The organism is Bacillus sp. D48C (assembly GCF_053345735.1).
On record NZ_JBKFAQ010000003.1, the window covers coordinates 252,759 to 368,101 of the forward strand.

107 protein-coding genes, 2 pseudogenes and 1 riboswitch (1 of these 110 only partly in view) are annotated in these 115,343 nt (G+C 36.8%); of the genes and pseudogenes, 74 read left to right on the forward strand and 35 right to left on the reverse strand.

The window, feature by feature from the left end; translation table 11 throughout:
- From galE (ACLBXA_RS10115) to pgtP, 7 genes are all read left to right on the forward strand, one after another.
- Positions 1 to 676: UDP-glucose 4-epimerase GalE (galE, locus tag ACLBXA_RS10115; RefSeq protein WP_447617196.1), on the forward strand; the 676-nt coding region annotated here is incomplete at its 5' end.
- An 89-nt stretch (positions 677 to 765) separates the two neighbouring features.
- Entirely contained in the window at positions 766 to 1,758 is a 993-nt protein-coding gene (gene galE / locus ACLBXA_RS10120) for a UDP-glucose 4-epimerase GalE (protein WP_016099299.1), read from the forward strand.
- Positions 1,759 to 1,878: 120 nt separating this feature from the next.
- Positions 1,879 to 2,550 carry a response regulator transcription factor gene (locus ACLBXA_RS10125; protein ID WP_000699556.1) on the forward strand — a complete coding sequence of 224 codons (672 nt, stop codon included), beginning with the start codon at positions 1,879 to 1,881 and terminating at the stop codon, positions 2,548 to 2,550.
- Positions 2,551 to 2,561: 11 nt separating this feature from the next.
- The gene (locus tag ACLBXA_RS10130; RefSeq protein ID WP_242297727.1) at positions 2,562 to 3,992 is read left to right on the forward strand and encodes a HAMP domain-containing sensor histidine kinase; all 1,431 of its coding nucleotides are present in this window, start codon (positions 2,562 to 2,564) and stop codon (positions 3,990 to 3,992) included.
- Between the two features lie 66 nt (positions 3,993 to 4,058).
- Positions 4,059 to 4,841, forward strand: coding sequence for a DUF3919 family protein (locus tag ACLBXA_RS10135; protein WP_000826618.1), 783 nt, complete (start codon positions 4,059 to 4,061; stop codon positions 4,839 to 4,841).
- Positions 4,838 to 5,872 (forward strand): ABC transporter substrate-binding protein, encoded by a 1,035-nt coding sequence (locus tag ACLBXA_RS10140; RefSeq protein WP_001225641.1) that lies wholly within the window; start codon positions 4,838 to 4,840, stop codon positions 5,870 to 5,872. Before ACLBXA_RS10135 ends, ACLBXA_RS10140 begins: the two co-directional genes overlap by 4 nt.
- Before the next feature lie 19 nt (positions 5,873 to 5,891).
- Positions 5,892 to 7,226 (forward strand): MFS transporter, encoded by a 1,335-nt coding sequence (gene pgtP, locus ACLBXA_RS10145; protein WP_000477603.1) that lies wholly within the window; start codon positions 5,892 to 5,894, stop codon positions 7,224 to 7,226.
- Between the two features lie 108 nt (positions 7,227 to 7,334).
- Here pgtP and ACLBXA_RS10150 read toward each other — a convergent pair whose 3' ends face one another.
- Both ACLBXA_RS10150 and ACLBXA_RS10155 read right to left on the reverse strand, forming a co-directional pair.
- Complete coding sequence (locus ACLBXA_RS10150; RefSeq protein ID WP_086389717.1) at positions 7,335 to 7,847, reverse strand: DUF3278 domain-containing protein; 513 nt, start codon at positions 7,845 to 7,847, stop codon at positions 7,335 to 7,337.
- Complete coding sequence (locus ACLBXA_RS10155) at positions 7,848 to 8,039, reverse strand: helix-turn-helix transcriptional regulator (protein ID WP_086389718.1); 192 nt, start codon at positions 8,037 to 8,039, stop codon at positions 7,848 to 7,850. It lies immediately after the preceding gene.
- A 382-nt stretch (positions 8,040 to 8,421) separates the two neighbouring features.
- Between ACLBXA_RS10155 and ACLBXA_RS10160 the strand changes: the two genes are divergently transcribed.
- The 5 genes from ACLBXA_RS10160 (at position 8,422) to ACLBXA_RS10180 (ending at position 12,972) form a co-directional block, all read left to right on the forward strand.
- Positions 8,422 to 9,615 (forward strand): efflux RND transporter periplasmic adaptor subunit, encoded by a 1,194-nt coding sequence (locus ACLBXA_RS10160; protein WP_086389719.1) that lies wholly within the window; start codon positions 8,422 to 8,424, stop codon positions 9,613 to 9,615.
- A complete protein-coding gene (locus ACLBXA_RS10165; RefSeq protein ID WP_000631619.1) occupies positions 9,612 to 10,292 on the forward strand; it encodes an ABC transporter ATP-binding protein in 681 nt (226 codons plus the stop codon). The genes ACLBXA_RS10160 and ACLBXA_RS10165 overlap by 4 nt, the downstream gene beginning before the upstream one ends.
- Complete coding sequence (locus tag ACLBXA_RS10170) at positions 10,289 to 11,488, forward strand: ABC transporter permease (protein ID WP_000054346.1); 1,200 nt, start codon at positions 10,289 to 10,291, stop codon at positions 11,486 to 11,488. The genes ACLBXA_RS10165 and ACLBXA_RS10170 overlap by 4 nt, the downstream gene beginning before the upstream one ends.
- Positions 11,489 to 11,602: 114 nt before the next feature.
- Positions 11,603 to 12,283, forward strand: coding sequence for a Yip1 family protein (locus tag ACLBXA_RS10175; RefSeq protein ID WP_016078178.1), 681 nt, complete (start codon positions 11,603 to 11,605; stop codon positions 12,281 to 12,283).
- Positions 12,284 to 12,501: 218 nt separating this feature from the next.
- Positions 12,502 to 12,972, forward strand: coding sequence for a sigma-70 family RNA polymerase sigma factor (locus tag ACLBXA_RS10180; RefSeq protein ID WP_097891562.1), 471 nt, complete (start codon positions 12,502 to 12,504; stop codon positions 12,970 to 12,972).
- Positions 12,973 to 13,026: 54 nt separating this feature from the next.
- On the opposite strand, the gene ACLBXA_RS10185 is transcribed toward ACLBXA_RS10180, so the two are convergent.
- The gene (locus ACLBXA_RS10185) at positions 13,027 to 13,503 is read right to left on the reverse strand and encodes a competence protein ComK (protein WP_000368310.1); all 477 of its coding nucleotides are present in this window, start codon (positions 13,501 to 13,503) and stop codon (positions 13,027 to 13,029) included.
- A 190-nt stretch (positions 13,504 to 13,693) separates the two neighbouring features.
- Between ACLBXA_RS10185 and ACLBXA_RS10190 the strand changes: the two genes are divergently transcribed.
- Positions 13,694 to 14,092, forward strand: coding sequence for a DUF4359 domain-containing protein (locus tag ACLBXA_RS10190; protein WP_000731400.1), 399 nt, complete (start codon positions 13,694 to 13,696; stop codon positions 14,090 to 14,092).
- 21 nt (positions 14,093 to 14,113) lie between these two features.
- Here the strand turns inward: ACLBXA_RS10190 and ACLBXA_RS10195 are convergent, their stop codons facing one another.
- Positions 14,114 to 14,329, reverse strand: a complete 216-nt coding sequence (locus ACLBXA_RS10195) for a DUF2922 domain-containing protein (protein WP_001197592.1) — start codon at positions 14,327 to 14,329, stop codon at positions 14,114 to 14,116.
- A 117-nt stretch (positions 14,330 to 14,446) separates the two neighbouring features.
- Positions 14,447 to 14,671: a DUF1659 domain-containing protein gene (locus tag ACLBXA_RS10200; RefSeq protein ID WP_017763770.1), complete on the reverse strand. Its 225-nt coding sequence runs from the start codon at positions 14,669 to 14,671 to the stop codon at positions 14,447 to 14,449.
- Between the two features lie 111 nt (positions 14,672 to 14,782).
- On the opposite strand from ACLBXA_RS10200, the gene ACLBXA_RS10205 reads away from it, so the two are divergent.
- Positions 14,783 to 15,268 carry a VanZ family protein gene (locus ACLBXA_RS10205; RefSeq protein ID WP_001080704.1) on the forward strand — a complete coding sequence of 162 codons (486 nt, stop codon included), beginning with the start codon at positions 14,783 to 14,785 and terminating at the stop codon, positions 15,266 to 15,268.
- A gap of 84 nt (positions 15,269 to 15,352) precedes the next feature.
- On the opposite strand, the gene ACLBXA_RS10210 is transcribed toward ACLBXA_RS10205, so the two are convergent.
- Both ACLBXA_RS10210 and ACLBXA_RS10215 read right to left on the reverse strand, forming a co-directional pair.
- The gene (locus tag ACLBXA_RS10210) at positions 15,353 to 18,109 is read right to left on the reverse strand and encodes a DEAD/DEAH box helicase (RefSeq protein ID WP_081143943.1); all 2,757 of its coding nucleotides are present in this window, start codon (positions 18,107 to 18,109) and stop codon (positions 15,353 to 15,355) included.
- On the reverse strand, positions 18,093 to 19,712 hold the full coding sequence (locus tag ACLBXA_RS10215) for an SWIM zinc finger family protein (protein ID WP_000939128.1): 1,620 nt from the start codon (positions 19,710 to 19,712) through the stop codon (positions 18,093 to 18,095). Before ACLBXA_RS10215 ends, ACLBXA_RS10210 begins: the two co-directional genes overlap by 17 nt.
- Before the next feature lie 156 nt (positions 19,713 to 19,868).
- On the opposite strand from ACLBXA_RS10215, the gene ACLBXA_RS10220 reads away from it, so the two are divergent.
- The 3 genes from ACLBXA_RS10220 to ACLBXA_RS10230 are packed head-to-tail and all read left to right on the forward strand — an operon-like array spanning position 19,869 to position 23,312.
- Positions 19,869 to 20,357 carry a zinc ribbon domain-containing protein gene (locus tag ACLBXA_RS10220; protein WP_001281736.1) on the forward strand — a complete coding sequence of 163 codons (489 nt, stop codon included), beginning with the start codon at positions 19,869 to 19,871 and terminating at the stop codon, positions 20,355 to 20,357.
- A gap of 5 nt (positions 20,358 to 20,362) precedes the next feature.
- Entirely contained in the window at positions 20,363 to 21,919 is a 1,557-nt protein-coding gene (locus tag ACLBXA_RS10225) for a zinc ribbon domain-containing protein (protein WP_044783026.1), read from the forward strand.
- A gap of 13 nt (positions 21,920 to 21,932) precedes the next feature.
- Positions 21,933 to 23,312 (forward strand): zinc ribbon domain-containing protein, encoded by a 1,380-nt coding sequence (locus tag ACLBXA_RS10230; protein ID WP_150158327.1) that lies wholly within the window; start codon positions 21,933 to 21,935, stop codon positions 23,310 to 23,312.
- 170 nt (positions 23,313 to 23,482) lie between these two features.
- Here ACLBXA_RS10230 and ACLBXA_RS10235 read toward each other — a convergent pair whose 3' ends face one another.
- Together ACLBXA_RS10235 and ACLBXA_RS10240 are read right to left on the reverse strand one after the other, a co-directional pair.
- Positions 23,483 to 23,785, reverse strand: a complete 303-nt coding sequence (locus ACLBXA_RS10235) for a DUF3910 family protein (protein WP_001102514.1) — start codon at positions 23,783 to 23,785, stop codon at positions 23,483 to 23,485.
- 81 nt (positions 23,786 to 23,866) lie between these two features.
- On the reverse strand, positions 23,867 to 24,751 hold the full coding sequence (locus tag ACLBXA_RS10240; protein WP_086389724.1) for a cell wall-binding protein EntA: 885 nt from the start codon (positions 24,749 to 24,751) through the stop codon (positions 23,867 to 23,869).
- Positions 24,752 to 25,415: 664 nt separating this feature from the next.
- Here ACLBXA_RS10240 and opuD point away from each other — a divergent pair.
- Positions 25,416 to 26,930, forward strand: coding sequence for a glycine betaine transporter OpuD (gene opuD, locus ACLBXA_RS10245; RefSeq protein ID WP_001230116.1), 1,515 nt, complete (start codon positions 25,416 to 25,418; stop codon positions 26,928 to 26,930).
- A 674-nt stretch (positions 26,931 to 27,604) separates the two neighbouring features.
- Here opuD and ACLBXA_RS10250 read toward each other — a convergent pair.
- The 6 genes from ACLBXA_RS10250 to ACLBXA_RS10275 all read right to left on the reverse strand — a co-directional run bounded on the left by ACLBXA_RS10250 (position 27,605) and on the right by ACLBXA_RS10275 (position 36,809).
- A complete protein-coding gene (locus tag ACLBXA_RS10250) occupies positions 27,605 to 28,906 on the reverse strand; it encodes a glycosyltransferase family 2 protein (RefSeq protein ID WP_000988755.1) in 1,302 nt (433 codons plus the stop codon).
- Positions 28,903 to 29,658 carry a diguanylate cyclase gene (locus ACLBXA_RS10255; RefSeq protein WP_000653230.1) on the reverse strand — a complete coding sequence of 252 codons (756 nt, stop codon included), beginning with the start codon at positions 29,656 to 29,658 and terminating at the stop codon, positions 28,903 to 28,905. Before ACLBXA_RS10255 ends, ACLBXA_RS10250 begins: the two co-directional genes overlap by 4 nt.
- Before the next feature lie 261 nt (positions 29,659 to 29,919).
- The gene (locus ACLBXA_RS10260) at positions 29,920 to 31,131 is read right to left on the reverse strand and encodes a NupC/NupG family nucleoside CNT transporter (RefSeq protein ID WP_001051018.1); all 1,212 of its coding nucleotides are present in this window, start codon (positions 31,129 to 31,131) and stop codon (positions 29,920 to 29,922) included.
- 366 nt (positions 31,132 to 31,497) lie between these two features.
- On the reverse strand, positions 31,498 to 33,240 hold the full coding sequence (locus ACLBXA_RS10265; protein WP_150158329.1) for a C40 family peptidase: 1,743 nt from the start codon (positions 33,238 to 33,240) through the stop codon (positions 31,498 to 31,500).
- Between the two features lie 209 nt (positions 33,241 to 33,449).
- Positions 33,450 to 34,334, reverse strand: a complete 885-nt coding sequence (locus ACLBXA_RS10270; RefSeq protein ID WP_079246183.1) for a D-amino-acid transaminase — start codon at positions 34,332 to 34,334, stop codon at positions 33,450 to 33,452.
- Between the two features lie 546 nt (positions 34,335 to 34,880).
- On the reverse strand, positions 34,881 to 36,809 hold the full coding sequence (locus tag ACLBXA_RS10275) for an LTA synthase family protein (protein WP_000665344.1): 1,929 nt from the start codon (positions 36,807 to 36,809) through the stop codon (positions 34,881 to 34,883).
- A gap of 544 nt (positions 36,810 to 37,353) precedes the next feature.
- On the opposite strand from ACLBXA_RS10275, the gene ACLBXA_RS10280 reads away from it, so the two are divergent.
- Together ACLBXA_RS10280 and ACLBXA_RS10285 are read left to right on the forward strand one after the other, a co-directional pair.
- Complete coding sequence (locus tag ACLBXA_RS10280; protein ID WP_000810378.1) at positions 37,354 to 37,719, forward strand: YkvA family protein; 366 nt, start codon at positions 37,354 to 37,356, stop codon at positions 37,717 to 37,719.
- A 50-nt stretch (positions 37,720 to 37,769) separates the two neighbouring features.
- The gene (locus ACLBXA_RS10285; RefSeq protein ID WP_001139059.1) at positions 37,770 to 38,261 is read left to right on the forward strand and encodes a metal-binding protein; all 492 of its coding nucleotides are present in this window, start codon (positions 37,770 to 37,772) and stop codon (positions 38,259 to 38,261) included.
- A gap of 69 nt (positions 38,262 to 38,330) precedes the next feature.
- Here ACLBXA_RS10285 and ACLBXA_RS10290 read toward each other — a convergent pair whose 3' ends face one another.
- A complete protein-coding gene (locus ACLBXA_RS10290) occupies positions 38,331 to 38,648 on the reverse strand; it encodes a DUF4870 domain-containing protein (RefSeq protein WP_001014091.1) in 318 nt (105 codons plus the stop codon).
- A gap of 297 nt (positions 38,649 to 38,945) precedes the next feature.
- Here ACLBXA_RS10290 and lldP point away from each other — a divergent pair, with 297 nt between their 5' ends.
- Entirely contained in the window at positions 38,946 to 40,607 is a 1,662-nt protein-coding gene (lldP, locus tag ACLBXA_RS10295) for an L-lactate permease (protein WP_001099345.1), read from the forward strand.
- A gap of 71 nt (positions 40,608 to 40,678) precedes the next feature.
- Positions 40,679 to 40,794, forward strand: a riboswitch (TPP riboswitch).
- 112 nt (positions 40,795 to 40,906) lie between these two features.
- A complete protein-coding gene (gene thiC / locus ACLBXA_RS10300; protein ID WP_447617197.1) occupies positions 40,907 to 42,667 on the forward strand; it encodes a phosphomethylpyrimidine synthase ThiC in 1,761 nt (586 codons plus the stop codon).
- 255 nt (positions 42,668 to 42,922) lie between these two features.
- On the opposite strand, the pseudogene ACLBXA_RS10305 reads toward thiC, so the two are convergent.
- The 3 genes and pseudogenes from ACLBXA_RS10305 to cydA form a co-directional block, all read right to left on the reverse strand.
- A pseudogene (locus tag ACLBXA_RS10305) lies at positions 42,923 to 44,280 on the reverse strand (arsenic transporter).
- 311 nt (positions 44,281 to 44,591) lie between these two features.
- On the reverse strand, positions 44,592 to 45,617 hold the full coding sequence (locus ACLBXA_RS10310) for a cytochrome d ubiquinol oxidase subunit II (protein ID WP_000544189.1): 1,026 nt from the start codon (positions 45,615 to 45,617) through the stop codon (positions 44,592 to 44,594).
- A complete protein-coding gene (gene cydA, locus ACLBXA_RS10315; RefSeq protein ID WP_000381974.1) occupies positions 45,610 to 46,965 on the reverse strand; it encodes a cytochrome ubiquinol oxidase subunit I in 1,356 nt (451 codons plus the stop codon). The genes ACLBXA_RS10310 and cydA overlap by 8 nt, the downstream gene beginning before the upstream one ends.
- 253 nt (positions 46,966 to 47,218) lie before the next feature.
- Here cydA and ACLBXA_RS10320 point away from each other — a divergent pair, with 253 nt between their 5' ends.
- Positions 47,219 to 47,368, forward strand: coding sequence for a hypothetical protein (locus tag ACLBXA_RS10320; RefSeq protein ID WP_000283180.1), 150 nt, complete (start codon positions 47,219 to 47,221; stop codon positions 47,366 to 47,368).
- A 91-nt stretch (positions 47,369 to 47,459) separates the two neighbouring features.
- A complete protein-coding gene (locus tag ACLBXA_RS10325) occupies positions 47,460 to 48,545 on the forward strand; it encodes a hypothetical protein (protein WP_001231674.1) in 1,086 nt (361 codons plus the stop codon).
- 29 nt (positions 48,546 to 48,574) lie between these two features.
- Here the strand turns inward: ACLBXA_RS10325 and ACLBXA_RS10330 are convergent, their stop codons facing one another.
- Positions 48,575 to 49,477 (reverse strand): LysR family transcriptional regulator, encoded by a 903-nt coding sequence (locus tag ACLBXA_RS10330; protein WP_000421919.1) that lies wholly within the window; start codon positions 49,475 to 49,477, stop codon positions 48,575 to 48,577.
- A 135-nt stretch (positions 49,478 to 49,612) separates the two neighbouring features.
- Between ACLBXA_RS10330 and ACLBXA_RS10335 the strand changes: the two genes are divergently transcribed.
- Positions 49,613 to 51,613 carry a YhgE/Pip domain-containing protein gene (locus tag ACLBXA_RS10335; protein WP_000676322.1) on the forward strand — a complete coding sequence of 667 codons (2,001 nt, stop codon included), beginning with the start codon at positions 49,613 to 49,615 and terminating at the stop codon, positions 51,611 to 51,613.
- 40 nt (positions 51,614 to 51,653) lie between these two features.
- Here the strand turns inward: ACLBXA_RS10335 and ACLBXA_RS10340 are convergent, their stop codons facing one another.
- From ACLBXA_RS10340 to ACLBXA_RS10350, 3 genes are all read right to left on the reverse strand, one after another.
- Positions 51,654 to 52,034, reverse strand: coding sequence for a VOC family protein (locus ACLBXA_RS10340; RefSeq protein WP_000610158.1), 381 nt, complete (start codon positions 52,032 to 52,034; stop codon positions 51,654 to 51,656).
- Between the two features lie 39 nt (positions 52,035 to 52,073).
- A complete protein-coding gene (locus ACLBXA_RS10345) occupies positions 52,074 to 53,231 on the reverse strand; it encodes an acyltransferase (protein ID WP_000194338.1) in 1,158 nt (385 codons plus the stop codon).
- A 164-nt stretch (positions 53,232 to 53,395) separates the two neighbouring features.
- Positions 53,396 to 54,613, reverse strand: coding sequence for a dicarboxylate/amino acid:cation symporter (locus ACLBXA_RS10350; RefSeq protein WP_000649376.1), 1,218 nt, complete (start codon positions 54,611 to 54,613; stop codon positions 53,396 to 53,398).
- Positions 54,614 to 54,835: 222 nt separating this feature from the next.
- On the opposite strand from ACLBXA_RS10350, the gene ACLBXA_RS10355 reads away from it, so the two are divergent.
- From ACLBXA_RS10355 to ACLBXA_RS10365, 3 genes are read left to right on the forward strand one after another with little or no spacing between them, the layout of a single operon-like run.
- Positions 54,836 to 55,138, forward strand: coding sequence for a PTS sugar transporter subunit IIB (locus ACLBXA_RS10355; RefSeq protein ID WP_001023546.1), 303 nt, complete (start codon positions 54,836 to 54,838; stop codon positions 55,136 to 55,138).
- Between the two features lie 14 nt (positions 55,139 to 55,152).
- Positions 55,153 to 56,454 (forward strand): PTS cellobiose transporter subunit IIC, encoded by a 1,302-nt coding sequence (celB, locus tag ACLBXA_RS10360; RefSeq protein WP_447617198.1) that lies wholly within the window; start codon positions 55,153 to 55,155, stop codon positions 56,452 to 56,454.
- Between the two features lie 9 nt (positions 56,455 to 56,463).
- Positions 56,464 to 56,781 (forward strand): PTS lactose/cellobiose transporter subunit IIA, encoded by a 318-nt coding sequence (locus tag ACLBXA_RS10365; RefSeq protein WP_000379645.1) that lies wholly within the window; start codon positions 56,464 to 56,466, stop codon positions 56,779 to 56,781.
- A gap of 262 nt (positions 56,782 to 57,043) precedes the next feature.
- Here ACLBXA_RS10365 and speD read toward each other — a convergent pair whose 3' ends face one another.
- Positions 57,044 to 57,415, reverse strand: coding sequence for an adenosylmethionine decarboxylase (gene speD, locus ACLBXA_RS10370; RefSeq protein WP_000456838.1), 372 nt, complete (start codon positions 57,413 to 57,415; stop codon positions 57,044 to 57,046).
- Between the two features lie 26 nt (positions 57,416 to 57,441).
- Positions 57,442 to 58,524 (reverse strand): polyamine aminopropyltransferase, encoded by a 1,083-nt coding sequence (locus tag ACLBXA_RS10375; protein ID WP_001123950.1) that lies wholly within the window; start codon positions 58,522 to 58,524, stop codon positions 57,442 to 57,444.
- A 400-nt stretch (positions 58,525 to 58,924) separates the two neighbouring features.
- Here ACLBXA_RS10375 and ACLBXA_RS10380 point away from each other — a divergent pair, with 400 nt between their 5' ends.
- The 5 genes from ACLBXA_RS10380 (at position 58,925) to chbG (ending at position 63,288) form a co-directional block, all read left to right on the forward strand.
- Positions 58,925 to 59,227, forward strand: coding sequence for a PTS sugar transporter subunit IIB (locus tag ACLBXA_RS10380; protein WP_001023569.1), 303 nt, complete (start codon positions 58,925 to 58,927; stop codon positions 59,225 to 59,227).
- A gap of 16 nt (positions 59,228 to 59,243) precedes the next feature.
- A complete protein-coding gene (celB, locus tag ACLBXA_RS10385) occupies positions 59,244 to 60,548 on the forward strand; it encodes a PTS cellobiose transporter subunit IIC (RefSeq protein ID WP_063676126.1) in 1,305 nt (434 codons plus the stop codon).
- Positions 60,549 to 60,730: 182 nt separating this feature from the next.
- Complete coding sequence (locus ACLBXA_RS10390; RefSeq protein ID WP_000989059.1) at positions 60,731 to 61,054, forward strand: PTS lactose/cellobiose transporter subunit IIA; 324 nt, start codon at positions 60,731 to 60,733, stop codon at positions 61,052 to 61,054.
- 3 nt (positions 61,055 to 61,057) lie between these two features.
- A complete protein-coding gene (gene celF / locus ACLBXA_RS10395) occupies positions 61,058 to 62,383 on the forward strand; it encodes a 6-phospho-beta-glucosidase (RefSeq protein ID WP_000145760.1) in 1,326 nt (441 codons plus the stop codon).
- Positions 62,384 to 62,583: 200 nt separating this feature from the next.
- A complete protein-coding gene (gene chbG / locus ACLBXA_RS10400) occupies positions 62,584 to 63,288 on the forward strand; it encodes a chitin disaccharide deacetylase (protein ID WP_079246176.1) in 705 nt (234 codons plus the stop codon).
- 38 nt (positions 63,289 to 63,326) lie between these two features.
- Here chbG and ACLBXA_RS10405 read toward each other — a convergent pair whose 3' ends face one another.
- The gene (locus ACLBXA_RS10405; protein ID WP_447617199.1) at positions 63,327 to 64,508 is read right to left on the reverse strand and encodes a chromate transporter; all 1,182 of its coding nucleotides are present in this window, start codon (positions 64,506 to 64,508) and stop codon (positions 63,327 to 63,329) included.
- Between the two features lie 187 nt (positions 64,509 to 64,695).
- Between ACLBXA_RS10405 and exsM the strand changes: the two genes are divergently transcribed.
- Positions 64,696 to 65,109 (forward strand): exosporium regulatory protein ExsM, encoded by a 414-nt coding sequence (gene exsM / locus ACLBXA_RS10410; RefSeq protein ID WP_000207046.1) that lies wholly within the window; start codon positions 64,696 to 64,698, stop codon positions 65,107 to 65,109.
- A 145-nt stretch (positions 65,110 to 65,254) separates the two neighbouring features.
- Here the strand turns inward: exsM and ACLBXA_RS10415 are convergent, their stop codons facing one another.
- From ACLBXA_RS10415 to ACLBXA_RS10425, 3 genes are all read right to left on the reverse strand, one after another.
- Entirely contained in the window at positions 65,255 to 67,930 is a 2,676-nt protein-coding gene (locus tag ACLBXA_RS10415) for a PRD domain-containing protein (RefSeq protein WP_000820955.1), read from the reverse strand.
- 104 nt (positions 67,931 to 68,034) lie between these two features.
- Entirely contained in the window at positions 68,035 to 68,772 is a 738-nt protein-coding gene (locus ACLBXA_RS10420) for a polysaccharide deacetylase family protein (protein ID WP_000597185.1), read from the reverse strand.
- A gap of 200 nt (positions 68,773 to 68,972) precedes the next feature.
- Positions 68,973 to 70,046: a glycosyltransferase family 4 protein gene (locus ACLBXA_RS10425; RefSeq protein ID WP_000378320.1), complete on the reverse strand. Its 1,074-nt coding sequence runs from the start codon at positions 70,044 to 70,046 to the stop codon at positions 68,973 to 68,975.
- 537 nt (positions 70,047 to 70,583) lie between these two features.
- On the opposite strand from ACLBXA_RS10425, the gene ACLBXA_RS10430 reads away from it, so the two are divergent.
- On the forward strand, positions 70,584 to 71,909 hold the full coding sequence (locus ACLBXA_RS10430; RefSeq protein ID WP_000704926.1) for a UDP-glucose dehydrogenase family protein: 1,326 nt from the start codon (positions 70,584 to 70,586) through the stop codon (positions 71,907 to 71,909).
- A gap of 74 nt (positions 71,910 to 71,983) precedes the next feature.
- On the forward strand, positions 71,984 to 73,099 hold the full coding sequence (wecB, locus tag ACLBXA_RS10435; RefSeq protein WP_000140145.1) for a non-hydrolyzing UDP-N-acetylglucosamine 2-epimerase: 1,116 nt from the start codon (positions 71,984 to 71,986) through the stop codon (positions 73,097 to 73,099).
- 37 nt (positions 73,100 to 73,136) lie between these two features.
- Here wecB and ACLBXA_RS10440 read toward each other — a convergent pair whose 3' ends face one another.
- Complete coding sequence (locus tag ACLBXA_RS10440) at positions 73,137 to 74,255, reverse strand: LCP family protein (RefSeq protein ID WP_000392803.1); 1,119 nt, start codon at positions 74,253 to 74,255, stop codon at positions 73,137 to 73,139.
- Positions 74,256 to 74,337: 82 nt separating this feature from the next.
- Positions 74,338 to 74,973, reverse strand: coding sequence for a YigZ family protein (locus ACLBXA_RS10445; protein ID WP_000926669.1), 636 nt, complete (start codon positions 74,971 to 74,973; stop codon positions 74,338 to 74,340).
- Positions 74,974 to 75,209: 236 nt separating this feature from the next.
- Between ACLBXA_RS10445 and ACLBXA_RS10450 the strand changes: the two genes are divergently transcribed.
- The 16 genes from ACLBXA_RS10450 to ACLBXA_RS10525 all read left to right on the forward strand — a co-directional run bounded on the left by ACLBXA_RS10450 (position 75,210) and on the right by ACLBXA_RS10525 (position 93,294).
- A complete protein-coding gene (locus tag ACLBXA_RS10450; protein WP_000684725.1) occupies positions 75,210 to 76,052 on the forward strand; it encodes a DegV family protein in 843 nt (280 codons plus the stop codon).
- Positions 76,053 to 76,224: 172 nt separating this feature from the next.
- On the forward strand, positions 76,225 to 76,539 hold the full coding sequence (locus tag ACLBXA_RS10455; RefSeq protein ID WP_000400856.1) for a winged helix-turn-helix transcriptional regulator: 315 nt from the start codon (positions 76,225 to 76,227) through the stop codon (positions 76,537 to 76,539).
- A 148-nt stretch (positions 76,540 to 76,687) separates the two neighbouring features.
- Entirely contained in the window at positions 76,688 to 78,118 is a 1,431-nt protein-coding gene (locus ACLBXA_RS10460; RefSeq protein ID WP_000499488.1) for a C40 family peptidase, read from the forward strand.
- Positions 78,119 to 78,245: 127 nt separating this feature from the next.
- The gene (gene comFA / locus ACLBXA_RS10465; RefSeq protein WP_002083580.1) at positions 78,246 to 79,595 is read left to right on the forward strand and encodes an ATP-dependent helicase ComFA; all 1,350 of its coding nucleotides are present in this window, start codon (positions 78,246 to 78,248) and stop codon (positions 79,593 to 79,595) included.
- On the forward strand, positions 79,595 to 80,299 hold the full coding sequence (locus ACLBXA_RS10470; protein WP_042596636.1) for a ComF family protein: 705 nt from the start codon (positions 79,595 to 79,597) through the stop codon (positions 80,297 to 80,299). Before comFA ends, ACLBXA_RS10470 begins: the two co-directional genes overlap by 1 nt.
- 126 nt (positions 80,300 to 80,425) lie before the next feature.
- Entirely contained in the window at positions 80,426 to 80,623 is a 198-nt protein-coding gene (cspC, locus tag ACLBXA_RS10475; RefSeq protein ID WP_001990088.1) for a cold shock protein CspC, read from the forward strand.
- A 321-nt stretch (positions 80,624 to 80,944) separates the two neighbouring features.
- Positions 80,945 to 81,487: a ribosome hibernation-promoting factor, HPF/YfiA family gene (gene hpf / locus ACLBXA_RS10480; protein ID WP_000671187.1), complete on the forward strand. Its 543-nt coding sequence runs from the start codon at positions 80,945 to 80,947 to the stop codon at positions 81,485 to 81,487.
- Between the two features lie 272 nt (positions 81,488 to 81,759).
- Positions 81,760 to 84,267 carry a preprotein translocase subunit SecA gene (gene secA / locus ACLBXA_RS10485; RefSeq protein WP_000579374.1) on the forward strand — a complete coding sequence of 836 codons (2,508 nt, stop codon included), beginning with the start codon at positions 81,760 to 81,762 and terminating at the stop codon, positions 84,265 to 84,267.
- 144 nt (positions 84,268 to 84,411) lie between these two features.
- A protein-coding gene (gene prfB / locus ACLBXA_RS10490; RefSeq protein ID WP_097807990.1) for a peptide chain release factor 2 occupies positions 84,412 to 85,510 on the forward strand; the annotation gives its coding sequence in 2 pieces (ribosomal slippage) (positions 84,412 to 84,483 and positions 84,485 to 85,510; 1,098 coding nt in all).
- Between the two features lie 439 nt (positions 85,511 to 85,949).
- Positions 85,950 to 86,273, forward strand: coding sequence for a cytochrome c551 (gene cccB / locus ACLBXA_RS10495; protein WP_000727971.1), 324 nt, complete (start codon positions 85,950 to 85,952; stop codon positions 86,271 to 86,273).
- 284 nt (positions 86,274 to 86,557) lie between these two features.
- Positions 86,558 to 87,244 (forward strand): cell division ATP-binding protein FtsE, encoded by a 687-nt coding sequence (gene ftsE / locus ACLBXA_RS10500; protein ID WP_000594331.1) that lies wholly within the window; start codon positions 86,558 to 86,560, stop codon positions 87,242 to 87,244.
- Positions 87,234 to 88,127, forward strand: a complete 894-nt coding sequence (gene ftsX / locus ACLBXA_RS10505; RefSeq protein WP_000645028.1) for a permease-like cell division protein FtsX — start codon at positions 87,234 to 87,236, stop codon at positions 88,125 to 88,127. Before ftsE ends, ftsX begins: the two co-directional genes overlap by 11 nt.
- Positions 88,128 to 88,245: 118 nt before the next feature.
- Positions 88,246 to 89,682 (forward strand): S41 family peptidase, encoded by a 1,437-nt coding sequence (locus ACLBXA_RS10510; RefSeq protein ID WP_447617200.1) that lies wholly within the window; start codon positions 88,246 to 88,248, stop codon positions 89,680 to 89,682.
- 91 nt (positions 89,683 to 89,773) lie between these two features.
- A complete protein-coding gene (locus tag ACLBXA_RS10515) occupies positions 89,774 to 90,976 on the forward strand; it encodes a PDZ domain-containing protein (RefSeq protein WP_447617201.1) in 1,203 nt (400 codons plus the stop codon).
- Between the two features lie 225 nt (positions 90,977 to 91,201).
- Entirely contained in the window at positions 91,202 to 92,917 is a 1,716-nt protein-coding gene (locus ACLBXA_RS10520; protein ID WP_000944607.1) for an ABC transporter ATP-binding protein, read from the forward strand.
- 65 nt (positions 92,918 to 92,982) lie between these two features.
- Positions 92,983 to 93,294: a heavy metal-binding domain-containing protein gene (locus ACLBXA_RS10525; protein ID WP_000637523.1), complete on the forward strand. Its 312-nt coding sequence runs from the start codon at positions 92,983 to 92,985 to the stop codon at positions 93,292 to 93,294.
- Positions 93,295 to 93,410: 116 nt separating this feature from the next.
- Here ACLBXA_RS10525 and ACLBXA_RS10530 read toward each other — a convergent pair whose 3' ends face one another.
- From ACLBXA_RS10530 to ACLBXA_RS10545, 4 genes are read right to left on the reverse strand one after another with little or no spacing between them, the layout of a single operon-like run.
- The gene (locus ACLBXA_RS10530) at positions 93,411 to 93,770 is read right to left on the reverse strand and encodes a hypothetical protein (RefSeq protein WP_000186323.1); all 360 of its coding nucleotides are present in this window, start codon (positions 93,768 to 93,770) and stop codon (positions 93,411 to 93,413) included.
- Between the two features lie 2 nt (positions 93,771 to 93,772).
- A complete protein-coding gene (locus ACLBXA_RS10535) occupies positions 93,773 to 94,318 on the reverse strand; it encodes a flavodoxin family protein (protein WP_000497589.1) in 546 nt (181 codons plus the stop codon).
- 4 nt (positions 94,319 to 94,322) lie between these two features.
- Positions 94,323 to 94,691 carry a MerR family transcriptional regulator gene (locus ACLBXA_RS10540; protein ID WP_001219192.1) on the reverse strand — a complete coding sequence of 123 codons (369 nt, stop codon included), beginning with the start codon at positions 94,689 to 94,691 and terminating at the stop codon, positions 94,323 to 94,325.
- Between the two features lie 51 nt (positions 94,692 to 94,742).
- The gene (locus ACLBXA_RS10545) at positions 94,743 to 95,636 is read right to left on the reverse strand and encodes a LysR family transcriptional regulator (protein WP_001100016.1); all 894 of its coding nucleotides are present in this window, start codon (positions 95,634 to 95,636) and stop codon (positions 94,743 to 94,745) included.
- Positions 95,637 to 95,787: 151 nt separating this feature from the next.
- Between ACLBXA_RS10545 and ACLBXA_RS10550 the strand changes: the two genes are divergently transcribed.
- The 22 genes and pseudogenes from ACLBXA_RS10550 to whiA form a co-directional block, all read left to right on the forward strand.
- Positions 95,788 to 96,810 carry a YeiH family protein gene (locus ACLBXA_RS10550; protein WP_000438423.1) on the forward strand — a complete coding sequence of 341 codons (1,023 nt, stop codon included), beginning with the start codon at positions 95,788 to 95,790 and terminating at the stop codon, positions 96,808 to 96,810.
- 235 nt (positions 96,811 to 97,045) lie between these two features.
- A complete protein-coding gene (locus tag ACLBXA_RS10555) occupies positions 97,046 to 97,243 on the forward strand; it encodes a helix-turn-helix transcriptional regulator (RefSeq protein ID WP_071731503.1) in 198 nt (65 codons plus the stop codon).
- Between the two features lie 57 nt (positions 97,244 to 97,300).
- A pseudogene (locus tag ACLBXA_RS10560) lies at positions 97,301 to 97,372 on the forward strand (ATPase); the annotation flags it as partial.
- 17 nt (positions 97,373 to 97,389) lie between these two features.
- A complete protein-coding gene (locus ACLBXA_RS10565; protein ID WP_000524123.1) occupies positions 97,390 to 97,617 on the forward strand; it encodes a hypothetical protein in 228 nt (75 codons plus the stop codon).
- A gap of 99 nt (positions 97,618 to 97,716) precedes the next feature.
- Positions 97,717 to 98,478, forward strand: a complete 762-nt coding sequence (locus ACLBXA_RS10570) for a MerR family transcriptional regulator (protein WP_000260349.1) — start codon at positions 97,717 to 97,719, stop codon at positions 98,476 to 98,478.
- Positions 98,475 to 99,095 carry a hypothetical protein gene (locus tag ACLBXA_RS10575; RefSeq protein WP_000025208.1) on the forward strand — a complete coding sequence of 207 codons (621 nt, stop codon included), beginning with the start codon at positions 98,475 to 98,477 and terminating at the stop codon, positions 99,093 to 99,095. The genes ACLBXA_RS10570 and ACLBXA_RS10575 overlap by 4 nt, the downstream gene beginning before the upstream one ends.
- A 44-nt stretch (positions 99,096 to 99,139) precedes the next feature.
- Positions 99,140 to 99,571, forward strand: a complete 432-nt coding sequence (locus tag ACLBXA_RS10580; protein ID WP_000151993.1) for a DUF4362 domain-containing protein — start codon at positions 99,140 to 99,142, stop codon at positions 99,569 to 99,571.
- A 150-nt stretch (positions 99,572 to 99,721) separates the two neighbouring features.
- Entirely contained in the window at positions 99,722 to 101,698 is a 1,977-nt protein-coding gene (gene uvrB, locus ACLBXA_RS10585; protein WP_017763744.1) for an excinuclease ABC subunit B, read from the forward strand.
- 5 nt (positions 101,699 to 101,703) lie between these two features.
- Entirely contained in the window at positions 101,704 to 104,580 is a 2,877-nt protein-coding gene (gene uvrA / locus ACLBXA_RS10590) for an excinuclease ABC subunit UvrA (protein WP_447617202.1), read from the forward strand.
- 58 nt (positions 104,581 to 104,638) lie between these two features.
- Positions 104,639 to 105,091 (forward strand): DUF4275 family protein, encoded by a 453-nt coding sequence (locus ACLBXA_RS10595; protein ID WP_000394721.1) that lies wholly within the window; start codon positions 104,639 to 104,641, stop codon positions 105,089 to 105,091.
- A gap of 111 nt (positions 105,092 to 105,202) precedes the next feature.
- A complete protein-coding gene (locus ACLBXA_RS10600; protein WP_001267308.1) occupies positions 105,203 to 105,583 on the forward strand; it encodes a phage holin family protein in 381 nt (126 codons plus the stop codon).
- 156 nt (positions 105,584 to 105,739) lie between these two features.
- Positions 105,740 to 106,669: an HPr(Ser) kinase/phosphatase gene (gene hprK / locus ACLBXA_RS10605; protein ID WP_447617203.1), complete on the forward strand. Its 930-nt coding sequence runs from the start codon at positions 105,740 to 105,742 to the stop codon at positions 106,667 to 106,669.
- A 24-nt stretch (positions 106,670 to 106,693) separates the two neighbouring features.
- Positions 106,694 to 107,506: a prolipoprotein diacylglyceryl transferase gene (gene lgt / locus ACLBXA_RS10610; protein ID WP_000924241.1), complete on the forward strand. Its 813-nt coding sequence runs from the start codon at positions 106,694 to 106,696 to the stop codon at positions 107,504 to 107,506.
- Positions 107,507 to 107,573: 67 nt separating this feature from the next.
- Positions 107,574 to 108,224: a pyrophosphatase PpaX gene (ppaX, locus tag ACLBXA_RS10615; RefSeq protein ID WP_001222403.1), complete on the forward strand. Its 651-nt coding sequence runs from the start codon at positions 107,574 to 107,576 to the stop codon at positions 108,222 to 108,224.
- A gap of 33 nt (positions 108,225 to 108,257) precedes the next feature.
- A complete protein-coding gene (locus ACLBXA_RS10620; RefSeq protein WP_001255086.1) occupies positions 108,258 to 108,770 on the forward strand; it encodes an acyltransferase in 513 nt (170 codons plus the stop codon).
- A gap of 139 nt (positions 108,771 to 108,909) precedes the next feature.
- Positions 108,910 to 110,421, forward strand: coding sequence for a tetratricopeptide repeat protein (locus ACLBXA_RS10625; RefSeq protein WP_000517718.1), 1,512 nt, complete (start codon positions 108,910 to 108,912; stop codon positions 110,419 to 110,421).
- Between the two features lie 85 nt (positions 110,422 to 110,506).
- The gene (gene trxB, locus ACLBXA_RS10630; RefSeq protein WP_001288077.1) at positions 110,507 to 111,463 is read left to right on the forward strand and encodes a thioredoxin-disulfide reductase; all 957 of its coding nucleotides are present in this window, start codon (positions 110,507 to 110,509) and stop codon (positions 111,461 to 111,463) included.
- A 165-nt stretch (positions 111,464 to 111,628) separates the two neighbouring features.
- On the forward strand, positions 111,629 to 112,435 hold the full coding sequence (locus ACLBXA_RS10635) for a DUF368 domain-containing protein (protein ID WP_000455196.1): 807 nt from the start codon (positions 111,629 to 111,631) through the stop codon (positions 112,433 to 112,435).
- 229 nt (positions 112,436 to 112,664) lie between these two features.
- A complete protein-coding gene (locus ACLBXA_RS10640) occupies positions 112,665 to 113,123 on the forward strand; it encodes an NUDIX hydrolase (RefSeq protein WP_001190080.1) in 459 nt (152 codons plus the stop codon).
- A gap of 20 nt (positions 113,124 to 113,143) precedes the next feature.
- Complete coding sequence (gene rapZ, locus ACLBXA_RS10645) at positions 113,144 to 114,025, forward strand: RNase adapter RapZ (RefSeq protein ID WP_000138458.1); 882 nt, start codon at positions 113,144 to 113,146, stop codon at positions 114,023 to 114,025.
- 3 nt (positions 114,026 to 114,028) lie between these two features.
- The gene (locus ACLBXA_RS10650) at positions 114,029 to 114,982 is read left to right on the forward strand and encodes a gluconeogenesis factor YvcK family protein (protein ID WP_000712185.1); all 954 of its coding nucleotides are present in this window, start codon (positions 114,029 to 114,031) and stop codon (positions 114,980 to 114,982) included.
- Between the two features lie 88 nt (positions 114,983 to 115,070).
- Positions 115,071 to 115,343, forward strand: the beginning of a protein-coding gene (gene whiA / locus ACLBXA_RS10655; RefSeq protein WP_000006563.1) for a DNA-binding protein WhiA. Its footprint extends 678 nt past the window's final position; the window shows 273 of its 951 coding nt (coding positions 1-273); the start codon lies at positions 115,071 to 115,073; its stop codon lies beyond the right edge, outside the window.

The window sequence follows — 115,343 nt, forward strand, 5'->3', positions numbered from 1 at the left end:
TAAGAAAATGATCTTTAGTTCATCTGCAACTGTATATGGTATCCCGGAAACGTCACCGATTACGGAGGAATTTCCATTAAGTGCAACAAATCCATATGGTCAAACGAAATTAATGATTGAGCAAATTATGCGTGATGTAGCATTTGCAGATGCAGAATGGAGTATCGCATTACTTCGTTATTTCAATCCATTTGGTGCACACGAGAGTGGGCGTATCGGAGAAGATCCAAATGGAACCCCAAATAACTTAATGCCATACGTAACGCAAGTAGCAGTAGGTAAGTTAAAAGAATTAAGTGTATTCGGAAATGACTATCCAACGAAGGATGGAACGGGAGTCCGTGATTACATTCATGTTGTAGACTTAGCAAGTGGTCACGTAAAAGCGCTTGAGAAAGTATTGAGTACAACAGGAGTAGATGCTTATAACTTGGGCACAGGCATGGGCTATAGTGTGCTAGAGATGGTTGAAGCGTTTGAAAAAGTTTCGGGCAAGAAAGTTCCTTATAAAATTACAGAACGTCGCCCAGGTGATGTGGCAGTATGTTTTGCTGATGCATCGAAAGCAAAGCGTGAATTAGGCTGGGAGGCAACACGCGGATTAGAAGAGATGTGTGCAGATTCTTGGAAATGGCAATCAAATAATAAAAATGGATACATAGATAGTGAATTGTAAAAAACGTTGAGCCAAATGATTATGATTTAATCTATTAGAGTTAACGACTCTTAATTTACAAGACTAGATGTATAGAAAGTAGGGGCAAAATGAATTCAATCTTAATCTGTGGCGGAGCTGGCTACATCGGTTCTCACGCTGTGAAAAAATTAGTAGACGAAGGTTTATCTGTAGTAGTAGTAGATAACTTACAAACTGGTCATGAAGATGCAATTACGGAAGGTGCGAAGTTTTATAATGGCGACCTTCGTGATAAATCATTTTTAGGGGATGTTTTTAAACAAGAAAATATTGAGGCGGTTATGCACTTTGCAGCTGATTCTTTAGTTGGAGTTAGTATGGAAAAGCCCCTTCAATATTATAATAACAATGTGTATGGTGCACTTTGTTTATTAGAGGTAATGGATGAGTTTAAGGTAGATAAGTTCATTTTCTCTTCTACTGCGGCAACGTATGGTGAGGTAGATGTGGATCTTATTACTGAGGAAACGATGACAAATCCTACGAATACGTATGGAGAGACGAAGTTAGCAATCGAGAAGATGCTTCATTGGTATAGCCAAGCTTCAAATTTACGTTATAAGATCTTTAGATACTTTAACGTGGCTGGTGCAACTCCAAGTGGTATTATTGGAGAAGATCATCGCCCAGAGACACATTTAATTCCTCTTGTGTTGCAAGTGGCTTTAGGTCAACGTGAGAAGATTATGATGTTTGGTGATGATTATAATACACCAGATGGTACTTGTATCCGTGATTATATTCATGTTGAAGATTTAGTAGCGGCTCATTTCTTAGGGCTTAAAGACTTGCAGAACGGTGGAGAGAGTGATTTCTATAACTTAGGAAATGGTAATGGTTTCAGTGTAAAAGAAATCGTTGACGCAGTTCGCGAAGTTACAAATCATGAAATTCCTGCTGAGGTAGCACCGCGCCGTGCGGGCGATCCAGCACGTTTAGTTGCTTCTTCTAAGAAAGCGAAAGAGAAGTTAGGATGGGATCCTAAGTATGTAAATGTTAAGACAATTATTGAGCATGCTTGGAATTGGCATCAAAAGCAACCGAATGGATATGCTAAATAAATATAATAAGTGAAAGAGAGGGTATCGTCGACAAAATATGTTCGACAATACCCTCTCTTTTTTTGTACGATTTTTGCTATACTAAACTGTACTATAATACATGATGGAAGGAGGAGAGTAATGAAAATACTTGTGGTTGATGATGAATCGAGTATTCGTAATTTAATTCGGATGCAGTTGGAGATGGAAGGTTATGAAGTATTGGCAGCGGCTGATGGGAGAGAAGCTTTAGAGCGATGGAATGAAGGGCCGGATGTATTGATTTTGGATGTTATGCTTCCGGATACGGATGGGTATGAGTTGCTTCGTTTGTTCCGTGAGAGGGATAGGGATATTCCGGTGCTTATGTTAACAGCAAAGAGTCAGATGAATGATAAGTTGCTTGGCTTGCAGCTTGGTGCTGATGATTATGTGACGAAGCCGTTTAATTATGCGGAGCTTATTCTTCGGGTTAAGAATATGGCGCGGCGTGTAAAGAAGACGGAGACCGCTGTAAGTCATGAAGTAATTGAGGCTGGAGAGATAGTGATTTGTCCTAAGGAAAGAAAGGTACATGTGAGTGGACAAGAGATTCAGTTAACGTACCGAGAGTTTAATTTATGTCAGTTATTTGTTTCAAATCCGCAGCGTGTGTTTATGAGGGATGAGTTACTTGAGAAAGTATGGGGGTTTGAGTATATCGGAAATACGAGAGCAGTTGATATTATGGTGCAGAGACTTCGAAAGAAGCTTGGTACGAGCGGAGAATATATTAAGACAATTTATGGCGTTGGCTATAAACTGGATTGTTGAGTGGTGATGGTATGTCTTTAAAGCGAAATATGGTGTTTGGAATAGTTGGGCTGTTAATTCCGATTTTTGTTCTTTTATATGCAGTTGTTTATATTACGTTAGAAAAGAATATGTATCATAACGCAGCAGATTCTTTAGAAAAGTTAAGTGTAGAAGCACAAATTTATACGATGAATTATTTAGAGAAGGAAGCAGAAGTGGATACGCTTGGTCCTAATTCACTTTTAATTGCGTCGTATTTAGCGAAGCGTATGGATGTCCGTGTGCAGATGATCGGGAAGAATGGCGATGTTGTTGCAGATACACAAAAAGGAGCATTGCTTCACCGTAACATCGACATTGAGAGTTCCTTGAAGGGAAAGAAGTCTTACGTTTTTGAGGAGGCGGATCCAGCTCCTATTCTTTTGTTTTCAAGCCCGGTTTATTATGGAAACGATGTCATTGGAAGTATTCGTTTTATAAATGAGTTAACGGGTGAGAAGGAAGTTTTAACGAATGTGAGCTGGACGTTCTTAATGACATCTCTTTGCCTAGTAGCAACCGGTATTTTCTTTGCGATTCGTTTGGCGAAGTCTCTTCATAAACCAATTGATCAGTTGAGACAAATGGCACAGCGGCTTGCGAATGGTGATTATAAGAGTAAGATTGAGTTAAATGAGTACGTGGAAATCGCTCAGCTTTCAGCATCTTTTAACGCGATGGCTGATGGAATTGAGCTGCATATTAAGCAATTGCAGGAGGAGAAAGAGAAGCAGAAGGATTTCCTAGACCGCATTACGCATGAGCTAAAAACACCGCTAACGGCAATTATCGGTTATGTTGATTTAATTCCAAAGTTACAATCGAAAGAAGATGTACAGGAAAGTCTTCGTTATGTGGCGGTGGAAAGTGAGCGTTTATTATCACTTGTAGAGGAACTGCTTAAGTCTTCGAAATATGGGACGAGTACGTTTGAAGTGTCTCCTACAGTTGTAAACATAAAGGAATTGGCAGAAGAAGCAGTTTCAATTGTGAAACCTCGTCTAAATCAGTTTGAAATTGAAGTGATAAATGAGTTAACGGATGTACATGTTGTTGCGGATTTTGATAAGACGAAGCAAATTTTCTTAAATGTGCTTGATAATGCAATTAAGTATAGTGATGCTTCGCACATTCGTATGAATGTAATTATAAATGAGCATGAGGCGAAGGTTTTTGTTCATGATGATGGGATCGGTATAGATGAAGTGGTGCTTGCAGAGTGGAATGAGTCTCCGAAAGGAAAGGCACTTCCTTCTAGTTACGGGAATGGTTATGGTTTATATATTTGTCAGGAGATTATGAATAAGCAGGGCGGAAGCATGCGTATTGAGAGTAGTGAAGAAATAGGTACTACAATATTCATTACATTTTTGCTTCCGAGAAGGATGGAAGACATAAAAAACTTGAAAGCGGTTAAATGATACATTTATGAAACAATTATGCGGTATTTTCGAAACAACGTTTTTTTATCTTGGAGGTAGGCAGAAATGAAAAGGCTATCATTTCAAATTCTTATGTTTGTCATTTGTATGATTGTCTCTCTTGTTTTGTTTTATGTTATGGAGAAGCAAATCTATAATCGAATCAACATTGTAAATGATAAACAAGCCGTTTTACAAAGGGTGAATGAATCTCTTCCAATTGAAGTGAAAGTAAGACATGAAAAGTGGGGAGAAATTGTTGTAACGGATGAAGTTCGTTTGCATACGATTGTTTCATTCTTTGACCGAATTCGAATAGAACCTGAGGGCGTTAAGAGCCAAGAACAAGTATTTACTGGAGAAGTAACGTACTTGAATGGACATAAGCGTACTTTTGCAGTAGGTGACTTGTTCCAGTATGGGGAAAATGTATACGGAAAGAATGGCATGGATCCGATGATTTCAGCACTTCAAACGTATTTATTAAGCCTGTATTACACGCCAGAGCGTATTAGTGATTTCTTTGCTTCAGCAAAGGATGTCGTAGTACGTCAAGGTGATGTGGTACGTACTATCAATCTTACGCACATACTTGATTCTATTCGGTACGCAAAGCAAATTACAGATTACGGAGAAATTCAGAAGTTATTACAATCGCAGAATGAACCGATTGCTTATATTACAGCTTATAAAACAGGTAAGCGTGTAAAGAATGATCGTGAAGATATTCTTACGATTTCTGTGTATCCATCGTACTTTGTGGTGCAATATCTCGGTGATAATAACGGGAATGTCATGTATATGAAAGGCTCTCTAGCAGAGTTATTCGTAAAGGAGAATGCGTCATGAGAAAGATAGCCTTTTTCTTCTTTTTGCTAGTAATTGGAGGAGCGATGTCTAGTTGCTCTCGAGATACAACCTCTATTAAATATAGTAAAAATGGTCTCCCTATTTTGGATGACCGTCATATTGTTGCGTATGTAGCGGCTCGTGAGGAAGTTGGTGAAGCGTTACTTTCATCATTTTGTAAGCCACGCGGATGTACGTATGAATTTATTCGTCTTTCAACAGAAGAACTTCTTCGTAGAGTGGAAGAAGAAGCTGGAAATCCGAAGGCGGATATTATTATTGGCGGTACAGTAGATGCGCATCAAATGATGAAGCAAAAAAATCTTTCTATTCCTGTGATAAGCCAACATGCAAATCGTATTTCAAAGACTGTTAAAGATAAAGATGGTTATTGGTACGGTTATGAAGTGGAGAAGCTAGCAATTGCGATTAATAAAGAGCGGTGGAACGAGGAAATAGCGCCGCTCGGTCTCTCGTATCCGTTAAGATGGAAAGATTTATTGAATCCAGTATATAAAGGAAAGATTGTCATGCCCGATCCAAATGTTTCAGGTACAGCATATACGTTTTTTCAATCACTTATTGATACGTTAGGTGAAGAGGAAGCGAAGGAATATGTGAAGAATCTGGCAGAACAAGTTGGAGAAGTAACAGTGAATGGTTATATCCCAGCAGAACTTGTTGCGAGCGGTGAATATATGATAGGCATCAACTTTATGGGAGATCAGAGAATGCTTCAAAAACAAGGCTTTCCTATTTTAAGTAACGAACCTGAGCAAACAGGGTTATCCGTTAATGCGATTTCTAAACTAAAACGTGCACCGAGTGGTATTATTGCGGATTTATTTATTGATTATTGTTTATCAGAAGAAGCGGGTCACATTTTAGAAAAAGTGTCGTTTGGCGTACCAACGATGTTTGCGAAGAATGAGAAAGAAATAGAAGGACAGCCGGTTAGAAGGACGAACCAAAATATATCAAATAGCGGGATAATCGAGATATGGAATAGACAGCGTCTCTCTCTGAAGTGAGAAAAGGAGACGAAAATATATGTTTAAATGGCTCAAGCCAGCACCTGCAATTGAAAGATTGCCAGCGGATATGATCGACCGTGTATATCGATTACTACGTATTCGTGTGTTAATCGGGATTTCAGTTGGATATGCTGCTTATTATTTAGTTCGTAGTAACTTTACGTTATCAAGTACGTACTTAGTACAAGAATATGGTTTTAGTACAGCTGAAATTGGTCTACTAGGTTCAGTAATGGCAATCGTTTATGGATTTAGTAAGTTCTTTATGGGGAATTTATCAGATAAAGCTTTCGCCCAGCGCTTTATCGCAGTCGGTTTATTCTTATCAGGGCTTGTAAATATTTGTTTTGGCTTTGCATCATCATTTGGGATGATTGTTACATTACTTGTTGTTAACGGTATTGTACAAGGTATGGGAGCACCACCTTGTAGTATTGTTATGACGAAATGGTTCTCAAAGAAAGAACGTGGTACGAAAACAGGTCTTTGGAATATTTCACATAACGTTGGTGGAATGCTTGTGCCACCACTTGTCGGAATTGGTGTAGGTATTTTTGGTGAAAACCATTGGCAAGGCGGCGTGTTTATTTTCCCTGCAATTATCGCAATGGTAATTTCAGTTCTTGTTTGGATTAATGCGAAGGATACACCAGAATCTGAAGGTCTTCCTCCAATTGATGAGTATCGTAATGACTATGAAAATCTTGAAAAAGCAGATAATGCTAACAAGATGTCACCAAAAGAAATTTTAATGAAGTATGTAGTGAAAAATAAATTTGTATGGTTCTTATGTATTGCGAATGCTTTTGTTTATTTAATTCGTTTCGGTGTTATTAACTGGGTTCCGCTTTATTTAACGACAGTTAAAGGATTTTCAAAAGCAGAAGCGCATGCGGCATATGCAATCTTTGAAGGTATGGCAATTCCAAGTTCATTAATCGTTGGTTTTTTAAGTGATAAATTATTTAAAGGAAAACGTATGCCATTATGTATTATTAGTATGGTTGGCGTTGTTATTGGTACGTTTATATATTGGCAAGCAACTAGCGTACTTGTTGTAAGTATTGCAGTTTCTATTATCGGTTGTTTAATTTATGTACCACAGTTCTTAATCGGTTTAAGTGCGATGGAATTAGTACCGAAATTTGCAGTAGGTACGACAGTTGGTATGTGTGGTTTATTCGGTTATGTAGGCGGAAGTCTTGTAGCTAACGCAGCAATTGGTGTTATTGTTGATCGTTCTGGCTGGGATGGTTGTTTCATCTTACTATTAACAGGAGCGGTTTTATCAACAATCTTCTTATTTATTGTTCAACGTGGACATGAGAGAAAAGATCCTAAAGTAGCGTAATATTTTGTTTGAAAAGCTATCCAATTGTGTGTGATTGGATAGCTTTTATATTAGAAAAAACAAAAAGTATGTAAAATTGCAGTTTAATATATAAATGATTTTTGTTAATTAATATAATTTTTTTAGATTCCATAAACCAAATAGATACATGGTTATACCGAAAAATCCGCCAGCGCAACCCCAAAGCACAACATCAAATAAAGAAATAGAGATTTCTTCTGAACCTACATAGGGAAGGATATAATTCATAAAAACAAACATTTGAAAGCCCCAAAGCACACCTGCTTTTAAGCCAGCTTTTCTTAATTTTTTCTTGTGTTGTAAATATTCTTCTTTTGTTGCACATTCAGTATCACTTAAACCTTTTTTCTTGAATTTAAAGGCTAAGTAATTAGCGTAAATCATATTAGATAGAAAAATGAATATTGTCCCTATAGATATTGTGTGATTCATAGTATCAACAAGTAACATAATAAGCATTACCAACATATTTAACCACCACAAACCAATTCCAGCTACAGATAACTCTTTATTGATTTCTTGTTTTTGGTATTCATCTCTCTCACTTAGTGTTCCAACAAAACTATTATAAACTCTTTCTTTCCATTCAATTTTCATCATTTAATCTCCCTCCCAAAATAGACTATTTAAATCTGTTTTTAGTTCTTTTGCTAATTCGATACATAAGGCTAAAGAGGGATTATATTTATTGTTTTCAATTAAATTTATTGTCTGTCTCGCCACGTTAACTTTTTTAGCTAACTCTAGTTGCGATAGCCCTTCAGATTTTCGATATTGTTTAACGTTATTCAAATATAACCCTCCCATTGATGGTTGTAGACCTCGTGTACCGAAATGTCATTTATATGTGACATTTTATAATTGAATAGATGAAATGTCAAATATATATGACAAAATAGCGCTGATGCAATTAGGAAAATGATTTTAATGATTCATTTTGGCAAGAAGTTTGTTAATAAAGAATGGCTTCTATTCAATTAAAATTGCTCTTTTTCCTTTCCTTAAATCTATCTTAAAAGATATAATGTCATATTTCTAATCATTGGAATTTTTGTTACAATATAAATGGATGTGTAAAACTTTGTAAAAATAATGTAATAATATGTAATCTGTTTTCAGAAAGTTTTATACAATTTTTATATTAAACTATTAAGTTATAAAAGGGAGCGAGAATATGTTACCAAATACGGTTCGTACTCCAAACAAGAAGAAGAAATGGATTATTATTGGGGTTATTGCACTAATTGTTATTGTAGCAGCAATTAATATTTTTGTTATGCAAGGTAAGAAGAAAGGAGCATCAACAAATGCTGATGCTGTAAGTTTTGAGAAGGTAACGGAGCGAAAGCTTAATAATACGAAGTTAATTTCTGGTCAGGTGAAGCCTGGTAATATTGAAAGCTTCTATGCAGATCCGGCCAAAGGGAAAGTGAAAGATATTGAGGTAAAAGAAGGGCAAGAGGTAGAGAAAGGCACGAAGTTATTCTCTTATGATAATGAAGAGATTAATCTTCAAATGAAGCAAGCTGAGCTTGATCAGAAGATGGCGGATATGCGTTATGATCAAGGGAAAAAGAAGATTGATTCATTGAAGAAAGAAATTAAGAAGGCGAAAGATAGCGGAGCTGGGAAAGAAGTAACAGATCAGATGGACGAGCAAATAAACGAGTTAGAGATAGGGCAAAAAACAATTGACCTTGAGAAAGAAAAAGGGAAGTTGCAGAAAGAAGAGTTAAGTAAAAAGCAGAAAGAGCTTACGATTTATAGTAATTTCGCTGGTGTTGTTCAAAAGTTAGATAAAGATGCGGCACAAAGTTCATCTCAAGCGTTAGGTGGTCAAGGAAAATCGTTTTTACAAGTAGCTTCTAAAGACCCATTCCAAGTTCAAGGTACGTTAACTGAGCTTCAGAAGTCACAAATTCAAAAGGATCAAACATTCACTGTAACAGCGAAAGCAAATAATAAGAAGAAGTGGACAGGTAAGATTACAGAGGTAAGTGAGTTCCCAACGAGTGCAGAGATGGCGCAAGCTGGCGGCATGGGTGAAGCAACTCAAAATATGTCTCAGTATACATATAAAGCAAGTCTTGATAATCAAGATGGTTTATCTCCAGGTTACCACGTTTCTCTGCAAGTAAACTTAGAGAATAAGACGATGATTGCTGTTCCAAGTAAAAGCATTGTAGAAAAAGGCGATGATGCATTTGTTTATGTTGAGGAAAAAGGGAAGCTTCGTAAACAAAATGTGAAAAAAGGTTCTACTGATGGAGACTGGACAGAGGTTGTAGAAGGCGTAACAGTGGGGCAAAAGGTGGTTAAAAATCCTTCCGACGATGTGTATGACGGAATGGAAGTGAAAGAGAAATGATTACGTTAAATAATATTGCTAAAACATATTATCAAGGAAAATTGGCGGTGCCGATTTTGCATGGTATTAGTTTAACGATTCAGAGCGGTGAGTTCGTTTCGATTATGGGACCGTCTGGTTCTGGTAAGTCAACGCTTATGAATATTATTGGTTGCTTAGATCGTCCAACAGAAGGCGAATATAAGCTGAATGACGTGAATATCTTAACAGCAGACGAGTCAAAGCTTGCTTTAATTCGTAATGAATATATTGGGTTTGTATTTCAGCACTTTAATTTACTGCCTCGTCTTTCCGCGGTGGAAAATGTTGAGCTTCCGCTCGTATATGGTGGTGTGAAGAAAGCGGAGCGTCGTAAGCGCGCTTTGGAGGCGTTAGGTAAAGTTGGATTGGCAGATCGCGTGCATCATTTACCGAATGAGTTATCAGGTGGACAGAAGCAGCGTGTAGCGATTGCAAGAGCGATTGCAAATAATCCAACGTTCATTATGGCCGATGAACCGACTGGTGCACTTGATACGAAGTCTGGTGAACAAGTTATGGATATTTTCACGAAGCTTAATGCAGAAGGCACAACAATTGTTATGGTTACGCATGAAGAGGAAGTAGCAGCGTATTCTTCCCGCCGCATTGTACTGCGGGACGGGAAAGTTACAGAAGATAGAAGGTGTGCGGTATGAGTTTACTAGATAGTATAAAAATTGCCCTCTCTTCTATTTTAGCTCATAAATTGCGTTCAGCTCTTACGATGCTCGGTATTATTATCGGGGTAGGTTCAATTATTACTGTCGTTGCGATTGGGCAAGGCGGGGAAGCTGCATTGAAATCGCAGTTTGTTGGGGCAGGTAATCAAACGGTTCCGATTCATTATAGTGCAGATATAAATGATCCTTTCGGTATGGGAATGGTAGAAGCACCGAAGATAACTGAAGAAGACATTTTTGAAATTAAAAAAATTCCAGAAATCGCACATGTGGTAACAACAAATTCCAGCATGGAACCACTTGATATTGAAGATAAAAAAGAAATGGTGAGTATTACTGGATTAGATAGCGAGTACTTTGCAGTAAATAAAGTAAAGTTGTTAAAGGGACGTTCTTTACAAGAATCAGATGTGGATCAAGGTAATAACGTTGTTATGATTAGTAAACAAATGGAAGAAAAGGTGTTTAAGGATGCCAATCCAGTCGGTAAAATTATTGAAATGAAAGGTCAACCGATGCAAATTATCGGTGTCTACAAATCAGATAATGAGTTTATGGGAATGGGACCATCAGAAGCACTAGTTCCAATTTCATTATGGCCGACACTGTATGGAAAAGATGAAATTCAAAACATTTCTGTTCAAGCAAAAAATGTAGATAATCTAGAAAAAGCAGGTAAAAAAGCTGCAGATGTCTTAAACAGTCGTAAACCGACTGATGCAACTGGTAAATATGAAGTTATGAATTTAAAAGAAATTCAAGAAGGTATTTCGAAGATGACCGGTATTATGACAATGATCATCGGTGGTATTGCTGGTATTTCATTAGTCGTTGGTGGAATTGGTGTTATGAACATCATGCTTGTATCTGTAACGGAGCGTACACGTGAAATTGGTGTACGTAAAGCACTCGGGGCAACACGTAGTAAAATTTTATTACAGTTTTTAATTGAAGCTGTTATGTTAACACTTCTAGGTGGTTTAATCGGAATTGGTCTTGGGTACGGCGGAGCATATATCGTTTCCACATTCGCAAAATGGCCACCGCTCGTTTCGTGGGAAGTTGTTGTTGGAGGCGTACTGTTCTCGATGACACTCGGTATTATTTTCGGATTAATTCCAGCAAATAAAGCTGCGAAATTAGATCCAATTGAAGCATTGCGTTATGAGTAATTAATAGTGTAGTAGAACTACACATTACCGTTCTAATGGGCGGTTCGTAGCCTCTTGCGTGAGGAAGTGAACCGCCCGTTAGAACGGGTTATATAAATAGAAGGAGGCGTTATAATGGAAGCAAATATTAATACGCAAGATGTAGGTGCGAAGAAGCCATCATTATTAGGAATGATTACTTCTCCAGGTGAGCAATTTGAGAGAATGAAGACGAAAAGTCCGGTTTGGGGGGCATTTTTCTTATTTGTTATATTAGGAACGATTATAGCAACAGCAGTGTCTTACTTAACATTAATTAGTACTCCAGAATTGGCAAAAGAATTAAATGGTGAAGCAGGGGCAATGGTAAAAGGATTTACCCTTGGTGGAGGCGCACTTGTTGGTCTATTAGGAACACCTATAGGTCTCTTTATTGCGGCAGGTTTTTATAAAATTATTATGATGTTTATGAGCAATGATACACCGTACATGAAAATATTGTCGATTTACTTATATGCTAATCTGGTTTATTATATCGGCGGATTGTTAAATGCAGGATTAGGCTTTATTTTTGATGGAAATGGCACTGATGTTTATACAAGTTTAGCTCCTTTATTTGAACAAGGGACAGTAGCACATGGAATTGCCTCTTCAATTGAAATTTTTAATATTTGGAGCCTCATTCTAACAGGACTAGGCTTACATATTGTAGCTGGTTTAAGTAAGAAACAAGCTACGATTTTAATTGTAATCTTCTTTATCCTAACAATTGCATTAGGCGTTGTAAGAGGTTTAGTAAGCGGCTTTGGTGCATAACATATTATTTAAAAAAGGTGACTCTTCAAAGGAGTCACCTTTTTTATTTTTACCCTTACTTCAAATACCACCAACAAAATTTCAAATACTCTCTAGTGTAATTTCAAATTCCGTCGGTAGTATTTGAAATTACTCACAGTGAAATCTTTTCTTTATTTTTATATTGTGAAGGTACCGCGGAATACTAGAAAGGTATACCTTTTAGAAACGGGTACTGTGTGAAGCCAGCGACTTTTAAAGAGGCAGTTGTTTTGTATGAAGGAATGATTGTAAATCAAATAAAGAAATTAGGTATTCGCCAAGATTATGAAGAGTATTATCAATGTGGTTTAATTGGTCTTTGGCATGCGTATGAAAGATTTGATGCAAAGAAAGGGTATTTCCCTGCATACGCACTTGTAACGGTGCGTGGTTATATATTAGAAAGATTGAAGAAAGAATCTACTGTACAAGAAAGATGTGTATGTGTAGGTGAGTATGAGGATATTTTTCATTTTGAAGATGTTGAAATAAGAGTGAAGGATTTTATGAGTGTGTTAGATGAGAAGGAGAAGTATATTATTTTTGAACGTTTTTTTGTAGGAAAGACGATGGGAGAAATCGCTTTAGAGACGGAAATGACATATTATCAAGTAAGATGGATGTATCGGCAAGCACTCGAGAAAATGCGAGATAGTGTAAGAGGATAAAAATAGCAAATAGAATGGAAGTTAAGGAAATACTACCTTCCATTCTATTTGCTATTAAGGTGATGAATCTTGCATGTTCATTTGGGATAATACATATCCAGCTTTCCATAATTGCTGACTTAGCTTATGGGAACTAATTTGTATCGTTACGGTAGCTCCGTTTGAAAAATGAATTTTAGCTTGTTTAGCTTTTTTGAAAAACTCTATTGTATGAACATGTTTGAAGAAAAGCCAAATACAATTTGGAGAAGCAGGAGATTCTGTTGGGAAAGCGCAAATATATTCTCTATGATTGATCGGAATTGGAACGTTTTGTTTAAATTTAAATTTTGTTTTTACGGCATTACGTCTCCCTTGATAGGTAGAATGAATATTTGTTAGACAAGATTTCTGTATAAGTTGGAGAGCAGTCTGACAGGAGTAAAGATGGTTTCCGCTACTGTCGATGATTTTTGTACGGTAATAAGGGTGTTTACATGGTTCAAGCATCATTGTAGAACTAGAAATAAAAATGTTGTTTTCATTATCCATAATTCTATATCCTCCCTTATAATTTTCATTCTGAATATAATTATATATAAATTAAGTAAATTGGTTGTTAATATTCTATTTCATATTGTAAATTTTGGCTATTCGTTTACAATCAATAGGTGATAGTCTTTCTAATTTGCATCGCTTGTACATATATATGAAAATAGAAAAGAGTAGGCGGTGATATAGTATGAAGAAAAAGTATATTATTATGGCTTTAGTTGTCATCCTCCTAGTATATTTAGCAAACAGTAATCCGAGTAAAGGAGAATATACAGAATGGGCAGCGAAGCAATTTATGAAGCGTAATGATGTGAGTAAGAAGCTAGATGAAGTTCAAAAAGAGAATGAAGAGGGTCTCCTTGGCGACTTGGCATCGGCCGGTAAAAAGTTAGCGAAAAAGTATGTTGAGCCACAAGTTGGGTTATTAATTGATCATTATACGAAGCGAAATGATTATATATTCTTCTCAACATATACGACTGAGTTTGATATAGGTGAAGAACATTATAAGTATGTATGCGTCGGTTTTTCAAAGATTTTTATTCCGATTGAAATGCCGAAGAAAAAAGACGAATCTGCAAAATGATGCAGATTCGTCTTTTTCATTTTATAGAGTAATTGGAATTTCAGATACATTTTTTTCTACAAGGCGAGCTCCCTTTTTTCTTGTATTTTCATCAATGGATGAAAATACAGATGAGGCAAGGATTGTATCCATTACTTGATTTACGACTTGTGCATCAATTGGTGTGATGGGCGTATCGATCGAAAAAACGACTGTTTTTCCATCTTCTTTCGCAAAAATTAACTCTAGTACTTGCATGTGTTATTCCCTCCTTTGTATTTATCCCGCTATTTACGGGATTCGGGTCTGCCGATTAAATTGCGGGCTAATAATCAGTAGGGATGAATAAAATCCCCACTGATCTGAAGTTTTACTTTATAGTTTAGAAAGATCTGATGTGCTTACAAGTTGCACAGAGTGAAGTGGTGATGCTTGTAAGGAAGCGAGAGTATGAGCTACGTTGTGTACTTGATCTAAGCTCGCATTTGTTTTAACACGTTTAAATTGTTTGCTCTTGAAAACTGTTTTGCCGTTCTTATCTAATCCGTTGTTTAAGACAAGACGTAAAGTTAAATCCATTACGATTGTTTCAATTGCCATGTGTATCACCTCCTTTCACTTTATAAATAGGGCGTAAATGTCATGTTTTGGCGTGAAATTTTTTCTTTTTTTTGGTACCCTTAAAAGATTAAGAGAGGAGAATTCTGGATAATGAATCGTAAATGGTTATTTTGGATTCCTGTATTACTATGGATGGGGCTGATTTTCTATTCTTCGGCACAACCATATAAAAAGCAGGATATGCGTTCAGATATTGAACAATATGTAAATGTTGAATTTGTAAAAGAGCATTTTTCATGGGTATCTATTGATTATGGTGGAGGAACCCCTGTTAGTATTGCGAATAAAGGTGTAGGCGGATTTATTGAGTTTTTCCTTCGTAAAGGTGCTCATTTTATGGTGTTCTTTATGCTAGGTTCATTGATTTATTACGCTTTTCATCGATCAGGTCATTCGAGGAAAAGATGTTTTATATATGCCATTCTTTTCGTTGCGGGTTATGCAACATTTGATGAAATTCACCAATGGTATACGGGGGACCGTACACCAATGTGGCAAGATTCATTGCTTGATACGTGCGGCGGATTAACGGGAATTATAATAAGTAATTGGTTTTGGAATAGAAAAAAGCGCTAATCTCATTTCGAGATTAGCGCTTTTTTGCAGGTAGTAAAACTTCCCGAAAAAGCCCGATTGGTGAGGGCTGATTCAAGTTTCACTTTATACACCAAGTAATTCTTTTAGTTCGTCTGTTGATAGTTCAGTCATCCAGCTATCACTTGTGATGACCGCATTGTTTAGAGATTGTTTTCTTTCTAGCATTTCATCGATTTTTTCTTCTAATGTTCCTGTTGTAATGAGTTTGTGAACATGAACAAATCTTTTTTGACCAATGCGATATGCGCGGTCTGTTGCTTGATTTTCCACAGCTGGATTCCACCAACGATCGTAGTGAATGACATGGTTGGCAGCAGTTAAGTTTAATCCTGTTCCGCCAGCTTTTAAGGATAAGATGAAAATGTCATACGTTCCGTTTTGGAACTCCTCAATCATCTTGTCACGATCTTTTTTCGGTACACTACCGTTTAAGAAGAGGACACGCTGGCCAAATTGTTCTTCTAGCACACGTTTTAGCATGTTTCCCATGCCGATGTACTGAGTGAAGATGAGGCAACTTTCATTTTGATCTTTTATATTTTCGATGAGCTCCATTAACGTTTTTGTTTTCATAGAGCGTTCAACGACATTTTGTGGTTCTTCTTCTTTTAAATAAAGAGCAGGATGATTACAAATTTGTTTTAGCTTGTTCAACATAAGTAAGATAAAGCCGCGTCTTTCAATTCCGCTTAATCCTTCTACATTTTGCAGTGTATCTTGAACAAGTTGTTCATATAAGGAAGCTTGTTCACCAGTAAGAGGACAGTAAGCTTTTTGTTCTTGTTTATCTGGTAAATTTAATGCGACTGTTTGATCTTTCTTCGTTCGGCGCAGTAAAAATGGTGAGATAAACCGTTGGACTTGCTGGATTTTTCCTTCATCACGATCTTTTTCAATCGGTGTGACGAAGCGGCGTTGGAATTGTCCTAAGCTTCCGAGATATCCATGATTAATAAAGTCGAAAATGGACCAAAGTTCAGCGAGGCGATTTTCCATTGGTGTACCAGTTAAAGCGATTTTGTGATTTGCCTGCAAGTTTCGTACTGCTTTCGACTGTTTCGTATGTGGGTTCTTAATATTTTGTGCTTCATCCAAAATAACAGCATCCCAGCATAATGAAGTCAGTTCTTCCTCATCGAGTTGAGCCAATGCATAAGATGTTAATACAACATCTGCTGATTGAAGGAAATCTTCAAATGAATTGCCCTTCTCTCTATTACTTCCGTAATGTAATTGGACACATAAATTCGGTGCGAAACGCTCAAATTCTTTTTGCCAATTTCCAAGAACAGATGTCGGCGCTACGATTAATGCAGGGCCTGTTTTGAGATTGTTTTCTTTTATATATAGTAAGTAAGAGATTGTTTGAATACTTTTCCCGAGTCCCATATCGTCAGCTAGCAATGCTCCAAATCCAAGCTTTCGTAAATATAATAACCATTCAATACCATGTTGTTGATACGGACGAAGTGTTGCGTTTAGTGAAGTAGGGACATCTACCTTTGGAATATCTCCAATATGAAGCAGCTTTTGGAATAGTTCCTCATAATATCCATCTAGTTCGATTTCAATATCAGTAAACGGACTATCATCTTCTACAATTTCTGTTTCAGCCGTATTTGATAAATGTTGCTGCAGGACATCTTTCATCTCTAGTCCGTATTTATCGGCACGGTTCATGAGTTTCCTTACTTCTTCGATAAAGGCTGGATCTAGTCGCATCCATTGACCATTTATATTAAATAGACGTTTGTTTTGTTCAACGAGCTCGAAAAATTCGCTTTCTGATAAATCAATGCCGTTCGTCGAAATGCGCCAGTCAAAATTAACGAGCGTATTCATACCGAAGAACGATTGTGTTTGTGCTGTATTTTGCTTCAACTGGACACGTAATTTCGGTTTTGTTGCTTTTAAATTTTGCCACCATGATGGTAGTAAAATTGTAATGCCGGCTGCAAGTAATTCGTTGCTTGCATCTGTTAAGAAGTTCCAAGCTTCTGTTTCAAAGAGCTCATTTCGGAATGTATCTCCTTCTTTTAACCACGGTATGAGCTTACTAAAACCTTCTTGTGTTTCTGTAATCCGTTCTTCGTAATCGTGCCATCTTTTCGGTAAGGAATCGATGTTTTCATATACATATATGCGATGAGCCCCGCGCTTTGGTGTCACAATTGTTTCAAGCTTCCACATTTCAAATTCTTCTTGTGGTTCTTGTAGTCTTAGTCCGATTGTAAACGGAAGATCATCTTCAATATAACCGATTTTTCGAAGCCAATCTTCTTCATGTAGTGCTGTTTCCAATTGTCTTTTCGTAAAGTCGTAATGTTCATATAGCCTTTTAGCATCTTCCCAGCCGTCATTTGAGCGATTATCTTGTAATATGCTTTCATTAACTGCTGCTGAGAAAAGAGATGCTAATGTGTCATCTTCAATTGGTGTATTTTGAACTTTCCAAGATGGCTGTTTAGGCCAATGATTCATATCTGGTACGAAGCTACCACTCGTAAAGGCGTCCCATAATTCATTTGCATCTTTCGTAAGTGCTGTAATAGGTCCGTTTATTTGCATATGTGCAAAGGAATTCATCGGTTTGTTTGCAATGTATTCAAAGGCTTGTGCATTTGTTAGGAGCACACCTTGTTTTCCTTCGAAGGTTGCTTCTTTTAGAGAAGTACCGTAGAAAGAAGTGGAGTGCCATGTGAATGCATTTCGTTTCCAACTTGTTACGGATAATGGAGTACCGCTGTCATCTTCTCCCCAAAGGAACCAACCTTGACTAACATGCTGGAGCCTAATTGTTACTTCAGTTTGATTGATCATCGATTAATTTTCCTTTCCGTAATTCCTCTTGTAGTGCACGCAGACGTGAATGGAGATTGGCGATGTGAATAATGAAAGCATCCCATTCATCGGTGCGTTTTAATCGTTTATACAATGTACGTAATTTCTTTAAGTAACGAACTGCGCGTTTATATGATTTACGATTTCGTTCTTCAATCGCCTCTACAGCAGCAAGATGGTAAAGAGGAAGTGCCACTTCTGGCGCTTCTTTTTCAATATCTTTCAGTGGCTCTTTCAACAGCTCAATTGCTTCAAATCCATATAGGAGATGAAGCTCTGCCCATGTACGATACTGTTTTTTCGCGAGTACGTACTGTTCATAGTTTGTGAAACTATACGGTAATAGTTCTTGTAAGATCATTTCGAAACCAGCTTGTTCATTTGTATGTGTTGCATATGTTTCATACATGATTACAAATAGCCGAACGACATCTTTTATGAAAATCGTATTTTCGTGATCTTGAATCGTTTTCTTTACTTGTTTATACGTAAAGGAAAGCCAGTTTTTTGCACGATCCCAATGCATGGCACTTAATAGTTCTTCTAACCAATAGAAGTATAGACTCACAACAGAAGCAGGCTGTTTTTTTAGTAAGTCCATCGCTAGTAGATCTTCGTCATTTAAAAAGAGAAGATGAGAAGACGCTAACGCTTTAGATAGTGGATTGATTTTCGTATCGATTCGTTTTTCTTCTTCTTGTATTTTCTCTTTATTGTTTAAAAGTTCACTCCATATGTGACGATAAATGAAAAATCGCTCTTGCGTATAAGCGTCGGTAGAGAAGAATACTTCATGAACGAGACGAGCTGTTTCTTGTAAAATTATTTCAGACTCTGAAGGAATCGCTTCTGATTGTAAGTCCCGAACGATGGATTCCACTTTGTCTACAAATAGGCGAATGACATTAACAGGTTGGTGATAAGAATATGTTTTGTTTGCTTCGAATGCCTGAATTTCTTCTAATAATTTTTGAAAGCAGTAAAGTGCTGCGTGTAACCTGAATAATTCATGTATCGCAATGATACGCGGAGCTTTCCGCTCAAGTTTCGTATAGAAATCTGTAAAGATACTCATAAGAAAATACATTTGTTTATAAGTAAGCCGAGCTTGTTCTTTTTTAAATGAATCATATTCTTTTTCAAAATATGATTCCCAACTTTTATAGTCAGTTTCTTCAAAAGCTGATGATTGCAATACTTGTCTTGCAGTTCGAATAGGGGGAAGGGAAGGTTTCGTATTATTTTTAAATAAAGTTAATACATCTCCTACTTGCCCGAAACTAGACGCTGCAGATAGTAATACAGCGAGCATATGCTCACATTGTGTTGGTGCGAAGCAATCACAATAGCTTTCAGCGACGTTACGAATCGGAATATGAACGCTATATACGTTGCCTTCCGCATCTACAGTTCCTGATAGTGTATAACCATCAAAGTCAACGTTATAGACAACACCACTACGATATAGGTGCCGAGCTGTAGCGACATGTTCCTGATCAGCTGTTTGCTGTGGATCTAGTCCTTGAACGAACTCATTCGCAATCATCATAATTTCATCTTTCGTAATTGAGTGTTGCAGCATAATATTCCTCCGTACACATATTTCTTTCCTTTACCATTATAAACAAAAAATGCTCAAAACAGAAAAAATGAAATTTGGATTACATAACTTGAAAATCATGGTAATATATAAAATGTTAATTTCGTATATTACTATATATTTATAGGAGGGGAAATTGTGTCAGATTTACAAGCGAAGTTTGGTAATGGTATGAACAAGTTGCAAGAGGGAATTGAGCAAGGAAAGATGAAGTTGCAAGTTGCACAAGAGGTTGCACAACTAAAGAAAATTACGCAGGAGAAGTTACAAGCGAAAACTGAAATTTTGTTGGAGCTTGGTCAAACTACATATATGCAACTGCGCAATGATGAAGTTCGAATAGAGGTATTGAAAGGAATTGTAGAACCGGTACAAGAGCTTGATATTGCTATTTATAACATGCGTAAGCAAATTGCTAATTTGCAGAATCAAGGTCAGAAAGGGCAGTGTAGCTGTGGTGGCTCATTATCATTAAATGATAAATTTTGTGGACAGTGCGGGAAAGAAAATGAGTTACTCCTTCAAACAAACAATGTTGAAAATGAATCATGTTCTTCATGTAGTGAACAAATCGCAACAGAAGCTATATTCTGTCCAGTTTGTGGTATGAAGCAAAGTAAGGAGTGAGGAACATGTATTGTAAAACTTGTGGTTTAGAACAGTCTGATGTATCAAATTATTGTACGCATGATGGGTCTAGTACAGGTGGTGTAGCAAGTCATATTATATTAGCGCCTAAAGACTCAAAATATTGCCGAACTTGTGGAGTGGAAAGTAAAGAAACTGCTACATATTGTGAGAAATGCGGCGATTCCTTACTAGTAGGTATTACGAAAAAAGAAATGAAAACGAAATTACCAGACCAGGGTGTACAACTAAATGTGGGTTCATCTGGAATTGCTTTGAAAAAAGGCTTACTTGGTGGTGGTCTGGCAATTATATGCATGTTTTTGGCTGGCTGGATTAGTAGTTTAATTATCGATGCAGCGATGAATGATTTAATGAGAACGATGGTTACAAATACGAACGGTATGCTGGATATGACTACCATTAATCAATCTTTCATTGGCATAGCGCCATTAATTTTAATGTATCATTTAGTGGGTCTTGAAGTCAGTGGAAGTGGTACATACATAATGTCATTTATTCTTCATGTCCCATTGTTCATTTTATTAACTATTCCAGCACTTATATTAGGTGGAATTGGCTTTTTTGTAGAGAAAAAAACCCCGTCTATTGTTTGGCGTGAGAAGCTAGTAACAGCATGTATTATCGGTATTGTATATGGAATTTTTTTATGTGTTATAAGTTTTGTAGCAAGTTCTTCTACGACGATTTCTCAATTCTATGAAACAATGACAATTAATGTTAGTTATTCTCATATTATTAGTTTGTTGTACGGTATTATATTTGGTTTATTATTTAGCTTTATTGGCATGAGTATTGCAGCGGGACCACATCGTATGCTTTCCGCAATTAGTCAAAGTGTTCCATATGCAGCATCTATTTATTATAGTGTAGTGACTGTTTTAAAAGGATTAATCATTACATTTGGTATTATACTTATTACGATTTTATTTAGTAGTTCAAAATCAATGGGACCAATTGATTTCCCTGAGAAAACATATAAAGCATTAATTTCATTAGAAGCAACACCGTATATGTGGAATATGGCTCACTTTGCTCCAACTGCAATTGAATGGGCGAACATGGAGAAAGAAATACAGAACTATCCAGGAGGAAAAGGGCCGTTACATTTATCATATACATCAGGCATATCATTAAATGGTACGTCTTTAAAAGATGTGGCAATTGCTAATGGTGCTTCTGCTAAAGAAATTAAATATATGGATGAGTTCAATTCCTACATGCATTGGTGGGGTTTATTAATTTTAATACCATGTATCTTACTATTTAGAGCTGGAATGAAATTAGCTCAATATCCAATTAAAAATATATATGTAACGATTGCGATGTTTAGTGCGGTTTATACTGTGATGATGCTTTGTGTAAATGGATTAGCAAAAATCCAAATCGAAGCTTCAGGTAGTAAGGAAATTATGAAGGAATTTACGGGGATTTCTGGTCCGCTATTATCGATTCAAAGTAGCACGATGTATTTAATAGTAGGTAGCTTTATTCTTTCTTACGTATTAGTGTTTGCTGGGATGAAGTTGGTAAAAAAATAAGGGGGAGAATCGCTTGAAGTTTTGTGGAATATGTAATGAAAAAGTTGCAGACCATTTAAATTTTTGTCCAGAGTGTGGAAGTAAGATAGAAGAAATAGCTGATCAAACAGCTTCTTCTCGTTCAGAAATACAACGGGAAACAAAGCCGGTGAAAAGTAAGAAGAACATATTTTTACTGCTAGGTTTTCTTGTTATTTTTGCTATATTGTTCGGAGCATATAAATTTGGTGCAAGCAAGTTTTCAAAGGAAAAACAAGTAAACGTTATGATTGAGGCGTTTCAAAAGAAAGATGCGAATGCAATTGATGAGTTTGTAAAGGTAGATGATCCGAGCTTAAAGATTAAGGCAGAGGATATTAAGGCATATATCCGTTATTTAAAAGACAACCCTTCATATAATAAAGAGCTGCTGTCTTATTTACAAAGAGAGACAGTGGATCAAAAACTAGCAAGTGATAAAGCATCGTTTAAAGATGGACAAATTATAGAAGACGGAAAAGAATGGTTTTTATATCCGAAGTATAAATTTAGCATGAAATCGTATTATATGAATGTAAGTACAACTGCGAAGAATGCAGAAATATATGTGAATGATAAGAAAGAAGTAGAATTGTCTAATGACAAAACTTCAAAAGAAATTGGTCCATATTTTCCGGGTTCTTACGTTGTAAAGGCAAAAGCAAAGTCAGAGTTAACTGAGTTAGAAACAGAAAAAGAAGTAGATTTAGCAGATGAAAAAAGTGCGAAGATAGATGTAAATTTATCATTAGAAGGCAATTATGTAACAATTTCCTCTGATGAAAATGATGCAAATGTAGTTGTGAATGGTAAGAAGCGTGGGAAGTTAAGCCGCGGAAGTTATAAACTTGGTCCTGTACCAACAGATGAAACGGTAGAAGTGCATTTAGAGAAAAATGCTGAGTTTGGCTTAATTAAATCAGAAAGCGTTAAAGTTGGAGACCAAAGCACCTATTACTTAAAATTCCCGAAAGAAACATCAAGTTCAGCAGTGGGCGAATTTGTAAAAAATCATATTTATGATAACGTACGTGCAATTTCATTAAATGATTTTAGTTTAATTGAAAATAATTATGATAAGAGCGGGAAATCGTATAAGGAAGACCGTGATTATATACAGTATTTACACAAAAAAGGAATTACAGAAGACTTATTAACGATGGAAGTTCGTAATGTAGAGCGTCAAAGTGATACGAAATATAAAGTAACGACATATGAAGAGTATCATATTCGTTACGGTGATGGATCTGTGAAGTTCAAAAGTTTTAACAACGAACATATTGTAACTGTGAATGGAAATGGAAAGATGTTGTATCATTCTCTTGGTGCAAATAATACGTTGAAATCAGAAGATGTATCTGGTCCAACTCGTTAATATGAGAGAGGCTGTTCAATATTTGAACAGCCTCTTTTTGTAGCTAAATCGATATTTCGTGTCAAACCGTTGATATATCGTAAGTTATGATAGATATAATTGAAAAATCGTTGATATATTGCGATTTATGATAGATATATTCGGAAAATCGTTGATATCTTTTTTTACAATTATGAGTGCGTTTCCTTTAATATCGCTTGTACATATGGATCATGTAATATTTGCTCTATAATTGGTAACATGTTTTGTTCAAATGGAATGTCGATAGGAAATGGCTTTTGAGAGCCTGGTTTTATTCCATATTGCACAATTTTGTAATGTGTATTTTTTTCTGACTTGAGCACAATTAGCTTATAGCGATTATCATCGCCAGCGAGTGAGAAATCAATAGAAGTAGCGTTATATGTTACTTCATCTTTATATATGTACGGTTTTGGCGTACCAATCCAGTCTATTTTTGCTTGTACATTCATAGGCATAGCCTCCTTATATGTATTATAAATAAAAGCCAGCTCTCAATAAAGAGAACCGGCTTGTAATTTAGCAGTCATTGGTTATTTTAAAATTTTCACTTTAACAGTTTTGCGGCCCCATTTTTGAGCAGCACTATCTGATCCAAGTAAGATATCGATACGGTTACCTTTAATTGCACCACCAGTATCTCCAGCGATAGCTTCTCCGTAACCTTCTACCCATACTTTAGATCCTAATGGGATTACTTTCGGGTCAACAGCAATCATTTTCATGTTTGGATTCGCAGTTAAATCATGACCCATTGCAGTTAATACACGGCCGCCATATGTGCCACCGTTTTCGCTCGGATGAGCTGTATATGCTGTAGCTACAACTGTTAACTCACGACCACCAGATGGTTCGCTAGTTTCAGCAGCTTTCACAGCAGGCTTAGCAGCTGGTTTTGCTTGTGCTGCAGGTGTTTGATCCTTAGCTGGTGCTTCAACTTTAGCTTTAGCAGGAGCAGTTGTTTCTTGTTTCTCAATTACAGGTGCTGTACCTGTTAAGAAAGGAACATGAACATAAGCTGTTTTCCCGTTATATTCAAATTGTAACCACTCATTTTGTACTTGGTTCGTTGTTTCGATTACATCGTCTTTCTTCAACTTTCCAAGAATTTCTGAGTTTGTGTTCGCTTCAGCACGTACGTTTAATACGTTAGCTGTTACGTAGTAGATGCTTTTTGTGAACTCTGCACTTACGAATGCGTCTTTACCGTCTAAAGTAACTTTTGACCATCCGTTCTCTGTATTTTGAACATCTATTTTATTACCGTTTAGTAATTTACCGACAACTTTTGATTCAGTAGTAGGGTTTTCGCGTACGTTTAGTACGTCTGTTGTTACAACAGTTTCTGCATTAGCAGATGATGTGAAAATCCCAAGACCAAAAACTGCTGCTGTTGCTATTCCAATTAATTTTTTCATGATAGCCTCCATTGCGTTTGTTTTCGTGTCCTCATTATAGCAACAGATTTTTTCGGATTTGGGGAAAACACACAATTACAAACCATTCGTAATCAGTCGTTAACATCCTGTAATATAACAAAAAATATAGGAAAGCGTTTTTCATTCTATATGACTCATAGGTTGCTGGTTATATTCAAAATATTTAATACAACATATTTTTTTCGACGTAAATAAAAATATTACAAGAATGTTACATGATGTTTACTAAACGATTACATTCCTTGAGTATTTTACCGTTTTATGGGTAATATAGTTATATAAACATAAACATTTTGTTTGTGAAGCTATAAACACGTGCTATATACTAGCAAAAAAACCGCATAATTGTTACAAAACGAAAGGGTTGCAAGGAAGAAATTCGCCCTTTTTTACATATGTAACACATCCTTTTTTAGGAAAATACATTCCTATCCGCGTTTTTCTCACACAATTTGACAGCAGTATTTCTAACTTGTAGCTCTTGCAGAGTGAAAAGGTTATACGAAAGGTAAGGCTGTCTATAAGAATTCGAATTGGTGAAGGTGAAAGTAAGAAAATCACCGCAAAATTATAGTTTTCTATCCGATTTTACATATCGGAATTTATGTTATTTACAAAAGCGAAACCTACGAAGGGGGATTTGATGAGGAAACTGACAAAAACATTCATCGTTTCATTAACATTATGTATTGCATTTACAATTTGGGGGATTATTCCCGAATCTATTATTGGAAAAGGTAGCTTAGGAAATGTAACAACTGCAATTCAAACTGCATTAGTTAGTAAGTTTGGGTGGTTTTATATTATTTCCGTTTCTATTATTTTAGGTGTGTCTATCTTTTTAATTGTTTCGAAATACGGTTCTATTCGTTTAGGTAAAGATGATGACGAACCTGATTATAGTTATATGACATGGTTTGCTATGCTATTTAGTGCTGGTATGGGTATCGGCTTAGTTTTCTGGGGCGTTGCTGAACCATTAAACCATTTGTACGCACCTCCGTTTGGAGAAGGTGCAACTGAGGAAAGTGCGCGCCTTGCATTGCGTTTTTCATTTTTCCATTGGGGATTACATCCTTGGGGACTATATGCGTTTGTAGCGTTATGTATTGCTTATTTTACCTTTAGAAAAGGAAAAGCAAGTACGATTAGTGCGACGGTAGGTCCGTTATTTAAGGGTGGGGAACACGGACGTATTGCTCATTCATTTGATGTGTTAGCTGTTTTCGCAACTGTGTTTGGTGTTGCAACTTCATTAGGTCTCGGTGCAAAACAAATTGCAGGTGGTGTTAGCTATTTAACATCTATTCCGAATTCATTAACGACACAGTTAGTTATTATTGCAATCGTAACAGTTCTTTTCATGTTATCTGCACAAACAGGTCTTGATAAAGGAATTAAATATTTAAGTAATACGAACATTATTTTTGCATTTGCACTTATGATCATTGTATTATTTGCAGGTCCAACAAACTTTATTATGAATTACTTCACTTCAACAATAGGTTCTTATATTCAGGAATTGCCAAGTATGAGTTTCCGTTTAAGTCCATTGGATGAAGGCGGAAATCAATGGATTCAGTCATGGACAATTTTCTATTGGGCATGGTGGATTGCGTGGTCACCGTTCGTAGGTACGTTTATTGCTCGTGTTTCACGAGGTCGTACAATTCGTGAGTTTGTTATCGGTGTGTTACTTGTACCGACCGTAATCGGTGCGCTTTGGTTCTCCGTTTTCGGCGGGACTGGTATTCACATGGAGCTGTTTGGTGATGCACATATCTTTGAAAAAATTAAAGAGATGGGAACAGAAGTAGGATTGTTTGCTATGTTCGATCAGATGGGAAGCTTTGGATCAGCTTTATCTGTTTTAGCGATTCTTCTTATTTCTACATTCTTTATTACATCGGCAGACTCTGCAACATTTGTTTTAGGAATGTTAACGACACATGGTAGTTTAAACCCACCAAATCGTATTAAAATGATTTGGGGTATCGTTCTAGCCGCGATAGCTTCTACCTTATTATATATTGGCGGATTAGAAGCCTTACAAACGGCAGCTATCATTGCAGCATTCCCATTCGTCTTTGTTATTTTCTTTATGATGGCAGCATTATTTAAAGAGTTACAAAAAGAAGGACGTATGAAGCGTCATTAATAATAGAAGGAAAAGAGCTGATTTTATATCAGCTCTTTTTTTATCCCTCTATTTGCTGAGCAGTAAGAACCCCACCTCAAAATTCAGCAAAAGCAAATAAATCGAGCTGCTTGTAAAAGCCCGATTGGTGATGGCTAATGAAAGTTTCACTTTATATAGAAGGAATTTGAAATGCGGGTAGGGGAAATAAAATACTTTACTATATAAGTAGTATGCCCTTTATATGAAGAAAAAACGATAGGTTTCGACAATATTCGATACCTTACGAATTCTATTCGTATTTTTGTCAAAAATATGTCGGAAATGTGTTGTCACTTTTATGTATATGTGCTATATTATTTCCTGTAAGCGATTTCAAATAGTTTTAAAGCGCATTCAAGGGGGACATCTAGAATAATGAAACGTTACGAAAGAAAGTGGAAGCATATTTGTTTGAAACGTGTGGCACATCGTAGTGTCCAAGAAAGCACGGAACCTAAGACTGAAACGCGCAAAGAACAGCAAGAGAAGCAATTGGTTCTACAAAAATAGCAATCACTTTTTCGTATATAAATGAAGGTCGATCGTTCGTTGGGGGATGGACGTGAAATTACTTTCAGCTAAGGGGTATTGTCTGATATATAATTTATACGGCAATAAATAAGCACAGAGCATACGGCGCTCTGTGCTTATTTTTATTTATCTTTTTTAAATCGAACTGTCTTATCCCAGCCGATGACTTGTTTCTTGCTCTTTGCACGTAAATATAAGATTAAGCTGCGAATAAATAAGTACGTAAAGAGCTGTGCATACGTAAAGTACATAATAACGCTAATAAAAATATTAGTCGGTGTAAAGGTTCGTTCGACACTCTGGGCACTAAATAATTGTGAAACATATGTAATATATGCTACATACCACATAAATAGTAGCGGAATGCTATATTGAATTTGGAATATCCCGAGTAGCCCAATTACAAACCAAACGTTTGAAATGATTAGGAATAGCCAAAATACAACATACACTAGAACTTGTTGTAAGGAATGAACGAGCAGTTTTCCTTTAAAGAAACTTAATGACGAGAACATTTTTTCTAAAATGTATAAATTTCCTTGGAGCCAACGTGTACGTTGTTTAATAAGAATTTTTAAATGCTCTGGTTCTTGTTCCCAAGTAACTGATTCTGGGACGATTGGTAAGAGATAACCTTTTTGTGTAATTCGTAATGTTAATTCAGCATCTTCTGCAATTGCATAAGGGTCATAGCCACCAAGCTCTTCTAGTGCAGAGCGACGAAGAAGCATGTTTGTTCCTGTCAGTGAACCCGTTTGGAATAGTAACCAGCGTCCAGATTGCATAAGGAGCTGGAAGATTTGAAATTCTAGCGAAATCATTCGCGTCAGCCAGTTTCTTTTTTCATTTACAGTACGAACGTGTCCAACTGCTCCAACCGCATCTTCAGTTGTTTCAGCGTGCTCTACAAGCATTCGCAGTGCGTGTGGTTCAGGTTGGTTATCTGCATCGTAAACACAGAAGTATTCACCATCTGAAATACTAAGCCCATAGTTTAGTACACGTGATTTACCCTTCGGTTCACCGGAGGGAACACGAATGTGGCGAATATGAGCATAAGCTTTGTCGAAATCATCGCCGATTTCAGGTGTTTCATCTTGAGAGTTATCATTTAATAAATAAATAGTTAGCTTTCCTGGATATTCAATCTTCGCCATCGCCTCTAAAGTATCTTTAATAACGACCCCTTCATTATGGGCAGGTATGAAAATATCGACGCTAGGATAATGTTCTAGTGTACGATCTTTTCGTTTGCTATTTCGGTGAATTAAACCCGCGATTGTTAAGAAAGAGTAGTAAACGAGTAAGCCAGAGAATAGAAAGGCCGTAAAAATAAGTACATATTTAATTGAAAATGTGATACTGATCCAAAAAACGAGTACGCAAAACAGAAGAAATAAAAGAAGTATAACGAGAGTCATCATAACAATGTCTGTCCTTTGTTTCCAATTTGCTCGCGTGAAATTTTTATATCTTGGATTGCTTCAGCTGCAAGCCATTTTTCTAATTTTGGCTGTAGACGGTTCATTACTATATCTGCACCAGCCTCATTTGTGTTCTGTAATAAAATAACTAATGTACTCTCATCATATTCAGCAGCAAGGTCAAAATCATTCCTTACCGTTTCAACTAATAAGGAAGCTACACGATCCATAACACTTTCCTTCGTATATTTACTAAAGGAAGTGAAATCAAAGTAAACGATAACGCCTGTTTCATTACGACGATTCATTGCAGTCGTTAATAACGCTTGACGTCTCTCGAATTCTTGTCTAGTTAATAATTTTGATTCTCCAATATATTGTTCCAACGTTCTCACACGCTCAGTTAAAGTTTTATTTTCATGAATCACTTTTTTCAATAGGTGAGTTGTTATATATACAATGAAGAAGTTAGCTACCATCAGGAAGTGGGTAATCATATATTGCCATTGATCTGATGTACTCCATAAATGAAGCCATGCTTGATAAAATAAATAAAATACGGAAATAATGGTTCCTAGTATGAAGAAAATAAATGCTGTTTTATCAGCTAAAAATAAGAATAGTACATTTACGATTACGTATATTATTGTAAAAATGAGCGCATGCTCATAATTCGTCACATGTACAGTAGTAAAATAAAATACAATTTGTAGAATCCACATAGAGAGGATTTTATAGAACTTATCTTTCACAAAACTTTCCTCCTTAAAGCTATTTCATCCATAGATACTTGTAGTATGCGCAATTATTAAGAAATTGACTATGTCGTTAAATTCTTTTGAAGGGCAACAACAAGTAGTATCTCTATTTTCATAAGAAAAATAAAAAGACTTAAACATTATTGTATCATAATGTCCTCATATTTGGGGTAAGGTGATTGATAGATACATAAAAGGCGTTTGGAGTGCATGAAAAAAGTCTTCTCTTGGAGAAAGAGAAGACTCTATATAAGTTTATAGGAACATCATACCTGCAACTGCTGCATTTAAGAAGTTAGCTAATGTACCAGCGATAACTGCTTTAATCCCTAATTGTGCAATTTGTTTACGGCGAGTAGGAGCTAGCGTTCCTGTTACACCTAATTGAATTGCAATAGAAGAGAAGTTTGCGAATCCACAGATTGCGAATGTTAAAATTAGATTTGTTTTGTCAGAGAACTCTGCCATATGTGGTCCTAAGTTTGCGTATGCAACGAATTCGTTGATTGCAAGTTTTTGACCGATAAAGCTTGCTGCTTGTACAGCTTCACCTGGAGAAACCCCGATTAAGATTGCAAATGGTGATAATAAGTAACCGAAGATTAAATCAAGGCTAAGTTTAATATGGAATAAAGACCCAACTAATCCTAATAGACCATTTAATAAAGCGATTAATGCAATGAAAGCCATTAACATTGCTGCTACGTTAATAACAAGTTGCATACCTTCAGATGCACCACGTGCAGCTGCGTCGATAACGTTTGCGTCTTCACGTTCTGTAGAAAGTTCAACGTTATTATCTACTTTTTCTGTCTCTGGCATGATTAGTTTCGCAATTAATAAGCTTGATGGAGCTGCCATAATTGCAGCTGCTAATAAGTGCTCTAACGGAATACCCATTGCTGCATAGCCGACAAGAACTGATCCGGCAACAGCTGTCATACCGCTTACCATAATAGTGAAGAATTCACTATTTGTTAAGCGTGCTAAGTAAGGTTTAATTAAGATTGGAGCTTCAGTTTGTCCTAAAAATACAGTCGTTACTGAGTTTAAGCTTTCTGCTTTAGAAGTTCCAAGAAGTTTACTTAATGCACCACCAACGACGCTAACAAATTTCTGCATAATACCGAAATGATATAAGATTGCTACTAATGAACTAATAAATACGATTGGAAGTAGTGCTTGAATAAAGAATACAAATCCCCAAGGTCCTTTTGCGTTGACTAAATCCCCAGCAACGAACTTAATTCCCTCGTAAGAAAAATTAATTAATCCTTGAACACCGTCAGCAGCGTGTTTTAAACCTGCTTTACCAGCATCCCATCGTAATACGATAAATGAAAATGACATTTGTAATGCTAGCGCAATTAAAATTGTGCGCCAATTAATAGCTTTGCGGTTGGAAGATAGTAAGAAAGCAATTGCTAATACTCCAATCACGCCGCCAATTCCCCATAAAAGATTCATGCAGTTATGCTCCTTCCTCATAGTAAAAACAGTGTATAAACCAGTTGTCTATACATTTACGAATATAACATCTTAAGTAACTTATCATAATGGACATCGGAGGTCAAACGTCTAATGAAAAGTTTAAATAAAAAGAAAATTCTTCAAAAAAACACATATAAAATAAATAGACATGAAATAGGTTATGTTTTTTATGAAAATATATACATTATGATAACGTTATGCATTGTTTTTGCAGAATAAAGTGTATGAAATAGAAGAATGGATACATTATTTTTGTAGAGAGAAACTAGGGGAAAGGGAGTAATGTGTTGAACTCGTAACAAAAAAGCCTTCTAGTAAACTAGAAGGCTTTGAAACTATTAATTAAGGTGCTTTCGTGTATCCTAAGAAGTGGCTCTTCCAATAAGAGTTACTTAATGAAGCGATTGCTACACCTTTATCTCCAGCTTGGATAAATGATCCGCCCCCAAGGTAAATACCCATGTGAGAAGGACCAGATTTATAAGTGTTTTGGAAATAAATTAAGTCACCAGGTTGTGGACTTGAAGTTTTTGGTAGGCTACTCCAATATCCCGCAACACTTTGACGGCTAATGTTATGACCAGATTTCTTAAATACATGGTAGATGTAGCCACTGCAGTCTACGCCGTTAGCAGAAGTTCCGCCCCAAACGTATGGTACACCTTGCATTGATTTTGCATATGCAAGTACGGAAGAACTGTCGCCACTATTATTGCCTGTATTATTATTGTTGTTATTGTTTTGATTGTTATTTTGGTTATTGTTAGGCTTATTATCTACTGCGCCTCCAACTGGTGTTTTAGATAGGTAACGTGTTCCGATATAACCAGTTTGACCGTTGTAGTTAATTTTGCTCCATCCAGAGTTTTCAGAGATTACTTGAACCTTCTGTCCTTGTGGAAGTGCACCTATGATTCTATAATTTGTACCTTCGCCGCTACGTACATTTAGTGCAGAAGCATTAATGTAGTAGTCGCCAATTGCACCTTGGTTAGGTTTTTCAGGTTGTTTTGGTTGCTCAGGAGTAGTAGTACCACCTTTAACGAATTTTACAAATTCGCTACTAACAAAGCCTGTTTTTCCTTGGTAATTTACTTTAAACCAACCGTTTTCAGATCCAACTACGTTTAATGTTGTACCGTTTAAAACACCACCAATTACACTATGGTAAGCAGCAGGGCCTGTACGAACACGTAAAGATGTAGCGTTAACCACGTAAGAACCGCCAGTTTGAATAGTTCCATTATTATTGTTTTGCTCTTGTTTGTTGCCTTCTGTAACGTTTTCGTTAGAACCGCCTTTTGTTACGTAGTCTTTGCTTATATAAGCAGTTTGTCCTGCGTAATTGATTTTGAACCAATCTTGAACTTCGCCAACAACTTGTACTACTTGTCCTTTTGTAACAGAACCTACAGTTGTGTGAGAAGTACTAGGACCTGTACGAACACGAAGGGAAGATACATTTACTGTATAGTTTCCGCTTGCTGGTTTTACTTCTTGGTTGTTATTGTTATTATTCGTATTGTTGTTTGAAGAACCCGCATTAGAAGAAACGCCAGATACGAATTCGCCACTTACATAACCTACTTGACCATTATGGTTAATTTTCACCCAACCATTTTCTTGTCCAATTACGTTTAATGTTTGTCCTGCATATACACGTCCAGAAACAGAACTAGAAGTGTTAGGAGCTGTACGTACACGTAATACATCAGCAGTAACTTTATTGTTTCCGCCTGTGCTTACATTGTTGTTTGTTGCTCCACTTTTTGATACAAATTCGCCACTAACAAAGCCTGTTTTTCCGTTAATGTTAATTTTGAACCAACCATTTTCTTCGCCAATCACGTTTAGTGATTGACCGTTATAAACGCGTGAGATGATGTCGTGAGAAATGCTTGATCCCGCACGAACATGTAATACGCTCGCGTTTACCTTATAAGATGAGTCGTTTGATGCAGAAGCTTGGACAGTTGTAGCAGCTTTTTGTGTATTTTGTTCAGGTGCAGCTTGAACACTATCAAGTGTAGGTGCTGCTCCTCCTGCTACAGACACTGCCGCAAGACCGGCAAGATACTTTTTCATAATTTGTCGATTCCTTTCTGTCTGTAATGTAGTGAAGAAATATTTACCAACTGTTAAAAATTCTAAAGAGCATGTCGATTACTGTCAAGACTTATGTAGGAATCTGAATATGACAAAAAGATTACAAAAAAAAATCAAGGCATAAATTTACACCTTGATTTCCATTTAAATGTATATATTGAATATGAAAGGACAGAAATTATTCGTGTTTAAGAAGATGCCATATTGGATTGTAACAAGATTTGATTAAAAGATTTTTGCAGTTTTTTGGTGATAGGCCCAACTTGCCCATCTTGAATCGCGGTTCCATCAAGGTGGGTCATTGGTAAAATTTCAATCGTTGTGCCTGTAAAAAAGCATTCATCTGCTTGATAAACGTCACGAACGCTGAAAAGTTCTTCCTGTACAGGAATGTGAAGAGTATTCGCTAAAGAAAGGACATATTGACGAATAATGCCATTTAGAATAAGGTGATTGGCTGGATGTGTGTAAAGAGTTCTGTTTTTAATTAAAAAGAAGTTGGAATGGCTTCCTTCCGTTACGATACCATTCCTTATGAGAAGTGCCTCTTTACAGCCTTTACGTTCAGCTTTCGTAGCAGCTAGTACGTTTGGTAATAAATTTAATGATTTAATGTCACAGCGTAGCCATCGAGTATCAGGTTCTGATATAGCGCGTATACCATATTCAATCCATAATGCTGGTCTTTCTTTTTTTGTAATATAGGCATAAATTGTCGGAGGGGTGTCATATGAAAATACATGTGTGCGAGCTTGTACACCGCGAGATACTTGCAAATAAATTGTGCCATCTTCGTGGAAATGGTTTCGTTCAATTAATTTGTAAAGTAAAGTGATGAGTTCAGCTTTTGAGAAAGGGAGCGATAATTCTACTTCTTCCATGGATCGATATAATCTTGTTATGTGCGGATCTAATAAGTGAAAGTTCCCTTTATATAGGCGAATAACCTCGTAGACACCATCTCCGAATTGCAAACCTCTTTCTTCAAGTTCTATGTGCGTTTGTTGTTTTGTTGTATCAATAACTTCATCATTCCAAAGTACAAATTTTTCGTATGCCAATTTCCGTCCCATCCTTTCGTAAGTACGTAAATAACGTGAAACTTTCATTCATGCGAGATAAAAATCACTATAGTAATTTTTATGTAAGCAATTCTCTATATATGACCGTATATGTATTTGTAAATCATAGAGAAGTAAGGACGATTTCCCCCGCATTAACGGGCTGATTAAAGTTTCACTTTACAGCATTTTGTATATACAAATTCGAAAATAAGAAATGAGAATCCTGCTTTTAAATAAAAAAAAGCAACATTCTTATGGAATGCTGCACAAGGAGGGTAGCTATCTTTCATAGGGACATTGTCTCGTTGAATGCTTTGTGTATGGAAACAAAACATGTTGAAAGACAATTATAAGAAAGTAGAAACAAGAGATTTACACATTTCTTTAAGGGATCTTACGAAAGATGAGAGGTAAGAAATATGTAGAACCTTGTTTACATATTTTATTATAGAGATTCTTCATTAACCCTATGTGAATATTTGGTAAAGGTTATGTAATTTTAAAGTTAATGAATATAAGCAGTTGTATGGAAGAAAATAAAAAAAGAGGCTGAGATTACTCAGCGCTCTTCTTTTCTTCTTTAATAGCTGTTTTTACTTCACCAGTTTTGATCTTATTACTTTCAGAGAAGCGAAGTAAGTCACCTTCAATGATTTTATCAGACATGTGCAATTCATTTTGGGCACGATCAATTAGTGGTTGAGATTCTTCTTTCGGTAATTGTACAACTTCGCCAGTAGCACGGTCGTAGAATGTACTGTTTGTGTACATGTATTTATCTGTAATGAAGCTACCGTCACGAAGAACAACAAATCCTTTATTATCAGGTGAGAATACATCATGACCGAATCGAACGTCATTTGTAGAATCTACACCAAGTAAGTTTAGAATAGTTGGTTTAATATCAATTTCACCAGTTGGTTTCGAAATTGTTTTACCTTCTTTTTGACCTGGAACGTGAATAAACATCGGTGTTTTTTGTAAGTTCATATGGTCAAATGCAGTGATTTCTTCTTTTCCTAAGAACTGTGCCATTGCACGGTTATGGTTTTCAGAAATACCGTAGTGATCACCGTAGAATACGATTACTGAGTTGTCGTAAATACCTTCTGCTTTTAGACGCTCAATAAAGTGTTTCATTGCTTCGTCTAAGTAACGAGCAGTTACCATGTAACGGTCAAATACTCCATCACCAGAATTATATTCGTCGATTAATTTTGTACTGTCATCGTAAGTGAATGGGTAATGATTCGTTAAAGTAAGGAAGCGAGTATAGAATGGTTGCTTCACTTCTTTCAACATATCAATAGATTGATCGAAGTATTCGATATCTTTTAATCCCCAGTTTAATTTTGTTTCCGGCGTAATCTTGTAATCAAGCTCGTTGTAGTAACGATCATAACCAAGTGCTGGATACATAATGTTACGGTTCCAGAATGTTGCGTTGTTTGCGTGGAATACCGACGTGTGATACCCTTGCTGACGTAAAATTTCTGGAGTTGCTGTATATTCATTGTTACCGTGTGTGAAGAATACAGCACCGCGGTCTAGTGGATATAAAGAAGTATCTACTAGGAATTCAGCATCAGATGTTTTACCTTGCCCAGTTTGATGGAAGAAGTTATCAAAGTAATAACTTTCTTTCGTAAATTGGTTTAAGAACGGTGTAACTTCTTGTCCGTTAACTGTTGCGCCAATTAAGAATGTTTGTAATGACTCAAGAGAGACAACAATTACGTTTTTCCCTTTTGCAGTACCGAACATATTTGGATCTGGTTTACTTTGTGTTGTTTTCACGTAGTTTTCTGTTTCTTGTAATTTACTACCGTCAGCGAATGCTTTTTGTGAACTTGATTTCGCTTGTAAGCCAAGATCGTATACTTGGTGTACATATAATCCTAAGTTTTTAACAAGCATAACGCGGTCGAATGAACGTGTTAATAGTTCTGGGCGTTCAGCTTCTGCAAGTCCTAAGTTTGCGAAGAAAATAGCAACTGTTGATACGAAGTATAGAGAACGCATCGGGCGTGCTACACGCTCTGTAGGTGCAAAGTTTTTCATTTTCTTCAATAGAACGAAGAATACGATAATGTCTGCGAATGCAAGAATAATTTTGTAGTTAAATAATTCTTTCACACTAGAACCTAAACTTCCGAAGTTAGATGTTTGTCCGAGTACTGGTAAAGTAACGAAGTCATTGTAGAATCCGTAGAACATTACGTTACCAACAAGAACGATTGTTAAGACAAAGTTAATTCCAAGTGCTATATAGTTACGTTTTTTCCCTTTTGCAAATAATGCAAGACCAACAAGCAGTAATGATGCTGCTAATGGGCTAAGGAATAAAATGAATTCTTGCATGAAAGATTCAAGTTTTAAATCAAAGCTTGTGCGTGTAATAATGTAAGTTTTCAGCCATAAGGCTAAAGCTACGAATACAGTGAAACGCACATTTTGAAATTGCGATTTCAAGGTTTCTTTCATTCATTTCCACCCTTTCTCTATCAGGCTTGGTCGATTTTGGAGCGAAAAATGCTAAAATAAAAAATACATAGTTTTCTTGGCCATAATTAAAGGTTCTATATTCACCCATATACGACTATAACTATGCATACCCTTTTGGTTTCTTTTGTTGCTCATAAGCATAACGTCATTTCTGTATTATACAACAAAATTCATTTCTGAGAAACACTATAACATTTTACATTTTTTGTATAAGATTTGTCACTACCAGAGAAAACTTTAACATTCGTTTATATGTCCGTCAACTAGAAAATATAACAAAGATAGAGCAGAATGTTAAGTGGAAGTGAAAATTTCTTTGTTGAGAAATAAGAAACGAAGATGGATAAGGGTTATCTAGAAATCTATTATATGAAGGAAATCGTGTAAAAATTAACGAACACTTGTTCTTTTTTGGTTTGTTTGTTACAATGAAAGTTCATTGATAGGTTTTGTGTAATTTCCATGAACTTTTACTGATAACATATTGTAGCTTATTTCTTTTTAAAAATAGGGAGGCTTTTACATGAAACAAAAATTTTCAGTTGAAGCGTTTTGGAAGAAAGTAAAACATGTTGCAAAGCAAGCAGGGCAGTCGGTCATTTATACAAGTTTATTACTGTTTTACGTTTTGCAAAGACCCGATGTTCCAAAACGAGTGAAAATTATTGTAATTGGAGCACTTGCTTATTTTATTGCACCGATTGATGCGATTCCAGATTTCATTGCTGGAATTGGCTATACGGATGATTTAGGGGCGTTAACGGCCGCACTAATACAGGTGTCGTTATACGTCAATGAAGATGTGAAAGATAAGGCACGAGTGAAGTTGGCAGAATGGTTTGGTTCGGATATAGACACAACATTTATCGATCAGAAATTAGGTCAATAGGTGAAATCTGTCATAAGGTGACAGGACGAACGTAAGCGAGGAAGTGCATTATGCCATCAGGAAGAACGCATACGAAAATAAACTTAATATCCCTTCCGGTTGTTTTGTTTTTGCTCTTTTCGTATGGATTAACAAATTTTGATTTTTTATTAACTTTTGCAATTGGTTTTTTAGTAGGTACTTCATTTTTAACACCAGATTTAGATACGTACAGTAATGCTTATAACAAATGGGGTTTCTTACGTATATTTTGGTATCCTTATAAGAAAGTAATGCCACATCGATCTTTCTTTACGCATACGATTATACTTGGTGATGTGATTCGTATTGCGTACATGTTAATCGTCTTTTCTCCATTTTTATTCCTATTAAATGTAATCGCACTGGATGGTAATTTGATAGAAATTGCGAAGAAACATGAGGTTGAAATTGTAACGTTCTTAATGGGAATTGTTGTGGCAAGTACGCTCCACATTATAGCGGATAAGGTGAATACGCGCCGAAAGAAAATGATGAGAAAAAAGAAGAAACGCAGAAGATAAAGTAACTAATCGGGAAAAGGACCCTTGCAATTTGCAAGGGTCCTTTTTTAAACAAACGTTTGTTTAAAATTAAGCTTTCAGTACTTTAATTCCTTTTACAATGTTCCAGATGAAGTAGTATAAGCTGATGATTCCGCAAATAGCTAAGACAATCATTGCTCCAATTCCAAGTGTTACATCTGGTTGGTCAGATCCTATGCCCATAATTCCTAAAATGGTTAAGCCGATAAATGTAGCGATACTTGGAATGATGTGTGTCCATAGAGCACGTTTTGCGTGTGGCTTTGTTTCAGCGTCTCCTACAATCCAAACGATAATAGGGAATAAGATAGGGGCAAATAGTACACTAAAGTATGATAACGCAGCTAATATTTTATTTCCGTTCATATATATCACCTCATGAATAATGTCTGTTGTTATACTATTATTATGCAATAATTTAGTTAAGCTTTCTATCGATGAACATTACAAGAACATGACGATTTTGTAAGATTTTTTTGTTAAATGATAAAATTTTCAAAAAAATCTTTTTTAATGGAAATTGTTATGGTACAGTATAAATGGAAGTTGTTGAAAACGTTTTCTTAAACGTTTTTTATTTTTAGGCTTAAAGGTATGATGACCTGATAGTCTATTGATAAGATTGTATTTATTTAAAAGGGGATTCTTTAGGGGGAGAGGACAATGAACACATGGACACAAGTTTATGATCCGTTCGGTAATATTTGGATTTCAGCAGCAGTAGCACTTATTCCGATTATCTTTTTTTTCTTAGCTTTAGCGGTTTTTCGCATGAAGGGGTATGTGGCAGGATTTATTACAGTTGTACTTACAGTTTTAGTAGCATTATTCGCTTATAAAATGCCGTTCACGATGGCAATGGCAGCAACCGGGTACGGTTTTTTGTACGGGTTATGGCCAATTGCTTGGATTATCATTATGTCGGTATTTTTATATAAAATTTCTGTAAAAACAGGTCAATTCGATGTGATTCGTGCATCGGTATTATCGATTACGAACGATCATCGTTTACTCGTTATTTTAATTGGATTTTCATTCGGAGCATTTTTAGAAGGAGCGGCAGGGTTTGGAGCGCCAGTAGCGATTACAGCAGCGCTTCTTGCTGGTCTTGGGTTAAATCCTTTATACGCAGCAGGTCTTTGTTTAATTGCAAATACTGCACCAGTGGCGTTCGGAGCGATGGGAATTCCGATTACAGTTGCTGGACAAGTAACAGGTATTGATCCACATAAAATTGGACAAATGGCTGGGCATCAATTACCGTTCCTATCATTATTTGTTCCATTCTTTATCGTATTTTTAATGGATGGATTTAAAGGGGTAAGACAAACGTGGCCTGCGTTACTTGTAGCAGGTAGTTCATTTGCGATTACGCAGTTCATTACAGCGACGTTCTTAGGACCGGAACTTCCGGATATTACGTCAGCACTTGTAAGTTTAGTGAGTTTAGCACTGTTCTTAAAAGTTTGGCAGCCGAAAGAAATTTATCAATCCGGGCAAGCAAATAATGAGGTAGCAGCAACAACGACAGCAGCATCGATGCCGAAATTAACGTTTGGAAAAGTAGTGAAGGCATGGTCCCCATTTATCGTATTAACGGTTATGGTAGTCATTTGGAGCCAAAATTTCTTTAAGGCATTATTTGCTCCAGGAGGGGCTTTAGAAAGTCTTGTATTTAAGTTTGAAATTCCAGGTCTGCATAATCTAGTAATGAAAGCAGAGCCAATTGTAAATAAACCAACGCCTTACGAGGCAATTCTAAAGTTTGATGTATTATCGGCAACTGGAACAGCGATTTTAATTGCTTGTATCATTTCCATGTTTATTTTGAAAATGAATGTAAAAGATGCAGTAGTGACATTTAAAGAAACGTTAAACGAATTAAAAATGCCAATTCTATCTATCGGATTTGTACTAGGGTTTGCATTTATCGCAAACTATTCTGGCCTATCTTCTACGTTAGCGTTAGCATTAGCTGGAACAGGCGGACTATTCCCGTTCTTCTCACCATTCTTAGGCTGGATTGGCGTATTCCTAACAGGGTCTGATACGTCTGCGAATGCACTGTTCTCGAATTTACAAGCCATTACAGCGCAGCAAGTCGGCGTATCTGAAGTGCTTCTCGTTGCAGCAAATACAACAGGCGGTGTAACAGGTAAAATGATTTCCCCGCAGTCGATTGCCATCGCTTGTGCAGCAGTTGGTCTTGCTGGAAAAGAATCGGATTTGTTCCGTTTTACAGTGAAGCATAGTTTATTCTTCGTAATTATTGTTGGTATTATGACGTATGTACAGGCATATTATTTAACGTGGATGATTCCATAAAAAACAAAAGAAATAAACTTTGAATTTTTCAGATTATAGTGTATGATGGGAAAGTATTGAAAATTAAATCAGTGATAAACTAGGGGTGCCTAACGTATGCGTAGGCTGAGAGAGAAGCGCGTGAACTTCTTAACCCTTTGGACCTGATCTGGCTCGTACCAGCGTAGGGAAGTTAACGGCTTTACATAATGATGTCTTTATGAGCCAGGTCCTTATTTTTTTATGGACCTGGCTCTTTTTATTTTGGCATGCGCTGGCCATATCTCGTCCTTGTCACGAACAGGGGGGCAACAAAATTTATGAAACAATCTGTTTCAGCTGAGCAAATTGAATTGAAATCGAGTTTACCAGGGAGTAAGAAAGTATATGTGGATGGACCACAAGAAGGTATGAAAGTGCCGATGCGTGAGATTGAACAAAGCGAAACGAATGGCGTCCCAAATCCACCAATCCGTGTGTATGATACGAGCGGTCCTTATACAGATCCTGCGTATAAGGTCGAGCTGGAAAAAGGCATTCCAACGCCGCGCCACTCCTGGATTATGGGGCGTGGTGATGTAGACGCATACGAAGGGCGTGAAGTAAAACCAGAGGATGACGGTGTGAAAGTGGCTTCGAAACATGCACCTGTTTTCCCGCAAATGGATCGTAAGCCGCTTAGAGCAAAGCAAGGTGCAAATGTTACGCAAATGCACTATGCGCGTAATGGCATTATTACGTCTGAGATGGAATACGTTGCGATTCGTGAAGGGGTAGAGCCGGAGTTTGTTCGTAAGGAAATCGCAGAAGGCCGCGCTATTTTACCAGCGAATATTAATCATCCAGAAGCTGAACCGATGATTATCGGGCGTAACTTCCATGTGAAGGTCAATGCAAATATCGGAAACTCTGCTGTATCTTCTTCTATTGCAGAAGAAGTAGAGAAGATGACGTGGGCTACTCGCTGGGGTGCAGATACGATTATGGATTTATCTACAGGTAAAAATATTCATACGACGCGTGAGTGGATTATTCGTAACGCGCCTGTACCAGTTGGAACTGTACCAATCTATCAAGCGCTGGAAAAAGTAAACGGAATTGCAGAAGATTTAACGTGGGAAGTATATCGTGATACGTTAATTGAGCAGGCGGAGCAAGGCGTTGATTACTTTACGATTCACGCTGGTGTATTGCTTCGTTACATTCCAATCACGGCAAAGCGTACGACAGGTATCGTTTCACGCGGTGGTTCGATTATGGCGCAGTGGTGTTTATTCCATCATAAAGAAAACTTCCTATATACTCATTTTGAAGAGATTTGTGAAATTATGAAACAGTACGATGTTTCGTTCTCTCTTGGAGATGGATTACGTCCAGGGTCTATTGCAGATGCAAATGATGAAGCACAGTTTTCTGAGCTTGAAACACTTGGTGAATTAACCAAAATTGCTTGGAAACATGATGTGCAAGTTATGATCGAAGGACCTGGACACGTACCGATGCACTTAATTAAAGAAAATATGGAGAAAGAGCTTGATATTTGTCAGGGCGCGCCGTTTTACACACTTGGGCCACTAACGACAGATATTGCACCAGGTTATGACCATATTACATCGGCGATTGGAGCTGCGATGATCGGTTGGTTTGGAACGGCGATGCTTTGTTATGTAACGCCGAAAGAACATTTAGGTTTACCGAATAAAGATGATGTACGCACGGGTGTTATTACGTACAAAATTGCAGCGCATGCGGCTGATCTTGCGAAAGGACATAAAACGGCTCATCAGCGTGATGATGCACTTTCAAAAGCACGCTTCGAATTCCGTTGGCGCGATCAATTTAATCTATCTTTAGATCCTGAACGTGCGATGGAATATCACGATGAAACGTTGCCTGCAGAAGGGGCAAAGACAGCTCACTTCTGTTCAATGTGTGGACCGAAGTTTTGTAGTATGAGAATTTCACATGATATTCGTGAATATGCAAAAGAAAATGATTTAGAAACGACAGAAGCAATTGAAAAAGGAATGAAAGAGAAAGCAGAAGAATTTAAAGAAGCTGGTAGTCATTTATATCAATAACACGTTACACCTCTTTACTTGATTGATCACACTGTAGTACCTAACTTTATTATAGAAGAATCCCCATTTGCTAAGACGGTAGCAAATGGGGATTCTGTTGTTTATCCCGCTATTTGTGGGCAGTAAGACCCCCACCTCAAAATTCAGCGGAAGCAAAGAAGTTAGGTCGGGGTCGGGCTGCCCGTAAAAGCCCGATTGGTTAGGGCTAATAATCAGTGGGGGATGAACAAAACCCCCACTGATTAAAGTTTCACTTTATAAGGCAAAGAAGAGGTGTACCCAGTAGAATAAGAGGAATAGTGTGACGACTGTTGTGAGCGGGATAACGATAAGGGATACACTTAAATAGTCTTTCCATTTTACTTTAATTTTGTTTTGTTTCAGAATATACATCCAAATGAGTGAAGCTAGCGTACCAATTGGTAGTAATAGTGAACCGATGTCACTACCAATGATGTTTGCGAGATAGATTGTTTTTAATGTGACTGGATCTAGTCCCATTTCTGTTAATGTGATCGTACCAATATAAGGGCAGGATGGTTATTGAAGACGTTAGAGAGGATGGATACAAGTCCGCCCATCGCAAAGCTAGCATAGAGTAGATGCTGATTCACAACTGGCTCGAGCCATTGTACAAGTGCAGCTGTTAATCCTGCGTTGTGGAGTCCGTAAATAATGACGTACATAGAGAAGGCGAAAATTAAAATGTGCCACGGTGTCTTTTTCAAAATGTCGACAGGATTTGTTCGTAAGTAGTACCATCTCCAAATGAGAAGAACGAGTGAACCGAGTACCGCAACGATTTCAATTGGTATGGATAAGAAGGATGCAACGAATAGAAGACAGCGCATAAGGAAGACAAAACCTAATACTTTTAACATGAATCTTGTCCGTTTTTGTTTCGTATCAACAGAATTATTTCCTTTTAGTGGATGGAAGTTTTTCGTGAAAAAAATTTCTTCAATATCATATGAAGAAACAGGTAATTTTTTCGGAAGTTTTTTCTTCAAAACTGTATACATGAGCCATGACATAAATAATAAGCCTAATGTTGCAGGTACAAACATCATAGCAGTATGCATATAAAGAGTCATATTAACGATATTTAATGCAATTAAGTTTACGATATTACTTACACCAATTGGTGCACTAGACGCAGTAGCGATTAAAGCGCCACTTAATAAATAAGGAATTTGTTGATGTGGTTTTAATTGAAGGTTTTTTAGAAGAAGAATTAAAATTGGAGTTGTAATTAAAATACTGCCGTCGTTATTAAATAAAAGAGTCATAAGAAAACATAGTAATTGAATATACCAGTATAAACGGTGACCGGACCCTTTTGCTAAATTTGCTAGTTTCGCTGCGGACCAATGGAAGAAGCCGAAGCTTTCTAATATAACTGCCATAACAATAGTCGCTAATATTGTTATGGAGGCTCCTCCTATTTTACTAACAATATCTATGACGTCTGGTTTTGACACAAGTCCAGTAATTAGGATAATGCCAGCACCGATTGCTGCTGGCCACGCCTCATTTAAACCTCGAGGCCGCCAAAAGATAACAATCATTGTTAAGAAGAATACAATAATAGTAATCCATATTTCAATGCTCATATTTTGCCTACCTTTCTATTTTCCCTTAAACAGATGTAGCTTGTCTCAAGTTTATATTGGTAGTATATTCAGCAAAAAATAAGAAGAACTAGACGTATAACGAGATGAAGCGAATATGTGTTTTTCATGCTAAAGGACAAGTGTCACTAGTAGTGAAATAACTATTGTGATAGGAGTCTATAAATCGATTGGGCAGTAAGGTAGGAAATGAGATTTATATCAGAAATTTTTAAAATATATCGACTTAACGACAAAATATAACAAGAGGAGTCTATCCCAAAATACCTTTTGGAACAGACTCCAAGGCTATATTATTTTTCCTTCAAAAAAGTACGATCCTTCAAGAATAAATTCCAGAAGAAAATAAATCCTGGTAATAAAATTGCAATCCCAATTGCGTATAGAATGAGCAGTGCATAGAACGTTTCTTTCGTTGTAAAGCTTGTAAATACAGTTACGTCAGGGTAAATAATATACGGTAAATGCGCGACCCCGTAAGCATAGCTTGCAAATGCATATTGAGCGACGACAGCTAAAACAGCAATGCGAGGGAATCCTAGTGTGTTATACTTCTTGTTTGTCCACCAAAGGGACGAGTATCCGATAACGAATAGAACAATAGAAACTGTAAACCATGGGAATTGCTTTATTAATCCTTGCATAAGCCAATGTGTTTCTGGATCCATTACAACGAGAGCGATAATCGCCGTAACAAGTGTTGCAGGGCCAAGTATGATGGCATTCCTTCTATAAAGTTTGTATGCATCTTCTGAACCTTGCTCTCTCGCAAAATCAGCAAGAAAGAGAGAGGAGAGAAATAGTTCAGACGTTAGTCCGAAGAGCATATAACAATAGATAACCGGGCTAGAAAGAAGTTTTCCATACAGGAGTACTTCTCTTCCTTCAGACATTGTAATATACGCTCCCTCTGTAACGGGTAAAACGGTAATTAATAGTGCTGGAATTAAGAGACCAGTAATACCTGAAATAACCCGAAGAAGGTACTGATATTTTGGCAAGGAGTAAGCAAATACCATAAATGTACTACGTACTGCAACGAGTACTAAAATTAACATAACTGGTACGAACATAACGGTTGCAAGAGTAAAGGCCGCTTTCGGAAAGAAGCCGAGAAATGCGACAACGACGAAAACGAGAAACGTATTTGTTACTTCCCAAGTTGGTGATAAGTACCGATTGGCAAGTTTGGCAGCGAGCGTTGGATGTTTTGCGTATACCATGCCCCAAAAACCAGCTCCAAAATCGATGGACCCTAATATACTGTATACGAAAATAAGGGCCCATAAGATGATGATTGCAATACTTTCCTCATGCACGAGAATCGCCTCCTTGGTGTTGTAAATCATTCTTTAATGGATGTCTTCTAAAGAATGTCCGTAGAACAAAGACTGTTAAAATAGCGAGTCCAATATATAAAATGATGAATAAAACAAATAAAGGACCGACGAAATCAGCGCGAGTAGAAGCATCGACTGTACGTTGCATACCATAAATTGTCCATGGCTGACGACCGCTACAACTGAAAATCCATCCGAATTCAATACCGAGCATCATAATTGGTCCGCATGCGGCAGCCCCCCAAAGTAGCCACTTCGGTAGTTCTGTCCCCTTTTTTCGGTAAACAAAGTACCAATATAAGAGAGCAATTGCTGCAACTGCAAAGGTAAACGCAGCAGTGCCGACCATTAAGTTGAACAGTGTATGTGTATAAAATGGTGGCCATGTTTCTTGTGGGAATTCATTTAGACCTTTTACGACAGTGCTAGGGTCTAGTCCCACTAATAAGCTAAGCATGTTTGGAATTTCAAGTGCATAGTTTAGTTCAAGCGTATTAGGATCCACAATCCCGCCAATGGATAGCGGTGCGTGTGATGTCGTTTCAAATAAAGCTTCAGCAGATGCAAGTTTTTCAGGTGAGTGTTTATGTAGGGCGATTGCCGATTCGTGCCCTGAAAGCCACATCGTAGCGCCTGTAATAAATGTCACGACAAGCCCTAATAGTAGCCCCTTTTTATGATAAGCAATTTCACGTGTACTTAAATTTTTCTTCAATAATTTAAATCCAGCGATAGAAGCAATGACAGCCGCACCAGTTGCATAAGCCGTAATAACGACATGGAATGCACTTGTGCCAAAACTCGGATTAAAGAAAGCTTTCCAAGGATCAACGTTAAAAACAGATCCATCTGGATTCATTGAAAATCCTGCTGGTGTATTCATCCATGTATTTGCTGATGTAATAAGAACGGCGGATGCCGTGGCACCAAGCATGACGAAAAATAGCGAGATTAATCTCATAAATGGAGGAAGTTTATCGGCTGCATATACGTAAATCGACATGAATAAAGCCTCCAAAAAGAAGGCAAAAATCTCAATTTGGAAGGGAACAGAAATAACTTGCCCAACAATTTTGGCAAAACCAGGCCAAAGAAGTGAGATTTGCACACCGACAATTGTTCCAGTTGGAATTGCTACACCGAGAAGAATAGCAAACGCCTTTGTCCATCTTTTCGCCATAATGGCATAGTCGGAGTCTTTCTTCCAGTGATAGAGTATTTCGCTTATAAAAATCATCAATGAAAGTCCAACGCCAAGTGTTGCAAAGATAATGTGGAATGCTAATGAAGAACCAAAAAATGCTCTTGCTAATGTTACCGTATCCATATGTAAACTCCTCTTCTTTTTTGCCATTATTTTCTGATTGAATTGGAAGATTTATTCAAAAAAACTACCAAAAATATATATGTATTTAAAAAGTGAATATAATAATATAATGTTGTAATATTTTGAATAGAAAGAAATAAGTAGTTGCTTATATTTTGTTTGTTTTTTGCGCAGGAATCTTTTATAATCTTTTATGCGAACATAAGTTCTGTTTTTCGAAAAAGAAGTTTATGTGAAATGGAGAGGGTGTTTTATGTATCCTGAAGTCATTAAAAAGATGGCATTTTCAAAAGAGCATAGAGATTTATTATTGAAGCTATATAATAAAGAAATTACACGTCGTGAATATGATCGACTTGTACAATCGCTATATAAACCTTCTAAAGAGGTTTGTGGGGGATAGAAATGGGGGAGACAATCTAATAGATTGTCTTTTTTAAATTTATGTATGTTCTGATAAAATTAAGGTTAGCCTTACTAGGGAGGTGAAAAGATTGCGGAAACGTTTATATATAGGGATTGGAGTTATCTTCTTAATCGCTTTAGGTGGAATTGTATTTTGGTCAGCTTTACAAGGAAACCGTACAGAAAATTTTATTTTAAGACATATGGTGAATGAAAATGGAACGCTTGCCACGTATCGTTTAGTAGATACTAAGGCAGGTACGGGTGAAGCGAAGGGACGTGAAGCTTTATCAGAATCGGCGGGATTATGGTTACAATATACACTTGATAAAGATGACCAGGCGTTATTTGATGAGCAAGTAAAGGTTATTCAAGATAATTTCGTATATAAGAATCATATCGTTTTATGGAAACTCTCTGAAAAGGGAGAGAGGCAGTCAGCTACAAATGCACTTATAGATGATCTTCGTATTATAGAACAATTATATCGTGCTTATGAAATGTATAAGGAAGAGCGTTATAAAAACCTTGCCGATCAATTAAGTGATGCTGTACTTCGTTATAATAAAAAAGATAATTATTATGTTGATTATTATGATGCAGATGCAGGGAAACAAAATAATTTTGTAACAACATCATACATAAATCCGCGTGCATTCTCTTATATGAAGAAGTACGGTAAAGTTTCTGCTCAGCAATATCAGGAAATTGTTCAATTTTTAGCGGATTATCCAAGGCATGGCTGGGCATTCCCAAAAGAATATAAAGAAGATGGTACATTTAAGTACGATAAAGAAGTGAATCTTATTGACCAATCATACGTTGCATATCATCGAAGTTTAGGTGGTCTTTCATCAGCTGCTTATTTGGAATTTATAAAGAAGAGATTCCAGGAGGATGGAAAGCTATACGGTCGTTACAATTTAGAAACGGGAAAACAAACTGTGAATTATGAATCGCCAGCCGCGTATGGACTAACGATTTTGTACGTACTACAAACAGGTGATACAAAGTTTGCGAAGGAATTGTATGATCATATGTCCACATTCCGAAATGACAACGTATTTAGTAGATATTATGGTGGATATGTAACAGGTGAAAATAATAATACGCATATTTTTGATAATGTACTACCACTTTTAGCTGAAATGGAATTAAAAAAGAGTGACCAATAAAAGGTGCCACCATATGAGGGTGGCACCTTTTATTGGTTGATATAATTTTGCGTCCTAATATTAGAGAAGTAGTCAATCACGAATTCACGGAATTGCTGAGCTGTTTTTGATAAGTATCGCTTTTTTGACCAACTTAATCCGATGGTTCGCTTACAAGCGGGTTCAATAATACGCAACTTGTTTGCTGCTAAAGTAGAGTTTTTTAATAAAGTTAAATTTGGAACAAAAGCGATGCCGAGACCTTGCTTAATGAGGTCGCTAATCACTGTCGGTTCATCTACTTCAAAAGCAATATGCGGAGTGAAACCAGCTTCTTTACAAAATTCATCCGTTAAGTGCCGAAATCCATAGCCAGTATTCATACTAATAAACGGTTCGTCTTTTACTTCATGCAGGTGGATACTTTCGCGGTTTGATAACCGATGGCCTGAAGGAACGACTAAGAAAATTTCTTCTGTAATAAGTGGTTCCCAAACAATTTCTTCTCCTTCAACTGGTACAGAGGAAAGACAAAAGTCAATTTCCATATTTTCCAGTTGTCGTTTCATAGAAGGAGTAGACGCAAGAAATTGCTGGAATCGAACATTAGGATGTTCTCGTAAAAAAGAACCTAGTAGTTCTGGTAATATTCTTGGAATAGAAACGGCCATTGTAATAGAGCCTTGTTGTAATTCGGCTAAATCTTTAATTTCTCGTTCCCCTTCACTTAATTCATGAAAAATACGTTCTACCCGTTTTAAAAATACTTTTCCGAAAGAATTTAAAGTAATCTGTCGGCCTTGGCGATCAAATAAAGGGACGCCTAAATCCTTTTCGAGTCTAGCGATTGTTTTGCTGAGTGAAGGTTGCGCGATATGCAATTCTTCAGCTGCCTTTGTCATATGTTCTAGTCGTGCAACTGTCTGAAAGTATTTTAACTGGAGCAGTTCCATTTCGAATCTCCTTTCTATAGACCAAAAGGAATGAATTGATAATTAAAGATGTATTATACAGTATGGAAAGTGACGTGTATAGTAAATCTGTTAAACCATTGTAATGGTGTGAAATTAGGAGAAGGAGTATGTTTCATGAAAGGAATTCAACTTATATTTAAAGATTGGAAAGCGATGTGGCACCATAAACATGGACGTATCGCTTTAATTTTTTTATTAATCGTTCCGTTAATTTATTCAGGATTCTTCTTGGCTGGATATTGGGATCCGTACGGAAAATTAGATAAATTACCTGTTGCAGTTGTGAATTTAGATAAGGGTGCTGTGATGGATGAAAAAACAATTCATGCAGGAGACGATTTTGTTAAAAATTTAAAAGAGAATAAGGAACTGGCTTTTCATTTCGTATCAGAAAAAAATGCTGATGAAGGGTTAAAAGAAGATAAATATTATATGGTTGTTACGATTCCAGAGAATTTCTCTAAAAAGGTAAGTACACTTATGGATGAGAAACCAGAGCCAGCAAAGTTACAGTACAAAGTAAATCCAGGTAAAAACTTTGTAGCAGCTCAAATTGGAACGACAGCTGTTGAAAATATGAAAACAAAAATCTCAAATAGTATTACGAAATCTTATACAGAGGGTGTCTTTTCAAAGTTTCAAGATTTGGCACAAGGATTGAGTGATGCAAGTAATGGGGCTGAGAAGTTACATGAAGGAACGACCGATGCAAAAAATGGAGCGAATCAGCTTGCGGATGGTATTGATCGTTTAAGTGATGGGACATCGAAATTGAAAGAGGGAAGTGAAAAGCTTGCATCCAGTCAATCTGCTTTAACCGGGGGGGCAAATGAGCTGAGTCAAGGAGTGACATCACTTCATAGTGGTATGGAGTTATTAGCACAAGGTGAAAAAACGTTACAATCAGGAGTTAGTGAATTAAGTGCTGGTACAAATGAATGGGTGAGTGGAAGTGAGAAGCTTGCTGAAGGCCAAGTAAAAGCGGATGGTGCAGCTAATAGTGTAAAACAACAATTAGAAGAGTACGTGAAAAATCATCCAGAAGTGCAGCAAGATCCCGCTTTTCAAAAAATTGTTGCTACGTCTAATGGACTAGCTAAAGCAACAAGTACTTTAAATAATAGCCAACAACAATTGACACAAGGAGCGAAGAAGCTTACTGAGGGTCAACATAAGATTGAAGAAGGCATGAATACATTCGGAGTTAAGTTAAATGAAGCTACTGCTGGAACGAAAAAGGTAGCAGATGGTGCATCGAATTTAGCTGATGGATTTACGAAGTGGGGAAATGGATTTACAACAGTACAAGAAGGTGTAAATCAGCTTGCGAGTGGTGGAACGGAGCTGAATAACGGTGCTAGTAAATTAACAAATGGACTTGTTAAACTTGATGATGGTGCGAAAGAACTTTCTACGAAATTGGGAGAGGGCGCAGAGAAGATAGCGGATGTCCGTAATGATGATGCACGCAATACGATGTTCTCAGAGCCAGTTCAGTTAGTGAAGTCAACAGTTTCTGACGTTCCTAACTACGGTTCAGGCATTGCACCATATTTCTTATCACTTGCATTTTATGTTGGCGGAATTATGGCATCGAATATTTTACCTCTTGGCCGCAGACAAAATATGAAGGTAAGCGGAACGGTACATTTTATTAATAAATTAGGATTGGTATATTTAATTGGACTTATTCAAGCGCTACTCGTAGATGTAGTTGTGCTAGGTGTTATGAAACTAGAAGTTGCCAGTGTGCCACTTTTTGTTTTATCAAGTATTGTTATTTCCTTTACGTTCATGACATTTATTCTTATGTTAGTAACAGTATTTGGTCTTGTTGGAAAGTTCTTAGCGGTAACGCTTCTTGTCCTGCAATTAGCGACGAGTGGAGGTACTTTCCCAGGAGAATTAAACATAGCTGTGCTTAGCAAAATTGGACAGTTTCTCCCAATGTCCCATTCTCTTAGAGGATTACAAGATGTTATCTCTTTAGGAGATTGGTCGCAATTACAAATGCAAATTTTAATATTGTTATGTTATCTCGTTGTTGCCGGTGGAATTGCTTGGATCACGAGCCATATACAGCATAAAGAAACGAATGCAGAACAAGTTTCTTAAAATGAAATAAGCTATCCGATTTTTTCGGATAGCTTATTTTTTATTTACGTTCCATTACTGCAAAGTAATTATTTTCATTATCAGCAAAGTTGAATGCTCTACCAGTAGGTAAATCTACAACCTGTCCAACTGTGACATTTTTCTCTGAAAGATCTTTATACAGTTGATCTAAGTTATTAGAGAAGAACATAAGTGAAGGAGTACCTAAGTTTAATTCAGGTTGCATCTTCGCGATTAACGCTTTATCGTGAAGGACGATGCTTGTTCCTGCTTCTTTCGCCGGCGCAATTTCAATCCAGCGGAATCCGTTTCCGTTATTTTCTTCCGCAATGATTTGGAACCCTACTTTTTCTGTCCAAAATTGTACTGTTTCGTCTTGGTTATTTACATATAGCATAATTTGTCCAACTTGATTAATCATAGGTGTCTCTCGCTTTCTTTTTATATGCGTATCATTATATCAAATATATGGCTTGAATAGTTTTTTATGATTTTTTCGGAATACAACCTTCGTCCATTTCATCTTTGTTGTAGGAGAAGGCCCTGTAATCCAAGTATGAAATGGTATTGTGCTACAAATGACCATTGTTGAAATAGAGATAATAGCCGTTAACACAAATAGTAATAGGCTATATAATATAGTATTTTCTTGCAGTGTGAATAAAGAAAGAAACTTTGTGCATAGTTGCAAGAAGAATAAGTGAGCTAAATAAGCACCATACGTGTAATTTCCAATGAAACGTAACGTTTTATATAAGAAACCACGACGCTGTACTATCATAATAGATAACATATACAGTATGATAATTTCGCATACGATATATAAAAACATAGATGGTTTTAAATAGGTAGAAACAGTTAAATGAATAGAGTTTGCTCCGTGAAAACTAAACAACTCATAATTGATGAATAAAAATAAGATGAAAAATAATATTGTTATAAGCGGGATATGTTTCATGACGAATAGACGCCAAGTTTTTAGTGCTACAGCGGCAATGCCACCCATAACGAAATAGAATGAGTAGAATAGAAATGATCGATCTGTATAATGTAAAATTGTTGAACTTGTTAATTTTTCTCCATTAAAAATATAGTGAGAAGAGAACCACATTAATAGAAAATATAGGCACGCGAAAAAGGTCATATATTTATATATGTCTTTTTTATTTTCTGTTCGTTTTTGAAACCAATAAAAAAGTGTGCATAGTAAAGGGAACAATAAGTGAATTTGGAACATCATAATAACGTACCAAAGATGGGGCGCGGCTGTTCCGAGTAATAAACTTTTTATTCCACTTTGTAACGTAATAAGATCGTTTGTTGTTAATAGGTAAAGAATAGACCAAAAGAAATAAGGAATGAGTAAGTGTGTCGCTTTTTCAGAAATATATTCTTTATATACTAATTGCTTCGTATAGTGCCGAATTAAGTGAAATCCAACGATAAATATGAATGCTGGTGCTGAGAATTTTGCAAGGTTGAATAGCATGCCCATAATGAGAGATTGCTCAAGTAAGACATTTCCTTGATTCATTGTATATAATAAGGAACTTTGCAAAACAACAGCGAGAAATGCAATGCTTTGCAAAACTTTAAATTCTGGTGCGCTTTGAGTCATTATTTCCATCTCCTTTTCCATACATGATTATAGTACGGAGAATGGATAATGGATGTGGAATATTTGTGAAGATTGTAACAAATTTGTGGCGAGAGGAGATATCAACTTATCAACAAATAACGACAAAAAGAGGATGCTCTAAACGAGCATCCTCTTTCTATCTATTAAGCAAATTTGTTTTTGATCCAATTCTTACCTTCTACAAGGCGAGCTGTCATTACCGCACAAGCGTTATCTGCTGTTACGTTTAACATCGTTGCAGGTGGATCAATGATTGTACTAATTGCTGCAATAATTGGCAATGCTTCTGGCGGGAAACCGTATAGAGATACGATTAACATTTCACCAATCATACCACCGCCTGGAATAGCACCCATTACTGTTCCTACTAATAAAGAAACAACAAGTGCGATTGCTAATGTTTTCGGTCCTTCGAATTCCATGTTGAAAATACCGAATAAGAAAGCAATTTTTAATACGCCGCCTAAAACAGATCCATCTTTATGAAGTGTAGATCCAAGAAGGACAACTGTTTCACGAACGTCTGAAGAAATACCCATTTTCTTCGTTGCTTCTAAGTTCGCTGGAATACTTGCGGCACTACTACAAGTTGCAAGTGATGTAACTGTAGGAGAGACCATGTTCTTCCAAAATACTTGTACACCTTGTTTGCGACCTGCAAGGTATGCATAGAACGTGAAGAATACAAAGAAGTAGATAAGAGAAGCTGGATAGTATACCATTGCTGCTCGGAAGTAAGTTCCAAGAAGTTGTGGTCCGAATTCACCAACTAATGCTGCGAAGTAAGCAGCAAGTCCGATTGGAGCGTAGTACATAATGAAAGATACAACTTTCATTGAAATTTCTGCACCAGCTTGTAGGAATGTAGCGAATGGCTTTCCTTTTTCGCCAACTGCTGAAGTTGCAATCCCCATTAAGATAGAGAAGAAAATAAGAGCTAACATATTTTCACGAGATAGTAACTTCGAGAAGTCAGATACTGTTAAAATACCGACGATTTGATCTGCAACACTAACAGCTTTGCCGGCTTTGTCAGGTTGTGTTAGTTCTAGTACAACACCTTGTGCTGGCGGGAATACTTTCACGACAATAATCATAAAAATAGCAGCTAAAATACTTGTAAATAAGAAAGTCCCAGCCATACTAGACATAATTTTACCGAAACGTTTTAATCCATCCATATTAGCAATAGACGATGCGATGCTAAAGAACACTAGAGGTACAACAATCGTAAACATTAAGTTTAAGAAAATATCACCAAGCGGCTTTAAAGCAACTGCATCGGCACCCATGAAATAACCAATGAAACCACCAATTAGGATAGAAGATAATAAAATAAGTGGAAAGCGATATGCCTTCATAAATATATCCTCCTATCAATTAAAAAATCATACTGAATCATTATAGCGAGTTAGAGTCCTCTTTACTAGGAGAATACGGATAAATGGAATAGCGTGAAAACCAAGAAATTTTTGTTTTTAAGCTCGGCATACAGCAGGAAATCTAGACATATATATTTGTAACCTAGTGGTGGCAAGGGATGCACCATAACTTAGGTTTAGAAAAAGGGGGAGGGAAGCGGAATGAATATTTTGCTTTGCTGTGCAGCGGGAATGTCTTCCAGTTTGATTGTTACAAAGATGGAGAAAGCAGCAGAGGCAAGAGGGATAGAAGTGAAAATCTGGGCAGTATCAGGTTCTGAAGTGAATAGTCATATTGATAAAGCTGATGTCCTTTTACTTGGACCGCAAGTACGTTATTTATTACCGAAAATGAAAGAATTATGTAAGGAGAAAGGGGTACCTGTTGATGTTATTCAATCCGTCCATTATGGACTTTGTAATGGAGAAGCTATCTTGCAAGCAGCTTTGTCAATGAAACCATGAGGAGAGTGGGATAGATGATACGGTTTTTAGAGAAGTATGTGATGCCGGTGGCAGGGAAGGTTGCAGAGCAGAGGCATTTACAAGCAATTCGAGATGGAATTATTTTAACGATGCCTTTCTTAATTATTGGATCGTTTTTCCTCATTATTAGTGCACTGCCGATACCGGGATATAACGAGTTTATGGCAGGTTTGTTTGGTGAGAATTGGCAGAGAGCTTTAGGGTATCCAGTTAGTGCAACTTTTAATATAATGGCTTTAATAGCTGTTTTTGGAATCGCTTACAGGCTTGGAGAGTATTATAAAGTGGATGCTTTAGCATCCGGGGCATTGTCGCTTGTGACGTTTTTACTTGCGACTCCATTTCAAGTTGCATATATTATACCAAGTACAAAAGAGAGTGTACTTGTAGAAGGCGCTATCCCAGCTGCATTAATGGGAAGCCAAGGGTTATTTGTAGCAATGATTATTGCACTTATATCTACTGAACTTTATCGGTTTATTGTACAAAAAAAGATAATTATAAAGATGCCAGAGACAGTTCCACCAGCTGTCACGCGTTCATTTGCGGCACTTGTTCCAGGTTTTATTGTTGTAACAGTTATTTGGATTTTACGCTTAATTATAGAAAATACTTCTTTTGGCAGTATCCATAATATTGTAGGACAAATTTTACAGGAACCACTTAGTGTACTTGGTGCTAGTCTTTGGGGCGCAATAATAGCAGTTATTCTCGTTCATGTTCTTTGGTCGTGTGGAATTCATGGTGCTACTATTGTTGGTGGTGTAATGAGCCCTGTTTGGTTGTCTTTAATGGATCAAAATCGAGTTGCTTTTCAAGCTGGGCAAGATGTACCAAATACCATTACGGCACAGTTTTTTGACTTATGGATTTATATGGGCGGTTCTGGTGCAACGCTGGCTCTAGTTGTCGGAATGTTACTATTTGCACGAAGTCAACAATTAAAAAGTTTAGGGAGATTGTCAATCGCGCCTGGTATATTTAATATTAATGAGATGGTAACTTTTGGTATGCCAATTGTAATGAACCCAATTTTATTAATTCCATTTATATTGGTTCCAGTTGTGTTAACAATTGTTTCTTACTTTGCAATGGAATGGGGATGGGTCGCACGTCCGAGTGGGGCGGCTGTACCTTGGACGACACCTATTCTTTTCAGTGGATATTTAGGATCGGGTGGGGAAATTTCAGGTGTTGTTTTACAACTCGTCAACTTTGCGCTTGCATTCTTCATTTATTTACCGTTCTTAAAAATATGGGATAAACAAAAAGTAGCAGAAGAAAAGGGGGAGTAAAGAAGTAAAATGGATACGATAGAGACGAAAGCTTTTCATTTAATTTTGCATGGAGGAAACGCGAGAAGTTGTTCAATGGAAGCAATTGATTGTGCGAAGCGTGGGGAGTTTACAGAAGCAGAAGCTAAATTACAAGAAGCGCTAGAGGAATTAAAAGAGGCGCACCGTGTACAAACGGAGCTTATACAGAAAGAGGCTGGTGGCGAAAAGACCGAAGTTACTCTTTTAATGGTACACGCGCAAGATCATTTAATGAATGCAATTACAGTGAAAGAATTAGCGAGTGAGTTTGTAGAGTTATATAGGAAGATGTCGGTGGATGAATGAACCTTACTTATGCAAGGTTTTTTTATCCCGCATTAACGGGCAGTAAAACTCCCACCTCAAAATGTGGCTGGAGCAAGGAAGTTAGGAGGGAGCTTAACTGTCTGTAAAGGCCCGATTGGTTCAACTAATAATTAGTGGGAGATGAACAAAACCCCCACTAATTAAAGTTTCACTTTATGTATATGCCTGTACCATCAGTGGAATGTTCATCCCACTGATGGTATTTACAATCCTCCTTTTTCCGGATGAGTAAGAGTTATAATTAATCGGCAGTAACAATTTCTCCTATACCACGAATTAATCTTTTTATATGCATCCGCTCCGGTTTTAATATATTTACGATATAATCAATCGCAATTTGTGGTTCAACGGTTGTACCGCAAGTATAACAGTCAATAGCTGCAAAATTTTGTTCCGGGTAAGTGTGAATGGAAAGATGGCTTTCTGATAATAACACTAATACAGTAACACCATATGGCTGGAATTCTTTTTTACTTACGTTTAAAACATGGGCACCAGAGCAATCTGCAGCTGTAACTAAATGATATTCTAAAAAGTGCGTATCATCTAGTAGAGAAAAATCTACTCCCCATAAATCTACTATTATATGCTTGCCAAAAGTAGAATATTCCATAGGCAACACTCCTTACTATAATATCGTCAAAACTTCATTTCCTGTTTGTAGCATTGATGTAGGATAAGGTTCGATTCTGAATTTAAAAGAGCGAGGTTGCGTTGTTCTAGATGTTCTTCTTTAAATTGAAATAAAGGAAAAAGAAGAGCAGGCAAGGTTCGAGGAGTTGGTACTACATATAATTGTTCAATTTGATCTAGTACATAGGCAGAATTAGCAGCGATATGAAATCCCCAGTCAGTTCCAAAAGAAGGAACGATTGTATGATAACTTTTCACAGTTAGTCCAGCATGTTCAATTGTATTACCGATGCTCCAGTATACTAGAGGTGCATCAGCAGGTGAATTAGATTGGCAGACGAATGCGCCATCTTCTGTTAAGAATGTAGCTATACGAGCAAAAAGTTCGCTTGTATATAAAGTACTTAACAACTCTGTCGCTGGGTCTGGGAAATCAATAATGATTACATCGTATAAAGAGGAAGGAGAGCTTAAAAACTCTTTTGCATCGCATACGTGTGTATTTACACGATTATCAAAAAATGCACTTTTGTTTAAAGAAACTAATTCTGGAACATTACGAGCCATATCAATCATCGATCCATCTAAGTCAACAAGGTCTACATGTAGTACAGTTTCATATTTTAAAACTTCTCGCAGGGCAAGACCATCGCCACCGCCTAATATGAGAACACGTTTTGGATCAATTACTTTTGACATAATTGGATGTACAAGTGCTTCATGATAAATTTGCTCATCGACGGAGCTGAATTGTAGTTGCTTGTCCAAGTATAAGCGAATATCGTTTACTTGGACTAAATTAATATTTTGATAATTACTCTTTTCTTTAAATAAATTTGTATGTTCACCAGCTTGTATTTCCTTTAGAGAAATTTCATCCCACACATCTAAGTTGTGTGAATCTGTGGGTACTATAATTACATTTTCTGATTGTACTTGTTTATCCTGTTCATCTTGTTTGTCTTGTGTATCGTGCTTGTCCTGCTGTTCTAGTTCAAATTTGTCAGAGTCTACTTCAGAACGCTTGTCTTTTTTATAGCTTTTTATTCTATAAATCTTTATTTTGCTTTGTTTTCTATGTTTTGGCATAGGAATCTCCTTTCGAATTGTGTTATTTTAATCTATTCTATGTAATCTAGTAGAATTTGCTTGGACAATAGATAGAAGAGTGTGTTCAAGAGCATGTTGTTTTTTTACTAGATTCTACGATGAAAGATTTTTTTAGTGTTTTTTTATGTTAAGCATAACTAGACAACTAAACACTAATCTATTTTCATACAGTTATGTGTTAAAAGCGTGTTGTTTTATAACACACTGTGTGTTTTTTGAGTAACACACTAATTGAAAGCGTTAACACACAAAGAAAACAGTCGAAAAAGTGCTGATTTTAGTGGTTTTAAAAAGTTGGCACGCTAATTGCATTAATAAATAGCGTAAAGAAAAATAAATAAAACATAAATTTTTTATACTACACAAGGGGGATTTTCAAATGAATATTTTATTATGTTGCTCAGCAGGGATGTCTACAAGTTTACTAGTTACAAAAATGGAAGCGGCTGCAAAAGCTCGCGGTCTAGAAGGCAAGATTTGGGCTGTATCTGGGGATGCAGTAAAAACGAATATCGATCAAGCAGATGTATTATTACTAGGACCACAAGTTCGTTACATGCTCTCTTCAATGAAAACGCTTGCTGACGAGAGAAACGTTGGAATCGACGTTATCAATCCAATGCACTACGGCATGATGAATGGAGAAGCAGTTTTAGATCACGCATTAACACTTAAAAAATAATTAGGGGGGAAGTAAAATGCAAAAGTTTATTGCATTTATGGAGAAGTACATGGTTCCGATTGCTGGTAAAATCGGATCGCAACGTCACTTAGCTGCGATCCGAGATGGATTTATTGCAGTTATGCCACTTATTTTAGTTGGTTCGATGGCAGTACTAGTTAATGGTTTACCAATTCCAGCATTCCAAAATTTTATGAAAGATTTATTCGGTGAAACTTGGACACAAATTGGTGCTGGTATGTGGACAGGGTCCTTCGGGGTATTAGCTCTGATGGTGGCGGTTACCATAAGTTATAACTTAGCAAAATCTTACGGTGTTGATGGATTGTCAGCAGGTATTATTTCGTTTGGTGCATTAATTATTCTTACACCAACAACACCAAAAGAAGCTGGAATAAATATGCTTTGGACAGGCGCACAGGGTTTGTTCGTTTCACTTATTGTCTCCATACTCGTAACGGAGATATTCCGCTTCTTTGTTCAAAGAAACATTACAATTAAAATGCCTGACGGTGTACCACCAGCAGTAATGAAATCTTTCGCTGCTTTAGTTCCAGCATTTGTGATTTTAACAGGTATTGCAAGTATTCAATTAGCAGTAAAACTAGCAGGTACAAGTGTTCATGAGTATATCTTTAATACATTACAAGTTCCATTACAAGGTTTAGCGGGTACGTTACCAAGTGCAATCTTTATTGCATTATTAGTACATGTACTTTGGTTCTTCGGTTTACATGGTCCAAATATTGTTGGTGGTATTATTGAGCCACTTTATTTACCAGCATTAGAGAAAAATATTAAGTTATTCCAAGATGGTACATCTGCATTTGATGTTCCAAACATTATTACAAAACCATTCTTTGATACTTTCGTATATCTTGGTGGTTCTGGTGCAACATTAGCGTTTTTAGTAGTTGTATTAATTGTAGCGAAAAGTGCACAATTACGCGGTGTATCTCGTCTATCAATTGGACCTGGTGCATTTAACATTAACGAACCAGTAATCTTTGGTACACCAATCGTATTAAATCCAATTTTATTCATCCCGTTCGTATTAACACCTGTTGTGTTAGTTATTACATCTTATACAGCAATTTACTTAGGATGGGTACCAAAAACAGTAGCGATGGTTCCATGGAACGTTCCACCAATTATTAGTGGGTATCTTGTAACAGGTTTACATCCTTCTGGTGCGATTTTACAATTATTCAACTTTGTTGTTGCAATGGCGATTTACTTCCCATTCGTTGTCGCATGCGATCGTTCAGTTATCCGTACTGAGAAAGCAGCACAAGAAAATAACAACTCTTTACCTATGTAACATAGTAATTGTTCTCATAGACAACGATACCTGTGAGAACAATTACCTTTATATCATGTTCAAAAAGATGAAAAACATCTATATGAACACTAAACTATCATTAACAAATTCATACTTTAATAGACATGTTCAAACTGAAGGGGTATTTAAATCGGTTGAACCTTATAGAGAGGGCGGTAATTATGATGACTACAGCAGAACAAATTCCATTCCAATTGATTTTAAATAGTGGTAACGCACGAAGCTTTGCGATGGAGGCACTTCAATTTGCCAAACAGGGGAAAATGGTAGAAGCAGATGAAGCGATGGTAAAGGCGAAAGAAGCGATTAATGAAGCGCATCATTTCCAAACAGAGCTCATACAATCAGAAGCAAGAGGAGAAAAAACAGAGGTTAGTGTTCTTTTAATTCACGCACAAGATCATTTAATGAATGCGATTACAGTGAAAGAATTAGCAGCAGAGTTTATCGATCTTTATAAAAAGCTTGAAGCGAAAGGGGAATAAAGCATGACTGGAATTAAAATTGCTACAATCGGCGGTGGATCTAGTTATACACCAGAGTTAATTGAAGGATTTATTAAACGTTATGATGAGCTTCCTGTTCGTGAAATTTGGTTAGTAGATATTGAGGCAGGAAAAGAAAAGTTAGAAATTGTTGGTAACTTAGCGAAACGTATGGTGAAAAAATCTGGTTTACCAATCGAGGTACATTTAACACTTGATCGCCGTGAGGCATTAAAAGATGCAGACTTCGTAACAACACAACTTCGCGTTGGTTTATTAGAAGCACGTGCAAAAGATGAAGCAATCCCATTAAAATATGATGTAATCGGTCAGGAAACGAATGGTCCTGGTGGTTTATTCAAAGCACTGAGAACGATTCCTGTTATTTTAGATATTTGTAAAGATATGGAGGAGCTTTGTCCGAATGCATGGCTAATTAACTTTGCGAACCCAGCTGGTATGGTAACAGAAGCTGTCCTTCGTTATACAAATATTCAAAGAGTAGTTGGTCTATGTAACGTTCCAATCGGAATCCGCATGGGTCTTGCAAGATTACTTGAAGTAGATGCAAGTCGTGTCCACGTTGATTTTGCAGGTTTAAATCATATGGTATACGGACTAGATGTATACTTAGATGGCGTAAGTGTAATGGATCGTGTGTTAGAGCTTGTAACAGATCCGGAAAAGCAAATTACGATGGAAAATATCGCAGCGCTTAACTGGGAACCAGACTTTATTCGCGGTCTTCGTGCAATTCCATGTCCATATCATCGTTATTACTACAAAACACGTGAAATGTTAGAAGAAGAAAAAGAAGCTTCTGTTGAAAAAGGTACACGTGCAGAAGTAGTAAAACAATTAGAAAATGATTTATTTGAGTTATATAAAGACCCGAATTTAGATATTAAACCACCACAATTAGAAAAACGTGGCGGCGCTTATTATAGTGACGCAGCATGTAGCTTAATTACGTCTATTTACAACAATAAAGGTGATATCCAGCCTGTTAATACACGAAACAACGGAACAATTGCAAGCTTACCAGATGATTCTGCTGTTGAAGTGAACTGTATTATTACGAAAGAAGGTCCAAAACCAATTGCGGTCGGAGATCTTCCAGTACCAGTTCGCGGTTTAGTACAGCAAATTAAATCATTTGAGCGCACAACAATTGAAGCTGCTGTTACAGGTGATTATCATAAAGCGCTGCTTGCTATGACAATTAATCCACTTGTACCATCAGATACAGTTGCAAAACAAATTTTAGATGAAATGTTGGAAGCACATAAAGAATATCTTCCGCAGTTCTTCAAAAAGGTAGAGAAGTAAAAGCGGCGCTATTTAGCCCGCTTTTTTTATTCTATCCCACTTTAATGGGCAGTAAGACCACTACCTCAAAATTCAGCGAAAACAAAGAAATTAGGTGGGGGATCAACTGCCCATAAAAGTCCGATTGGTTCAACTAATAATCAGTGGGGGGGAGAAAACCCCCCACTGATTAAAGTTTCACTTTATTAGGAGGTATTACGATGATTAAGTTAATTGTAAACGCAGATGATTTCGGTCTTACAGAAGGTACAAATTACGGCATTATTGATGGGCATATAAACGGACTTGTAAATTCAACGACGATGATGATGAATATGCCAGGAACAGAGCATGCGGTACGCTTAGCCAAAGAGTATGAAACGCTAGGAGTAGGAGTACATCTTGTATTAACGGCAGGAGAACCACTTCTTGGAGACGTACCATCACTTGTAAGTAGCGATGGATTGTTTCATAAACAAGGTGTCGTAAGGGAAGGAAATATAAATCCAGAAGAAGTTGAGAGAGAGTGGACTGCTCAAATTGAGAAATTCCTATCTTACGGATTAACACCAACTCATTTAGATAGTCATCATCATGTGCATGGTTTACCGATTTTACATGATGTTCTTGAGAGATTAGCGGCTACATATAATGTTCCGATTCGTCGTTGTGAGGAAGATAGAGCGGTGCGCCCATTTTCTGATGTGTTTTACAGTGACTTTTATGCGGATGGTGTGACGGAAGATTACTTTGTGAAGTTAAAAGAAAGAGTACAAGGTGAACAAACGGTAGAAATTATGGTTCATCCAGCTTATATTGATCCAGAGCTTGTGAAGCGTTCTTCTTACGTAATGAATCGTGTGAAGGAATTGCGTATTTTAACAGAGAGCAAATTACCAGAAGGAATAGAGCTTGTGAAGTTTTAATAGAAAAACGACGGCTACATCATGCCGTCGTTTTTTATTTATAAAATGGATAGAGCATATCCGCCAAATGCCCCGAGTATAACGATAACCCAAGGTGGTGTTTTCCAAAAAGCGAGCAAGCAAAATAGAAGAGATGCAAAAACAAAATCTACAGCGTTCATAATTGTGCTTGTCCAAATAGGATCATAAAAAGCTGCTAGTAAAATACCGACAACAGCGGCATTGACTCCAAGTAGTGCGCCTTGTATGAATGATATTTTTCTCACGCTGTTCCAAAATGGTAAAACACCAATAACGAGTAAGAAAGCAGGGAAGAAAATTGCAATTGTTGCGAGTAATGCCCCAAGCGTCCCGTCTAACACTGCTCCTATATAAGAGGCGAATGTAAACAGTGGTCCTGGTACTGCTTGTGTTAATCCGTATCCAGCTAGGAACTGTTCTTTCATCATCATTCCGTTTTGTACGAACTCACCTTCAAGAAGAGGCAGCACGACATGTCCTCCTCCAAATACAAGTGCGCCAGAGCGATAGAAACTATCAAATAAAGCGATGTAATAAGAGAACGGTCTTAATATTGGTAGCAGTAGTAATAGTCCAAAGAATAAGACGAGACAAGAAACTGCTATCTTTTTTGAAATAGGTACTTTTATATGTTGAGATTGGCTAATTGGTTGGTTGCGATATAACAACCAGCCGATAAAGCCACATAGTATGATGGGGGTGACTTGTGTCCAACTACTTGGCCATAATAAGGCGATTGCGGCAGTTACAATCGCAATCGTTGCACGATTTCGATCTGGAGTTAACTTCCGCGCCATTCCCCATATGGCATGAGCGACAATAGCGACTGCTACAAGTTTTAGTCCATGAATCCAGCCAGCACTTCCAAGATCGAACTGATTAAGGAATGAGGCGAAGAAAACCAAAACAAGCACAGACGGTAAAGTGAATCCAATCCATGAAATAATAGCTCCTAATAGCCCGCCCCGTAATAATCCAACCCCCATACCGACTTGACTGCTGGCAGGACCGGGAAGGAATTGACATAGTGCTACTAAATCTCCATAGCTTCGTTCATCCATCCATTTTCTTTTTTGCACGTATTCGTGGTGGAAATAGCCGAGATGAGCGACAGGACCGCCGAATGAAGTAAGTCCTAATTTAAATGAGACGAGAAAAATCTCTAATAATGTATGAAAAGTGTATTTGTTAGTTTTCAATGGAACCTCCTATAATGTTTTTCTATGTGCATTATACAAGAGACTTTCAATCTACAGGAACAATTACAATGTAAAGATTTTGTGAATCTTTTCTTTGTAATTAAAATTGAAAAAGTCATAAATGATTATGTCTAAACCATAAAGTAGTAGAAGTAGTGCTGGGAAATTTATATAAGGAGAATGCCTTATGACAACACATTTCTTTGCCAGGTTAACAGGTAAGAGGGAAGTGCCTCCTGTAAATACAGAAGCTTTTGGGGTAGCAGAGTTTATTTTTAGTGATGATTTAACGAAATTGCATTACAGAGTCATACTAAAAAATATAGAAAAGGTTACATCGTGTCAAATTCATTTAGGGAAGTCTACTCAAATTGGTCCTGTTGTTTTATATTTGTATGGTCCACTGGAGCAAGGTATTAGCTTGAACGAGGGAAGCATTACTGGTGTAGTGAATGTGGAGGATTTTGAGGGACCTTTACAAGGGAAATCATTTGTACATTTACTTCAAGAAATTATTCAAGCAAACGTATATGTTAATGTCCATACGAAATCACAAAAAAGAGGAGAAATAAGAGGGCGAGTTAGAAAAGTAAAGAAATAGAGGAAAAGGCTGTCCATATGTTGGAACAGCCTTTTCTTCTTAATATAAGGTGCTAGTTTTAGCGATTATTGTCGGTAAAGCGATATATTTTGAAAATCGCTGATATAACTCGCGTTACGGTCGATATTTTTAAAAACTGCCTCGATTAATTTTTCGCAGGCTGATTTTTAATAAAGAAGTCCATAACGTAAAATACTTCGTCATCAGGTATTTGTATTTCAAATGTATTTTCAATTGGTTGCAATGCTTTTTTTACTTTCATATACATCCAGTATTCATCTTGTCTTCTTTTCTCTTTATCAGGATGAGGAAGAAGGCTTTCTCCTTTTTGAAGACGGTCAACCATACAGCTCATATGCAGAATAACGCCCATTAAGCTATCAGGAGTTAGCTGTAAGGAAATTAATTCTTGAATTGTATTTAATGCGTAACGAATTGTTTTGATCAGTAATGCCCCATCGTTACGCTGCATTTGTTGTTCAAGAATATCCGCCATTTTTGCATATGTTTCTTCATACGTAATTAATTCTTGAATGGGCTGAATTACTGTGTAGTTTACGATGTCTTGGAAATGATATGTTAAGCACGGCACTTGCACATCGAAATTCGTGACGATACAAATGATGTTACGCTCTTTTTTTATGTTCTCAATCATTTTCGTTAAATCTTTTTCATGGACGATACTAATCGGAATAATTTCAATTAAGTCTTTATCAAATCTTAAATAGTTTTCTAACATTTTTTGAATAGCTAGAGCACTTCCTTCACCAGTTAAACAAGCTGTTAAAATAACAGATTTCATTGGAGAGAGAGGTTTTTTCTTTTCTTCTTGTACGTTTAAGTAAAATGGTGTTAAATTTTTTACTGTTTCATACAGCGCATCTAATGAATAACCGAGCTGAGCTTTTCGAGCTGCTTCTAGTGCATGTGGTGTGCTCGTCATCGAGAGAACACGTACAGGGATTTTGAACTCCGTTTCTAATATGTCACCGATATAAGCAAGTGACCCCATATCAACAAGTAAGAGAAGCCCATTTACATTTTGTAGTGTTTTCATATACACTTTCACACGTTCCAAGAAATCTTTCGGTGATTCGTGTAACGGCATATCAATACCGGTTACTTCCTCAATGCCGAGAAGTTCGTTTGCAACGTTTGCCATTTCAGTTGCGATGCCATTACCGTGTGCTAATATTAATACTTTTACTTCTGTTTGTGAGGCAGGAATTGGATCAACAACGAAGAACATTGTTAAAAAGCCAGCTTCATCAATAGGCATTGTTATTTGTAATTCTTCCTCCAGTAGTTGAATGCATTGCATAGCGACGGAAAAAGCTTCTTTATATTTCGTACGAATTTGATTTAATTGTGGGTGATGTATTTGTTTTCCGCTTTGTAAACGTTGTAGAGTTGTCTGTACATGTAAACTTAAAGCGAGAAATACTTTTTCATCAAACGTCTTAGATAAATGCTTTTCAGCAAGTTCCGCTATTTTTTCACATACGGAAACGATATTACGATCCACAATTTTAAAAACATTTTCATGGCTTGTTTTTTTGGATATTTGGTTAAAATATTGTACGAAAAAGCTTTGAACATCATTTTCTATTAGTAATTCTAATTCTTCCTCTTCGATACCACGGGCTTGAAGTTCTTCGTATTTATAGTCAATATAATCGTAAATAGAAGAGCGTTTTTCATCTTCTGTTTTATGATTACTCCAACCTTCCTCACCTGTAAATACAAATGTTTCATTTGGTATTTGGTATAAGTGACGGCTCTTCCTTTCAATGAACAACCCTTCTTTCATATACCAAGGTAAATCTGTACTTGAAACATAGACAGAATCACGTTTCTTTGTGACCAAATCAGAATAGGCTTTCGCACAGGCAATTTGAACATCTGTTTTTAATTGACCAATGTTATTGGGACAATTATAAAAGACGAAAGCACGCATTGCATTTGGGCTAACGTGAATGTCTTTTCGCAGACGAATTGCTTCATTTGTGAAAAATAGCTGTAGTAAAGCAAAGCGCTCTTTATGTGTACGCTCACGAAGTGGTGGCAGCGTAACAGTCATCGGTATACGTCTTGTAAATGTTTTTAATAAAAATGAATTTGGTTCTTCTGTTGTTGCAGTAATGATTAATACTTGTGCTTTACGTTCGTTCTCTGTTTCTCCAAGGCGGCGGTACACTCCGCGGTCAATAAAGGTGAAAAGCATTTCTTGTCCCTCTGGAGGTAGGCGATGTACTTCATCTAAGAAAAGAATTCCTTCATGTGCTTTTTCAATTAATCCTTTTTGATCACTTGCTCCTGTGTAAGCTCCTTTTTTAATCCCAAATAATTGCCCGAGTAGTAGCTGTGGATTATTTGCGTAATCAGCACAGTTAAAGACGATAAATGGTGCATTTTTAGGAAGCTGTTCAACTTCAATTGCATATTCGTGCATTAAAGAAGCAAACATAGACTTTCCGACCCCTGTTTCTCCCAGTAGTAAAGTATGCATACCGTTTGGAGGATAGAGCATAGAAGCTTTCGCTTTTTCAATTGCGATTTTAAGGCTCGTATTTTCAATTGCAAATGTATCTAATGAAGTTACTTCTTTTGAATGCGTTTCCAACGAAGTGTTCGTTTCTATGTAAAAACGAACAGGTCGCGTATTTGTTTTTAATAAACGTTTATCTTTTACAAGTTTGTTTAAGTCGCTACTTACATTGGCGCGATCTAGTTGCAACAGGGTAGCTAGTTCTGATGCGGTTACACCTTCTGTATAATTGCCTTCTTGTATTGCGTTAAAAATGAGATCTATTCGTTTCATTTCTATTCACCTCGAAACTTCATCACTATTTAAAATTTTACACAAAAATGGGAAGGGTGGGAAGAGAAAAATAAAACAGCTTTAGCACATAGGCACTAAAGCTGTTACAATCTTGTGTCTTTCCAAAAATTTACCTTGAGATGAGAAGAAGGATTATAGGGAAGAAGTTTGTATCCTTGTGACTGTAAATAATCAATTACTTTTGGCAGTATTTGTACGGTTACACTCGAATCATGCATTAAAATGACTTCTACTTGTTCATCACTTTGATTACGTACTCTTTCGAGTATGGCAGAAGGATTGTCATAGCTTTTCCAGTCGTATGTATCGATTGTCCAATCCCACATTTTATACTGGGCCGATACAAGTGCGTCACGGTAATTCTTTTTTAAGTAAGGCATACTACCATATGGAACGCGAACGAGATGTGTATTTAATTTCGTAACTTGCTGGACAATGCTTTGTGTTTGCTCCATTTCTGCAATTAAAGTGGAAGGGTCACCAGTGTAAAGGCGTTTTACATCATGTGACATGCTGTGGAGACCGATATAATGTCCTTCTTTAATTAATCTTTGCATCGTTTTTGTGTAATGTGGCACTTTTCCGCCAATAACAAAGAAAGTTGCTTTTCCGTTCTTTTCTTTTAAGATGTTTAAAATTTGTGTAGTATATTTGTTTGGCCCGTCATCAAATGTTAAGTACGCAATTTTTTGTGTAGGAGAGGTCGTTTCAGTATTTGGATGATATTCAGCAGGAATAACAGTTGTTGCTTCAGTATTAGATGATGCGTACATAGTAATGGTTAAAAATAAAATAATACATTGCAATACTCGCTTGATCATAACATTCACCCTCAGTTTGACAATCAAGATGTAAAAAGAAAACTTGATACGTTTCTTATTATGTATATCTTTCTCCAATAGAGGAACTCTCAAACAATCTATATTTTGGAAATGTAAAATAATGAATAAAAAAATAGCATCCTCTTATAAGAAAGAGGGTGCTATTTGAATATTTCATAATGGTAAAGGCTATACTACAATTAGTCTTCGCGTTTTTTCACTTTTTTATAAAAGGAAATAAGTGGTTTGTAACGTTCATGTACAAGCCCGATTATTTCAGCAATGATTTCTGTGAAGAAAATCAAAGCGAAAAGAAGAATAATGGATAACCATAACGTTGCACTAGTGAAAATAATGGCATTTACACTAAAGAAAATACCGAATGCGTATATTATTAGTACCGTTTTGCGATGAGAGAATCCCATTGCAAGTAAGCGGTGATGTAAATGCGATTTATCTGGTGCTGAAATAGGTTTTTTATTTACGATACGACGGATGATTGCAAATATCGTATCAAATATAGGTACACCTAAAATGATAATTGGAACAATAAAACTGAATAACGTTACACTTTTGTATAATCCAAGTAACGATATAACAGAAATACAGTATCCTAAAAATAGTGCTCCTGTATCTCCCATGAAAATTTTTGCTGGATGGAAGTTGTAGAATAAAAATCCAATTGTACTTGCTAATATAATTAATGCGAGTGGCAAGATAATCGCTGTTCCAGTACCCCATGGGCTAGTGAAGGCCATATATGCTAGCGTTGCAAGTACGATAGATGAAATCCCAGCAGATAATCCATCTAAGCCGTCAATTAAGTTGATTGCATTCGTAATACCTACAAGCCAAAATACTGTAATTGGATAAGCAAGCCATCCAAGTTCAGTATCCCCAAGGAATGGGATATATAATACTTGCACTAATAATCCACTTTTTACAATCATAATGGCAACTAACAGTTGTCCACCGAATTTTACTCTCGCAGATAACTCGTACATATCATCTAAAATTCCGATGATTACAATGATAATCGCACCTAGCGTTATCGATAACATTCTTTGCTCATATAAGCCGCCGACAACAAATCCTACAGCTACACCGATAAAGATTGCTAACCCGCCAAGACGTGGCATAATCTTTTGGTGCACTTTACGTGCGTTTGGCTTATCTGTCGCTCCTATTTTAAAAGCTAATTTAATAACTAAAGGAGTAACGACGAGTACAGTGATGAAAGATGCCAAAATGGCATAAATCACTTGTGAGTCCATTAATACCCCACCCTTTATAGTCTAACGTAATTTTTTTTTGGAAATATATTTATCTGAAAATTATGATGTTTATTTACAGGCTCATAACATATGGTATCACAAAAAGATTAGAATTCAATCTTTTTTTCTTTTTACGGTTAATGGAAGCGGATAGAATATATGACAATTGTATATAGAATATTGAATCATATAAGAAGGTTAATCGTACTGGACTTTGGAATATGACATTTCCTCTTTTTCTTCGATAGTGAATACTTTTAGTTCAGTATTATAAGTGTTACACGTAGAAATGAGTAAGTCTCGTGTTAAAATGTGGGAATTTATCTGGAGTGAGCTGGTAACTGGATTCCCAATGATTAAGTTTCACTTTATATTATAGTGCATTTAATTTTACAAAAACTTTAAAAAGAATGAGGGAAGTAATTCATATAATGAAAAAGGAAAAGAGTTTTCTCATTTTTAATGTGAGAGGGGGAAGCGCAGGGAGAATTCTATATTTCATATCTTTTCTATTGTATATTCCTGTGCGAAAAGGAAATGAAAATTACGATAGTAGGTACTGGATATGTTGGATTGATTACAGGAGTAGGATTGGCAAAGTTGGGGCATTCAGTTACATGTTTTGATATAGATGATGAGAAAATTGAACGGATAAAACAAGGGGATTTACCTATTTATGAGGTTAGATTACATGAATTAATAAATCATGCATATGAGAATAATGCTTTAACTTTCACATCAAATAAAGAAGAGGCGTTTGAGGATGTAGAGTTTATATTTATTGCAGTTGGAACACCACCTTTATTAGATGGGACGGCGGATTTAACATATATTCAGAGTGCTTGTAATGATATTGGAGTATATGCGACGAACGATATTATTGTTGTTACGAAAAGTACAGTTCCAGTAGGTACAAATGATGTAATGAAAGGATGGATTGAGGAGGAGTTAAAGGGGAGATATACATTACATATCGTATCGAATCCAGAGTTTTTGCGTGAAGGTTCAGGTATTTATGATTTCTTTCATGGAGATCGTATTGTAATTGGAGCAGATAGTGAGGAAGTAGCAAGAAGAGTAAAGAGTTTGTATAGCGAATTACGCTTAGAAACGTATGTTACAGATATTAAAAGTGCAGAGATGATTAAATACGCGTCGAATGCCTTTTTAGCTACAAAGATTAGTTTCATTAATGAAATTTCAAATATATGTGAGAAGGTAGGCGCAAATGTATTGGATGTTGCTAAAGGGATGGGAATGGATAAGAGGATCGGTGCATCTTTTTTAAATGCAGGTATTGGATACGGGGGATCATGTTTTCCAAAAGATACGAAAGCGCTGGTGCAAATTGCGGGAAATGTTGCTCATGATTTTCGTTTGTTAAAAGCGGTTATTGAAGTAAATAATAAGCAACAACTGCTATTGATTGAAAAAGCGAAAAAAGTCATGAACATGAATAAAAAGCGGATTGCAGTTCTTGGCGCATCCTTTAAACCGAATACGGATGATATTAGAGAGGCATCATCTCTTATTATAATAGAAGCATTAATTAATATAGGTGCAGATATTGTTCTTTACGACCCAAAAGCAATTCAATATGTGAAAAATATATTTGGAGATGCTATACAATATAGTAGATGTATAGATGAATCGATTAGAGATGCGAGTGCGGTTTTTATCGTAACAGAATGGGAAGATATTCAAACTTATCCGTTAGAAAAGTACGTACAACTTATGAGGGAGCCTATTTTATTTGATGGGAGAAATTGTTATACTGATGAAGATGTTAAGAAACAAAAGATAGATTATTACTCGGTGGGAAGAAAAAGTATTTGTAATAGAAAAGTTTCTGTTATGCGTTAAAAAGGGATGTACTCATACATATTTTTATATGTCATAATAGAAGCTGTAATTAGTGAAAGAAAAGAGGCAATCACATGACTGAACGTTTAAAAGTAATGACAATTTTCGGGACACGTCCAGAAGCAATTAAAATGGCACCTCTTGTATTAGAGTTGCAAAAACACCCAGAAAAAATTGAATCGATTGTGACTGTAACAGCACAACATCGCCAAATGTTAGACCAAGTATTAAGTATCTTTGGAATTACGCCAGATTTCGATTTAAATATCATGAAAGACCGCCAAACTTTAATTGATGTTACAACGCGTGGCTTAGAAGGTTTGGATAAAGTAATGAAAGAAGCGAAGCCGGATATTGTACTTGTACATGGTGATACAACAACAACATTTATTGCAAGCTTAGCTGCTTTTTATAATCAAATTCCAGTAGGTCATGTTGAGGCGGGCCTTCGTACGTGGGATAAGTATTCTCCATACCCAGAAGAGATGAATCGTCAATTAACAGGTGTAATGGCGGATCTTCATTTCTCACCAACAGCAAAATCAGCAACGAACTTACAGAAGGAAAATAAAGATGAGTCACGTATTTTCATCACAGGAAATACAGCGATTGACGCGCTACAAACGACTGTAAAAGAAACATATAGTCATCCTGTACTAGAGAAACTTGGAAATGATCGTCTTGTACTTATGACAGCTCACCGTCGTGAAAACTTAGGTGAACCGATGCGTAATATGTTCCGTGCAATTAAGCGTCTTGTTGATAAGCATGAAGATGTACAAGTTGTGTACCCTGTTCATATGAACCCTGTTGTTCGTGAAATAGCAAATGAAATTTTAGGTGAACATAACCGTATTCATTTAATTGAGCCGCTAGATGTAATTGATTTCCACAATGTTGCAGCTCGTTCATACTTAATGTTAACGGATTCTGGTGGTGTACAAGAAGAAGCTCCATCACTTGGGGTACCAGTTCTTGTTCTTCGTGATACAACAGAGCGCCCTGAAGGTATTGAAGCAGGTACGCTGAAATTAGCAGGAACAGACGAAGAGACAATCTTTGGTCTTGCTGATGAGTTGTTATCAGATAAAGAAGCTCATGATAAGATGGCGAAAGCATCTAATCCTTACGGTGATGGTCGTGCATCAGAGCGTATTGTAGAAGCAATTTTACAACACTTTAATAAGTAAATAAAAAAGGCCCAATCGGATAGATTGGGCCTTTTTGTTATGGCTGATTGCGCATAATCCACTCTGCATGAGCATTTGTAGAAGGTGGCGGATCAGTTGGTGTTTTATTTTGGTTTGTTTCTTTTTTTGTTTGTTCGTTAGAACTTGAATTTGAATCAGGATTTGAGTTGTTTTTTGTAGTTGGATTTTTTGCTTTTTCTCCTAATTCTTTTTCAATTTCGTTACGCACCGTTTCTACACTGATTGGATCTGGAAGGAAGTAATAAATACCGCCTACCTTTTTGTCTTCGCCTTCAAGCTTTAACGTTTGCATTGTAGAAGGATCAAATCCAGAAATTTTATTGTAAAGAGCAAGTCCGTCTGAAATAGGAATGTCGGTTTTTATATATTTTCCAACGACAGCCGTTAAATCTTTAATTTTAAATACAGTAGATGTGGAGTTTAGTTTATGAGCAACAGCGGCCAGTAATTGTCTTTGTCTAGCAGCTCGACCATAATCGCCATTTGGATCTTGCTTTCGCATACGGACGTAAGCAAGTGCTTCTTCACCGTTTAAGTTTTGCTGTCCTTGCTTAAATTGAATTTTTTTGTAGTAATCCACGTCAGAGCGCTCCCAGAAATCGAAGGGTACGTCAACAGTAACACCGCCAACAGCATCAACGATACCTTTAAAGCCTTGGAAATCAATTTTAAGATAATGGTCTACAGGAACTTTTAGAAAGCCTTCGACAGTTTTGATTGCCATTTCTTCTCCGCCGTAAGCATGGGCAGCGTTAATTTTGTCTTCTTTATTTTTACCAACAATTGTAACTCGAGAATCACGAGGAATACTCATAAGTGAAATCTTTTGCGTTTTCGGGTTGACTGTTGCAAACATTAATGAGTCTGTACGACCATTTTGACCGTCTGTCGCATAATCTTCTATACCCATAATGAGAATTGTAAAAGGTTCCTTTGTAATTTCTACATCTTTGTTTCTTAAATCCGATTTTTCACGAGTAAAACCACTATACATCCCCATAAGAGAAGAGTAAGAATTTAACACATAAACTCCTATACTGCCAAATAAAAATGCGAAAATAAGGAAGAAGAAAAGTTTCCTTCTTCGTTTCTTTTTTATTCTGCTATTTTGGAGATGATAATAACGTTCTTCCATATATAATCTCCTTAGTTCGTTAGTTCATTTGTAGGGAAGTAATTCACTACATTAATCTTTAAAGGTGATAAAAGAGTTATGCTTAGATAACATCTTGTTCTAAGTACAACATATCTCCTTCTGTAATTGTACATTTCCCGTTTGTTAATTCAATCATCCAATCTGTAAAGGCTTGTTTGCCGTCTTCTTCAACATACGTATCAAATGTGACATTTTCTAGATAATGTATATCTTTAATGGCATATTTTGAATTGCGTAATTCATTTTCCACTTTGCCAAGTAATGTGTAATCAATCTCGGTTTGCATCACACGCATTAGTTTTCGCTGGACAACACCGACATGATTAATGCCTTCGCTTGTACACTTTCCATATGCACGAATTAATCCACCTGCGCCAAGTTTAATGCCACCAAAATAGCGTGTTACGACAACAACGGTATCTTTTAGTCCACGTTTTTTAAGTACTTCTAGCATTGGTACGCCAGCTGTACCGCTAGGCTCGCCGTCATCATTTGCTTTTTGAATATGATCTTGTTCGCCAATTAAATAAGCGGAACAATTATGTGTTGCATTCCAATGTTGTTTTTTTATTTTTTGTATAAATTCTTGAGCCTCTTCCTCAGTCGTTGCTCGGCTAATATAACAAATAAATCTTGATTTTTGAATGACGATTTCGTGTTCGCCGTAGTCTTTGATTGTTAAATATTGTAATAGCACTTGTATACGCCCCTATCTATCAAAATGACTAGTACTTTCCATTTTAAAAGCGAGGCTTTTTATATTCAAACATTTTTTCTAAATACGTTGAAGTTTTTGGTGATTATTTTATCTTTTTGTTGTAATTTGTCGAGATGGTGAGTATAATTTCAACCGGCATTTCCCTGTATGGATGCACCATTTGTAGTTTTCGTGTAAAATTAGGAAATAAAACTTTTTATAAGGCAGGTACGAAAATGAAAATAGCTATTGTTACTGATAGTACAGCATATATACCGAAGCAAATTCGTGATGAACTCAATATATATATGATTCCATTAAACGTTGTGTTTGGAACAGAATCTTATCAAGAAGAAGCTGAAATTTCAGCAGATGATTTTTATGTGAAAGTACGTGAACAAGAGGAACTTCCAAAAACTTCTCAACCAGCAATCGGAAAGTTTGTTGAGCTATATGAAGAACTAGCTAAAGATTATGATGCAGTTATTAGTATTCACCTATCAAGTGGAATTAGTGGTACATATCAAACATCAACAACAGCTGGACAGATGGTAGAGGGTATTGATGTATATACGTATGACTCTGAAATTAGTTGTGAAGTACAAGGATTTTATGTGCGTGAAGGTGCAAAGTTAGCAAGTGAAGGAAAGAATCCAAAAGAGATTATCGCTCGTTTTGATGAAATGAAGAAAACGATGGACGCCTATTTTGTAGTTGATGATTTACATCATTTGCAACGTGGTGGTCGATTAAATAGCGCGCAAGCTTTCATCGGCAGTCTGTTACAAGTGAAGCCAGTTTTATATTTTAGAGATAAGATCATTATTCCGTTTGAAAAGATTCGTACACGTAAAAAAGCATTAAAACGTATCATTGAAATTTTTGATGAGCAAGCAAGTAAAGGTGTACCTATGGAAGCAGTTATCATTCATGCGCAACGTGAAGAGGAAGCGAATGAATGGAAGAAAGAATTAGAAGCAAAATATCCTCACGTCACAATTCGTACAGGTTATTTTGGAGCTGTAATTGGTACGCACTTAGGTGAAGGTGCATTAGGTCTTGGATGGTATACGAAGTAATAAAGATATAAAAAGCTCTCTTTTTAAGAGGGTTTTTTTACGGGTATGTTACGTTTAGTTGACAAGTTAATATTTGGAAATGGTAAAATGTACGTAAAATAAAATAATGAGGAAAGTTTTATAACTTACTTTTTACAAGAAACTATATTATAATAGAAGAGAGGTGAAACATATGGAGCATAATTCTTGTTTATGTCCAAAGTTTGAGTCAGCTTTTACTTTGCTTAGTAAGAAATGGACTGGCTTAATTATTAAATCTTTGCTTGAAGAGTCGAAACGTTTTAGAGAAATCGCAGATATCATCCCAAATATGAGCGATCGTATGTTGTCAGAGCGTTTGAAGGAATTGGAAAGCGAGGGCATTGTAGTTCGTGATGTTTATCCAGAAGTACCAGTTCGAATCGAGTATGGCTTAACTGACAAGGGAAAAGCGTTAGAAAGTGTTATGGATGAGGTCCAAAATTGGGCTGAGAAATGGATGAAGTAGCATTTCATTTGTATTCGTATATTTAATAAAACGTAAGGGATTCCTTACGTTTTTTCTTTGTTCACAGAAGTGAGAAAAGTATATAAATTTCTACACATACATACAAAAATATACGAATTTTGCGCTAGAGCTACAAATAATATTACATTTGTTTTACAAAAACGTAACATTAGCAAAAAAAATCCCGAATTATGGTATAAATTTTATAGGTTATATACGGAAAAAGAAAAAAGAAAGCGGTGTAAAAAATAAAATGAAAAAGCTAAAAATGGCATCTTGCGCATTAGTTGCAGGGTTAATGTTTTCAGGACTAACACCAAATGTATTTGCAGAAGATAAAATTTCTGACGTGAAATCACAAATTAATACACAAAATGACACTTTACATAAACAACAACAAGAACGTGATGAATTACAAAAACAAATGAATGACTTAAACAAAACAATTCAAGGTTTAGATAAGTCTGTTCAAGAGAATGCTGCAAAACTTGATGAAACAACGAAAAAAGTTTCTGATACTGAGCAATTAATTGAAAAGAAAAATAAAGATATTGCAGAATTACAAACAAAGATTGCAAAACGTGAAGAGTTATTAAGAAAGCGTTTAGTTGCACTTCAAGAACAACCAAATACGAACGTTGTAACAGAAGTTCTTGTAAACTCTAAAAACGTTGCAGATTTAGTTGATCGTTTAACTTCTGTTTCTAAAATTCTTGAGTCTGATGAAGATATCATGAAAACACAGCAAGAAGATCAAGCTAGTGTGAAAAAAGATGTTGCAACGGTAAAAGAGAAACAAAAAGAATTAAAAGAAGCACAAGCTCAAATTGAAACTGCTAAGAAAGAACTTGACGCTGAAAAAGAGAAAAAAGCAACAGCGGTAAACGATTTAAGCGGTAAAATGGATACAGTTGTAACTACAATGACAAGTACGGAAAGCCAATTAAAAGAGCTTGAGAAACAAGCGTTACAATTACAACGTATTGCAGAAGAAGAAGCACAAGCAAAAGCTGCACAAGAAGCTGCTGCTCAAAAACAAGCAGAGCAAGCTGCTAAAGCTGCGCAAGCTCAGCCAGCACAAGCACCTGCAGAGCAAGCTGCACCAGCAAACAATGGTGGACAAGCTCAAAAAGAAGAGCCTAAAAAAGAAGAACCTAAAAAGGAAGAACCTAAAAAAGAGGCACCTAAAGCAGAAAAGAAAACACCAGAGCAAAACCCAGCACCAACTCCACCGGATACTGGCGTAATTGGTAAAGCTAAGCAATATTTGGGTAAGCCATATGTTTGGGGAAGTGCATCTCCATCAAACGGTGGTTTTGATTGTAGTGGATTCATTTCTTACATTTTTGGTGTAGGTCGTCAAGATGTTAGGGGTTACTGGAACTCAGTTTCTAAAATAAGTAGTCCACAGCCGGGAGACTTAGTGTTCTTCCAAAACACTTATAAAGATGGTCCATCTCACATCGGTATTTACGTTGGTAATGGCCAAATGATCCATGCTAGTGATAAAGGAATTGCGTACGGTGATATTAACAGCTCATATAACCAAAAACATTTCTTAGGTTACGGTCGATTCTAGGATCTATAAAAGAATAAAAAACGTGTATAAAGTCGATAGCTTACTATTTTATAAGTAGGTTATCGGCTTTTTTGAGTTTTTACGGGATTTGAAGAAGGGTTTATAGTAGTGCTGGAGGTGATTGTTGATGCTGGCGGGGAAACAGTTGCTATTAGACGAACTTTCTTCAGATTTACAGAGGGAATTAAATGATTTGAAAAGGAAGGGAGAGGTCATATGTGTACAAGGTGTAAAAAAGAAGAATTCTAAATATATGTGCCAACGCTGCGGAAATGTAGATCAGCGGCTATTTGCGTCGTTTTTATGTAGAAGGTGCAGTAAAGTGTGCACATATTGCCGGAAGTGTATAACGATGGGGAGGGTAAGTGAATGTGCTGTACTTGTTCGCGGGATTGCTGAAAGAAAGAGAGAAAAGAAATTAAACTTGTTACAGTGGAACGGGAAGTTGTCTACTGGTCAGAATTTGGCGGCACAAGGTGTTGTAGAGGCTATTAAGCAAAAAGAATCATTTTTTATTTGGGCTGTATGCGGGGCTGGGAAAACAGAGATGTTGTTTTACGGTATTAACGAAGCGCTTCAAAAAGGAGAAAGAGTTTGTATCGCAACGCCGAGAACGGATGTTGTTCTGGAATTAGCACCGAGATTACAAGAAGTATTTCCATATATAAAGGTAGCGGCTTTATATGGAGGGAGTGTGGATAAAGAAAAAGATGCAGTACTAGTCGTTGCGACCACGCATCAATTATTGCGTTATTATAGGGCGTTTCATGTCATGGTTGTAGATGAGATAGATGCTTTTCCATATTGTGCAGATCAAATGTTACAGTACGCGGTAAAACAAGCGATGAAAGAAAGGGCGGCGCGTATTTATTTAACTGCGACTCCAGATGAAACGTGGAAGCGAAAATTTAGAAAAGGTGAACAAAAAGGTGTTATTGTTTCTGGACGATATCACCGTCATCCTTTGCCAGTTCCTTTATTTTGTTGGTGCGGGAATTGGAAAAAAAGCCTCATTCATAAAAGAATTCCTCGAGTTTTACTACAGTGGTTACAAACATACTTAAATAAAAAACATCCTATTTTTTTATTTGTCCCCCATGTGCGATATATAGAAGAGATAAGCCTGTTGTTAAAATCATTAAACAAGCGAATTGAAGGTGTACATGCAGAAGATCCGGGGAGAAAAGAAAAAGTAGCGGCTTTCAGAAAAGGAGAAATCCCATTATTAGTTACAACGACAATTTTAGAGCGAGGCGTAACGGTGAAAAATTTGCAAGTAGCGGTTTTAGGGGCTGAAGAAGAAATATTCTCAGAAAGTGCACTCGTACAAATTGCGGGCCGAGCAGGGCGGAGCTTTGAAGCACCGTATGGAGAGGTCATTTATTTTCACTATGGTAAGACAGAGGCGATGGTGCGCGCGAAAAAACATATTCAAGGTATGAATAAAAATGCCAAAGAACAAGGATTGATCGATTAATGCATTGTTTACTTTGTGATGAGTGTTTTGTAGAAAAGGTTAGTTGGTACACTTTTTTTGTAAAGTGTCATAGAAAATATATATGTGATAGATGTGAGCAGAAACTTTCCTATATTATAGGAGAAATTTGCATGGAGTGCGGCCGACCTTTAGAATTTGTTCCTGCCTCATTTCAAGAAGACGGTATTTGCATAGATTGTATAAGGTGGATGAATGAGGAGAAGTATCGTCCTTTTAAAAACCGTTCGTTATACATGTACGATAATGAGATGAAAGAAATAGTAGCACAGTTTAAGTTTCGGGGTGATGCAGAGTTAGTGCGCATTTTTTATCGTCCTTTTCGAAGTTTATTTCAAAAGTATTTTGCTGATGTTTCAACCGTTATCGCTGTTCCGCTTAGTAAGGAAAGGGAAGTTGAACGTGGCTTTAATCAAGCAGAGTTATTAGCAACTTGTTTGCCTGTCCGTATTTCTGATTTTTCCTTAAGACGGCGAGAAACAGAAAAGCAAAGTAAGAAGACGCGTAAAGAAAGGGTGTCAGGAAGCAATCCTTTTTATTTTCAGGGAGAAGAGATGTTTTGTGGGCAACATATTTTACTCGTTGATGACGTGTATACGACAGGAATTACAGTTAGGCAAATCGGAAGTTTGTTATATGAAAGAGGGGCAAGGGAAGTATCTAGTTTGACACTTTGTAGAAGTTAATATGGCAGTGTCGAAAGGGATAATAAAAAGGCGATAAGTCTTCTTTGACTTCATATGTTGTCATTCGTTATAGTCAAAATATGGGGCGAATGCCCTGATTTTTAGAGTGAAGGGAATGGAATGAACATGCAAGGACGAGTGAAATGGTTCAATGCAGAAAAGGGATTTGGATTTATTGAGCGCGAAGATGGTGACGATGTATTTGTCCATTTTTCTGCTATTCAACAAGATGGGTATAAGTCATTAGAAGAAGGGCAACAAGTAGAGTTTGACATTGTAGATGGAGCACGTGGACCACAAGCAGCTAATGTTGTAAAACTGTAGGAATATTGTTTTTGGGAAGAGAAAGCTGCATTTGTGGCAACGTTATATATATGGTAGAACCTCTTGTTTTTCGCAAGGGGTTTTTTGTTATAGGGTAAGTTGTCAAAAAGTTGTTTCTTTTCTGTAACGAATTGGCCACAGTTATATTCGTTATTCACGATGTTAATAGGATAAAATAAAGATAGAAACGATGCATCTTTTCATTTCAACAAAAAACGATAAAAAAATCGCAATTCCACTAATTTTTTTAAAAAAGTTAGAAGGAGTTTTTAAGCCAGTGTCGAAATTATAGTACATAGGCTTGAAAGGAGGAATTCATCTATGAAATTCAACATTCGTGGTGAAAATATTGAAGTAACTCCAGCATTAAAGGAATATGTAGAGAAAAAACTAAGTAAGTTAGAACGTTATTTTGATACATTCCCAGAGATTAAAGTTAATTTAAAAGTATACTCTGACAAGCAACGTGTCGAGGTAACAATACCATTTACTGATTTATTACTTCGTGCAGAAGAAACTAATAGCGATATGTACGCTGCTATCGATTTAGTAGTTGATAAAATTGAGCGACAAATTCGTAAACATAAAACAAAAGTAAATCGTAAGTTACGTGAGAAAGGTTCTATGAAAACAAACTTTATCCTTCCAGAAGCAGTAGCTGTTATGGATGAGGTAGAAGAGGATGAATTAGAACTTGTACGTACAAAACGATTCGATTTAAAACCGATGGACGTTGAAGAAGCGATTCTACAAATGGATATGCTAGGACATAATTTCTTCGTCTTCACAAATGCTGATACAAATGAAACTAATGTTGTATACGGCCGTAAAGATGGGAAATATGGTTTAATCGAAACTAAATAATAATTCAAAAGCGCAGCCGAATGAGGCTGCGCTTTTTTTGCTGAAAATAGATTTTTAAAAAACTTTTCTTAATTTAGAACGAGACATTCGGCCGATTGTTGTCATAGTTATAAGACAAGTGTTACAATTATCATTAGGTATATACATTTTAGTTTTTTAATTAGGAGAAAAATTGGCATAACATACATTTGATTTTTACAACGACTGATTGTAATAGAGAAAAAGAAAAACAATCGGAAGTTTTATTTTAATAAAAGAGGAGCGTATTTCCTATGATCGGTATTTTAAAAAAGGTGTTTGATGTAAACCAACGCCAAATTAAACGTATGCAAAAGACAGTTGAGCAAATTGATGCATTAGAGTCATCTATTAAGCCACTAACTGATGAACAATTAAAAGGAAAGACGCTTGAATTTAAAGAACGTCTAACAAAAGGTGAAACAGTAGATGATCTACTACCTGAAGCTTTTGCAGTTGTTCGCGAGGCGGCAACTCGTGTTCTTGGAATGCGTCCATATGGCGTACAGTTAATGGGTGGTATTGCCTTACATGAAGGGAATATTTCTGAGATGAAAACGGGTGAAGGTAAAACGTTAACATCTACATTACCTGTATATTTAAATGCTTTAACAGGAAAAGGTGTTCACGTTGTTACAGTCAATGAATACTTAGCACAACGTGATGCGAACGAAATGGGACAACTTCATGAGTTCCTTGGCTTAACGGTAGGAATTAACTTAAATAGTATGTCACGCGAAGAGAAACAAGAGGCTTATGCTGCTGATATTACGTATAGCACAAATAATGAGCTTGGATTCGATTACTTACGTGACAACATGGTTTTATATAAAGAGCAGTGCGTTCAACGTCCACTTCATTTTGCTATTATCGATGAAGTCGATTCTATTTTAGTCGATGAAGCACGTACGCCGCTTATTATTTCGGGACAAGCTCAAAAATCAACAGAGCTATACATGTTTGCAAATGCATTCGTTCGTACGTTAGAAAATGAAAAAGAGTATTCATTTGATGTGAAAACGAAAAATGTAATGTTAACAGAAGATGGTATTACGAAAGCAGAGAAAGCTTTCCATATTGAAAACTTATTCGATTTAAAACATGTAGCACTTCTTCACCATATTAATCAGGGGCTTCGTGCACACGTTGTTATGCACCGTGATACAGATTATGTTGTACAAGAAGGCGAAATCGTAATTGTAGACCAATTCACTGGTCGTCTTATGAAAGGTCGTCGTTATAGCGAAGGATTACACCAAGCAATTGAAGCAAAAGAAGGTGTAGAAATTCAAAATGAAAGTATGACACTTGCGACAATTACATTCCAGAACTACTTCCGTATGTATGAAAAATTATCTGGTATGACTGGTACAGCGAAAACAGAGGAAGAGGAATTCCGTAACATTTACAATATGAACGTTATTGTAATTCCAACAAACAAACCGATTATTCGTGATGATCGTGCTGATTTAATCTTTAAATCAATGGAAGGTAAGTTCAATGCTGTTGTTGAGGATATTGTAAATCGTCATAAACAAGGGCAACCTGTTCTTGTAGGTACAGTTGCAATTGAAACTTCAGAGCTTATTTCAAAAATGTTAACACGTAAAGGTGTACGTCATAACATTTTAAATGCGAAAAACCATGCGCGTGAAGCAGATATCATTGCAGAAGCTGGTATGAAAGGTGCTGTAACGATTGCAACGAATATGGCTGGTCGTGGTACAGATATTAAGCTTGGAGACGATGTGAAAATCTTCGGTCTAGCAGTTATCGGTACAGAACGTCATGAAAGCCGTCGTATTGATAATCAGTTACGTGGTCGTGCTGGTCGTCAAGGGGACCCTGGTGTGACGCAGTTCTACTTATCAATGGAAGATGAATTAATGCGCCGATTTGGTTCAGATAATATGAAAGCAATGATGGATCGTCTTGGTATGGATGATTCTCAGCCAATTGAAAGTAAAATGGTTTCTCGTGCGGTAGAGTCTGCACAAAAACGTGTTGAAGGAAATAACTATGATGCACGTAAGCAGTTATTACAATACGATGATGTACTTCGTCAGCAACGTGAAGTTATTTATAAGCAACGTCAAGAAGTAATGGAATCGGAAAACTTACGTGGCATTATTGAAGGTATGATGAAATCTACAGTAGAACGTGCTGTTGCGCTTCACACACAAGAGGAAATTGAAGAAGATTGGAACATTAAAGGTCTTGTTGACTACTTAAATACAAACCTTCTTCAAGAAGGAGACGTAAAAGAAGAAGAATTACGTCGCCTTGCTCCTGAGGAAATGAGCGAACCGATTATCGCGAAATTAATAGAGCGTTATAATGACAAAGAAAAGCTTATGCCAGAAGAGCAAATGCGTGAGTTTGAGAAGGTTGTTGTATTCCGCGTTGTAGATACGAAATGGACAGAGCATATTGATGCGATGGATCACCTTCGTGAAGGTATTCATTTACGTGCTTACGGTCAAATTGATCCACTTCGTGAGTACCAAATGGAAGGATTCGCGATGTTCGAGTCAATGGTTGCTTCTATTGAGGAGGAAATTTCTCGTTACATTATGAAAGCTGAAATTGAACAAAACTTAGAACGTCAAGAAGTTGTTCAAGGTGAAGCTGTTCATCCATCTAGCGACGGCGAAGAAGCGAAGAAAAAGCCAGTTGTAAAAGGTGACCAAGTGGGCCGCAACGATTTATGTAAATGTGGTAGCGGTAAAAAATATAAAAACTGCTGTGGTATTGTTCAGTAATATAGGGCGGTAGCTTTGGCTGCTTTGCAAACTTTTATATCAAAAATGTATAATTAAGAAGGGTTAAACTCTCTCCGTAATAAGTGGAGAGAGTTTCCCTTGTTTTCATACGAAAGTAACAGCAATTACATAGAGGTGAAGGAAATGGAATTAGTAGAAATTAGACAGGAATTAGAGAAAATGGCTAAGCGATTAGCGGCTTTTAGGGGGTCTCTTTGACCTTCCTACTAAGGAGAAACAAATTGCAGAATTAGAAGAAAAAATGATGAGCGCAGGATTTTGGGATGACCAACAAGGCGCGCAAGCTGTAATTAATGAAGCGAATGCGTTAAAAGATATGGTTGGAAGTTTCCGTCAATTAGATGAAACGTTCGAAAATTTAGAAGTAACGCATGAGCTTTTAAAAGAAGAATACGATGAAGATTTACATGAGGAATTAGAGTCAGAAGTAAAAGGCTTAATTCAAGAAATGAATGAGTATGAGCTTCAGTTACTATTAAGTGATCCTTATGATAAAAATAATGCAATTTTAGAATTACATCCAGGTGCAGGTGGAACTGAGTCACAAGACTGGGGTTCTATGTTATTACGTATGTATACACGTTGGGCTGAAAAACGTGGATTTAAAGTAGAAACGGTTGACTATTTACCAGGTGATGAAGCTGGTATTAAGAGTGTAACTTTATTAATTAAAGGTCATAACGCTTACGGTTACTTAAAAGCAGAGAAAGGTGTACATCGTCTTGTACGTATTTCACCATTTGATTCTTCAGGTCGTCGTCATACGTCGTTCGTATCTTGTGAAGTTGTACCAGAGTTCAATGATGAAGTTGAAATCGAAGTACGTACAGAAGATTTAAAAATTGATACGTACCGCGCAAGTGGAGCGGGTGGGCAGCACGTTAATACGACAGATTCAGCAGTTCGTATTACACATACACCGACAAATACAGTTGTAACGTGTCAGTCGGAACGTTCTCAAATTAAAAACCGTGAGCATGCGATGAAGATGTTAAAAGCGAAATTATATCAAAAGAAACTAGAAGAGCAACAGGCACAATTAGATGAAATCCGCGGGGAACAAAAAGAAATCGGATGGGGTAGCCAAATCCGTTCTTACGTATTCCACCCGTATTCTCTTGTAAAAGACCACCGTACAAATACGGAGGTTGGTAACGTACAAGCAGTTATGGATGGAGAGATTGATCCATTTATTGATGCCTACTTACGTTCTCGCATCTAATAAGTGAAAAAAAGCCAACTAAATTGTTGGCCCACGCTGAGGATATAGAGGATATAAAGAATTTGATTTTATTTTTATAGATGAAGTAAAGAGGAAGAGAAGTTGGAAACGACAACTTCTCTTTTTGATGGGATTATATGTAGATTACAATGGTGTATATTGTTTTGTAAAAAGTAGAGAATAGTAAAATAGAGCGATAATAGGGTAAAGATTTATATAGAACATTTCTAATTTTCCTTTTAAAAAGGATTCTTTATAGAAGTTTTTTAAGCTGTTCACAGAATTGAAACAACTTATGAAAGCTTTATTTTATCAAGGTTCTCACTGTATTTTTGAGGAATATGAAATACACCTTAGTTTTTCTATATAAAGATAATGCTTATAATGAAAATGAGTGTGTTAGGAATAAAAAGAATATCAACAATGGGGAGCGATAGAAGTGAAAAAGAAATTGTTGGCTATTGCGCTAGGGACATCGGTTGTTTTTGCTTTAGGAGCATGCGGAAATAAAGAAGAGAGTAAGTCTTCGAAACAGTCTGCAAGCACAGACAGCGCAGAACAAATTTTCCAAAGAAGTTGTGCTGGATGTCACGCGACAGATTTATCAGGGGCAACTGGACCTGATTTAAGAAAAGTAGGCGGTAAGTACGACGCTGCAGATATCGAAGAGATTATTAAAAAAGGCCGCGGTTCAATGTCACCAGGACTTATTCAAGGTGAAGATGCGAAAAAAGTATCTGAATGGTTAGCTGAACATAAATAAAAAAGGTGAACTGGACGAGTTGATAATATAGGTCAACTCGTTTTCCTTTTCATTTATGTAACATAACTGTAACAAAAATGTATCCGAACTGGAAACCGTTTGATGTTACAATGGGGTTTGTAGAATTTTGCTGAAATATATTACATAGAGTGGTATTGCTTATGAGAAAGCATAAGTAAACTACCTTCAACAAGGATGACTAAGTGAAAATGAAGGATGTCTTTTATTTTCAGATGTACAGAAAAGTATTTCGAAAAAAATCATTAAGTATTGGGTGATAAATAATGATAAAAATGACGAATGTTTATAAGGAGTACCCGAATGGTATGAAAGCCATTGCTGGTCTTACAGTTAACATTAAACAAGGTGAGTTCGTATACGTAGTTGGACCGAGTGGAGCCGGAAAATCTACATTTATTAAAATGATGTATCGTGAAGAGAAGCCATCTACAGGATCAATTAATGTAAATGGACTTGTTATTGAAACATTGGCAGAAAGAGATGTTCCATATTTTCGTCGTCAATTAGGCGTAATTTTCCAAGATTTTAAATTACTACCTAAATTAACGGTATATGAGAATGTTTCGTTTGCTTTAGAAGTAATTGAAGAAGAACCAGATGCAATTCGTGAGCGTGTAACAGAGGTTTTAGGTCTTGTAGGTCTTGAAGATCGTGCAGATGCAATTCCAAGTGAACTTTCAGGTGGAGAGCAACAACGTGTGGCTATTGCAAGAGCGATTGTAAATCGACCAAAGGTTGTAATTGCCGATGAGCCAACAGGTAACTTAGATATTGAAACAGCTCTTGATATTATGAAGATTTTTACTCGCATTAATGAGCGTGGTACAACAATTGTTATGGCGACGCATAATGCAGATATCGTAAATACAATCCGTCATCGTGTAATCGCGATTGAAGGCGGAAAAATTGTTCGAGACGAGATTGAGGGAGGATACGGATATGAAGGCTAAGACCCTTAGTCGACATTTGCGAGAAGGTGTAAAGAATCTATCACGTAACGGATGGATGACATTTGCTTCTGTTAGTGCAGTAACAGTTACATTATTACTTGTAGGTGTCTTTTTAACAGCGATTATGAATATGAACCATTTTGCGACGAAAGTAGAGCAAGATGTAGAGATTCGTGTACACATTGATCCAGCTGCGAAAGAAGCTGATCAAAAGAAATTAGAAGAAGATATGAGTAAGATTGCAAAAGTAGATTCTATTAAATATTCTTCTAAAGAAGAAGAGTTAAAACGTTTAATTAAAAGCTTAGGTGATAGCGGAAAAACGTTTGAGTTATTTGAACAAGATAACCCACTTAAAAACGTATTCGTTGTAAAAGCAAAAGAACCAACAGATACAGCGACAATCGCGAAGAAGGTTGAAAAAATGCAGTTTGTCAGTAATGTTCAGTACGGAAAAGGGCAAGTTGAACGATTATTTGATACTGTAAAAACTGGTCGTAACATTGGGATTGCGTTAATTGCTGGTCTTTTATTCACAGCAATGTTCTTAATCTCTAACACAATTAAAATTACAATTTATGCTCGTAGTACAGAAATTGAAATTATGAAACTTGTTGGTGCAACAAACTGGTTCATTCGTTGGCCATTTTTGCTAGAGGGGTTATTCTTAGGAGTATTAGGATCAATTATTCCAATTGGCCTAATTCTAGTTACGTATAATTCGTTGCAAGGTGTGTTTAACGAAAAACTTGGCGGAACAATTTTCGAGCTTCTACCATACAGTCCTTTCGTATTCCAATTAGCTGGTTTACTAGTGTTAATCGGTGCGTTAATTGGTATGTGGGGAAGTGTAATGTCAATTCGTCGTTTCTTAAAAGTATAAAAAGTTGCAAACATAATTCGTACAAGCTTATCATATAGTAGAAATAGGTAAAGGCATCACACACTGTGTGATGCCTTTTGCTACACCACCTGTGTGTTTTGGAAAGGGGAATTCCGCATTGAAACGTAGAGTTGCAATTATTGGAATGGTTGTTGCATTTTTAATTGGTGCTGGCGGAATGTTTGCAGGCATGTCTGTATTTGGGGTTAACCCAGCAGAAGTAACGCAAACAATTTCGAGTGGGAATGCTAGCACTGCGCAAGGGAATTTGGCAAAAATTAATGAGGCGTATGCACTAATTGATTCACGTTATGTGGAAGACGTGAAAGATGAAAAGTTAGTTGAAGGTGCAATACAAGGCATGTTGTCTACGCTGAAGGACCCTTATTCCACGTATATGGATAAAGAAACAGCCAAACAGTTTAGTGAATCGCTTGATCCTGAATTAGAGGGGATTGGGGCTGAGGTGAACAAAACGGACGATAAGCTTATTATCGTATCACCAATTAAAGGTTCACCAGCAGAAAAGATAGGAATTAAACCGAATGACCAAATTTTATCTGTAGATGGAAACAGTGTGAAAGACTTATCACGTGAAGAAGCAGTATTAAAGATCCGTGGTAAAAAAGGAACGACTGTCGCAATTGAAATTAAACGTGCGGGAGTAACTGATCCGATTGTATTTAAAATTAAGCGTGAAAAAATTCCGATCTTTACAGTGTTTAGTTCTGTGAAGCAAGAGAGCGGAAGAGATATCGGTTATATGCAAATCACTTCTTTTGCTGAAAATACAGCGAAGGAATTTAAGGATCAGTTAAAAGAGTTAGAGAAGAAAAATATAAAAGGCTTAGTTATTGACGTGCGTGGTAATCCTGGTGGTTATTTAAATAGTGTAGAAGATATACTGGGAGAAATTATGACGAATAAAAAGCCGATGCTACAAGTAGAGCAGCGAAATGGTGAGAAGAAGAAATTCTCTACGGAACTGAAAGAGAGAAAACCATATCCAATTTCAGTATTAATTGATAATGGAAGTGCTTCTGCTTCAGAGATTTTAGCTGGTGCACTGAAAGAAGGAGAAGGATACGATTTAATTGGTGAAAAGACATTTGGTAAAGGTACTGTCCAGCAAGCTGTTCCATTTAAAGACGGCAGCAACATTAAATTAACGATGTTTAAATGGTTAACACCGGATGGGAACTGGATTCATAAAAAAGGAATCGCGCCAACAGTAGAAGTGAAGCAACCAAATTATTATCATGCGACACCAATTCAAATTGAAAAAACACTTTCATACAATTCAAATGATGTACAAGTAAAACATGCTCAAGAAATGCTTAAGAGCTTAGGATATGTACCAGGTCGTGAAGATGGATACTTTAGTAAAGAGACAGAATCAGCGCTGAAAGCATTCCAAAATGCGAATGAAATGGAAGCGACAGGACAGCTTGATATAAAGACAGCTGAAGCGATTCAAACTAAAATTATCGAAAAAATCCGTTCTGGAGAAAATGATCTACAATTACAGTCAGCATTAAAATTAATGGCAAAATAAGAAGAAATACAGGCAGTTTGCTGCCTGTATTTTTTTGTGTTAAACAAACGTTTGTTTAGTTATGATAATATAAAAAGAAAGAATGATATAAATGGTGGTGAATGAGTTCGTGGAGTCTTGGATTTTTGAAATAATGCGGGCAGTTGGACGTTTTTTCTTACACCCTGCTGTCTATATATTTGTAATAAGTAGTATCTTCGTTGGATACTTACGTATGTTAAGAGAACGAAAAGATTTTTCTTTTAAAGTTTATGATATTTGGTTTGAACTGCGAACCTCTCTATTTGTAGGGATTGGATACGGATTAGTAGTATCTATTATTACGATTGGGCTTGGACTTGTTGTTTCTAAAGCAAGCTTATGGGCCATTTTAATTTGGACATTACTATTTGGATTAACGGCTATGTATCGATATTTATCAGCGGCTTATACATTTAGCATTGCGATTGTATGTGTTCTATTATCTTCTAAGCTACCAGTTTCCTTCTTACAGCTTCGAGAAGGTGAAGAGAATACCATTGTATCCCTTGCTATTTTGCTAGGCGTTATGCTTATTGTAGAAGGCTTATTGATTTCTAAAAACGCAGTAGGATATTCTACACCGAAGATTAGGAAGGGGAAGCGTGGATTAAAGATTGGTTTACACGAATCAAAGCGTTTATGGATCGTTCCTATTTTTATTCTTGTACCGGGTGATGCGGTAACGCAGTTTATTTCATGGTGGCCTGTCGTTTCAATAGGTTCAAATACATATTCTCTATTTCTCGTTCCATTTTTAATTGGATTTATGAGAAAGATTAAAAGTTATGAGCCGACGGAAGCTTTATTATTTACAGGAAGACGTGTTTATGGGTTAGCAGGACTTGTGCTCGTTTTAGGAATCGCAAGTTACTGGTGGCATGTACTTGCAATTATCGCGATGGGAGTCGCAATGCTTGGGCGTTTCACAATTTCGATGCAAGAGAAAATTACTGATGAAACAAGACCAGCGTATTTTGCTGCACGCAATGATGGGCTCGTTGTACTAGATACAATCCCAAATACAATTGGAGCAGAGCTAAAATTACTACCTGGAGAAATTATTACGAAAGTAAATGGAGTCATTCCAAAAAGCGCCGAGGAATTTTATGATGCGCTTCAAACGAAGACGACAGGAGCATTTTGTAAATTAGAAGTATTAGATACAAATGGTGAGCTTCGTCTTGCACAAACTGCATTATATGCTGGTGGACATCACGAATTAGGTATTGTATTCGTTGAGCAGGAGCATGAGTGGGATTCGGAAGCGATGTAATAGAAGGAATGGTATCACCTTGTGGTGGTACCTTTTTTGTTTTGGGGGAGGGTAGTTAGTAAATGAAATTTATATCGGCGATTATTTGAATATATCGACTCTCTGGAAAAAATGACAAATACCAAAAATCTTATTTTTAGTTTCATAGACGGATAACTTGAATAATTATTTGATAATGGTTATCATTTAGAGAGTCTTTTTAATTTTGGAAAATGGAGGTAAGATATGCTGCGTAAATTTTTTTCTTACTATAAACCGTATAAAGGTTTATTTATACTCGACTTTTCTTGTGCGGTTGTCGCAGGATTACTAGAACTTGGCTTCCCGCTTATCGTAAATCAATTTATTGATAAGTTATTGCCAGGACAAAACTGGACGCTTATTTTATGGGCTTGTTTCGGTTTACTTGCAGTGTATATATTAAATGCAGGCTTACAATATGTTGTTACATATTGGGGACATATGCTTGGTGTTAACATTGAAACGGATATGAGGCAGAAATTATTTGATCATATTCAAAAGCTATCATTTAGATTTTTTGACAATAATAAAACAGGTCATTTAATTTCACGTCTTACAAACGACTTAATGGAAATTGGGGAAATTGCTCACCATGGACCAGAAGATTTATTTATCGCTATTATGACTTTAGTTGGGGCATTTTCATTTATGATGATGATCAACTGGAAGTTAGCGCTATTAACGTTCTTCGTCATTCCATTCTTATTATGGTTAGCACTTTACTTCAACAAAAAAATGACAGGTACATTTAGACGTTTATTCTCAGACGTTGCTGACTTCAATGCATGTATTGAGAATAATGTTGGTGGTATTCGCGTAGTACAAGCATTTGGAAATGAAAAGTTTGAGAAAGAGCAATTTGCTGTTAACAACGCTCGTTTCCGCACAACGAAATTAATGGCGTATAAAATTATGGCATTAAATTCATCGATTAGTTATATGCTCATGCGTCTCGTAACACTCTTCGTCTTAATATGCGGTACATGGTTTGTTCTGCAAGGTGAATTAACGTACGGTGGATTTATTGGATTCGTTCTATTAACGAATATTTTCTTCCGCCCAATTGAAAAAATTAATGCGGTAATCGAAAGCTATCCGAAAGGGATCGCTGGTTTTAAGAGATATGTAGAGCTTCTTGAAACAGAGCCAGATATTGTAGACTCTAAAGGTGCGATGGAAGTTAAACATGTACATGGTGATATTCAATATAACAACATTACGTTCGGATATGAAAATAAAGAACCGATTTTAAATGACATTAGTTTGAACATACATGCAGGTGAAACGGTTGCGTTCGTTGGACCATCAGGAGCTGGAAAAACAACGTTATGTAGTTTACTCCCACGTTTTTATGAACAATCGTCTGGTTCAATCCGAATTGATGGTATTGATACGAAAGATATGACATTATCTTCACTTCGTAAACAAATTGGAATTGTGCAGCAAGATGTGTTCTTATTCTCAGGAACGATTCGTGAAAATATTGCTTACGGAAATTTAAAGGCGTCAGAAGCTGAAATTTGGCAGGCGGTAAAACGTGCGCAGTTAGAAGACTTAATTTACTCACAACCAGACGGTTTAGATACCGTTATCGGTGAGCGTGGTGTGAAACTTTCTGGTGGACAGAAACAGCGTCTAGCGATTGCTCGTATGTTCTTGAAAAACCCACCAATTTTAATATTAGATGAAGCGACTTCTGCATTAGATACAGAGACGGAACTAGCGATTCAAAAATCGCTTGCAGAACTATCTGTCGGCCGTACAACATTAGTTATCGCTCACAGGCTTGCAACGATTAAAAATGCAGATCGTATCGTCGTTGTAAATAAAGATGGTATTGCAGAACAAGGTTCGCATGAGGAACTAATTGAGCAAGGCGGAGGATACAGCCGATTATACGAAGCTCAGTTCAGTTCATAAATATAATTTCTGCTGAATTAGTGCACCATAAGTAAGTGAAAATCTTATATGGGAGGCTATAAAGCATGATTGTAACAACAACGTCTACAATTCAAGGAAAAGAAATTATTGAGTACATCGATATCGTCAATGGAGAAGCGATTATGGGCGCGAATATCGTTCGTGACCTTTTCGCTTCTGTTCGTGACGTTGTTGGCGGTCGCGCGGGTGCTTATGAAAGTAAATTAAAAGAAGCGCGCGACATCGCAATGGAAGAAATGAAAACTTTCGCAAGACAAAAAAATGCGAATGCAATTGTTGGTATCGACGTGGATTACGAAGTAGTTCGCGAAGGAATGCTAATGGTTGCGGTGAGCGGGACTGCTGTCCGTATATAAAAGTGAAAAAGCCGTGCTGATGCACGGTTTTTTCACTTTTATTAATGCTATTCTGTGTCGAAGTTCCAATATTTCTTGGGAAATGCGGAAGGCCTTGTCGATATATAGGGAAGACATTAGAGCGCTTCTTTACATTTTCGGATTTGAACTAATAATGTTTCGTATTCTTGTTCGAGAGATGTGATGTCATCGTGATGATTTGGTATGGAAATTCGGCCGATGATTTCTGTTAATTTTGTTTGTAATCGTAATAATTCTTGTTCAGTAACGTTTACAGAATCCCCGGTTGTTCTTTTTGTGTATTGCTCGTAATTACCATGGAATATTCTTGGTTCACTCTCATCTACTTGTAGAATATGGTCTGCAACAGAGCGAATAAAGGCACGGTCATGGCTAATGAAAAGTATTGTGCCAGGGTATTCTTGTAACATAATTTCTAATTCTTCTTGCGTCGCTAAGTCTAAATAGTTTGTCAAACTTATTTCTGTTCGCTATTTTTGAATTTATTATTATACAATTGTGCTTTTGCCAGCGCCTCAGCATCGTTTTGGATTTCATCTAGTCCATTCGCATCCCCAATAATATATCCTTCAAATGATGAACCAACAAAATCAAAGATGTATTGAAACTGAGCGATAAGCGGCAATGCTTTCAGTTTTGGATTGTCTCCGCCAACGATGACAACATACATTTTTTTGCCTTTCATTTTTTCTTTGAAATGAAGAGATGTATCGCGCAAGCTTTGTGACCAACGATCGACGAAGTTTTTCATATGTCCGCTCATTCCGTACCAGTATAGCGGTGTAGCAAAGATAATTGTGTCGTGCTCTAACATGCGTTTCGTTAACTGCTCATAATCATCATTTACAGGTTGGAATCCTTCTGCATCATGACGCTTATCTGTAATAGGATAGACTGTGTGATCACGTAAATAAATTTGTTCTGTTTCAATTCCATCAATCATCATATGTGTTAAAGCTTCCGTATTTCCGTTTTTTCTTGAACTGCCATGTATAACAAACATGTAATCATCCCTTTTCTTTTGCTTGTTTTAGGAGTGAAACGTGTTTTTGCAAATTTGTTTGAATGTTGGAAAGCAATGAGATTTGCTTTGTTACTTCATTGAGTTTATCTTCATAAAGCGTAAGAATGCTGCTGCACGGATTGTCGTATAGGTGCGGTTCAATTGCAAGGCAACGCAGCATCCTTGCCGTCTCTTCTAAATTTAAGCCAATTTGTAAGTACATTTGAATAAGCTCCACTTTTTCGATGGCACTTTCATCAAAATCACGGTAGCCATTTGCGAGGCGCTTAGAAGGGAGTAGTCCCTTTTCTTCGTAATGTCTTAGTGATCTTTCACTAACGCCAGTTTCTTTTGATAATTCTCCAATTCGCAATGTGTTTCACTCCTTTTACATGTATTGTAAACCTTCACACTAATGTGAAGGTCAATGCTGTTTTTTCGCAAAAGAGTCTACATGATTTAAAAACACCTGAATGGCTTTAGACGGGATGAAGTATTTGCCGCGCACGATGGAGAATGGACGGATGAGTTGTTCATTTGGAACTTCGACGTGGAATAGCTCTTTTGCCAGTAGCTCTTTTCGTACAGTCCAATCAGAAAGTATAGCGATGCCAAGTCCGGCACTAACTGCTTCCTTAACGCTTTGGATACTACTAAATGTAAAGAATCGTTTCATTTTCAAATGGTGTTGATGAATAAAGCGGTCACTATAAGCGCGTGTACCAGAACCACTTTCTCTTAATACCCATACTTGATCTTGGAGTGTACTTTCATTTATTTCATTTGTGCGGAGCAGTGGATGATTTGGAGGGACGACGAGCTTCATTTCATCTTGCATAAACGTTTCAACGTCAACGTCGGCGTATACGACTTGCCCTTCCACTAAGCCGATATCGATTTGATTAGAGCGAAGACTTTGTAAAACGTCTTCTGTATTTGAGATAAAGGTATGAACTTCGACGTGTGGATTTTCATTCGCATAGTTAGCCAGTATTTTTGGAAGTAAGTATTCGCCAATTGTGAAACTAGCACCGATGCGAAGAGTTCCTGTTACAACGTTATGTAATTCGTTAATTTCTTGTTTGGCTTCTTCGTAAAGAGAGAGCATTTGCTTTGCATGTATATATAGTATGTTTCCAGCCTCCGTCACTTGGACGTGCTTTGGGGAGCGCTGAATAAGAGTAGTGCCAAATTCGTTTTCTAAGTTGCGTATATGCATACTTACGCCAGGTTGTGAAAGGTTTAATAATTCTGCTGCACGTGAGAAGTGTTTCTGTTCAACGACAGTAACAAATATTTTTAAAATGTCTACGTTCATGTAATGGGCTCCTTTCTTTTTCTATCATCTTATCATAAGTATTTCTGATGATAGAGATTTGGTATTGATATTAAACTTATTATAGAAACTCTCTTATAATGTAAGTAGAAAGAACATGCATGTTCCAATACGATTATTGGGGTGGTACAAGGTGGAACAAACACTTGTTATACAAAAGAAGAAGGGCTTTGGATTTTCGCAAGGAATTGGGATTACATTATTAATCGCAATTGCCGCGAAATATTTAGCTGGGCTTCCATTTTTAAATATTATGGGACAATTAGTAATTGCTATTCTAATTGGGATGGTTTGGCGCGCTGCAATTGGAGTTCCTCATGATGCGATTGCAGGAACGAACTTTGCGAGTAAGAAGTTACTGCGCTTTGGGATCATCTTACTTGGAATGCGATTAAATCTTGTTGATATTGCGAAGGCGGGGCCGAAAGTATTGGTCATCGCGGCGGTTGTTATTACATTTACTATTTTTGTTGTGTACGGACTAACGAAAGTATTTAAAGTAGAAAAGAAACTTGGGATTTTAACAGCATGCGGTACGGCAATTTGCGGCGCGGCCGCGGTTGTGGCAATTGCACCGCAAGTGAAAGCAAAAGATGACGAAACAGCAGTTGGAGCAGCGATTATCGCAATTTTAGGTACTATATTTACGCTTATTTATACGTTATTATATCCAGTGCTTGGTTTATCTCCATACGGTTACGGTGTATTCTCAGGTGCGACGCTGCATGAGATCGCCCATGTCATCGCAGCTGCGGCACCAGGAGGAAGCACGGCTGTAGACATCGCAGTTATCGTGAAATTAACGCGCGTTGCAATGCTTGTGCCAGTAGCGATTTTAATTGGATTATGGTTTGGTAAGAGTGAAGGTAGCGAGGAAAAAAAATCGTGGCGCGATCTTCCAATTCCGTGGTTCATCTTCGGATTTTTAGCGATGAGTGCAGTGCATTCGCTCGGGGTTATACCAGAAGTTGTTGCCGGCTACATTGTTGTCATTGCTTACATGCTGATTGCAATGGCGATGGCGGGGCTTGGTTTAAATGTAGAGTTTAAAACGTTCCGTAAGTTAGGAAGTAAGGCATTCGTGGCGGGGCTGATCGGCTCGGTTTGCCTTTCTATTCTTGGATACGTTCTTGTATATGCGTTAGGATTTATGTAGTAGGACGAAGAAGCTGTTCCAAAAGATATTTTGGGACAGCTTCTTTCTTATGCTTATAGTGCTATCGATGTCGATATATTAAAAAAACGCTGATATAAATTGAACTACTCTTGTACTTTGTTAGAGTAGATGTTTAGTGAAATGTTTTTCTAAAATTTGTAAAGATATCTTTACTTGTTGCTGGAAAATATTTATAATTTAAGTAAAGATATCTTTACTTTTGAAGGTGGATCCTATGGGTGTGAAAAATAAAATAAAAGAGTTAAGAAAGCAAAATCATATAACACAAGTTGAAATGGCAAAGGCGATGCAGGTGACGCGGCAGACGATAGTGGCGATTGAAAATCATCATTACAATCCGAGTCTAGAGTTATCCTTAAAAATCGCCAAGTATTTTGGAGTGAAGGTGGAGGAAATCTTTACGCTGAAGTAAGGGAGAAAGAAAATAAATGATAAGTTTGAGAGATTTCAATTAGATTAAACGTTTAAATATATAAGGATTGGTTTTGGTTTATTGATAAGTATCGCATCAACGAGCGTGTTAGCAACAAGGAATAGATAGAAAAAAGGGGAACTGGGATGGGATTACCGGTATTATGTGTCGCTACGGCTATTTTTGCTTTGTTTTGGGGAATGCAGAACTTCTCTCGTAATCCAGTGCCAAGTATTTGTATTATGCTCGGTACTGTCGGTTTATCATATTATTTATTAGTTTCAGCTCATTATCATAAAACAGCAACGAGTGTTGTTGTTGGAGCACTTATTTTATTTTGTGGGCGCGCCATACAAAAGGGGTTATTTCCATAAAAGCTGTTTATACACTTTGTATAAACAGCTTTTTGTATTTTTTTACAAATTACTTGAAAGTTACGTAACGTCATCTTTTATAATGAAGGGGAAGAGGTGATGGTAGTGATTTCAATACAAGAATTGACGAGAGAAACAGGGGTTACAGTACGTACATTACGTTATTACGATCAAATAGATTTGTTAAAGCCGAGCGGGAAAACAGAAGGTGGGCATCGTTTATATAGTGAAGTTGACGTAATAAGGCTGCAACAAATTTTATTTTTAAAGGAAATGGGATTTTCATTAAAAGAGGCTGCGAATATGTTAGTAAAAGGTGAGCTTAACTTAAAGGATTCTCTTGAAAAACAACTTCGGTTTGTACAGGAAGAACAAAAGAAATTTAATCGAATGGAGCGTGTTTTACAAGCTGTTGTTTATTCGGTAGATGTGGAGGGAGATCTTGATTGGAAAGTTATGTTTGAACTTATTCAGCTTTCGAAACAGTCTCCTCGTATACGTGAAATATTCCAAAATGAAGTGTTTTCAAAGGAAGAACAAAAGTTGCTTCACAATTTGCCGAATATGAGTGAAGAAGATCCGAATGTTTTAGAATGGGTAGATTTATTAAAGCAATTCCGTACTTTTATGAAGGAAGGTAAAGAAGCTGCTAATGATGAGGTACAAGGGGCAACGAAAAAATTAATGCAGAAGTGTTTAGAAATGGCTAATGGTGACGAAGCATTTTTAGATAAGTTATGGGAAGTTAGAAAATCGAAGGAAGATTCACAGAAAATGAGCATGTATCCAATTGAAGAAGAACTTTTAATATATATGGATGAAGCTTTTCGTATTTATGATGAAAAGGAGAAGGATAAATGAGTATACTCGCAGAATATCGTTGGTATTTTTTAATTGGGGCAGAAATTGTATTTTGGTTATCAGCTATCGGTTTCTTTTTACTCCGTTACGGATTCCGTTTGAAAAAGGCGAGCTTTATTATGGGGATTGTACTCCTCGTAAATGAAGTGTTTATTTTAACATTAGGGGTAGTGGACTATTATCAAACAGGAAAGTTCTCTAATTTTCAAATCATTACTGTAATTATTTTATTGTATGCAGTTTTCTACGGGAAAAAGGATTTGAAGAAGCTGGATATATTTGCGCAAAAGCTAGTTGCGAAATGGCGTAATGAACCAGCGCCAATTATGGAAGAGCACGTAGAATTAACAGGTATGGCCTATGCGAAGCAGGAAATAAAAAATTGGGTATTACATCTTGTTTTATTCGTTGGTGTGCACATATTCTTTTTCTTTGCGTATGGATTTATTTCGTTTGAACAATGGGGTAATTGGTTAGAATCGGGAATCGTTTTAAATAAAGCTGCAAGTCGCGTGAGCCAAGTGTGGGCAATTATATTTTTAGTTGATACAGCGATTTCATTTTCATATGTGATTTTTCCGAAGAAGGAGAAAGGAAAAGAAAAGCTACTTTCATAGTTGAAAGTAGCTTTTGGGTATACAAATAATTTTTATAGGAGAGGATGACAATAGGAAAAAGAATCAGTTTTATATGTCTATTTCTCTTTAGTTTAGTAGCATGTGCACCATCTAACACTACAATTAACAAGAAGAATGATGTCATTGTAAAGGGAACCAGGATTTCCAATCTAGATAAATTCGAGCAGTTCGTTTGGAATGTGGAACAAGGGAAAGTTGATGAAATAAGAATTGTACAGTATACCGATGAAGGTGACCCGGTTTTTCAAACGTTAGAGCATAGTGGGAAAGATATCCTTTATGTGTTAGATAGTAGACAAGACAAATTTGCTGGTGAGGATAAAAGGTTATATAAAGATAGCTGTAAAAGGATTGTTAAAGAGCAGCGTGAATCGCAAACGGCTTATAGGTTAATAGACTGTGTGAATGAAAATGGGCGCAATGGATATGACTTAGTATATGTACCTAAAAAATAGAGTTAGTAGAGGAAGGAAGTATTTACTCCTTCCTTTTTCTATGTGTATATTGTCGAAAACTTTACCGAATATCTGTTCGTTTTTTTAGGTTTTTTATAGGTATTCGTGGTAAAATAATAATACAGATTTTTATGAGGAGGTCGGATTTTCTTGGAACGTCAATTTGAAATTGTCTCAGCGTATTCCCCGCAAGGTGATCAGCCGGTAGCTATAGAGAAGCTTGTAGAGGGAATTAATAGTGGAAAGAAAAAGCAAGTGTTGCTTGGAGCGACAGGAACGGGTAAGACATTTACGATTTCAAATGTCATTAAAGAAGTGCAAAAGCCAACACTTGTCATGGCTCACAATAAAACATTAGCAGGTCAGTTATATAGTGAGCTAAAAGACTTTTTCCCGAATAATGCAGTTGAATATTTTGTTAGTTATTACGATTATTATCAGCCAGAAGCGTATGTACCACAAACAGATACGTTTATTGAAAAGGACGCGCAGATTAATGATGAAATTGATAAATTGCGTCACTCGGCAACGTCTGCATTATTTGAACGGGACGATGTAATTATCGTTGCGAGTGTATCGTGTATATATGGTTTAGGTTCTCCTGAAGAATACCGCGAGTTAGTTGTGTCACTTCGAGTTGGTATGGAGAAGGACCGCAATCAATTGCTTCGTGAACTTGTTGATGTACAGTATGGACGTAATGATATTGATTTCAAGCGTGGTACATTCCGTGTGCGCGGAGATGTAGTTGAAATCTTCCCAGCATCACTTGATGAGCATTGTATTCGGATTGAATTTTTCGGCGATGAAATTGATCGTATTCGTGAAGTAAATGCGTTAACAGGTGAAGTATTAGCAGAACGTGATCATGTAGCAATCTTCCCAGCATCTCACTTCGTTACACGTGAAGAGAAAATGAAGGTCGCTATTGAAAATATCGAAAAAGAATTAGAAGAGCGTTTAAAGGAATTAAATGATAACGGTAAGTTGCTAGAAGCACAGCGTATAGAGCAACGTACACGTTATGATTTAGAAATGATGCGCGAGATGGGCTTTTGTTCAGGGATTGAAAACTATTCCCGTCATTTAACACTTCGTCCAGCGGGTGCAACGCCGTATACGTTATTAGATTATTTCCCGAAAGATTTCTTAATTGTTATGGATGAGTCGCACGTATCAGTGCCACAAGTAAGAGCGATGTATAACGGGGACCAAGCACGTAAGCAAGTGCTTGTGGATCATGGATTCCGTCTGCCGTCAGCTTTAGATAATAGACCGCTCATGTTTGATGAGTTTGAGGAGAAAACAAATCAAGTTATTTACGTTTCGGCGACGCCAGGACCGTATGAGTTAGAGCAGTCACCAGAAGTAATAGAACAAATTATTCGTCCAACAGGGCTTTTAGATCCACCAATCGATATACGACCTATTGAAGGTCAAATTGACGATCTATTAGGAGAAATTCAAGATCGTATTGCAAAAAATGAACGTGTACTAATTACGACTTTAACGAAGAAAATGTCAGAGGATTTAACGGATTACTTAAAAGATGTAGGAATTAAAGTGAACTATCTTCACTCTGAAATTAAAACGTTAGAACGTATTGAAATTATCCGTGACCTTCGCCTTGGTAAGTTTGATGTACTTGTCGGTATTAACTTATTACGAGAAGGATTAGATATTCCAGAAGTATCACTTGTAGCGATTTTAGATGCTGATAAGGAAGGGTTCTTGCGTTCAGAACGTTCGTTAATTCAAACGATTGGTCGTGCGGCGCGTAATGAAAACGGCCGCGTTATTATGTACGCAGATCGCATAACGAGATCGATGGGAATTGCAATTGAAGAAACGCAGCGTCGTCGTACTATACAAGAAGCTTACAATGAAGAGCATGGTATCACGCCGAAAACGATTCAAAAAGGTGTTCGTGATGTAATCCGTGCAACGACAGCGGCTGAAGAGACAGAAACATACGAAGCAACTCCTGCTAAGAAAATGACGAAAAAAGAGCGCGAAAAGACAATTGCGAAGATGGAAGCAGAGATGAAAGAAGCAGCAAAAGCGTTAGACTTCGAGCGTGCAGCTGAACTAAGAGATTTACTATTAGAATTAAAAGCGGAAGGGTGAAAAGAGTGAGTAAGAGCAAGGATTTTATCGTTGTAAAAGGTGCTAGAGCACATAACTTAAAAAATATTGATGTAACCATTCCGAGAAATCAGCTTGTCGTTGTAACGGGATTGTCTGGTTCGGGGAAATCATCATTAGCATTTGATACGATTTATGCAGAAGGGCAGCGCAGATATGTAGAATCGTTATCTGCGTATGCGCGCCAGTTTTTAGGACAAATGGATAAGCCGGATGTAGATACGATTGAAGGATTGTCACCGGCGATTTCAATCGATCAAAAAACGACGAGTCGTAATCCACGTTCAACTGTCGGAACAGTGACGGAGATTTATGATTATTTACGTTTATTATTTGCACGAATTGGTACGCCAATTTGTCCGAATCATGGGATTGAAATTACATCACAAACAGTCGAGCAGATGGTAGACCGTGTTCTTGAATATCCTGAGCGTACGAAATTGCAAGTGTTAGCGCCTATCGTGTCTGGGCGTAAAGGAGTGCATGTGAAAGTACTTGAAGATATTAAGAAGCAAGGGTATGTTCGTGTACGTGTTGATGGTGAAATGCTTGATGTGTCTGAAGAGATTACGTTAGATAAAAATAAGAAGCATTCCATTGAAGTTGTAATTGACCGTATTGTTGTAAAAGAAGGAATCGCAAGCCGTCTTGCTGATTCACTTGAAAGTGCATTAAAGCTTGGCGGAGGCCGAGTGTTAATCGATGTAATGGGAGAAGAGGAACTTCTATTTAGTGAACATCATGCTTGTCCGCATTGTGGTTTTTCAATCGGAGAATTAGAGCCGCGTATGTTCTCATTCAACAGTCCATTCGGAGCATGTCCTTCTTGTGATGGACTTGGTTCAAAGCTAGAGGTAGATTTAGAACTTGTTATTCCGAACTGGGATTTATCATTAAATGAACATGCGATTGCTCCATGGGAACCGACAAGCTCACAATATTACCCACAGCTTTTACAATCTGTATGTAATCATTACGGCGTTGATATGGATGTGCCTGTGAAAGATATACCGAAAGATTTATTTGATAAAGTGTTGTACGGAAGCGGTGAAGAGAAAGTTTATTTCCGCTATGTAAATGAATTCGGTCAAGTAAAGGAAAATGAGATTTTATTTGAAGGTGTTATTCCAAACATTGAACGTCGTTATCGTGAAACGAGTTCTGATTACATTCGTGAGCAAATGGAAAAGTATATGGCAGAACAAGCTTGTCCGAAGTGTAAAGGCGGCCGCTTAAAGCCTGAGAGTTTAGCTGTTTTTGTTGGTGATAAAACGATTGCTGACGTAACGAAGTATTCAGTTCAAGAAGTACAAGAATTTTTCTCGAATGTAGAGCTAACGGAGAAACAACAAAAAATAGCTCATTTAATTTTAAGAGAAATCCAAGAGCGCGTTGGGTTCTTAGTGAACGTCGGTTTAGATTATTTAACGTTAAGTCGTGCCGCAGGAACTTTATCAGGTGGTGAGGCGCAGCGTATTCGTTTAGCGACGCAAATTGGTTCTCGTCTTACTGGCGTACTTTACATTCTTGATGAGCCTTCTATCGGTTTACATCAGCGCGATAACGATCGTCTTATTCGTACGTTGCAAGAAATGCGCGATTTAGGTAATACATTAATCGTTGTTGAGCATGATGAAGATACGATGATGGCTGCTGATTATTTACTTGATATCGGACCGGGTGCAGGTATTCACGGTGGGCAAGTTGTATCGGCAGGGACACCAGCTGAAGTGATGCAAGATGATAATTCGTTAACAGGAAAATATTTAAGCGGTAAAGAGTTTATTCCAGTTCCACTTGAAAGACGTAAAGGTGCCGGACGTAAAGTGGAGATTGTCGGCGCAAAAGAGAATAACTTAAAGAATGCAAAAATGTCATTCCCACTCGGTACGTTTGTAGCGGTAACAGGTGTATCTGGATCAGGTAAAAGTACGATGATTAATGAAGTACTATATAAATCGTTAGCGCAAAAGTTATATAAAGCGAAAGCGAAGCCAGGTACTCATAAAGAGATTAAAGGTCTTGAACATTTAGATAAAGTAATTGATATTGACCAGTCACCAATTGGTCGTACACCACGTTCTAATCCAGCGACGTACACAGGTGTATTCGATGATATTCGTGATGTGTTTGCACAAACGAACGAAGCTAAAGTGCGCGGATATCAAAAAGGACGTTTCAGCTTTAACGTAAAAGGTGGCCGTTGTGAAGCGTGCCGTGGAGATGGAATTATTAAAATCGAAATGCACTTCTTACCAGATGTATACGTTCCGTGTGAAGTTTGTCACGGTAAACGTTACAACCGTGAAACGTTAGAAGTGAAATATAAAGATAAGAATATTTCTGAAGTGTTAGGGATGACAATTGAAGATGGAGTAGAATTCTTCGCCAATATTCCTAAAATTAAGCGTAAACTTCAAACGCTTGTAGATGTTGGGCTTGGTTATATGAAATTAGGGCAACCAGCTACGACTTTATCTGGTGGTGAAGCGCAGCGTGTGAAATTAGCTTCTGAATTACACCGCCGTTCTACAGGTCGTACGTTATACATTTTAGATGAGCCAACGACTGGTTTGCATGCACATGATATCGCGCGTCTTCTAGAAGTGCTGCAACGCCTTGTTGAGAGCGGTGAGACGGTACTTGTAATTGAACATAATTTAGATGTGATAAAAACAGCTGATTATATTGTTGACCTTGGACCAGAGGGCGGAGATAAAGGTGGACAAATCGTTGCTTCTGGCACGCCAGAGCAAGTAGTAAAAGAAGAGCGCTCGTATACTGGTAAGTATTTAAAAGAGATTTTAAATCGTGATAAAGCAAGAATGAAAGAGAAAATAAAAGAAGTAGAGTTATCGCAATAAGTGTATGAATAAAACCGGGTGGAAATGACACTCGGTTTTTATTGTATAGGGGGAGATGATGGAGTTTTTAGATGTGTTGCGAAAGAAGAATATGAAGGTAAGAAAGTTCCAAAAGTGGGGTGTATATTTTCGGAAGCGCTGGGAGAATAACTTTGCAAACCATTTAAGTGATGAAGAAAAAGAAGACATTTTTTTTTACGGAGATAAGTATGTATGTGGATATCTTTGGCACATATTTAGTTATGAGAAAAAGAAGTGCTTAGAAGGAATAGAAGCAGAGAGCGCGTTTCATAATGAAGTGAAAAAGGAGTGCTACATTTTCTACCAACACTGTGATGAGGTACTATTAATAAAGGATGCGAGTTTATTACATATGGATGATACATTGTGTGAGACAGATGATGCGTATAAAGGTGATATCTATATTGTAGATAAAGATTTCACCTGGACTTTTGTAAAAACTCATGAACATAGATGGTGTGGTCCCTATTTCACAAAGAAATGTTGGTAGGTATACAAGCGTGAAGAGTAGAATAAGTTGGTATAAGTATTTGTATGATACTTGCGTTTATTGTCTATTAGCGTATGATGAAATATATATGTTAAAAGGATGTGTAAGAAAATGAGATGGATTGTATCACTTCTTGTAAATAGCGTTGTGTTAATCGCTGTATCGGGACTTTTAAAAGGGATTGCACCAGACGCGTTTTACGTAGCAAATATACAAACTGCAATTATTGCGAGTATTATTTTGGCTGTTTTAAATGTGTTCGTAAAGCCGTTTTTAATTTTAATTACGCTACCAATTACTGTTGTAACTTTCGGCTTCTTCTTAATTGTTATTAATGCGATTACGTTAAAAATAGCAGATTCATTATTAGGAGATGCTTTTAATATATCAGGATTTGGTGTAGCGATTGTTGCGGCAATTTGTATTTCAATTTTTAATATGATTATTGAAAAGGCAATTGTGGAACCTCTATATGAAAAAAAGAGAAAATGACAAAAAGAAAAACATTTCATTATTCGTATGAAATGTTTTTTTCTATTTATCAGAAACCGTATTTCTTGTTTCCAGAAAAAAATGGTACAATATCCGGTAGAATGGAATTTTACATCAAACGAGACTGAACCCGCAGCGGAGTGGAGGTTTATACATATGCCAAAAGTAAGGACAAAAGATTTAATTGAACAATTTCAATTGGAGTTAATAAGTGGTGAGAAAGGAATTCATCGTCCGATTGATACAAGTGATTTATCACGACCTGGAATTGAAATGGCAGGATTCTTTACATATTATCCAGCTGATCGCGTGCAGCTTCTTGGAAAAACGGAGCTTACGTTCTTTGATACGTTAACGACAGAACAAAAACAAGAGAGAATGAAAGCGCTTTGTACCGAGGAGACGCCATGTATTATTATAACTCGTAATCAAGATGTACCAGATGAGTTATTACAAGCATCACGTGAATCAGGCATGCCTTTATTACGTTCTTCTCAAACGACAACGAGATTATCAAGTCGTTTAACCAATTATTTAGAAGGTAAGCTAGCACCAACAACTGCTGTTCATGGTGTATTAGTGGATATTTACGGTGTTGGTGTTTTAATTACAGGTCAAAGTGGTGTTGGTAAAAGTGAGACAGCTCTTGAACTTGTGAAGCGTGGCCATCGCCTTGTTGCGGATGATAGTGTAGAAATTCGCCAAGAAGATGAAGACACATTAGTAGGAAGCTCACCAGATTTAATTGAGCATTTATTAGAAATTCGTGGTCTAGGTATCATTAACGTTATGACGTTATTCGGTGCAGGGGCAGTGCGAAATTATAAGCGTATTACACTTGTTATTAATCTTGAAATTTGGGATCAAAAGAAAAATTATGATCGCTTAGGTCTTGATGAAGAGAAGATGAAAATTATTGATACAGAACTTACGAAGATTACACTTCCGGTTCGTCCTGGTCGAAACTTGGCTGTTATTATTGAAGTAGCAGCGATGAACTTCCGTTTAAAGCGTATGGGAGTCAATGCAGCACAGCAGTTCTCAGAACGATTAATGAGTGCGATTGAGTTAGGGAATCAGGAGTAAACATTGGAGAGGGAGGTCATACATATGCTGTTAGGTTCTGTACCGCAGCTTGACCGCGTAGCTGTCCAACTTGGGCCGTTTCCTGTTTATTGGTACGGGATTATTATCGGTACAGGTGTGCTATTAGGTCTTTGGCTAGCAACTCGCGAGGGAGAAAGGCTAGGTATTCCAAAAGATACATTTGTTGACCTTGTATTAATTGCAGTACCGATCGCTATTCTATTTGCGAGAATGTATTATGTTATTTTTGAATGGGAATATTACGCGCAAAACCCGAGTCAAATTATTAATATTCGTCAAGGTGGCTTGGCGATTCATGGTGGTTTAATCGGAGCGGTTATTACCGGAATTCTTTTTGCAAAGCGACGCGGGGTTTCATTCTGGAAGTTGGCGGATATTGCTGCGCCAAGTATTTTACTAGGACAAGCAATTGGCCGATGGGGAAACTTTATGAACCAAGAGGCACATGGTGATGAAGTAACGAGACAGTTTTTAGAAGGTCTTCATTTACCAGATTTCATTATTAATCAAATGTATATTGAGGGTGTGTACTATCATCCGACGTTTTTATATGAATCATTATGGAATTTTGTAGGTGTAATTTTACTACTTGCATTAAGAAAAGTGAATTTACGCCGCGGGGAATTATTCTTCACATATTTAATTTGGTATTCAGTAGGACGCTTCTTCGTAGAAGGCTTACGTACAGATAGTTTAATGCTAGGACCACTTCGCATTGCACAAGTAATGTCAATTGGACTTGTTGTTATTTCTATTATTTTCATTATTGTGAGACGAAAAATGGGGCAAGCTGATAAAAGATATTCGGAAAATTAGAGAAAAGTAGCATCTTATTGTAAGATGCTGCTTCTTTCATATTCAGGAAAGCGAAAGGACTAAGGCAATGAGAATAAATACAGTGTTATTTGATTTAGATGGAACTTTAATTAATACAAACGAACTTATTATTTCTTCTTTTTTACATACTTTAAATACATATTATCCAAATCAATATAAGCGTGAAGATGTGTTGCCATTTATCGGTCCATCTTTGCATGATACTTTCAGCAAGATTGATGAAAGTAAGGTTGAAGAGATGATTACAAGCTATCGCGAATTTAACCATGATCATCATGATGAATTAGTAGAAGAATATGAAACTGTATATGAAACAGTTCGAGAGTTGAAGAAGCAAGGTTATAAAGTTGGTATTGTTACAACGAAAGCGAGACAAACCGTTGAGATGGGATTACAGTTGTCAAAGCTTGATGAATTTTTTGATGTTGTCGTGACAATTGATGATGTAGAGCATGTGAAACCACATCCAGAGCCACTTCAAAAAGCGCTTGAATTATTAGATGCAAAACCAGAAGAGGCATTGATGGTTGGGGATAATCATCATGATATTGTCGGTGGTCAAAATGCGGGGACGAAAACAGCTGCGGTTTCATGGACGTTGAAAGGTAGAGCGTATTTAGAAGCTTACAAGCCGGACTTTATGCTAGATAAAATGAGTGATTTGCTACCGATTTTGTCTAATATGAACCGTTCATAAAGGTCCAAGTAAGTTAGTAGAGGAGCGAGCTAAGTGCGACGGACAACGCGCTATCCTGTTTCAGGAGGAAATTCATTATGGAATGTGTATAAAACAGTGTCTTTTTGGAAGGTAATGAAAAACTTTATTATTATCCAAATTGCGCGTTACACGCCATTTTTATCTGTGAAGAATTGGTTGTACCGTACTTTTTTACGGATGAAAGTAGGAAAGAAAACATCATTTGCACTTATGGTAATGCCGGATATTATGTTCCCAGAAAAGATAACTGTGGGAGAGAATTCGATTATTGGTTATAACACAACGCTTTTAGCACATGAATATTTAATTCGTGAATATCGACTTGGGGAAATCATCATTGGAAATGAAGTGATGATTGGAGCGAATGTAACAATATTACCAGGTGTGAAAATTGGAGATGGTGCGACTGTCTCAGCTGGCACACTTGTTCATAGAGATGTACCGAGCGGAGCTTTCGTAGGTGGAAATCCAATGCGTATTATTTATACGAAAGAGCAAATGACCGCAAGAGAAGGTTCATGGTGAAAATGTAACATTTCTCTTCTTTTTTTATGAATAAAAAGGAAATAATTGAGTAGAATATACTGTTTTGTTTTTTACGGAATCGTGTATACTTATAGATAGAAGAATGTGTGAACGAAGAAAACAAAAAACTGGAGGATATATGGGGAAAAATCAAAGAATATATAAGGAGAACGGACAAGTTATCTCTTTTAATCAGCTAGCGGACTTCTTTTATAAAAAAGGGATGAGAGCTTACAAAGGGCAAAAATTGCAAGATGCAATTAAATATTTTCGAAGAGCGGCACAAAGTGAGAAGGAGCCGTTTATTTTATGTCAATTAGCATCAGTATTATCTGAGGCTGGTGAATATCAAGAATCGAATCAAATCTTCTTAAAGTTAGTTAGATCTAATCCAGAACTTGAACAGTGCTATTATTTTATTGCAAATAATTATGCATATATGGGGTTATTTCAACAGGCGAAGAAATATGCGGATCGCTATTTAGAATTTGCAAAAGAGAAGGAATTCGTAGAAGATACATTAGAACTTCTTGAGATTATGGAAGAAGAAGCAATGGGTGCGGAAGAGATTGAAGATGAAGATGATTTAATTGTTATGCAGGAAGAAGCGAATCGTTATATTCGTAATGGACAATTGGAAGAAGCGATTGCTACATTAGAAATTGTTACGAAAGATTATCCGGAATTTTGGTCAGGTCATAATAATTTAGCCATTGCACATTTTCAATCTGGTAATGTAGACAAGGCACTGAAGTTAACAGAAATGATTTTAGAGAAAAATCCTGGTAATATACATGCGCTTTGTAATACGCTTATTTTTCTATATTCAATTGGAGAGCATAAACAAGTAGAAGCGTTAGCGGGACAGCTAGTTTCAGTATATCCGATTTCATTTGAACATCGTTTGAAACTGGGAACCACACTTGCAACGATTGGTTATTTCGAGCATGCATATAAATGGTTCAAATTATTAAAGCGTCAAGGATACGAGGGAGACGTTAGTTTTTATTATTGGTTTGCATATTCTGCTTATATGGTGAAAGATCAGCAACTAGCTGAAAAAATGTGGCAACATGTCGTGGAATTGCACCCTGATAAAAAAGGAAAAGAGCCCTGGAATGCGCTGAATTTAGCAGATGAAGGACAAAGTTTGCTATTTGAAGAATTACGAAAATCATTTCAGCAAAGTGCGACGTTAGAAGAACAAATGCTGGCTTTATATTTAATGAATGAATTGTCAACGCCGGAGAAGGTTGGATTCTTCTTTGATATAACGCAAGCGAAGAACGGTGTTCCCATCGTATCACAACTTGCAAATTACTTCTTTTTACTTAATAGTCATAAGAGTATTCCAGCTGATTTACAACAATTTGAGCAGTGCGTACGAATCGCGGATGCATTATACAATTATACGAAAAAAGATGATGAATTAATTGAAGAGTGTTTACACTTTTGGTTTTGTACGTTCATACGTTTATATACATCTGGAGATATATTTACAAATGTGTACGGCTGGTCAGCTGCGATTGAATACATTGTACGCGGCGAACAAGGAAATAAAATGACACAGTCGGAGCTTGGAGATGTATATAATGTATCTGTAGCGACTGTCCGAAAGTATGTGCAAGCTGTTAAGCGTACGCACACATAAGATAAGCAAATCATTGGGAAAAAAATGATGCTAACAGTATAATGAGGGTAACTTAATTGTGTAGGAATGGATAGGAGTGAATAGTGTGTCAGAAGAAAAAATTTATGATGTCGTTATTATTGGTGCAGGACCAGCTGGTATGACAGCTGCAGTATATACATCTCGTGCAAATTTAAGCACATTAATGCTTGAGCGTGGTATTCCAGGTGGCCAAATGGCAAACACAGAAGATGTAGAAAACTACCCAGGTTATGAGTCTATTTTAGGACCAGACTTATCAAATAAAATGTTTGAGCATGCGAAGAAATTTGGTGCTGAATATGCATACGGTGATGTGAAAGAAGTCATCGATGGTAAAGAATACAAAACAATTATTGCTGGTAAAAAAGAATATAAAGCACGTGCAATTATCGTTGCAAGCGGTGCAGAGTATAAAAAAATTGGTGTACCGGGTGAAACAGAACTTGGCGGCCGTGGTGTATCATATTGTGCAGTATGTGACGGGGCATTCTTTAAAGAAAAAGAACTTATCGTAATTGGCGGCGGAGATTCTGCTGTTGAAGAGGGTGTATTCTTAACGCGCTTTGCATCAAAAGTAACGATTGTTCACCGTCGTGACACGCTTCGTGCACAGAAAATTTTACAAGACCGTGCTTTCCAAAATGAAAAAGTAGATTTCATTTGGAACCATACTATAAAAGAAATCAACGAAGCAAGTGGTAAAGTAGGAAGTGTAACACTTGTCGACGTAAACAGTGGAGAAGAGAAAGAAGTCAAAACTGACGGCGTATTCGTATACATCGGTATGTTACCATTATCAAAACCATTTGTTGAACTAGGTATTACAAATGAAAATGGTTACCTTGAAACGAACGAACGTATGGAAACGAAAATTCCTGGTATTTTTGCAGCTGGTGATGTTCGTGAAAAAATGCTTCGTCAAATTGTAACTGCAACAGGTGACGGTAGTATTGCAGCACAAAGTGCTCAACATTACGTAGAAGAATTATTAGAGGAATTAAAAACTGTATCAGAAAAATAAGGGATAATATACCTTGTGAGAAGAAAGCTACCGACAGGAGCTTTCTTCTTTTTTTGTTTGAAAATGTCAAAATTTTGTCAAAAAATATTAGGATTATAAGCTTTCTTATTGATATACTGGACTTTACGGAAAAAATCACTATAAGAAATGAGGAATTTATTCAGTATGGAATGGCGTAATATATATCGTGGATTTTGTATGGGCGTTAGTGATTTAATTCCTGGTGTGAGCGGCGGTACAATCGCTGTTGTGTTAGGGATTTATGAACAATTGCTTGCGGCAATTAGTGGATTCTTTAGTCGTGAATGGAAAAAACATTTAGGATTTTTAATTCCCCTTGCAGCTGGTGTGGCAGCAGCATTTTTAACGTTAAGTCACGTTATTAAATATTTACTTGCAAATCATTATGAACCGACTCAATTTTTCTTCCTCGGTTTAATTATTAGTATATTACCGATGTTAATGAGAGAAGCTGATGCAAAGTCATCGTTTAAAGGTAAGCACATTGTTTTATTAATAGTTGCAGCAATTCTTGTTGCGATTACAGCTTTCTTTAAACCAGATAAGGCAGCAGATCCAATTACGACGTTAACAATTTTAAATGCAATTGGTTTATTTTTCGCAGGATGGATGGCTAGTATGGCCATGCTGCTTCCTGGGATTAGTGGATCGTTTATTTTATTAATTATTGGTGTGTATCCAACAGCAATTAACGCTTTAACTACACTTAATTTACCTTTAATCGTGGTTATCGGTGCTGGTGTTATGGTCGGATTTGTTGTAAGTAGTAAAGGCATTAGTTTTTTATTAGATCGTTATAAAAGTATGACATTTGCGGCAATTATTGGACTTGTAATCGGTTCGATTGTAATTGTGTTCCCTGGGATTCCGACTGGCGGATTTTCAATTATAAGTTCGATTATTACCTTTATTTTAGGATTTGCGATTGTTACTTATTTCGGTAAGAAATAAAGGCTTTAATCCCCTTGGCGATAAAAATCGTTAAGGGGATTTTTTATGCTATTCATTGAAAGTCTAAGCATTTACATTGCTTGTTATAGAAAGCTTTTTTAAAATTGTTGAGTAGCATATGCTTAACGAAAGAGGACTGGCTCCTTCGTTGTAGCAAACTGTTTTTGATAGTATAATGAAAGAAGTATGCAGTGAGGAATTTTACTGCAAGTAGCTGAGGTGAAGAAACATGCAAAGAGTGACAAACTGTGTGTTAATTAGAGATAATGAAGTACTCTTACTCCAAAAACCTCGCCGAAATTGGTGGGTTGCACCAGGCGGGAAAATGGAGCGTGGTGAGACTGTAAGAGATTCCGTTGTTCGCGAGTATCGTGAAGAAACAGGTATTTATTTGAAAAACCCAGCGTTAAAGGGGGTCTTCACCTTTGTCATCCAAGAAGGTGATAAAGTTGTTTCTGAATGGATGATGTTCTCCTTTTTAGCGACAGATTTTGCAGGAGAAAACAAACTAGAGAGCGAAGAAGGCATCATTGGTTGGCATACATTTGACAAAATTGATGATTTAGCAATGGCGCCAGGAGATTATCACATTATTGATTACTTAATTAAAGGAAATGGCATAATCTACGGTACATTTGTATATACCCCAGATTTTGAGTTGCTTTCATATCGATTAGATCCGAGTTAAACCGTCAAGGAGAGGATACGATGACAGAGAATAATGATATAAAAATGGTAATTATTACAGGGATGTCTGGAGCTGGAAAAACAGTAGCTTTACAAAGTTTTGAAGATTTAGGATATTTTTGTGTAGATAATTTGCCACCGATGTTATTGCCAAAGTTTATTGAACTTATGGCGGATTCAAAAGGGAAAATGAATAAAGTGGCACTTGGTATTGATTTACGTGGCCGCGAGTTTTTCGAACATTTATGGGGAGCGCTTGATGATTTATCAGAACGTACATGGATTATTCCTCATATTTTATTTTTAGATGCGAAAGATAGTACGCTTGTAACTCGTTATAAAGAAACGAGACGTTCGCATCCACTTGCACCAACTGGTTTGCCGTTAAAGGGAATCGAAGCAGAGCGCGATTTATTAACAGATATGAAGGCACGAGCGAATATTGTGCTTGATACATCGGATTTAAAACCGAAAGAATTACGTGAAAAAATTGTTCACTTGTTCTCAACAGAAACTGAGCAAGCATTTCGTGTAAATGTTATGTCATTTGGATTTAAGTACGGTATTCCAATTGATGCAGATTTAGTATTTGATGTTCGTTTTTTACCAAATCCATATTACATTCCACATATGAAGCCATTAACAGGACTAGATGAAGAAGTTTCTTCGTATGTACTGAAATTTAATGAGACACATAAGTTTTTAGAGAAGTTGACGGATCTGATTACTTTCATGTTGCCTCATTATAAAAGAGAAGGCAAAAGTCAACTTGTAATTGCAATTGGATGTACAGGTGGACAGCATCGTTCTGTTACGCTTACAGAATACCTTGGGAAACATTTGAAACCAGAGTATAGTGTTCATGTATCTCATCGTGATGTGGAGAAGAGAAAGGGCCATTAAGGGATGAAAAAAGAGAGAAAGCCTAAAATTGTTATCATGGGAGGCGGAACTGGACTCTCTGTTTTATTAAGAGGATTAAAGCAATATCCTGTTGATATTACAGCAGTTGTTACAATCGCTGATGATGGTGGCAGTTCAGGTAGATTACGTGATGAGCTAGAAATTCCACCTCCAGGTGACATCCGTAACGTACTTGTTGCGTTATCGGATGTAGAGCCACTGGTGGAAGCTTTATTTCAGCACCGTTTCACAACAGGGGACGGACTGAAAGGTCATGCGTTAGGAAATCTATTGTTGGCAGGTATGACCTCAATTACAGGAGACTTTTTCCATGCAATTACGGAAACAAGTAAAGTATTAAATGTCAGAGGACGTGTATTACCAGCAGCGAATCAAAGTGCGGTACTTCATGCGGAACTTGAAGATGGAGAAATTGTAACAGGCGAATCAAAGATTCCTTATTACGGAAAGAAGATTAATCGTGTCTTTTTAACTCCAGAAGATGTAGAGCCATTGCATGAAACCTTGGCTGAGATTAAACGAGCTGATTTACTCGTTTTCGGTCCAGGAAGTTTGTATACAAGTATATTACCCAACTTAGTTGTTAATAAAATTGGGGATGCTGTTCTTGCTGCAAAGGCGAAGAAGGTGTATGTATGTAACGTTATGACACAAGCGGGTGAAACGATGGGATATACTGCTTTTGATCATGTGCAGGCTTTACACGATCATTTAGGGCAACCATTTATTAATACTGCAATTGTAAATAACCGTGATATTCCTTGTGAATTACGTAAGTTATATGAGGAAGAAATGTCTACACCAGTTGTAGTGGATGAAGAACGTTTTGCTGAAAATAATATTGATGTCATTCAAGGTGGATTAGCGAAGTATGATGATCGTGTTGTAAGGCATGATACGTTAAAGTTAGCTTCGATTTTATATTCATTGTTATAAATATGCGTTGCCTCGTTTGAGGTAGCGCTCCTCATTCATATAGGACAAGAATTTTGTTCCATAATAATCGTATAAGGAGGTGTTGACTGTGTCATTTGCATCAGAAACAAAGAAAGAGCTGACGAACCTTGAAATGAAGGAATGCTGTGAAAAAGCTGAATTATCAGCGTTACTTCGAATGAATGGATCGCTTTCTTTTTCAAACCGTCGTCTATCTATTGATATTCAAACAGAAAATGCGGCAATTGCAAGAAGAATTTATACGCTTTTGAAAAAGGGATATGACGTAACGGTAGAATTGCTTGTTCGTAAAAAAATGCGATTGAAGAAAAATAATGTATATATCGTAAGGCTTGTTGAG

What these genes read in the sequence shown, in the direction of transcription:
- ACLBXA_RS10195 (WP_001197592.1), bottom strand. Translation starts at nt 14,329, where the DNA reads ATGCAAGTACTAGAGTTAATTTTTGCGAAAGAAGATGGAAAAACAGTC.
- ACLBXA_RS10565 (WP_000524123.1), top strand. Translation starts at nt 97,390, where the DNA reads ATGGGATTACCGGTATTATGTGTCGCTACGGCTATTTTTGCTTTGTTT.
- ACLBXA_RS10130 (WP_242297727.1), top strand. Translation starts at nt 2,562, where the DNA reads ATGTCTTTAAAGCGAAATATGGTGTTTGGAATAGTTGGGCTGTTAATT.
- secA (WP_000579374.1), top strand. Translation starts at nt 81,760, where the DNA reads ATGATCGGTATTTTAAAAAAGGTGTTTGATGTAAACCAACGCCAAATT.
- ACLBXA_RS10175 (WP_016078178.1), top strand. Translation starts at nt 11,603, where the DNA reads ATGGAAGCAAATATTAATACGCAAGATGTAGGTGCGAAGAAGCCATCA.
- cspC (WP_001990088.1), top strand. Translation starts at nt 80,426, where the DNA reads ATGCAAGGACGAGTGAAATGGTTCAATGCAGAAAAGGGATTTGGATTT.
- ACLBXA_RS10440 (WP_000392803.1), bottom strand. Translation starts at nt 74,255, where the DNA reads ATGGAAGAACGTTATTATCATCTCCAAAATAGCAGAATAAAAAAGAAA.
- ACLBXA_RS10240 (WP_086389724.1), bottom strand. Translation starts at nt 24,751, where the DNA reads ATGAAAAAATTAATTGGAATAGCAACAGCAGCAGTTTTTGGTCTTGGG.
- ACLBXA_RS10600 (WP_001267308.1), top strand. Translation starts at nt 105,203, where the DNA reads ATGAGATGGATTGTATCACTTCTTGTAAATAGCGTTGTGTTAATCGCT.
- ACLBXA_RS10570 (WP_000260349.1), top strand. Translation starts at nt 97,717, where the DNA reads ATGGTAGTGATTTCAATACAAGAATTGACGAGAGAAACAGGGGTTACA.
- ACLBXA_RS10415 (WP_000820955.1), bottom strand. Translation starts at nt 67,930, where the DNA reads ATGAAACGAATAGATCTCATTTTTAACGCAATACAAGAAGGCAATTAT.
- ACLBXA_RS10450 (WP_000684725.1), top strand. Translation starts at nt 75,210, where the DNA reads ATGAAAATAGCTATTGTTACTGATAGTACAGCATATATACCGAAGCAA.
- ACLBXA_RS10420 (WP_000597185.1), bottom strand. Translation starts at nt 68,772, where the DNA reads ATGATCAAGCGAGTATTGCAATGTATTATTTTATTTTTAACCATTACT.
- ACLBXA_RS10575 (WP_000025208.1), top strand. Translation starts at nt 98,475, where the DNA reads ATGAGTATACTCGCAGAATATCGTTGGTATTTTTTAATTGGGGCAGAA.
- opuD (WP_001230116.1), top strand. Translation starts at nt 25,416, where the DNA reads ATGAGGAAACTGACAAAAACATTCATCGTTTCATTAACATTATGTATT.
- ACLBXA_RS10190 (WP_000731400.1), top strand. Translation starts at nt 13,694, where the DNA reads ATGAAGAAAAAGTATATTATTATGGCTTTAGTTGTCATCCTCCTAGTA.
- hpf (WP_000671187.1), top strand. Translation starts at nt 80,945, where the DNA reads ATGAAATTCAACATTCGTGGTGAAAATATTGAAGTAACTCCAGCATTA.
- hprK (WP_447617203.1), top strand. Translation starts at nt 105,740, where the DNA reads ATGCCAAAAGTAAGGACAAAAGATTTAATTGAACAATTTCAATTGGAG.
- ACLBXA_RS10165 (WP_000631619.1), top strand. Translation starts at nt 9,612, where the DNA reads ATGATTACGTTAAATAATATTGCTAAAACATATTATCAAGGAAAATTG.
- ACLBXA_RS10330 (WP_000421919.1), bottom strand. Translation starts at nt 49,477, where the DNA reads ATGGAACTGCTCCAGTTAAAATACTTTCAGACAGTTGCACGACTAGAA.
- lldP (WP_001099345.1), top strand. Translation starts at nt 38,946, where the DNA reads ATGAACACATGGACACAAGTTTATGATCCGTTCGGTAATATTTGGATT.
- ACLBXA_RS10340 (WP_000610158.1), bottom strand. Translation starts at nt 52,034, where the DNA reads ATGATTAATCAAGTTGGACAAATTATGCTATATGTAAATAACCAAGAC.
- cydA (WP_000381974.1), bottom strand. Translation starts at nt 46,965, where the DNA reads ATGGATACGGTAACATTAGCAAGAGCATTTTTTGGTTCTTCATTAGCA.
- comFA (WP_002083580.1), top strand. Translation starts at nt 78,246, where the DNA reads ATGCTGGCGGGGAAACAGTTGCTATTAGACGAACTTTCTTCAGATTTA.
- ACLBXA_RS10250 (WP_000988755.1), bottom strand. Translation starts at nt 28,906, where the DNA reads ATGATGACTCTCGTTATACTTCTTTTATTTCTTCTGTTTTGCGTACTC.
- ACLBXA_RS10425 (WP_000378320.1), bottom strand. Translation starts at nt 70,046, where the DNA reads ATGGACTCACAAGTGATTTATGCCATTTTGGCATCTTTCATCACTGTA.
- ACLBXA_RS10285 (WP_001139059.1), top strand. Translation starts at nt 37,770, where the DNA reads ATGCCATCAGGAAGAACGCATACGAAAATAAACTTAATATCCCTTCCG.
- ACLBXA_RS10125 (WP_000699556.1), top strand. Translation starts at nt 1,879, where the DNA reads ATGAAAATACTTGTGGTTGATGATGAATCGAGTATTCGTAATTTAATT.
- thiC (WP_447617197.1), top strand. Translation starts at nt 40,907, where the DNA reads ATGAAACAATCTGTTTCAGCTGAGCAAATTGAATTGAAATCGAGTTTA.
- ACLBXA_RS10520 (WP_000944607.1), top strand. Translation starts at nt 91,202, where the DNA reads ATGCTGCGTAAATTTTTTTCTTACTATAAACCGTATAAAGGTTTATTT.
- ACLBXA_RS10185 (WP_000368310.1), bottom strand. Translation starts at nt 13,503, where the DNA reads ATGGATAATGAAAACAACATTTTTATTTCTAGTTCTACAATGATGCTT.
- ACLBXA_RS10280 (WP_000810378.1), top strand. Translation starts at nt 37,354, where the DNA reads ATGAAACAAAAATTTTCAGTTGAAGCGTTTTGGAAGAAAGTAAAACAT.
- ACLBXA_RS10345 (WP_000194338.1), bottom strand. Translation starts at nt 53,231, where the DNA reads ATGACTCAAAGCGCACCAGAATTTAAAGTTTTGCAAAGCATTGCATTT.
- ACLBXA_RS10555 (WP_071731503.1), top strand. Translation starts at nt 97,046, where the DNA reads ATGGGTGTGAAAAATAAAATAAAAGAGTTAAGAAAGCAAAATCATATA.
- ACLBXA_RS10210 (WP_081143943.1), bottom strand. Translation starts at nt 18,109, where the DNA reads ATGATCAATCAAACTGAAGTAACAATTAGGCTCCAGCATGTTAGTCAA.
- ACLBXA_RS10580 (WP_000151993.1), top strand. Translation starts at nt 99,140, where the DNA reads ATGACAATAGGAAAAAGAATCAGTTTTATATGTCTATTTCTCTTTAGT.
- ACLBXA_RS10225 (WP_044783026.1), top strand. Translation starts at nt 20,363, where the DNA reads ATGTATTGTAAAACTTGTGGTTTAGAACAGTCTGATGTATCAAATTAT.
- ACLBXA_RS10470 (WP_042596636.1), top strand. Translation starts at nt 79,595, where the DNA reads ATGCATTGTTTACTTTGTGATGAGTGTTTTGTAGAAAAGGTTAGTTGG.
- ACLBXA_RS10595 (WP_000394721.1), top strand. Translation starts at nt 104,639, where the DNA reads ATGGAGTTTTTAGATGTGTTGCGAAAGAAGAATATGAAGGTAAGAAAG.
- galE (WP_016099299.1), top strand. Translation starts at nt 766, where the DNA reads ATGAATTCAATCTTAATCTGTGGCGGAGCTGGCTACATCGGTTCTCAC.
- ACLBXA_RS10390 (WP_000989059.1), top strand. Translation starts at nt 60,731, where the DNA reads ATGATGACTACAGCAGAACAAATTCCATTCCAATTGATTTTAAATAGT.
- ACLBXA_RS10270 (WP_079246183.1), bottom strand. Translation starts at nt 34,334, where the DNA reads ATGGGACGGAAATTGGCATACGAAAAATTTGTACTTTGGAATGATGAA.
- ACLBXA_RS10455 (WP_000400856.1), top strand. Translation starts at nt 76,225, where the DNA reads ATGGAGCATAATTCTTGTTTATGTCCAAAGTTTGAGTCAGCTTTTACT.
- ACLBXA_RS10215 (WP_000939128.1), bottom strand. Translation starts at nt 19,712, where the DNA reads ATGCTGCAACACTCAATTACGAAAGATGAAATTATGATGATTGCGAAT.
- ACLBXA_RS10635 (WP_000455196.1), top strand. Translation starts at nt 111,629, where the DNA reads ATGGAATGGCGTAATATATATCGTGGATTTTGTATGGGCGTTAGTGAT.
- ACLBXA_RS10355 (WP_001023546.1), top strand. Translation starts at nt 54,836, where the DNA reads ATGAATATTTTGCTTTGCTGTGCAGCGGGAATGTCTTCCAGTTTGATT.
- ACLBXA_RS10140 (WP_001225641.1), top strand. Translation starts at nt 4,838, where the DNA reads ATGAGAAAGATAGCCTTTTTCTTCTTTTTGCTAGTAATTGGAGGAGCG.
- ACLBXA_RS10430 (WP_000704926.1), top strand. Translation starts at nt 70,584, where the DNA reads ATGAAAATTACGATAGTAGGTACTGGATATGTTGGATTGATTACAGGA.
- celB (WP_447617198.1), top strand. Translation starts at nt 55,153, where the DNA reads ATGATACGGTTTTTAGAGAAGTATGTGATGCCGGTGGCAGGGAAGGTT.
- ACLBXA_RS10535 (WP_000497589.1), bottom strand. Translation starts at nt 94,318, where the DNA reads ATGTTTGTTATACATGGCAGTTCAAGAAAAAACGGAAATACGGAAGCT.
- ACLBXA_RS10640 (WP_001190080.1), top strand. Translation starts at nt 112,665, where the DNA reads ATGCAAAGAGTGACAAACTGTGTGTTAATTAGAGATAATGAAGTACTC.
- ftsE (WP_000594331.1), top strand. Translation starts at nt 86,558, where the DNA reads ATGATAAAAATGACGAATGTTTATAAGGAGTACCCGAATGGTATGAAA.
- ACLBXA_RS10350 (WP_000649376.1), bottom strand. Translation starts at nt 54,613, where the DNA reads ATGAAGGCATATCGCTTTCCACTTATTTTATTATCTTCTATCCTAATT.
- ACLBXA_RS10365 (WP_000379645.1), top strand. Translation starts at nt 56,464, where the DNA reads ATGGATACGATAGAGACGAAAGCTTTTCATTTAATTTTGCATGGAGGA.
- ACLBXA_RS10205 (WP_001080704.1), top strand. Translation starts at nt 14,783, where the DNA reads ATGAATCGTAAATGGTTATTTTGGATTCCTGTATTACTATGGATGGGG.
- ACLBXA_RS10200 (WP_017763770.1), bottom strand. Translation starts at nt 14,671, where the DNA reads ATGGCAATTGAAACAATCGTAATGGATTTAACTTTACGTCTTGTCTTA.
- ACLBXA_RS10525 (WP_000637523.1), top strand. Translation starts at nt 92,983, where the DNA reads ATGATTGTAACAACAACGTCTACAATTCAAGGAAAAGAAATTATTGAG.
- ACLBXA_RS10290 (WP_001014091.1), bottom strand. Translation starts at nt 38,648, where the DNA reads ATGAACGGAAATAAAATATTAGCTGCGTTATCATACTTTAGTGTACTA.
- ACLBXA_RS10380 (WP_001023569.1), top strand. Translation starts at nt 58,925, where the DNA reads ATGAATATTTTATTATGTTGCTCAGCAGGGATGTCTACAAGTTTACTA.
- ACLBXA_RS10625 (WP_000517718.1), top strand. Translation starts at nt 108,910, where the DNA reads ATGGGGAAAAATCAAAGAATATATAAGGAGAACGGACAAGTTATCTCT.
- lgt (WP_000924241.1), top strand. Translation starts at nt 106,694, where the DNA reads ATGCTGTTAGGTTCTGTACCGCAGCTTGACCGCGTAGCTGTCCAACTT.
- wecB (WP_000140145.1), top strand. Translation starts at nt 71,984, where the DNA reads ATGACTGAACGTTTAAAAGTAATGACAATTTTCGGGACACGTCCAGAA.
- ACLBXA_RS10275 (WP_000665344.1), bottom strand. Translation starts at nt 36,809, where the DNA reads ATGAAAGAAACCTTGAAATCGCAATTTCAAAATGTGCGTTTCACTGTA.
- ACLBXA_RS10260 (WP_001051018.1), bottom strand. Translation starts at nt 31,131, where the DNA reads ATGAATCTTTTATGGGGAATTGGCGGCGTGATTGGAGTATTAGCAATT.
- exsM (WP_000207046.1), top strand. Translation starts at nt 64,696, where the DNA reads ATGACAACACATTTCTTTGCCAGGTTAACAGGTAAGAGGGAAGTGCCT.
- ACLBXA_RS10320 (WP_000283180.1), top strand. Translation starts at nt 47,219, where the DNA reads ATGTATCCTGAAGTCATTAAAAAGATGGCATTTTCAAAAGAGCATAGA.
- rapZ (WP_000138458.1), top strand. Translation starts at nt 113,144, where the DNA reads ATGACAGAGAATAATGATATAAAAATGGTAATTATTACAGGGATGTCT.
- celB (WP_063676126.1), top strand. Translation starts at nt 59,244, where the DNA reads ATGCAAAAGTTTATTGCATTTATGGAGAAGTACATGGTTCCGATTGCT.
- ppaX (WP_001222403.1), top strand. Translation starts at nt 107,574, where the DNA reads ATGAGAATAAATACAGTGTTATTTGATTTAGATGGAACTTTAATTAAT.
- ACLBXA_RS10135 (WP_000826618.1), top strand. Translation starts at nt 4,059, where the DNA reads ATGAAAAGGCTATCATTTCAAATTCTTATGTTTGTCATTTGTATGATT.
- ACLBXA_RS10170 (WP_000054346.1), top strand. Translation starts at nt 10,289, where the DNA reads ATGAGTTTACTAGATAGTATAAAAATTGCCCTCTCTTCTATTTTAGCT.
- pgtP (WP_000477603.1), top strand. Translation starts at nt 5,892, where the DNA reads ATGTTTAAATGGCTCAAGCCAGCACCTGCAATTGAAAGATTGCCAGCG.
- ACLBXA_RS10375 (WP_001123950.1), bottom strand. Translation starts at nt 58,524, where the DNA reads ATGCCAAAACATAGAAAACAAAGCAAAATAAAGATTTATAGAATAAAA.
- ACLBXA_RS10515 (WP_447617201.1), top strand. Translation starts at nt 89,774, where the DNA reads ATGGTGGTGAATGAGTTCGTGGAGTCTTGGATTTTTGAAATAATGCGG.
- ftsX (WP_000645028.1), top strand. Translation starts at nt 87,234, where the DNA reads ATGAAGGCTAAGACCCTTAGTCGACATTTGCGAGAAGGTGTAAAGAAT.
- chbG (WP_079246176.1), top strand. Translation starts at nt 62,584, where the DNA reads ATGATTAAGTTAATTGTAAACGCAGATGATTTCGGTCTTACAGAAGGT.
- ACLBXA_RS10235 (WP_001102514.1), bottom strand. Translation starts at nt 23,785, where the DNA reads ATGAATGTACAAGCAAAAATAGACTGGATTGGTACGCCAAAACCGTAC.
- ACLBXA_RS10545 (WP_001100016.1), bottom strand. Translation starts at nt 95,636, where the DNA reads ATGAACGTAGACATTTTAAAAATATTTGTTACTGTCGTTGAACAGAAA.
- ACLBXA_RS10160 (WP_086389719.1), top strand. Translation starts at nt 8,422, where the DNA reads ATGTTACCAAATACGGTTCGTACTCCAAACAAGAAGAAGAAATGGATT.
- ACLBXA_RS10265 (WP_150158329.1), bottom strand. Translation starts at nt 33,240, where the DNA reads ATGAAAAAGTATCTTGCCGGTCTTGCGGCAGTGTCTGTAGCAGGAGGA.
- celF (WP_000145760.1), top strand. Translation starts at nt 61,058, where the DNA reads ATGACTGGAATTAAAATTGCTACAATCGGCGGTGGATCTAGTTATACA.
- speD (WP_000456838.1), bottom strand. Translation starts at nt 57,415, where the DNA reads ATGGAATATTCTACTTTTGGCAAGCATATAATAGTAGATTTATGGGGA.
- ACLBXA_RS10335 (WP_000676322.1), top strand. Translation starts at nt 49,613, where the DNA reads ATGAAAGGAATTCAACTTATATTTAAAGATTGGAAAGCGATGTGGCAC.
- ACLBXA_RS10650 (WP_000712185.1), top strand. Translation starts at nt 114,029, where the DNA reads ATGAAAAAAGAGAGAAAGCCTAAAATTGTTATCATGGGAGGCGGAACT.
- ACLBXA_RS10150 (WP_086389717.1), bottom strand. Translation starts at nt 7,847, where the DNA reads ATGATGAAAATTGAATGGAAAGAAAGAGTTTATAATAGTTTTGTTGGA.